The organism is Virgibacillus sp. L01 (assembly GCF_052246775.1).
Taxonomy (GTDB): Bacteria; Bacillota; Bacilli; order Bacillales; family Amphibacillaceae; genus Lentibacillus.
Genome location: NZ_JBQQCP010000007.1, coordinates 1 through 115,343, shown reverse-complemented (window position 1 = coordinate 115,343; position 115,343 = coordinate 1). Strand labels below are relative to the sequence as shown.

At 39.0% G+C, this 115,343-nt stretch carries 95 protein-coding genes, 2 tRNA genes, 2 rRNA genes and 3 riboswitches (1 of these 102 running past the window's edge); of the genes, 19 read left to right on the top strand and 80 right to left on the bottom strand.

Going from position 1 to position 115,343, the window contains the following annotated elements:
• Together ACTWQM_RS13865 and ACTWQM_RS13860 are read left to right on the top strand one after the other, a co-directional pair.
• On the top strand, positions 1–1,566 hold the 3' portion of the coding sequence (locus ACTWQM_RS13865; RefSeq protein ID WP_443258753.1) for a sensor histidine kinase. It extends 261 nt beyond the left edge of the window; only the last 1,566 of its 1,827 coding nucleotides appear in the window; its start codon lies beyond the left edge, outside the window; the stop codon is at positions 1,564–1,566.
• A gap of 1 nt (position 1,567) precedes the next feature.
• On the top strand, positions 1,568–2,620 hold the full coding sequence (locus ACTWQM_RS13860) for a response regulator transcription factor (RefSeq protein WP_443258752.1): 1,053 nt from the start codon (positions 1,568–1,570) through the stop codon (positions 2,618–2,620).
• Positions 2,621–2,671: 51 nt separating this feature from the next.
• Here ACTWQM_RS13860 and ACTWQM_RS13855 read toward each other — a convergent pair whose 3' ends face one another.
• The 3 genes from ACTWQM_RS13855 to ACTWQM_RS13845 are packed head-to-tail and all read right to left on the bottom strand — an operon-like array spanning position 2,672 to position 6,810.
• Positions 2,672–4,708, bottom strand: coding sequence for an alginate lyase family protein (locus tag ACTWQM_RS13855; protein WP_443258751.1), 2,037 nt, complete (start codon positions 4,706–4,708; stop codon positions 2,672–2,674).
• 20 nt (positions 4,709–4,728) lie between these two features.
• Complete coding sequence (locus ACTWQM_RS13850; protein WP_443258750.1) at positions 4,729–5,793, bottom strand: dihydrodipicolinate synthase family protein; 1,065 nt, start codon at positions 5,791–5,793, stop codon at positions 4,729–4,731.
• Positions 5,794–6,810 (bottom strand): NAD-dependent epimerase/dehydratase family protein, encoded by a 1,017-nt coding sequence (locus ACTWQM_RS13845; protein ID WP_443258749.1) that lies wholly within the window; start codon positions 6,808–6,810, stop codon positions 5,794–5,796. It lies immediately after the preceding gene.
• A gap of 226 nt (positions 6,811–7,036) precedes the next feature.
• Between ACTWQM_RS13845 and ACTWQM_RS13840 the strand changes: the two genes are divergently transcribed.
• Positions 7,037–7,132 (top strand): DUF5370 family protein, encoded by a 96-nt coding sequence (locus ACTWQM_RS13840; protein WP_443258873.1) that lies wholly within the window; start codon positions 7,037–7,039, stop codon positions 7,130–7,132.
• Between the two features lie 163 nt (positions 7,133–7,295).
• On the opposite strand, the gene ACTWQM_RS13835 is transcribed toward ACTWQM_RS13840, so the two are convergent.
• On the bottom strand, positions 7,296–7,889 hold the full coding sequence (locus ACTWQM_RS13835) for a vWA domain-containing protein (RefSeq protein WP_443258748.1): 594 nt from the start codon (positions 7,887–7,889) through the stop codon (positions 7,296–7,298).
• Positions 7,890–7,987: 98 nt separating this feature from the next.
• Between ACTWQM_RS13835 and ACTWQM_RS13830 the strand changes: the two genes are divergently transcribed.
• Positions 7,988–8,494, top strand: coding sequence for a hypothetical protein (locus tag ACTWQM_RS13830; protein ID WP_443258747.1), 507 nt, complete (start codon positions 7,988–7,990; stop codon positions 8,492–8,494).
• A gap of 11 nt (positions 8,495–8,505) precedes the next feature.
• Here ACTWQM_RS13830 and ACTWQM_RS13825 read toward each other — a convergent pair whose 3' ends face one another.
• From ACTWQM_RS13825 to ACTWQM_RS13665, 33 genes are all read right to left on the bottom strand, one after another.
• Complete coding sequence (locus ACTWQM_RS13825; RefSeq protein ID WP_443258746.1) at positions 8,506–9,210, bottom strand: hypothetical protein; 705 nt, start codon at positions 9,208–9,210, stop codon at positions 8,506–8,508.
• 1,944 nt (positions 9,211–11,154) lie between these two features.
• Complete coding sequence (locus ACTWQM_RS13820; protein WP_443258745.1) at positions 11,155–11,754, bottom strand: hypothetical protein; 600 nt, start codon at positions 11,752–11,754, stop codon at positions 11,155–11,157.
• Positions 11,755–12,038: 284 nt separating this feature from the next.
• Positions 12,039–13,019 carry a tRNA dihydrouridine synthase gene (locus tag ACTWQM_RS13815; protein WP_443258744.1) on the bottom strand — a complete coding sequence of 327 codons (981 nt, stop codon included), beginning with the start codon at positions 13,017–13,019 and terminating at the stop codon, positions 12,039–12,041.
• A 406-nt stretch (positions 13,020–13,425) separates the two neighbouring features.
• Positions 13,426–14,799, bottom strand: coding sequence for a 23S rRNA (uracil(1939)-C(5))-methyltransferase RlmD (gene rlmD, locus ACTWQM_RS13810; protein ID WP_443258743.1), 1,374 nt, complete (start codon positions 14,797–14,799; stop codon positions 13,426–13,428).
• Between the two features lie 97 nt (positions 14,800–14,896).
• Positions 14,897–15,823, bottom strand: a complete 927-nt coding sequence (locus tag ACTWQM_RS13805; RefSeq protein WP_443258742.1) for a diacylglycerol kinase — start codon at positions 15,821–15,823, stop codon at positions 14,897–14,899.
• 167 nt (positions 15,824–15,990) lie between these two features.
• Positions 15,991–17,421, bottom strand: a complete 1,431-nt coding sequence (gatB, locus tag ACTWQM_RS13800) for an Asp-tRNA(Asn)/Glu-tRNA(Gln) amidotransferase subunit GatB (RefSeq protein ID WP_443258741.1) — start codon at positions 17,419–17,421, stop codon at positions 15,991–15,993.
• Complete coding sequence (gatA, locus tag ACTWQM_RS13795) at positions 17,421–18,887, bottom strand: Asp-tRNA(Asn)/Glu-tRNA(Gln) amidotransferase subunit GatA (protein ID WP_443258740.1); 1,467 nt, start codon at positions 18,885–18,887, stop codon at positions 17,421–17,423. Before gatA ends, gatB begins: the two co-directional genes overlap by 1 nt.
• Positions 18,888–18,899: 12 nt before the next feature.
• Positions 18,900–19,190, bottom strand: a complete 291-nt coding sequence (gene gatC / locus ACTWQM_RS13790; protein WP_375052526.1) for an Asp-tRNA(Asn)/Glu-tRNA(Gln) amidotransferase subunit GatC — start codon at positions 19,188–19,190, stop codon at positions 18,900–18,902.
• 153 nt (positions 19,191–19,343) lie between these two features.
• On the bottom strand, positions 19,344–20,873 hold the full coding sequence (gene putP / locus ACTWQM_RS13785; RefSeq protein WP_443258739.1) for a sodium/proline symporter PutP: 1,530 nt from the start codon (positions 20,871–20,873) through the stop codon (positions 19,344–19,346).
• Between the two features lie 607 nt (positions 20,874–21,480).
• Positions 21,481–21,618: a hypothetical protein gene (locus ACTWQM_RS13780; protein WP_443258738.1), complete on the bottom strand. Its 138-nt coding sequence runs from the start codon at positions 21,616–21,618 to the stop codon at positions 21,481–21,483.
• Positions 21,619–21,632: 14 nt separating this feature from the next.
• A complete protein-coding gene (locus ACTWQM_RS13775) occupies positions 21,633–22,898 on the bottom strand; it encodes a helix-turn-helix domain-containing protein (RefSeq protein ID WP_443258737.1) in 1,266 nt (421 codons plus the stop codon).
• 234 nt (positions 22,899–23,132) lie between these two features.
• Positions 23,133–24,680 carry an L-glutamate gamma-semialdehyde dehydrogenase gene (pruA, locus tag ACTWQM_RS13770; RefSeq protein WP_443258736.1) on the bottom strand — a complete coding sequence of 516 codons (1,548 nt, stop codon included), beginning with the start codon at positions 24,678–24,680 and terminating at the stop codon, positions 23,133–23,135.
• Between the two features lie 127 nt (positions 24,681–24,807).
• On the bottom strand, positions 24,808–26,028 hold the full coding sequence (locus tag ACTWQM_RS13765) for a CamS family sex pheromone protein (protein ID WP_443258735.1): 1,221 nt from the start codon (positions 26,026–26,028) through the stop codon (positions 24,808–24,810).
• Positions 26,029–26,042: 14 nt separating this feature from the next.
• Entirely contained in the window at positions 26,043–28,046 is a 2,004-nt protein-coding gene (ligA, locus tag ACTWQM_RS13760) for an NAD-dependent DNA ligase LigA (protein WP_443258734.1), read from the bottom strand.
• Positions 28,047–28,060: 14 nt separating this feature from the next.
• Positions 28,061–30,274, bottom strand: a complete 2,214-nt coding sequence (gene pcrA, locus ACTWQM_RS13755; protein WP_443258872.1) for a DNA helicase PcrA — start codon at positions 30,272–30,274, stop codon at positions 28,061–28,063.
• A gap of 21 nt (positions 30,275–30,295) precedes the next feature.
• Positions 30,296–30,979, bottom strand: a complete 684-nt coding sequence (locus ACTWQM_RS13750; RefSeq protein ID WP_443258871.1) for a heptaprenylglyceryl phosphate synthase — start codon at positions 30,977–30,979, stop codon at positions 30,296–30,298.
• Between the two features lie 779 nt (positions 30,980–31,758).
• Positions 31,759–32,058, bottom strand: a complete 300-nt coding sequence (locus ACTWQM_RS13745; RefSeq protein ID WP_443258733.1) for a YerC/YecD family TrpR-related protein — start codon at positions 32,056–32,058, stop codon at positions 31,759–31,761.
• Positions 32,059–32,079: 21 nt separating this feature from the next.
• Positions 32,080–33,144 (bottom strand): DUF3048 domain-containing protein, encoded by a 1,065-nt coding sequence (locus ACTWQM_RS13740; RefSeq protein ID WP_443258732.1) that lies wholly within the window; start codon positions 33,142–33,144, stop codon positions 32,080–32,082.
• A 48-nt stretch (positions 33,145–33,192) separates the two neighbouring features.
• On the bottom strand, positions 33,193–34,935 hold the full coding sequence (locus ACTWQM_RS13735; protein WP_443258731.1) for an adenine deaminase C-terminal domain-containing protein: 1,743 nt from the start codon (positions 34,933–34,935) through the stop codon (positions 33,193–33,195).
• A gap of 165 nt (positions 34,936–35,100) precedes the next feature.
• On the bottom strand, positions 35,101–36,348 hold the full coding sequence (purD, locus tag ACTWQM_RS13730) for a phosphoribosylamine--glycine ligase (protein WP_443258730.1): 1,248 nt from the start codon (positions 36,346–36,348) through the stop codon (positions 35,101–35,103).
• Between the two features lie 18 nt (positions 36,349–36,366).
• The gene (gene purH / locus ACTWQM_RS13725; protein WP_443258729.1) at positions 36,367–37,890 is read right to left on the bottom strand and encodes a bifunctional phosphoribosylaminoimidazolecarboxamide formyltransferase/IMP cyclohydrolase; all 1,524 of its coding nucleotides are present in this window, start codon (positions 37,888–37,890) and stop codon (positions 36,367–36,369) included.
• Between the two features lie 215 nt (positions 37,891–38,105).
• On the bottom strand, positions 38,106–38,666 hold the full coding sequence (gene purN / locus ACTWQM_RS13720) for a phosphoribosylglycinamide formyltransferase (protein WP_443258728.1): 561 nt from the start codon (positions 38,664–38,666) through the stop codon (positions 38,106–38,108).
• Positions 38,663–39,682 (bottom strand): phosphoribosylformylglycinamidine cyclo-ligase, encoded by a 1,020-nt coding sequence (gene purM, locus ACTWQM_RS13715; RefSeq protein ID WP_443258727.1) that lies wholly within the window; start codon positions 39,680–39,682, stop codon positions 38,663–38,665. Before purM ends, purN begins: the two co-directional genes overlap by 4 nt.
• Before the next feature lie 30 nt (positions 39,683–39,712).
• The gene (gene purF / locus ACTWQM_RS13710) at positions 39,713–41,119 is read right to left on the bottom strand and encodes an amidophosphoribosyltransferase (RefSeq protein ID WP_443258726.1); all 1,407 of its coding nucleotides are present in this window, start codon (positions 41,117–41,119) and stop codon (positions 39,713–39,715) included.
• Entirely contained in the window at positions 41,095–43,323 is a 2,229-nt protein-coding gene (gene purL, locus ACTWQM_RS13705; RefSeq protein WP_443258725.1) for a phosphoribosylformylglycinamidine synthase subunit PurL, read from the bottom strand. The genes purF and purL overlap by 25 nt, the downstream gene beginning before the upstream one ends.
• Positions 43,307–43,990, bottom strand: coding sequence for a phosphoribosylformylglycinamidine synthase subunit PurQ (gene purQ, locus ACTWQM_RS13700; RefSeq protein WP_443258724.1), 684 nt, complete (start codon positions 43,988–43,990; stop codon positions 43,307–43,309). The genes purL and purQ overlap by 17 nt, the downstream gene beginning before the upstream one ends.
• Positions 43,987–44,238: a phosphoribosylformylglycinamidine synthase subunit PurS gene (gene purS, locus ACTWQM_RS13695; RefSeq protein ID WP_443258723.1), complete on the bottom strand. Its 252-nt coding sequence runs from the start codon at positions 44,236–44,238 to the stop codon at positions 43,987–43,989. Before purS ends, purQ begins: the two co-directional genes overlap by 4 nt.
• Positions 44,235–44,948 carry a phosphoribosylaminoimidazolesuccinocarboxamide synthase gene (purC, locus tag ACTWQM_RS13690; protein WP_443258722.1) on the bottom strand — a complete coding sequence of 238 codons (714 nt, stop codon included), beginning with the start codon at positions 44,946–44,948 and terminating at the stop codon, positions 44,235–44,237. The genes purS and purC overlap by 4 nt, the downstream gene beginning before the upstream one ends.
• Positions 44,948–46,249, bottom strand: coding sequence for an adenylosuccinate lyase (gene purB, locus ACTWQM_RS13685; RefSeq protein ID WP_443258721.1), 1,302 nt, complete (start codon positions 46,247–46,249; stop codon positions 44,948–44,950). Before purB ends, purC begins: the two co-directional genes overlap by 1 nt.
• Complete coding sequence (gene purK, locus ACTWQM_RS13680) at positions 46,246–47,376, bottom strand: 5-(carboxyamino)imidazole ribonucleotide synthase (protein WP_443258720.1); 1,131 nt, start codon at positions 47,374–47,376, stop codon at positions 46,246–46,248. The genes purB and purK overlap by 4 nt, the downstream gene beginning before the upstream one ends.
• Positions 47,363–47,854 carry a 5-(carboxyamino)imidazole ribonucleotide mutase gene (gene purE / locus ACTWQM_RS13675; protein WP_443258870.1) on the bottom strand — a complete coding sequence of 164 codons (492 nt, stop codon included), beginning with the start codon at positions 47,852–47,854 and terminating at the stop codon, positions 47,363–47,365. The genes purK and purE overlap by 14 nt, the downstream gene beginning before the upstream one ends.
• Before the next feature lie 193 nt (positions 47,855–48,047).
• Positions 48,048–48,147: riboswitch (purine riboswitch) on the bottom strand.
• A 95-nt stretch (positions 48,148–48,242) separates the two neighbouring features.
• Positions 48,243–49,118, bottom strand: coding sequence for an SDR family oxidoreductase (locus tag ACTWQM_RS13670; protein ID WP_443258719.1), 876 nt, complete (start codon positions 49,116–49,118; stop codon positions 48,243–48,245).
• A gap of 315 nt (positions 49,119–49,433) precedes the next feature.
• On the bottom strand, positions 49,434–50,057 hold the full coding sequence (locus ACTWQM_RS13665) for a DUF2179 domain-containing protein (RefSeq protein ID WP_443258718.1): 624 nt from the start codon (positions 50,055–50,057) through the stop codon (positions 49,434–49,436).
• A gap of 119 nt (positions 50,058–50,176) precedes the next feature.
• Here ACTWQM_RS13665 and ACTWQM_RS13660 point away from each other — a divergent pair, with 119 nt between their 5' ends.
• Positions 50,177–50,611, top strand: coding sequence for an Hsp20/alpha crystallin family protein (locus ACTWQM_RS13660; protein ID WP_443258717.1), 435 nt, complete (start codon positions 50,177–50,179; stop codon positions 50,609–50,611).
• Here ACTWQM_RS13660 and ACTWQM_RS13655 read toward each other — a convergent pair.
• The 15 genes from ACTWQM_RS13655 to ACTWQM_RS13585 all read right to left on the bottom strand — a co-directional run bounded on the left by ACTWQM_RS13655 (position 50,608) and on the right by ACTWQM_RS13585 (position 68,568).
• Complete coding sequence (locus ACTWQM_RS13655; RefSeq protein WP_443258716.1) at positions 50,608–51,318, bottom strand: MOSC domain-containing protein; 711 nt, start codon at positions 51,316–51,318, stop codon at positions 50,608–50,610. The genes ACTWQM_RS13660 and ACTWQM_RS13655 overlap by 4 nt on opposite strands.
• 607 nt (positions 51,319–51,925) lie before the next feature.
• On the bottom strand, positions 51,926–53,419 hold the full coding sequence (locus tag ACTWQM_RS13650; protein WP_443258715.1) for a class I adenylate-forming enzyme family protein: 1,494 nt from the start codon (positions 53,417–53,419) through the stop codon (positions 51,926–51,928).
• Between the two features lie 579 nt (positions 53,420–53,998).
• On the bottom strand, positions 53,999–54,742 hold the full coding sequence (gene fabG, locus ACTWQM_RS13645; RefSeq protein WP_443258714.1) for a 3-oxoacyl-ACP reductase FabG: 744 nt from the start codon (positions 54,740–54,742) through the stop codon (positions 53,999–54,001).
• A 15-nt stretch (positions 54,743–54,757) separates the two neighbouring features.
• Positions 54,758–55,666, bottom strand: a complete 909-nt coding sequence (phaZ, locus tag ACTWQM_RS13640; RefSeq protein WP_443258713.1) for an intracellular short-chain-length polyhydroxyalkanoate depolymerase — start codon at positions 55,664–55,666, stop codon at positions 54,758–54,760.
• Positions 55,667–55,680: 14 nt separating this feature from the next.
• Complete coding sequence (locus ACTWQM_RS13635) at positions 55,681–56,691, bottom strand: 3-oxoacyl-ACP synthase (protein WP_443258712.1); 1,011 nt, start codon at positions 56,689–56,691, stop codon at positions 55,681–55,683.
• A gap of 10 nt (positions 56,692–56,701) precedes the next feature.
• A complete protein-coding gene (locus tag ACTWQM_RS13630; RefSeq protein WP_443258711.1) occupies positions 56,702–57,682 on the bottom strand; it encodes a branched-chain amino acid ABC transporter permease in 981 nt (326 codons plus the stop codon).
• A 9-nt stretch (positions 57,683–57,691) separates the two neighbouring features.
• A complete protein-coding gene (locus ACTWQM_RS13625) occupies positions 57,692–58,552 on the bottom strand; it encodes a branched-chain amino acid ABC transporter permease (protein WP_443258710.1) in 861 nt (286 codons plus the stop codon).
• A 12-nt stretch (positions 58,553–58,564) separates the two neighbouring features.
• Positions 58,565–59,272 carry an ABC transporter ATP-binding protein gene (locus ACTWQM_RS13620; RefSeq protein ID WP_443258709.1) on the bottom strand — a complete coding sequence of 236 codons (708 nt, stop codon included), beginning with the start codon at positions 59,270–59,272 and terminating at the stop codon, positions 58,565–58,567.
• Entirely contained in the window at positions 59,256–60,023 is a 768-nt protein-coding gene (locus ACTWQM_RS13615) for an ABC transporter ATP-binding protein (protein ID WP_443258708.1), read from the bottom strand. Before ACTWQM_RS13615 ends, ACTWQM_RS13620 begins: the two co-directional genes overlap by 17 nt.
• 83 nt (positions 60,024–60,106) lie before the next feature.
• On the bottom strand, positions 60,107–61,351 hold the full coding sequence (locus tag ACTWQM_RS13610; protein ID WP_443258707.1) for a substrate-binding domain-containing protein: 1,245 nt from the start codon (positions 61,349–61,351) through the stop codon (positions 60,107–60,109).
• A 78-nt stretch (positions 61,352–61,429) separates the two neighbouring features.
• Complete coding sequence (locus ACTWQM_RS13605; protein ID WP_443258869.1) at positions 61,430–62,437, bottom strand: 3-oxoacyl-ACP synthase; 1,008 nt, start codon at positions 62,435–62,437, stop codon at positions 61,430–61,432.
• Positions 62,434–62,844 carry a MaoC family dehydratase gene (locus ACTWQM_RS13600; protein WP_443258706.1) on the bottom strand — a complete coding sequence of 137 codons (411 nt, stop codon included), beginning with the start codon at positions 62,842–62,844 and terminating at the stop codon, positions 62,434–62,436. The genes ACTWQM_RS13605 and ACTWQM_RS13600 overlap by 4 nt, the downstream gene beginning before the upstream one ends.
• The gene (gene menE, locus ACTWQM_RS13595) at positions 62,834–64,345 is read right to left on the bottom strand and encodes an o-succinylbenzoate--CoA ligase (RefSeq protein WP_443258705.1); all 1,512 of its coding nucleotides are present in this window, start codon (positions 64,343–64,345) and stop codon (positions 62,834–62,836) included. The genes ACTWQM_RS13600 and menE overlap by 11 nt, the downstream gene beginning before the upstream one ends.
• Positions 64,346–64,347: 2 nt before the next feature.
• Positions 64,348–64,953, bottom strand: coding sequence for a TetR/AcrR family transcriptional regulator (locus ACTWQM_RS13590; RefSeq protein ID WP_443258704.1), 606 nt, complete (start codon positions 64,951–64,953; stop codon positions 64,348–64,350).
• 381 nt (positions 64,954–65,334) lie between these two features.
• Positions 65,335–68,568, bottom strand: coding sequence for a BTAD domain-containing putative transcriptional regulator (locus ACTWQM_RS13585; protein WP_443258703.1), 3,234 nt, complete (start codon positions 68,566–68,568; stop codon positions 65,335–65,337).
• Positions 68,569–68,794: 226 nt separating this feature from the next.
• On the opposite strand from ACTWQM_RS13585, the gene ACTWQM_RS13580 reads away from it, so the two are divergent.
• The 3 genes from ACTWQM_RS13580 (at position 68,795) to ACTWQM_RS13570 (ending at position 72,371) form a co-directional block, all read left to right on the top strand.
• Entirely contained in the window at positions 68,795–70,351 is a 1,557-nt protein-coding gene (locus ACTWQM_RS13580) for a hypothetical protein (RefSeq protein WP_443258702.1), read from the top strand.
• A gap of 146 nt (positions 70,352–70,497) precedes the next feature.
• A complete protein-coding gene (gene msrA / locus ACTWQM_RS13575; protein ID WP_443258701.1) occupies positions 70,498–71,028 on the top strand; it encodes a peptide-methionine (S)-S-oxide reductase MsrA in 531 nt (176 codons plus the stop codon).
• A gap of 188 nt (positions 71,029–71,216) precedes the next feature.
• Positions 71,217–72,371 (top strand): MFS transporter, encoded by a 1,155-nt coding sequence (locus ACTWQM_RS13570; protein ID WP_443258700.1) that lies wholly within the window; start codon positions 71,217–71,219, stop codon positions 72,369–72,371.
• 55 nt (positions 72,372–72,426) lie between these two features.
• Here ACTWQM_RS13570 and ACTWQM_RS13565 read toward each other — a convergent pair whose 3' ends face one another.
• From ACTWQM_RS13565 to ACTWQM_RS13540, 6 genes are all read right to left on the bottom strand, one after another.
• Positions 72,427–73,761 (bottom strand): NCS2 family permease, encoded by a 1,335-nt coding sequence (locus ACTWQM_RS13565; RefSeq protein WP_443258699.1) that lies wholly within the window; start codon positions 73,759–73,761, stop codon positions 72,427–72,429.
• A gap of 375 nt (positions 73,762–74,136) precedes the next feature.
• A riboswitch (purine riboswitch) is annotated at positions 74,137–74,237 on the bottom strand.
• Positions 74,238–74,321: 84 nt separating this feature from the next.
• Positions 74,322–75,857, bottom strand: coding sequence for a glutamine-hydrolyzing GMP synthase (gene guaA, locus ACTWQM_RS13560; RefSeq protein ID WP_443258698.1), 1,536 nt, complete (start codon positions 75,855–75,857; stop codon positions 74,322–74,324).
• A 135-nt stretch (positions 75,858–75,992) separates the two neighbouring features.
• Positions 75,993–76,094: riboswitch (purine riboswitch) on the bottom strand.
• 41 nt (positions 76,095–76,135) lie between these two features.
• Positions 76,136–78,310: a transglutaminase TgpA family protein gene (locus tag ACTWQM_RS13555; RefSeq protein WP_443258697.1), complete on the bottom strand. Its 2,175-nt coding sequence runs from the start codon at positions 78,308–78,310 to the stop codon at positions 76,136–76,138.
• The gene (locus ACTWQM_RS13550) at positions 78,307–79,575 is read right to left on the bottom strand and encodes a DUF58 domain-containing protein (protein WP_443258696.1); all 1,269 of its coding nucleotides are present in this window, start codon (positions 79,573–79,575) and stop codon (positions 78,307–78,309) included. Before ACTWQM_RS13550 ends, ACTWQM_RS13555 begins: the two co-directional genes overlap by 4 nt.
• Entirely contained in the window at positions 79,575–80,537 is a 963-nt protein-coding gene (locus ACTWQM_RS13545; protein WP_443258695.1) for an AAA family ATPase, read from the bottom strand. Before ACTWQM_RS13545 ends, ACTWQM_RS13550 begins: the two co-directional genes overlap by 1 nt.
• A 422-nt stretch (positions 80,538–80,959) precedes the next feature.
• Positions 80,960–82,474 carry an amidase gene (locus tag ACTWQM_RS13540; RefSeq protein WP_443258694.1) on the bottom strand — a complete coding sequence of 505 codons (1,515 nt, stop codon included), beginning with the start codon at positions 82,472–82,474 and terminating at the stop codon, positions 80,960–80,962.
• A gap of 315 nt (positions 82,475–82,789) precedes the next feature.
• Here ACTWQM_RS13540 and ACTWQM_RS13535 point away from each other — a divergent pair, with 315 nt between their 5' ends.
• Positions 82,790–83,797, top strand: a complete 1,008-nt coding sequence (locus tag ACTWQM_RS13535; protein WP_443258693.1) for a DUF3231 family protein — start codon at positions 82,790–82,792, stop codon at positions 83,795–83,797.
• An 8-nt stretch (positions 83,798–83,805) separates the two neighbouring features.
• Positions 83,806–84,297 (top strand): hypothetical protein, encoded by a 492-nt coding sequence (locus tag ACTWQM_RS13530; RefSeq protein WP_443258692.1) that lies wholly within the window; start codon positions 83,806–83,808, stop codon positions 84,295–84,297.
• Positions 84,298–84,355: 58 nt separating this feature from the next.
• On the opposite strand, the gene ACTWQM_RS13525 is transcribed toward ACTWQM_RS13530, so the two are convergent.
• Positions 84,356–85,528, bottom strand: a complete 1,173-nt coding sequence (locus tag ACTWQM_RS13525; RefSeq protein WP_443258691.1) for a D-alanyl-D-alanine carboxypeptidase family protein — start codon at positions 85,526–85,528, stop codon at positions 84,356–84,358.
• A 341-nt stretch (positions 85,529–85,869) separates the two neighbouring features.
• Here ACTWQM_RS13525 and ACTWQM_RS13520 point away from each other — a divergent pair, with 341 nt between their 5' ends.
• The 5 genes from ACTWQM_RS13520 (at position 85,870) to ACTWQM_RS13500 (ending at position 90,759) form a co-directional block, all read left to right on the top strand.
• Positions 85,870–86,937, top strand: a complete 1,068-nt coding sequence (locus tag ACTWQM_RS13520; RefSeq protein ID WP_443258690.1) for an amidohydrolase family protein — start codon at positions 85,870–85,872, stop codon at positions 86,935–86,937.
• Positions 86,938–86,952: 15 nt separating this feature from the next.
• Entirely contained in the window at positions 86,953–87,309 is a 357-nt protein-coding gene (locus ACTWQM_RS13515; protein WP_443258689.1) for a Rieske (2Fe-2S) protein, read from the top strand.
• A gap of 14 nt (positions 87,310–87,323) precedes the next feature.
• Positions 87,324–88,316: an NAD(P)/FAD-dependent oxidoreductase gene (locus tag ACTWQM_RS13510; RefSeq protein WP_443258688.1), complete on the top strand. Its 993-nt coding sequence runs from the start codon at positions 87,324–87,326 to the stop codon at positions 88,314–88,316.
• A gap of 39 nt (positions 88,317–88,355) precedes the next feature.
• On the top strand, positions 88,356–89,828 hold the full coding sequence (gene betB / locus ACTWQM_RS13505; RefSeq protein WP_443258687.1) for a betaine-aldehyde dehydrogenase: 1,473 nt from the start codon (positions 88,356–88,358) through the stop codon (positions 89,826–89,828).
• 184 nt (positions 89,829–90,012) lie between these two features.
• The gene (locus tag ACTWQM_RS13500; protein ID WP_443258686.1) at positions 90,013–90,759 is read left to right on the top strand and encodes a sulfite exporter TauE/SafE family protein; all 747 of its coding nucleotides are present in this window, start codon (positions 90,013–90,015) and stop codon (positions 90,757–90,759) included.
• A gap of 377 nt (positions 90,760–91,136) precedes the next feature.
• Here the strand turns inward: ACTWQM_RS13500 and ACTWQM_RS13495 are convergent, their stop codons facing one another.
• The 3 genes from ACTWQM_RS13495 to topB all read right to left on the bottom strand — a co-directional run bounded on the left by ACTWQM_RS13495 (position 91,137) and on the right by topB (position 94,489).
• Positions 91,137–91,217, bottom strand: coding sequence for a putative holin-like toxin (locus tag ACTWQM_RS13495; protein WP_443258868.1), 81 nt, complete (start codon positions 91,215–91,217; stop codon positions 91,137–91,139).
• A 374-nt stretch (positions 91,218–91,591) separates the two neighbouring features.
• Positions 91,592–92,005 carry a helix-turn-helix domain-containing protein gene (locus ACTWQM_RS13490; RefSeq protein ID WP_443258685.1) on the bottom strand — a complete coding sequence of 138 codons (414 nt, stop codon included), beginning with the start codon at positions 92,003–92,005 and terminating at the stop codon, positions 91,592–91,594.
• 348 nt (positions 92,006–92,353) lie between these two features.
• Positions 92,354–94,489 (bottom strand): DNA topoisomerase III, encoded by a 2,136-nt coding sequence (gene topB / locus ACTWQM_RS13485; RefSeq protein ID WP_443258684.1) that lies wholly within the window; start codon positions 94,487–94,489, stop codon positions 92,354–92,356.
• An 802-nt stretch (positions 94,490–95,291) separates the two neighbouring features.
• Here topB and ACTWQM_RS13480 point away from each other — a divergent pair.
• The gene (locus tag ACTWQM_RS13480) at positions 95,292–95,852 is read left to right on the top strand and encodes a hypothetical protein (protein ID WP_443258683.1); all 561 of its coding nucleotides are present in this window, start codon (positions 95,292–95,294) and stop codon (positions 95,850–95,852) included.
• A 47-nt stretch (positions 95,853–95,899) separates the two neighbouring features.
• On the opposite strand, the gene ACTWQM_RS13475 is transcribed toward ACTWQM_RS13480, so the two are convergent.
• The 4 genes from ACTWQM_RS13475 to groES all read right to left on the bottom strand — a co-directional run bounded on the left by ACTWQM_RS13475 (position 95,900) and on the right by groES (position 102,242).
• The gene (locus tag ACTWQM_RS13475; protein WP_443258682.1) at positions 95,900–97,348 is read right to left on the bottom strand and encodes a PQQ-dependent sugar dehydrogenase; all 1,449 of its coding nucleotides are present in this window, start codon (positions 97,346–97,348) and stop codon (positions 95,900–95,902) included.
• A gap of 1,135 nt (positions 97,349–98,483) precedes the next feature.
• On the bottom strand, positions 98,484–99,980 hold the full coding sequence (rlmD, locus tag ACTWQM_RS13470; protein ID WP_443258681.1) for a 23S rRNA (uracil(1939)-C(5))-methyltransferase RlmD: 1,497 nt from the start codon (positions 99,978–99,980) through the stop codon (positions 98,484–98,486).
• Positions 99,981–100,263: 283 nt separating this feature from the next.
• Positions 100,264–101,907 (bottom strand): chaperonin GroEL, encoded by a 1,644-nt coding sequence (groL, locus tag ACTWQM_RS13465; RefSeq protein ID WP_443258680.1) that lies wholly within the window; start codon positions 101,905–101,907, stop codon positions 100,264–100,266.
• Positions 101,908–101,957: 50 nt separating this feature from the next.
• On the bottom strand, positions 101,958–102,242 hold the full coding sequence (gene groES, locus ACTWQM_RS13460; RefSeq protein ID WP_443258679.1) for a co-chaperone GroES: 285 nt from the start codon (positions 102,240–102,242) through the stop codon (positions 101,958–101,960).
• A 411-nt stretch (positions 102,243–102,653) separates the two neighbouring features.
• Here groES and ACTWQM_RS13455 point away from each other — a divergent pair, with 411 nt between their 5' ends.
• Together ACTWQM_RS13455 and ACTWQM_RS13450 are read left to right on the top strand one after the other, a co-directional pair.
• Positions 102,654–103,367 (top strand): lysostaphin resistance A-like protein, encoded by a 714-nt coding sequence (locus tag ACTWQM_RS13455; protein WP_443258678.1) that lies wholly within the window; start codon positions 102,654–102,656, stop codon positions 103,365–103,367.
• A 7-nt stretch (positions 103,368–103,374) separates the two neighbouring features.
• Positions 103,375–103,569, top strand: coding sequence for a YdiK family protein (locus ACTWQM_RS13450; RefSeq protein WP_443258677.1), 195 nt, complete (start codon positions 103,375–103,377; stop codon positions 103,567–103,569).
• Between the two features lie 439 nt (positions 103,570–104,008).
• On the opposite strand, the gene ACTWQM_RS13445 is transcribed toward ACTWQM_RS13450, so the two are convergent.
• Genes ACTWQM_RS13445 through moaC form a run of 3 tightly spaced genes read right to left on the bottom strand, consistent with a single transcriptional unit; the run spans position 104,009 to position 106,597 of the window.
• Positions 104,009–105,424, bottom strand: coding sequence for an MDR family MFS transporter (locus ACTWQM_RS13445; RefSeq protein ID WP_443258676.1), 1,416 nt, complete (start codon positions 105,422–105,424; stop codon positions 104,009–104,011).
• A gap of 46 nt (positions 105,425–105,470) precedes the next feature.
• Entirely contained in the window at positions 105,471–106,100 is a 630-nt protein-coding gene (locus ACTWQM_RS13440) for a redox-sensing transcriptional repressor Rex (protein ID WP_443258675.1), read from the bottom strand.
• Positions 106,101–106,102: 2 nt separating this feature from the next.
• A complete protein-coding gene (gene moaC, locus ACTWQM_RS13435) occupies positions 106,103–106,597 on the bottom strand; it encodes a cyclic pyranopterin monophosphate synthase MoaC (RefSeq protein WP_443258674.1) in 495 nt (164 codons plus the stop codon).
• A 134-nt stretch (positions 106,598–106,731) separates the two neighbouring features.
• On the opposite strand from moaC, the gene ACTWQM_RS13430 reads away from it, so the two are divergent.
• Positions 106,732–108,654, top strand: coding sequence for an ABC-F family ATP-binding cassette domain-containing protein (locus ACTWQM_RS13430; protein ID WP_443258673.1), 1,923 nt, complete (start codon positions 106,732–106,734; stop codon positions 108,652–108,654).
• 137 nt (positions 108,655–108,791) lie between these two features.
• Here ACTWQM_RS13430 and ACTWQM_RS13425 read toward each other — a convergent pair whose 3' ends face one another.
• The 11 genes from ACTWQM_RS13425 to ACTWQM_RS13375 all read right to left on the bottom strand — a co-directional run.
• Positions 108,792–108,971: a hypothetical protein gene (locus ACTWQM_RS13425; RefSeq protein ID WP_443258672.1), complete on the bottom strand. Its 180-nt coding sequence runs from the start codon at positions 108,969–108,971 to the stop codon at positions 108,792–108,794.
• A gap of 233 nt (positions 108,972–109,204) precedes the next feature.
• Positions 109,205–110,377: an FtsW/RodA/SpoVE family cell cycle protein gene (locus ACTWQM_RS13420; RefSeq protein ID WP_443258671.1), complete on the bottom strand. Its 1,173-nt coding sequence runs from the start codon at positions 110,375–110,377 to the stop codon at positions 109,205–109,207.
• A 371-nt stretch (positions 110,378–110,748) separates the two neighbouring features.
• The gene (tsaD, locus tag ACTWQM_RS13415; protein WP_443258670.1) at positions 110,749–111,759 is read right to left on the bottom strand and encodes a tRNA (adenosine(37)-N6)-threonylcarbamoyltransferase complex transferase subunit TsaD; all 1,011 of its coding nucleotides are present in this window, start codon (positions 111,757–111,759) and stop codon (positions 110,749–110,751) included.
• Complete coding sequence (rimI, locus tag ACTWQM_RS13410; RefSeq protein ID WP_443258669.1) at positions 111,756–112,205, bottom strand: ribosomal protein S18-alanine N-acetyltransferase; 450 nt, start codon at positions 112,203–112,205, stop codon at positions 111,756–111,758. The genes tsaD and rimI overlap by 4 nt, the downstream gene beginning before the upstream one ends.
• Entirely contained in the window at positions 112,198–112,905 is a 708-nt protein-coding gene (tsaB, locus tag ACTWQM_RS13405; RefSeq protein ID WP_443258668.1) for a tRNA (adenosine(37)-N6)-threonylcarbamoyltransferase complex dimerization subunit type 1 TsaB, read from the bottom strand. The genes rimI and tsaB overlap by 8 nt, the downstream gene beginning before the upstream one ends.
• A gap of 18 nt (positions 112,906–112,923) precedes the next feature.
• The gene (gene tsaE, locus ACTWQM_RS13400; RefSeq protein ID WP_443258667.1) at positions 112,924–113,379 is read right to left on the bottom strand and encodes a tRNA (adenosine(37)-N6)-threonylcarbamoyltransferase complex ATPase subunit type 1 TsaE; all 456 of its coding nucleotides are present in this window, start codon (positions 113,377–113,379) and stop codon (positions 112,924–112,926) included.
• Between the two features lie 9 nt (positions 113,380–113,388).
• The gene (thiL, locus tag ACTWQM_RS13395) at positions 113,389–114,360 is read right to left on the bottom strand and encodes a thiamine-phosphate kinase (RefSeq protein WP_443258666.1); all 972 of its coding nucleotides are present in this window, start codon (positions 114,358–114,360) and stop codon (positions 113,389–113,391) included.
• Between the two features lie 230 nt (positions 114,361–114,590).
• Positions 114,591–114,667, bottom strand: a tRNA-Asp gene (locus ACTWQM_RS13390).
• A gap of 128 nt (positions 114,668–114,795) precedes the next feature.
• Positions 114,796–114,872, bottom strand: a tRNA-Met gene (locus ACTWQM_RS13385).
• Between the two features lie 49 nt (positions 114,873–114,921).
• Positions 114,922–115,037, bottom strand: a 5S ribosomal RNA gene (gene rrf / locus ACTWQM_RS13380).
• A gap of 180 nt (positions 115,038–115,217) precedes the next feature.
• Positions 115,218–115,343 (bottom strand): 23S ribosomal RNA (locus ACTWQM_RS13375); the annotation flags it as partial.

The window sequence follows — 115,343 nt, the reverse complement described above, 5'->3', positions numbered from 1 at the left end:
AAATCTAATAGATATGAACGGTTTCTTATTTCTCAGCAAATTCAGGAGGACTCTTTTGCAAGTATTTTGGACGGGCGTTCCGATATATACGGAATCTCTCTGGTCAATAAAAAAGGGATGCAAATACATAATTATGTAAAAGTAGATGAAGTTTTAAATATGAGAGAAATCAGAAAGAGAAACACCCGATTATGGAGTAATATAGATAATTTAGAACCTTATCAGATCTTGGAAATTGACTTTATTTATGGTACCCCTGTACTGACAATAGTGCGTAAAATCTATGATAATAACACATACGAAACGTCTGGCTTATTGATTGTAAACCTTCGCTTGAACAAAATTGCAGACATCATCAGTGAAGTAACATTAAGCCATTTTAATAATGTTTTGATAGTAAATAATCAAAAGGAAATTATATATCACCCCGATCAACGTGAGCTTGGTCAAACATTCTTATATAAACAAAATGAAAATAATAACGAAGATCGCTTTCTAATAAGCAGTATAGATAGCAAAAAGACCTTAAATGTGTATGACTATTCCTCAAAATCTAATTGGACCATGGTGGCAAGTGTTCCCCTGGGTAAAATTATGTCCTCCTTGATGACTCTGAGGAACTCCACCATATGGACAGGATTGCTCCTAATAGGTGTAGCATTAGTACTCGTGGGAGGATTTTCATTTTTCCTAACGCACTCATTAACCAACTTACAGCAACTGATGAAAAAGGTGGAATCCGGAAATTTTAAAATCAAAAAGAAAAAACCATTTCCCTTTTATCGAAATGATGAAGTCACTGACCTTTACAACAGCTTTTATACAATGACTGACGAGTTGAAACGTCTCATTGAAGAGGTCCAACACTCAAAGGGGGTTGAGAAAGAATTAGAACTTAAAAAAAGGGAATCAGAATTGAAAGCCATGCAATCTCAAATTAACCCTCACTTTCTTTATAACACTTTAGAAATAATAAATTCTTATGCCATAATTGAAGGACAAATGATGATTAGTAGAATGACTACATCACTAGCGGATATGTTTCGCTATAATGTGAGTAATTCAAAATCCGTGGTGACACTTCAAGAAGAAATTGATCAAATCCGTTCCTATCTACAAATTCAAAAAGAACGTTTTGATGATCTTGATGTGACATATGAGTTTGAAGAGAATGAGATATTGGATGTTTTGACTGCGAGGCTAACAATTCAGCCAATTATTGAAAATGCATTTATTCATGGGTACGAAGAGCATGCATTAAGTCCAAGCTTTATTGGTATTCATGGAAAAAAGGAACCTCATTACTATACTCTTTACTTAGTCGACCTTGGACAGGGTATGAGCAAAAAGACAAGAGATGACTTTAATCATGCTTTTGAATATTTGCAGGATCCTCCAACAGAAAATAAGACTACTAAAAGAATCGGACTTATAAATGTTCATAATCGGATACGCGGAAACTTCGGTCATCCGTTCGGTATATATATTAAAAGATCGGATTTGCAAGGGACTACTATTGAAGTTAGGTTACCCTATACGAGTCAAGCAAGAAAAAAGGAGGATTAATATGTACACGGCGATAACAGTGGATGATGAAAAAATGATCAAAAGAAGTATTGCAGCACTAATAGAATCAAACAAAACAGGATTTGAAATTGTGGGAGAAGCAAGGGATGGCATAGAAGCTATAACATTGAATGAAAAGTATGCACCGGACCTTATCATTACAGATATTCGCATGCCTAAACTAAATGGGCTAAAATTCATTGAAAAATTAAAAGAGGCTAACACCCGTTCAAAATTTATTATCATATCTGGTTATAAAGAATTCGATTATGCCCAATCTGCAATTCGTTATGGTGTAGTCGACTTTCTTTTGAAACCACTCAAACCAGAACAGTTCCTATCCTCTTTACAAAAAGTTCATCAACAGTTGGAAATCGACCAAGAATTTGCTAAAGAACGGAGTGAATGGCTATGGGTTATGAAGTCATTTTCTGAAGACCTTGTTCAAAAGCTTTGGCTTCTTGAAGAAAAAGAAGTGTATCAGATGATAAATGCTATGCATGAAAAACTCATTGCGAAACAACAGAGCAATGAGATGATAAAAAGACTTTATACAGATTTGTTCATTTATACAAATGGAGAATTGAATAAACACACAGATTGGACAGAGAAATACAAATTCCCCGATGAATTTAGCTTCCCGGACGAACCATCAAAATTGAAGGATGCCTTATATGATGTTTGCAAATCGATTATCGATCACTTTAAGAAAACTAGAAATATCGGACACCGTCACAATATATTGACTACAGTGAAATATATCGAATCAAATTATTCTAATGAAAATATCTCCCTACAAGAAGTAGCCGATATGATTGACATGTCTCCTTCTTACTTCAGTATGGAATTCAAAGCAGAAATGGGGATTAGTTTCATACAATTTATCACCAAAATGAGAATCGACCTAGCAAAAGAATTGCTGAATAACCCTGCCTACAAAACATATGAGATAGCCTATACAGTAGGTTATAGCGATTACCCTCACTTTACAAAGACCTTCAAAAAACATGTCGGAATCACACCTACACAATACAGAAAACGACTTGGAATATAGCATTAAAAAATCACCAGTGCACTGGTGATTTTTTAAATGTAGAAATGCGCCTTATACTTTTACAACCCAGGATCGTTCTTTTCCTTTCTCGCGTTTAATAAATAATACTTCTCCTGTCATATGTGTTCCTGAAAATTGATAACTGAATGGACCTTGATGAGAAAAAAGAATAACTTCTGATTCTTCTTTTCTGTTTATCTCAATCGCTGTCACTTCTTCGTCAGAAAGCTTTTGAGAGTTAGTGTCAAATACCTCAACTTTTTCTATGGAAAAATCATTGTTCATTCCTTCCCGATATGGAACCAGCGCAGTAACAAACTTTGTCAAACCTCTACCTTGCTGATTGGTAATAAGTTTGCTTGATTTTTTCTTTTCATTATAATTCCTAGAAATCCAGCACTCCTCTCTTGTCAGGCCAATGGATTCCAAAGATATCATGTTTAAATTAACCCCGTTAATTCCTTTTGCCTTAATAGAAGAATGGTCCTGATCAATATCAAAATTTAGATTTTCATCAAAGTGAAAATGCTGCTTAAATTCATGGTCATAACGAGAACGAAAAGTATCTACTAAGATCCAATAATGAGGCTTTACGTAGAAAATTTGCCGAAGCACCTGGACGGGATCTTCTAAGCGACAATAGCCTGTATGACCTGCTTGCACGTAATCAAACAATGGATGGCTTTTCCAGTATTGATTGGTTGGTTGAGCGACTTTATTCCAGCTCCAAGAATTCTGATAACAAGAAATACTCTGGTCATCCACACTGGTAGTATTATGTTGAAATGATTCTTTAAAATAACGTCTTTCATCATTTTCCATGTATGTGTATCGGCCTGTATCCACAAGCAAGTCACTTCCATGGGCATGTAAATCAAAATGAAGAAAGTCATCATGGCCATGCGCACGAATAATATCCATGTGGCCCCCGTCAAAAAGTAAGTATTGGCTCTTCTTCGACCAATCGCTACGCATAATTGAATAACCGGCTTGTTCCAGTTGTGCTGAGCAGTAGTCCGGATCTTCACTTTCAATTCCATCATATATTTCTATACCCTGACGTCCGTAGTACCATATACCTTCATAATCCAACATCTTGTATCCTTGATGCTTTAAGTCCCCACGCTTATAAAGGACCGCTCCCCTGCTCAAAACATCCCTGATGTCCGTATGATCACTGTCACTGAGCATGGGTTGGCGGCCATTAGGTTTGATGAACTTTAGAGAAGCAGTAAACATTTTATTTAATGTATCTTTTAAAATCTGTGAAATTGGGAGTTGGTTGATTTCCGCAAGAAGTACAGGTTCGAATAAGCAGTGAAGCACTTCATGATGGTACATGGGACTTTGTTCGTTGTGCATTCCATCTCCAAAGACTTGAAGCCTGCACATAATCTCTAAGCGTTCCAGTGCTAAATCCAGCCATCCAGAAGATTCCTCTAGCTGGGGGAACAATAAGGCGATTTGAAACAGTCCATTGGTCGCCAAAAACCCCCAATTACTTTGTTTATCATGTGGCGTGTATGCGATGTTTAAATACATGCCGTGCAGCCTTACAGCTTCTATAAAACGGGACTCTTCATTTTCCCCCCATAGGCTAGACTCACATACACAATAATATCCCTTGATCCAGTTAGTGATCCGGATACCGCTATCTAGTTTCCTCCAGGTGTCCTTAACATTATACTGCCTAACTTTACTTTGGTTGACTTCCTCCTCTGACAAAGGATTCTGGCTTAGCCAATTCTTCATCAAACGAATATAGTTTTCAACAAATTTTTCGTCACCAGTCAACCAATAGGCTTGACCTAATTCAGACATGAATCTTGCTCGGTTCAGGTTAACTGTCCATTCAAAATCATCCTGATAACGATATGTCCAATCAATGTCCTTCTCAAAAGTAATTGGTGTCTCACATCTTTCCATGTCCCATCGGTGAGTAAAAATAAATGTATTTTCACAAGCCATATTCGCTCTTTCAATTACTTCTTTAACTTCGTCCTTCCATTGATTCCGGCAATACTCAGTTATTACCCTGCTATCTTTTTGGGAGTAGAAAAACTTTATTTTATCTTTATTTTTATACACGTCTTTCCTCCTAAATTATTTTATTTTCTTATAAATGGAAGCCACTTATTTAGATTGTTATTCACAAAATCATTATCATGCAGGTGAGGATACTCTTGATAGATGCGATCAATCGCTTCCGATTGTCCTGGGCTAAGTTGTTCTTTATCAAGTAAGCACCAGTTTCCTCTTAATAAGCCTTGTCGTGCTAATACTTCGTTGATGCCGGCAATACATCCTTTGAAACTATTTGCAGCATCAAAGAAGGCAGCATTTGCGTCGGTAACCTGATTGGATAATGGGAAAAACTTCGTAACATCACCATTTTCCCGACGTGTTTGCTTAATCTGATTGAATTGTTCTACGGCCTTTTCCGTCCAAACGGCCCAATGTCCTAACAGTCCACCAACAATATCTTTTTTGATTGTTTTACCATTAACTTCTACCTCATAAGTCGTTAATAAATCAATAACTATATTGTCGTCATTCCCGGTATAAAGCGCAATCTCGTCACTTCTGCTGGAATGGCAAACTGCTCTGACAACATCAAGCGTTTTATAGCGATCAAAGGGTGCCATCTTAATCGCATGAACATTTGGTATTTCAGCAAACTCTTTCCAAAATTCGAAGCTCAATGTTCTTCCGCCTACCGCTGGCTGCAGGTAAAATCCGAAAATAGGTATTACTTCAGCAACTTGTCTGGAATGCTCCAGCAGTTCTTCCTCTGATAAGTGGTTAAGTCCACCAAAACTCAGTAATCCGAAGTCATATCCTAAATTCGTTGCGATTTTCGCCTCACCAATTGCTTGATCAGTTGATCCGCAGATTCCGGCGATTTTAATAAAAGGACGATTTAAATCTCGTTTATTTACTTCGTCAGCTGCAAGTTTTAGAACCTTTTCAAAAAGGTTAAACTGCGGATCCCGGATTTCAAATTGTGTCGTATGGACTCCAACAGCCACTCCGCCAGCACCTGCATCCATATAATAATTGGTTAATGCACGTTGTCTTTGTTCGTCCAGCAGTTTATCTTCTGTTAATGCAAGGGGATGTGCGGGTATAACAGTTCCTTGAAAAAGCAGATTTTTAATAGCTTGTTGTACCATTTAAAACGCTCCTTGTCTTTCCTGGAAGTGTGTTGGTTTTTCAATAACTTCACCGTCATTCTCCAGCCATGTTGCCGTCCATTCAATCATTTGTTGCAATGGAACACTTGGGTATCCGAATAACTTGTGTGCTTTTCCAGCATTATTAAGGAGAGCGTTTGGTGCTTCCTCATTTTTAAATGTAACGGCCTTTTTAAAATGTCTGCCAAACTCTTCAGCAATAAACCGAATAGAAGCAGTTTCCGGCCCAGTAATATTTAAAATAGCAGGATCAGTACTGCAGTGAAGTAATGACCGGATGGCAAATTCATTTGCATCACCTTGCCAGATCACATTTACATGACCAGTTGTCAGATCTACCGGGTTATCCTGATATACTTGCTTGGCAATTTCCAGTAATACACCATACCGCATATCAATAGCGTAATTTAGCCTGTATAAAAGAATAGGTGTATCATTTTTTTTTGCAAAGTGAGTGAATACACGTTCTCTGCCTAAACAAGACTGAGCATACTCGCCAATTGGGTTCGTTGGGGTTTCTTCCGTGCAGCCACCCTTTGTTATATCGACAAATGGATAGATATTCCCGGATGAAAATATAACAATATTAGCATCTGAAAATCTCTCGGCGACCCTGCCTGGGAGATAGGCATTCATCGCCCATGTTAGATGTTCGTTACCCATCGTTCCGAATTTTTTCCCAGCCATATAAATAACATTTTTCACATCTGGCAATGCTTTTAGCTGCCTTTCATCCATTAAGTCTGCAGATATGGTTTCGACACCAAACTGTTCAAGTTCCTCCTTTAAAGTACCTTTAGAAAATCTTGATACACCAATTACTCTCTTATTCAGGTTTCCTTGGTTCACGGCATTTTTAGCGAGCCTTGCTAAAGTAGGCCCCATCTTCCCTCCAACGCCTAATATCAAGATATCACCATCTAATTCTGATAAGTCATCTATTAAACGGGCAGATGGTTCACACATTCTTAATTCAAGTTCCTCTATCGTGTCCATTTAATCCACTCCTCTATTTATTAAGAATTTTGCATTATCTTAAAATAAATATTAGAGAACTGGATTAAGAAAAACAACGACTTTTATACGTCCTTTTTAGTAAAAGCATCTTAATAAGGCTGTTTTTAAAAAGTATTAGATTTTAGGATATGTGAAAATATAACAACAAGTTGTCTTTGTAGATGGGTACTATAGAACTAGTGGTATAGGTTTGAACCAGAATACAGTGTTATTGAGCAAAACAGGGGTTATTCACGTTTATTGTGAAGGTAATTTTATTGAGGAAGTTAGATTTTCTTTTTCTGAAAAGTATCCTGATTAATCAATTTGAAGGGATAGTTGATGAATATTGTAAACAACTAGGAGTCTAATTTCTTTAGTTTAATTTGTTGTTTTCTTATATTATATTCAATTACCTTAAAGAAAGAGTCCAATCCTTTGAACTCTTTTTTGAAGATTAGAATGCTGACTGTCCCAAAATAAAATCAGTACTGTTTTTTCCTTCTGTTCTCTGAAACCATCTCAGAAGCGATATCATACATTCTCTCAACACCCTTTTCGGAAGCTTCAAAGTTATATGCGTTTTGTTCAACAATTCCAATATTATTTGCTTCTTTTGCAGCATCAATATTCGCACCCATAAAAATAAATTCCCATTTGTATTTATCCTGCTGGTGTTTTATCAGTTCTTTTACTTTTTTATAGGAAAACTCACGGCTTGCATTTTCCATACCATCTGTTGTAATAACTACTATAACATTGTCCGGATGCTGCTCTTCACGGGTTCTCGATAACCTGTAACCCACATCTAAAATAGTCTTTCCCACTGCATCCAATAACGCTGTCGTCCCTCTTACATAATACTCGTTCTCCGTTAGCCTTATGCTGTTGGCATCAACGCCATTCCATAACACTTCATACTTGTCATCAAATAAGACTGAAGTGAGAATCGTTTCGCCCTCAAGTTGACACTGCTTACCAGTAAAAGCATTAAACCCACCAATAGTATCACTTTCAAGCCCCGCCATTGACCCACTTCTATCCAACAGGAAAATAATTTCTGTTACATTTCTACTCATAATTATCATCTCCTCAAATTTTTAATCTGTTATAATATTAACTGAGAATATCCATGTTTTGGTCGCCTAACAAGCGACATATTTGGGAGGTGGACAATGTGCTTGATGAAAAGTTTTTTCTGCAAATGCAGAAGTATGTAGAGAATTATATAGATATAATTCCAGTTGATGTTTGTGAATCCTCTGAGAAAGTTGACTACAGTATTCATAAAGAAATAGAACTTATTGAATTAGAAGACTTTATTGAAGATAACCGTAAGCCTACACTCAAAGAGGTATTGTTTAACTTAATTGATGAAAAAAATACTAGTGACGCTGATGTCTATAAAAAAGCCGGAATTGATCGCAGACATTTTTCAAAAATACGATCCAATCCAGACTATCAGGTAGGAAAAAACACCGTTATAGCCTTTGCTTTAGCACTTGAACTGAATAAAAAAGAAACCGACAAGCTATTAAGCTCTGCCGGGTACTCATTGTCCGAAAGCGACACCTACGATCTGGTTATTCAGTTCTGTCTTGAGAAAAAGGTATACAATATCCACGATGTAAATCAGGCGTTAGACTATTTTAGTTTAAAACCATTAACAGGATTGCATTCATAAGGAGAGGCACCTTATTTACGAAACATGGACAAGAACTTACCCAAAGTTCCTATAGGTTTTTTCATCGATTCTTCTAAACGTTTATTAAAATCATTTTGTGATCGCCATTCTTTTTTCTGTTCATCCCGCATATTTTGTATTTCCTTTTGTAAGAATTCGGTTTTTTCTTTCTCCTGTTGCAACAATGTCTCATAGTGGTTATTCTGTTGTTCAGTTAATTTCTCAATTCTTGCAGTTCTTTGTGCTGAGTTTCCGATACCAGAACTTATAACATGATGATCTTGCTGGAGCTGGGAAACAGTAGTTTTAAGTTGAGACATATCATTTGTCAGCTGGACATTCATTTCACGTGTAGCCGCTAATTCATTGGCTAAAAACATTAAAGACTCTTTTAACTGATCGAGATCTTGGGGTGAACTACCAGGTGAATCAGGTATCGTTATCTCTGTTTTATTGAATCCATCTAATCTTAATTTTTGTTGATTTACAAGGTATGTAGCTATCTCACCTAAGGGCTTGTCCGTATCGCGTATCGCTATAAGTGATTCGATGTCAGAACGAACGAAAATACGCCGGTCACCATCTTTGAAAAACTCATATCCATTTCGTTCTAAAACTTGGCCATACTTTCTAACAGTAGGTGTTGCGATTTCCAATTCATCTGCTACTTCCTTCGTGGTGAATGATCGTTCATTAGGCTGTATATCATGTCGCATATCGGATCTCCTCTCTAGTAGAATATGAAATTTTTCGATAAAATTACAAGGTATATCGCCTGGCGATACGAAGCACATACACGGCAGGTTAATACTTTGAAGAATATTTGAAAACTTGGCTTATCGCCATACCTTTGGCGAAAGCCTTTGTTGCACTTATTCAATAAGAAAGTATTTATACTTTCTTATTGCTAATATAGACTAACCCTGATCTTGAATGAGTTTATCAGCCACTCCGACTCATATTTTTCATGTCCATATCGCGTATCGCTATAAGCGATACGAAGATATTGAACTCCCTATATATCATATATCGCCCTTTGATTCAACCAAGATTTCTAGCAAATAAGGAATATAACTACTACTCTTTTGGAAGATAATTACCACTTATACTATCGAATACATCATGTATTATACCGAATCTCCATATCTATTAAATATGAAGGTTTTTCGAAAAATTTGCAAGTATATCGCCTAACGATATGAAGGGACAAGAGGGACAGGTTCATCGTCCCAGATGGTTAGTTCCGGGTGTATCTACCGTGTTATATATCGGATTCCCTTATCTATCAAATAATGAGAGTTTTGAAGTGTTTGTGTTCATATCGGGCAGCGATACGAAACACATTAAAAAAAGTCAATCAGTATGTTTTTATAGGAAATTTGGTAACAATTTAACTTTGTCCAGGAGTCCAGATCTTCCCGCACCTGGGGTTTACATGGGATAAACTCATCCATATCGCGTGCCGCTATATGCGATGCGACGTGGGACAAGAGGGACAGGTTCATCGTCCCAGATGGTTAGTTTCGAGTGTATCCATCGTGTTATTTATCGGATTCCTTTATCTATCAAATAATGAGAGTTTTGAAGAGTTTGTGTTCATATCGGGCGGCGATACGACATACATAAATTGAGTCAATCAGTATGTTTTTATAGGAAATTTGGTAACAATTTACTTTGTCCAGGAGTCCAGATCTTCACGCACCTAGGGTTTACATGGGATAAACTCATCCATATCGCGTGCCGCTATATGCGATGCGACGTGGGACATGAGGGACAGGTTCATCGTCCCAAATTGGTTGCTTTCGAGTGAATATATCTACTATATTATATATTGGATTCCCTTATTTATTAAACTATGAGTTTTTTTGAAGAGTTTGTGTTCATATCGGGCAGCGATACGAAACACATTAAAGGAGTCAATCAGTACGTTTTTTATAGGAAATATGGAAACAATTTAACTTTGTCCAGGAGTCCAGATCTTCACGCACCTAGGGTTTAATGGGATAAACTCATCCATATCGCGTGCCGCTATATGCGATACGACGTGGGACAAGAGGGACAGGTTCATCGTCCCAGATGGTTAGTTTCGAGTGTACCCATCGTGTTATATATCGGATTCCCTTATCTATCAAACAACGAGGTTTTCGAAGAGCTTTTGTATCATATCGCCCGGCGATACGATACATATGAAAAAGTTAACTAACACATTTCTTGAGGAATTTTAGAAATCAATCTTATTGTTCCAAGAGTCTGTCCGCCTGGCACTCAAGCTTTACACAGGATAGACTCTTCCGTATCGCATGCCGCTATAAGCAATACGGAGGGACAGGAGAGAAAGGTTCACCGTTCCAAATTGTTGTTTTTGAATGTGATATCCCCTTCCCACATGTCCCTTCTATTTTCCACAGCATTTTTTAGCCACTTCCACATATACATGGCTCATTACGACCAACTTTGATATTCTCTCTTATCGGGATTACATTTGACTCCTTGTCACTTACGGAGGGTTCAGGCTGTAAATGCTCATGTTCTACTGGAGATAAATCACTGGGTGTATTGCCTTTTAAAACCCACAAGGGACGAATTAACAATTTGGCTCATCGTCCCAATACCCAGTTATTATTTCTGCTCCGCAACAATTATTTGAATTTTCTATCCATTTATTTTTCACTTTGAATTTTTAATGCCGACTCTTCTTCATTAACTGCCATATGTTCACTTAAAATCATGTTCAGCTTCTCTTTCATTTCACCTGTGGTAACAATACAGTTTATAAACCGGAATTTTGTCTTAATCCTCAATTCATACTTATCATTAACCTCTTTTGAGGCACCATAGTATCTATGGTTCAAATCAATAGGGATAAATTGAAACGACTTTACTTTTTTCCAAGCAACAAAGCGACTTCCACAAAGTACACCGTCACCAATTACCGCAAATAAATTTAGAAAACTATATGAATAAATAAGAAGGATGGTCATCAATGGATAGAAAGACCAATTAACCCCATTTAAAAACAATCCTAAGAAAAACATGACGATCACAAACACGAGATTAAGAGAGTAAACAATGATTCCTATCTTTTGTTTAGAATATATCGGGAAATTCACTACTTTTTGAGGGTATTTTCTAATGGACGTAATCTCTTCATTGGTTGTAGGTAAAATAATATCTTGCCTCATTTTTATCATGACTTGAATAAATTTGTAGCTATAGTACCCAATAACAATTAAAAGTAATATATCAATAAATAACTTCAATCAAATCACCTCTTTACTATGAAATGAACTATAAGGACAAGAGGGACGAGTTCATCGTCCCAGAATATTGTTTTGAAAAGGATATATCCCCTGACACCAAGTTTCAATGTTTTTCAGCCTGTATTTAAAAATGATTTTTTTACTTTTTAATACTCCACCGCTTTTGATAACCCTTTCGTTAAAATACGTTCCATATACTAACCATTCTAAGATTCGAGTCCATTTCCATAAGCTTCCTATAGGCTCATTATAGTACTAATCCTACAGTGAGTTTTTTATCACTCTTAAGTTCCCGTCGTCTCAGCATTCTTTCGTTCAAAGTTATCGAGCAATGCACGCACTTCATCTGTTGACTCTGTACTCATTAATTGGTTTCTTAACTCACCAGCCCCTGGAATCCCACGGACATATACCTTGAAAAATCGACGAAGAGGCTTGATCTGCCGTGGTTCTAATTTTGAATATTTATCATGAAAATCCAGATGCAACCTTAAGAGGTCGAGTAATTCCTCACTACTATGGTCTTTTGGCTGTTTCTCAAAAGCAAATGGATTTTTAAAAATACCACGCCCAATCATTACCCCATCGACATCGTATTGATGAGCAAGCTTCAAGCCTGTTTGACGGTCAGGAATATCCCCATTAATCGTCAAAAGTGTATCCGGTGCCACCTCGTCACGAAGTTTCTTAATCTCCGGGATTAGTTCCCAATGTGCATCAACATTACTCATTTCCTTTTTTGTACGCAGATGAATAGAGAGATTAACAATGTCTTGTTTCAATATGTTTGTTAGCCAGTCGCGCCATTCGTCTACATCAGTGTATCCAAGTCTTGTCTTCACACTTACGGGCAATCCACCCGCTTTTGCTGCTTGTATGATATCTGCAGCAACTTCTGGACGACGGATCAGGCCACATCCCTTCCCTTTCTGTGCCACATTATGCACAGGGCATCCCATATTGATATCTAAACCCTTAAATCCTTGTTCCGCCATACCAATACTCATTTGCCGAAAATATTCAGGCTTATCTCCCCATATATGGGCTACAATGGGTTGTTCATCCTCTGTAAAAGTCAAACGCCCACGCACACTCTGGATCCCCTCAGGGTGACAATAACTATCTGTATTTGTAAACTCTGTAAAAAACACATCAGGTCTGGCTGCCTCGCTTACTACATGGCGAAAAACAACATCCGTTACATCTTCCATTGGTGCCAATATAAAAAACGGTCGTGGTAAATCACGCCAAAAGTTATCTACCATATCTTAATTCAAATCCTCTCACTATAGAATACTAGGTCAAACCCCTAATCTTAAATTATAAAAGCAAAAAAGTTCTTGTTCTTTTATACTTATATCATGCTTAAGCACTTTATATCAAACCGATTTGAAGTGTTAATTTCAACTAGACATTCGCTGTACACCGAAATAAACTCTCCCGGATCTCCAGCTTAATTCTTCCTTTGGAGATAAAATAGAGTTTTCCAAATCCCTATTTTAACACTTTTCTTGATTAAAAAAATTATCGTTTATAAAATAGCAAGAAAAGGAAATTAAATAAAATACTGATATAATAATGGTCTGGCCACAAAAAGACCCGAATTCGCATATAAATATTACTACGAAATTGGGATCGGGCTAGCAATTATTAATTTTTACAGCCAAATGTTTATATTCTCTGTTCCAGCACTGTCACACACTCCACATGCCCTGTCTGTGGAAACATATCAACTGGCTGTACCTCTTGTGTTGCATATCCTCTATCCTCCAGCACACGTAAATCCCGCGCTAATGTTGATGGGTTACAGGATACATACACAATTCGCTTTGGTTTCATTTCAGTCATTGCTTTAAGAAGCTCTTCATCACAGCCTTTTCGTGGTGGGTCCACTACGATAACATCCGGGTTTAACCCTTGCATTTTCCACCATGGCATGACTTTTTCTGCTTCACCAACGTAGAATTCTGCGTTGGTAATTCCGTTAAGCTTAGCATTCTTTTTGGCATCGCTGATTGCTTCTGGCACAACTTCGACACCATATACCTTTCTCGCTTTTTGGGCCATAAATAACGAGATGGTTCCGATACCGCAATAAGCATCGATCACAGTATCCTTCGTTCCAATATCAGCATATTCCAGTGCCATATCATAGAGTTTCTTGGTTTGAGATGGGTTTACTTGGTAAAATGATTTTGCTGAGATGGCAAATGTGATTTCACCAATTTTATCGTGAATATATTCATCGCCCCAGATTACTTTTGATTTATCCCCCATGATGACATTGGTCCTTTTATGATTAACATTATGAACGACAGATTTTATATGAGGAAACTCACTGGTAAGCTCCTCCACCAACTCATCCTGATGTGGTAACTTATCCGTCCGCGTTACAAGTACGACCATAATATCCTTCGTTTCCTCACCTGTACGGACCATGATATGGCGAAGAGCTCCTTTATGCTCTTGCTCGTTATAAGCTTGGATGCCAAGTCTATTTGCAATGTCTCTTACAGTCTTCACAACGTCATTTATCACTTCGTTATGCGTCACACATGTTTCCGTGTTTTCGATGATATGGTGACTGCGTTTTTGGTAAAATCCAGTTATGAGTTCACCGTTTTTTTCGCCAACTGGAATTTGAACTTTGTTCCGATAGTGTAATGGATCATCCATGCCGATAATTGGTTTTACTGGGACATGTTCAAGATGCGCAATTTTTTTCATCGTATTTTTCACTTGATTGTGTTTCATCTCAAGCTGCAGCGAATAGCTCATATGCTGGAGACCGCAGCCATTACAATGGACATGGCAGACAGGTTCGATCCGTTCTGGACTCTCTTTTGTCAGTTCAAGTAATTTTCCAAAACCAAAATTTTTATTTGCCTTAACAACTTTTACTTTCCCTTCTTCTCCTGGTAGGGCCTGCGGAACAAACAATGGATAGCCATTAATTTTTCCGACACCATTCCCTTCATGGGTGAGATCCTCGAAGTTAAGTGTAATTGTTTCATTCTTTTCCACTGGAGCATTTTGTTTAGCCATTGGTACCTCTTCCTTTACGTTCTTGTCTGTGGTTATTATCTTATCATATCCTGATTGAACTTTTACATTATAAAACCCTTGACGTCTTCATAGGACATCAAGGGTCTAACCTTTTTTGCTCAGTCTGTGATTCTACAAATTTATCCGGTACAAAAAACTCAATATGCTGTTGGAGATTCTTAAATTCCCCTGGCAGCATTCCGCCAAATTCACCGTCTATATTTAACTGCATTTTTTCATCCGTATCGACTTTTACTTCTTTTGCCTTCACGTAAATTACATGGCTGTCCTCAAGGTGTGCACCGCGCAGTGCCAGGCTGGCTATCCGAATAAACTCCGCCAAGTTCGCCTTTTTTAAAATCAGCAAGTCAAAATAGCCATCATCAAGCTTGGCATCTGGGGCGAGCTTTTCGAAGCCAGCAACCGAATTGGAGTTGGAAATTAGAAAAAGCATAATTTCTTCGTCAATAACATTTCCATCATATTCTATTTTTGCCCGTATCGGCTTCAAAGAAGGAAGCATCTCGATTCCCTTCATATAATAGGCCATCTGACCGAGCATCGTTTTTAATTTGCTTGGAACCTCATAGGTTAATTCAGTAAGCTTACCGCCACCTGCAATATTCATGAAGTATTGATCGTTTACACGTCCAATGTCCAGCAGCATGGATTGATCGTTCAAGATAACGTCAACTGCTTTTTTGATATCACGAGGGATACACAATGCCCTGGCAAAGTCATTTGTCGTCCCCATCGGAATAATTCCAAGCTTTGGGCGGTATTCCTGTTCTGCCATTCCATTTATGACTTCATTTATGGTACCGTCACCGCCTGCAGCTACAATTAAGTCATAGCCTCGTTCTATGGCAGTTCTTGCTGCATTTATAGCATCACCCTCACTAGTTGTAGCGTGTGTGGATGTTTCATAGCCAGCAACTTCAAAGCGTTCTAATACTGGCGCTAATTCCTTTTTAAATGCTTCACGACCTGATGTTGGATTATAAATGATCCGGGCTGTCTTCATTGTGGATCCCTCCCCCCTGCTGTTCCAAAACTAATCTATATTTATGAGTACATTTTTAAAATACATCAACATTTATCATAGCCCTTTTTAGCCATTTTGAAAAGGGGTTTAACGAAATATTATAGACTACTGTCACCCATTTGACAGTAGTCTATATGCAAATCGTATTATCTTTTATCCAATTCGGCTGCTAGAATCTTGTTGACCATAGGCGGATTTGCCTGTCCTTTAGTAGCCTTCATTACCTGTCCGACAAGGAAGCCCTTCGCACGTTCTTTACCGCTCTTGTAGTCGATAATTGACTGTTCATTTTCATCGAGAATTTTCGTGATGATCTCGGTTAACTGACCTTCATCGGAAATTTGTACAAGACCTTTCTCTTTTACAATCTTTTCCGGGTCGCCACCATTTTCAACTAATTCAGCGAAAACTTTCTTGGCGATTTTAGAGGAAATCGTTCCATCTTCTATGAGTTCAATCATTTTAGCTAACGATTCTGGTGTTAAGGCAAGTTCATTTAATTCTTTTGCGTGTTTATTCATATATCCCGACACTTCGCCCATCAGCCAATTTGATGCTTGTTTAACATCTGCATTATGATCCACTGTTACCTGAAAGAAATCGGACATTTCCTTGGAATTGGTCAGCACTTCAGCATCGTATTCCGGTAATCCAAGCTCATCTATATAGCGCTTTTTACGCGCGCCTGGAAGCTCGGGAATCTCCTTTCGAATCCGTTCTTTCCAAGCTACATCAATATATAGTGGTACAAGATCTGGCTCTGGAAAATAACGATAATCATCCGAACCTTCTTTAACACGCATTAAGACGGTTTCTTTTGATTTCTCATCATAACGACGTGTTTCCTGTAAAATTTCACCACCAGCTAAGAGAACCTTCTCCTGACGTTTTTCTTCAAATTCCAGTCCTTTTTGTACAAAGTTAAAGGAGTTCAGGTTTTTCAATTCTGATTTTGTACCGAATTCCTCCTGCCCTATTGGACGGATCGATAAATTGGCATCACACCTAAGTGATCCTTCTTCCATTTTACAGTCGGAAACACCGGTATATTGAATAATGTTTTTCAATTTTTCCAAGTATGCATACGCCTCTTCTGGTGATTGCATATCTGGCTCAGACACAATCTCTACTAATGGGGTGCCTTGGCGATTAAAGTCCACCAATGAGTAGCCGTCATCCTGGTGATTTAGTTTACCTGCATCCTCTTCAATATGAAGACGGGTAATACCAATGCGTTTCTTTTCCCCATTTACTTCAATTTCGATCCAGCCGTTTTCACCGATTGGCTTATCAAACTGGGAAATCTGATATGCTTTTGGATTGTCCGGATAAAAATAGTTCTTGCGGTCAAATTTTGTATCTGTTGCAATTTCACAATTAAGTGCAAGTGCAGCCTTCATAGCAAAATTCACCACTTCTTCATTTAAAACCGGAAGAACACCTGGATACCCAAGATCAATTGGATTAACATTTGAATTAGGCTCTGCACCAAATGCATTTGGACTTGGACTGAAAATTTTGGAATCTGTTTTTAATTCAACGTGTACTTCTAGGCCGATAATCGTTTCGAAATTCATTATTTTGCACCTCCAAGTTGAGGTTGTTTTGTGTGATGGTCTGTTGCTTGTTCATATGCATGTGCTGCACGATAAACGGTACTTTCATCAAAATGCTTTCCAATAATTTGTAGGCCAAATGGAAGTCCTTTTTCCGAGAACCCACAAGGTACAGAAATTCCGGGAACACCAGCAAGGTTTACTGGTATAGTAAGAATATCATTTGCGTACATTGTTAATGGATCGTCGACTTTTTCACCAATTTTAAAAGCAGGTGTTGGCGTAGTTGGTCCAATAACAACATCATAGTCTTCAAAAATTTTATCAAAATCATTTTTGATTAATGTACGGACTTTTTGTGCTTTTTTATAGTATGCATCATAGTAGCCTGAGCTTAATGCAAATGTTCCAAGCATTATACGGCGTTTCACTTCTTCTCCAAAACCCTCACTACGGGAGTATTTGAACATATCAATCATATTATCAGCATTCTCCGAGCGTACACCGTATCGAACACCATCGAAGCGTGCAAGGTTTGCGGATGCTTCTGATGATGCTATTAAGTAATAGGTTGCAACTGCATATTTAGAATGTGGTAATGATACTTCTTCCCACTCAGCACCTAAGGATTCATATACTTTCAATGCGTTCATGACAGATTCCTTCACCTCAGGCTCGACACCTTCAGCAAGGTATTCTTTTGGCACAGCAATTTTGAGACCCTTCACATCGCCGGTAAGTGCCTCAGTGTATTCAGGAACATCGATATCAGCACTGGTCGAATCCATCTTGTCATGTCCTGAAATAACTTCCAGTACGCGTGCATTATCTTCAACGTTTCGTGTAATTGGGCCGATTTGGTCAAGAGACGATGCAAACGCCACCAATCCGAACCTAGATACTCTTCCATATGTTGGCTTTAATCCAACAACCCCACAAAATGCGGCAGGCTGACGGATTGAACCACCTGTGTCAGAACCTAAAGAGAACAACACTTCTCCTGCAGCTACAGATGCTGCCGATCCACCACTTGAACCACCTGGAACATGCTCAGTGTTCCAGGGGTTACGAGTTGGCATGTAACTCGAATTTTCATTTGATGAACCCATCGCAAATTCATCCATATTCAGCTTACCGATTGTTACAGCCTTTTCGTTATTCAGCTTTTCAACAACATTTGCATTGTATAGCGGGTCATCAAAGTTTTTCAAAAATTGACTTCCACAAGTGGTACGCAATCCTTTGGTTACAATATTATCCTTGATACCACTTGGGATACCAAATAAACGTGCTGCTTCATCCGGGGCAGCATCCAATTGCTTTGCCTGACTGCGTGCATGCTCTTCGTCCAATGTCAAAAAGGCCTGTACCTGATCATCGACCTCATTAATACGATCATACGACGTGTCAACCAGATCTTCTACTGAAATTTCTTTATTATGTAGCATTGTTTCTAATTCTTTTATGCTATGGTCAAATAACGACATGCTGTTCCCTCCCTACTCCAAAATCGATGGTACACGAAAGTAACCATTCTGCTTATCAGGAGCATTCTTTAATGCATCCTCTTTTGATATCCATTCTTTAGGCTCGTCCTTACGAAGAACATTTTTCAAATCCATAACATGCGTCGTAGGCTCCACACCTTCTGTATCCAGTTCATTTAATTGTTCAGCATAATCTATGATTGAGCTGAGCTGGTCCGTAAACAGATCTGCCTCATCTTCTGTAACTGCAAGTCTTGCTAAGTGGGCAACATGCTTTACTTGATCCTTTGAAATATCTGCCATAAATGACACCTCCATAAAAGGTAGTTTTTATTATTTAATCGATTTAATTTTTTAAAAGACACTATTGATAATAGCAGAAAAAGCCTTGTGTAATCAACTAAACAGAAAAACCACTTCCCTCATTAAGGAGGAAAGTGGCTTTTGACAGATTAATTATTCGTTTAGTGTTGCTTCAGCTTTATCAAAATCAGCTTCAATTTCTGGTGAAGGCTTTCCTGCTTTACTAATTAATACTGCAACAATTAAGTTGAGTATGAAACCAGGAACGATTTCATAAAGACCAAAGATATCAGCCATTTCAGCTGTTAGGAATTCACCCCAAATAACTACTGTAACAGCACCAACAATAATACCTGCTAATGCACCGTTTCGAGTAAATCTTTTCCAGAATAGTGCTAGGATGACAGTTGGTCCGAATGCTGCACCAAATCCAGCCCATGCATAACTTACAAGCTCGAGTACAGAACTGTCTGGGTTCATAGCAATCAATGCTGCAATTAGAGCAATTCCAAGCGTAGCAAATCTGCCAATCCATACAAGTTCTTTGTCAGAAGCGTCACGACGGAAAAGAGCTCTGTAAACATCTTCTGCAACAGCAGATGATGATACTAACAGCTGCGAGTCAATTGTACTCATAATAGCTGAAAGTATCGCAGCTAATAAGATACCCGCAATAATTGGGTTGAATAAAATCTGAGAAAATGCAATAAAGATTTTCTCTGGATCCTCAAGCATTTGGAATCCATTTTCAGTAATTACACTAATCCCAAATTGGGATAAAACGCCAACGTCTTGTGTATGAATAAATGCCAATCCGACAAAACCTGTAAATATTGCGCCATAAAGCCCAAGAATCATCCATGTCGTTCCGATAAAGCGTGCTTTTGGAACATCCTTATGTGAACGCAATGCCATAAAACGGACGAGTATATGTGGTTGACCAAAATAACCAAGTCCCCAAGCTAACGAAGATATAATTGCCATTATACCAACACCTTGAACCATTGTTAGATGGTCAGGGTTGATTTGTCCTACAGCATTTACTGCAGCGTTCCAGCCGCCCATTTCATTAAGGGCAACAATCGGAACCAGAATTAGTGCTAAGAACATCAAGATACCTTGAATAAAGTCAGTCCAAGTAACAGCTAGGAAACCACCTAATAATGTATATGAAACAACTACTAGTGTACCTATCCATAAAGCTGAGTTATAAGATAAACCAAATGATGCTTCAAATAGTTTCGCTCCGGCCACCATTCCTGATGAAGTATAAAAAGTGAAGAATAATAAAATGACTAAAGCAGAGATAACGCGTAGTACGTGAGACTTGTCTTTAAAGCGATTCTCTAAGAAGTCTGGAACTGTAATAGAGTCATTGGAAACCTCTGTATAAATTCGAAGACGTTTCGCCACAAATTGCCAGTTTAAGTAAGCACCAATCGCCAACCCGACTGCAATCCACGCTGATCCCATTCCTGATGCATAAACAGCACCCGGCAAACCAAGCAGTAGCCAACCACTCATATCCGAGGCACCCGCACTTAATGCTGCGACACCAGGTCCAAGTGAACGCCCGCCTAGTACATAGTCAGATAAATCGTTTGTCATACGGTACATTACAATACCAATAACTAGCATACCTATTAAATAAACAATAAACGTAATCAGTGTTTCGAGACCCATCTACTTTTTCCCCCCTTCTGTAAATAATGTAATAATTGATAGTAAAATTAAAATTGGCATAGGTATAAATAACCAAAGCCATGATGCACCCGAAATAGCATATTCCATTTCATCCATTGGCGCACTCCCCTTTCTGAATTTTTTTAATTATGCTACATTTCAATAATAGCACAAATATAATACTTTCACACCATTATATTTTTTACAACAGTGCTAGGTTAATTCTAAACCTTTAGATAATTGTGTTATCTTTTCCATGCATTGCTACTATAGGACTTATAGAGCATTTTAAAATATGAAAAAATTACTGATTTCAGATTACAATTTTTATATTTTATTACGCAAAAAGGGATAAATTGGAATATGTTGGGATTATATAATGCGGAATTTATTAGAATGAGGAGATGATTTTTTGTTATCTTTCGCCTTTCTGTTGATGTTTGCGTTATTCTGTTGATGTCTTGTTTTTCTAATGATATTCCTTGTCTTATGCAAATATGTTCAAATTCTTTCAACAAAAAAAGGCCTGAAATAGCTTCCACACTATTCCAGGCAAGTTCATCATATAGTAATAGGGTAAAAAAATTACTTGCAATTCTTCAAAAATTTACAAGAGACTTGAGTCATGGCTGATTGAAAATACACTTGGCTCTAGGTCTGATGCTAATTCTGCTGGCTCTTGTGCGAATAGGAAGCCTGCTACTAGAAGTGTACCTAGTGATAATGTAGCAATTACTTTTTTCATTTATCTCCCCTCCTTTACAGATTAATCAATTCTTCATAGGTGACATTTGCTAATTTATAATATTTAACAGAATCCTTATACTTATTTAACTTCTCAAAATGCCTGCCAAGCATCTTTGCGTAATCAACTAAATTAGCAAAATCTTTATGCTTTTGTAAATACGGAATAAACTCATTAATTACTAGCATTTCAAAATTCTCATTATCCTGGTTGATAACATAGTTGTAGGAATTAATAACATAGTAATGAATTCTGAATGCTTCTTTATTCTTTATGTTATCTAACATTTCAATCCCTCTATCAACCATTTCTTTTGTTTTATCAAAGTCATAAATCGAATAATATTCCTTAATTAATGATGTAACTGCGGTCAATCTAGCATTTAGTTCAACTTCAGGGTCGTTTAGTACTTCTACATAGTAATGAATTGCCTGCTTTCTATCACCCTTTGTTGAGTGTAAATAACCTAGATTCTGATTTGTCAGCTGAATGATTTGCCTGTTCTTACTCAGCTCACCCAAGTGTTTTGCTAAATTATGGTTCTTTATCGATTTATCGTACATTCTAATTCTCCGGTATGAGATACCCAGTAGAATATGGCATTGGGCACAGCGGATAAAATTATACTGTTTTCGAAAGATATCAATAGCTTTATCAGAGTACTCAATTGCCTCAAGTGTGTTATGTAACTTACTGTGTGTAACGGCAATTGTATATTGTAGATCTGCAATTTTTTCTTCTGATAATTCAAGCTGATTCAATTTTTCTTCTGCAATCTTATACATTCGCATTGCCTGGTTAAATTCAGTTTTAGCAGTACTGTAGTTCCCTTTAAACTTATACCAGTAGAACTGATGCAAACTATCAAAGGTTCCAGACATATCAGCAAGTCGATTAATCTGGGTTAATGCTTTTTCATATTCGCCTAGGATTAGAAAATACCTTATTTTGTGAATCTCAAACATTATTAGACTGTCTGAATGGTGTTCATACATTAAACTATTTAATTCTTTATATGTTTTGATAATCTCCTCTTTGTCGTTAACCTCAAATAGCATTTCATACCACTGCTGGCACTTTTCCCTAATTGTCTCGTCTGTTTCATTGTTGAGCTGAATGCCAAGCCGGGTACACAAGAGGCTAATAACATTTGAGCTTGCCTCTGTTTTTTGGTTCTCTATTTTTGATAAATATGCAAAAGAGACAATTCCCTCAGCTAGCTCTGCTTGAGTCATTTCCTGTTTAATGCGGTGTAATTTGATATATGGACCTATTTCCATCTTTATACCCACCTCACTAGCTGATTTTAAACAAATATTATTTAACGTTTCTATATTTCTATAATAACATATTTTCAAATAATTCATATTGGGAAAGTTGAGGGGTTTATATAGCGATAAACACCTAAAAAACTTGCTAACTTTCCTGAAATGAGGAAAGTTTGATATAAAAAGCCCTTTTTTGCACATTTAAGCGCAAAAAAGGGCCTTGTCGAAATTTGTAAGTCTAATTACTTAGAACATTTCTGATGTTGTTTTACCTTGCATATGATGAATTAGGTAGTCCGGACCACCTGCTTTTGAGTCTGTACCTGACATGTTGAAGCCGCCAAATGGCTGATAACCAACAATTGCAGCTGTACAGCCACGGTTGAAGTAAAGATTTCCGACATGGAAGTCTTCACGTGCCTTCTCCTGGTGAACACGGTTGTTGGTGATTACCGCACCAGTCAGACCGTATTCAGTGTTATTGGCAATCTCGATTGCATGATCGAAATCTTTTGCTTTTGTTAATCCAACAACAGGTCCAAAGATTTCCTCCTGCATAATACGTGCATCTGGGTCAAGATCAGCAAATACAGTTGGATTTACGAACCAGCCCTTGCTATCATCACCATCTCCACCAGCAAGGAGTTTACCTTCTTTTTTACCAATCTCAACATAACTCATAATTTTATCATATGCACCCTGGTCAATAACTGGCCCCATAAAATGTGAGTTATCATGTGGATCACCAACAGACTTTTCTTTTGTTAATGCTGCTACGCGATCTTTCACCTGATCATATACATCTTCATGTATTACAGCACGTGAACATGCTGAACATTTTTGGCCTGAGAAGCCAAATGCTGATTGAACTATCGATTGTGCAGCGAGTTCAAGATCTGCTTCATTATCGACAACGATTGTATCCTTACCACCCATTTCGATGATGGTACGCTTAAGCCATTTTTGTCCTGGCTGTACTTTTGCAGCACGTTCAAAAATACGGGTACCGACATCACGAGAGCCAGTGAAGCTTATGAAACGTGTTCGTGGATGATCTACAAGATAGTCACCAACTTCACTTCCCGGTCCAGGAATATAGTTGATTACACCTGCAGGCATCCCAGCTTCTTCAAGTACTTCCATCAATTTATATGCAATGACAGGGGTTGTGCTAGCTGGTTTAAGTAATACAGTGTTACCTGAAACCATTGAAGCTACAGTTGTACCTGCCATAATTGCGAAAAGGAAATTCCATGGTGAAATAACCACACCAACGCCTAATGGGATATAATTATATTGGTTATACTCGATTGGGCGACTATTAATTTCAACACCATCTTTAAATTTAAGCATTTGACGGCCGTAATATTCCATGAAATCAATTGCTTCTGCCGTATCAGCATCCGCTTCTTTCCATGGCTTTCCGCCCTCTTTTACTAAGTGTGCAGTAAATTCATGCTTACGTCGTCTAACAATTGCTGCCGAACGAAAAAGAATATCCGCACGAAATTTTGGATCTGACTTTCTCCACGTTTCAAATGTTGTATCAGCAACTTTCATTGCCTGTTCAGCTAATTCCTGATTAGCTTTTGAGACATAGCCCACAACTTCATCTTTTTTTGCAGGATTAACCGATTTAATCTTATCATCAGTTGTAATGCGTTCCCCACCAATAATGAGTGGGTATTCTTTACCAAGATCAGCTTCAACCTTTTTAAGTGCTTCAAGCATTGCACTTCTATTTTCTTCTACGGTAAAGTCTGTAAAAGGTTCATGCTTGTACGGTACTACCATGAAAAAACCTCCTTAAGATTCTGCATTCACTCCATGATTACGTTTTCACAATTTATATAAAATAAGGGATGGAGCATTCCCATCCCTTATTTTAACCGAATCACCCAAACACTTCAATGAATCTAGTCTATTTATCGAAAATGTGAACTTTTGGTTTTTCTGCTCCTGCACTCCGATATATAATGCTTTCCATTTTACTGTTTGACTTTATTTTGACCTCAAGATCATAATAGTTCGAAAACATTTCTGTAATTAACTGATACGTATACTGTGTAAAGCCAATAACTTCACCTTTTCCGTAAAACTCAAGTGGAATTTCCAGTGTTAATTTCTTCAGTTCTTCATTAATGTAGAAACCTTCACCGATAACACCAACATAGTTCGGAAAGTATTCTTCTATCCTACTGCCAAAGTCTTGTACTAATTGTTGCTGATCATAATATTTTTCTTTACCTTCATCTGAAGGGAAAAGGATATTTTCTTCATTTACTGTTTCCCATTCCCCTATCGACATGTCACTACCTTTTACGCCTGTCTTTGCAACAAAGCTCCCAGGTACAGGTGATCCTTGATCTTCTTCTCTGTACAAGGTGATAAGAATAGGGATTTCACTTAGGCCCTCCATTTTGCGGATTCTCTCAAGAACAGTTTGTGCAATCTTTTTTCCTTTTTTAAGCATCGTTGATTTTGGGATTTCATGACGATAACTGGGCCCGCCAGGTTTTGTTTGAAATGTATACTCCGATTTCATTGCTATTCCAATGGACATCCCTACTAGTTCAACAGAATTATCTTCATTTTTTTTCAGAAAGTTCTGCTCCAGAATATGGGTTAGATATTTTGGATTGTCTTTTTGTTGTTTTACTGATTCGTCATCTTTAATTGTTGGGTTAAGTGCCAAAGTATTCTCATGTCTGATTTCTTCGATCTTACTCTTAGGTGCATTCGGAAAACTTTCTTTGTAGTTTTTAATTGTGGCCGCTAACTGTTGTTCTGTCATTTCTCGCTCAAGCCAGTTGTACATCATATCCTTTTCTAAATACTGACCTTCTTCAAAAAAGTACTTTTCCGGGTCATAATATTCTTTAGAAAGTCGTCTTAAACCATGTTCCATTTCATCTATATCCAACCTGTTACCCATTTGGTTGACGATAACTCCACGGGATGCGCTTGGTCGATATGGAAGTATTGTTCGGTAATCCTCTTTAGAGAATTGGTTGCTTGAGACGATTGATGTATTTTGTTCTGGTTCATCCTCTTGTTTGACAACCTCATCATCATTGATGCTTGGGCTACAGCTCGTTAAGAACAATAGTGCGCCTAACAACCAAACAATAATTTTTTTCACAACGTTCCACTCCCTTAACCATCTAAGACATCTTTAAGTTGTTGTTCGTTCCAGACCGAGATATCGAGCTTTTGTGCTTTTTCTAATTTCGATCCGGCATCTTCCCCTGCTATAACAATGTCTGTTTTTTTACTTACACTACCAGTGACAGACCCGCCAAGTTGTTCAATAGCACTTTTTGCATCTGATCGTGTGAATAGTTTCATTTTCCCCGTAAGGACCACCGTTTTCCCAGAAAAAGGTGTATCCTCAACGATATCCTGTTTTTTCGGTCCTGTGTATTTCATATTTACGCCCAGCGTATTTAATTCACGAAGGAGATCATTGACTTCTTCCTCGGCAAAATAACGGACAATCGAGTCAGCCATCACTTCGCCCATTTCATTAATTTCAATGATATCATCAAACGTTGCCTGTTGTAAGGCTTCCATCGTTTCAAAATGGGCTGCAAGTGTTTTTGCTGCTTTTGAACCAACGAAACGAATTCCGAGGCCAAAAAGCAAACGTTCCAGTGAATTAGCCTTGGATGCCTCAATTGCTTTTAATAAATTATCAACTGATTTCTCGCCCATCCGTTCCAATTCCAGCAGGTCAGCCCGCTCCAAACGGTAAAGATCAGCTATCGTCTGGATCAATTCTTCCTGAAATAGTTGAATGATTACCTTTTCCCCAAGGCCATCTATGTTCATCGCATTTCGGGAGACGAAGTGAATTAGCCCTTCTTTTAACTGTGCAGGGCAGTTAGGATTAATACAGCGTAATGCAACTTCTTCTTCCAACCGTACAAGTTCGCTGCCACATGCTGGACATTCATCAGGCATAAAGAATTCCTGTTCATGACCTGTTCGATTATCTGTTACAGCACGAATAACTTCCGGAATAATATCGCCTGCTTTTTTAATAACAACCTTGTCACCTAGTCGGACATCTTTTTCACGAATAAGGTCTTCGTTATGTAAAGATGCCCGCTTCACGGTTGTTCCAGCTACTTTAACTGGTTCCAATATTGCTGTAGGAGTGATCACACCGGTGCGTCCAACACTTAATTCAATCTCATGAAGGGTCGTTACTACCTCTTCTGCAGGAAATTTATATGCAATTGCCCAGCGTGGACTTTTTGCTGTAAACCCAAGTTCCTCTTGCTGTGTCAGATTATCAACTTTTATCACGATACCATCAATTTCATAATTTAAAGTTGGCCGCTCATTTTCCCAATGCTCTACATATTCAATAACTTCATCGATGGTTTCGCACTTTTTCCATTCCGGATTTGTTTTAAATCCAAGCTTCTTTAAGTAATCAAGCCGTTCACTATGGGATTCCAATGTACCTGCATCCCACTCTCCGACACCATATAAAAATATATCCAGATTCCTTTTTGCTGCAATCTTTGGGTCAAGTTGCCGCAGTGAACCTGCTGCAGCATTCCTTGGGTTGGCAAATGGTTCCTCTTCTTTTTCTTCGCGTTCGTTATTTAATGCAATGAATGATTTATGTGGCATAAATGCTTCGCCACGTACTTCGATTGTTTCTTTTTCTTTAATCTTAAGCGGGATACTGCCTATTGTTTTAAGGTTACTTGTAATATCCTCACCAATTGTTCCATCACCGCGAGTAGCACCACGAACAAACCTGCCATCTTCATATAATAATGAAATGGCAAGACCATCTATTTTAAGCTCACAAACATATGCTATAGCTTCATCCGTTACTTGACTGGCACGTCGGGCGAAATCACGCAGATCAGTCGCATTAAAGGCATTACCCAGGCTCAGCATTGGCACATTATGCTGTACCTTTTGAAAAGCATCCAACGGTTCACCGCCAACACGCTGTGAAGGTGATTCAGGTGACGTTAGTTCAGGAAATTCTTCCTCTAAGTTACGCAGCTCCTGCATTTTTTGGTCATATTCTGCATCAGGAACACTTGGATTATCAAGTACATGGTATTCATGATTATATTGATGCAGTACTTCTGTCAGCTCATTAATTCTCTGTTGTGCTTGTGGTTTATCCATTGCCCAAGCACCTCCTATTCTTTCGTAATTGGAGCAAATTTGGCTAACACACGTTTAATTCCTGTTGGCGCTGGAAAGGCGATATCCATTTCCATTGCTTCTCCTTCACCCTGCACCTTAACAACAGTGCCAACTCCCCACTTATTGTGTTTTGCTTTGTCACCTGGTCCCCATGATTCACTCTCGGCACCAGTTGTGCTCTGCATTTTTTCGGCACGTCGTTTTTTTACAGGTGATGGTTTATCTGGTGTTTTAGAAATAGAACCATACATAGTAGCACGTGCCTGCTCAATACCGTCGACGAGTTCTTCCGGAATTTCATTGATGAATCGGCTAATTGGATTCATATTTGTTCGACCGTACAGGGTACGCATTTTAGCATGTGTTAAGTACAGCTGCTGTTCAGCTCGTGTAATTCCAACGTATGCTAAACGTCGCTCTTCTTCCATTTCTTCATTATCAAACATCGACCTGCTGTGTGGAAACACATTCTCTTCCAGGCCAATTAAAAAGACGACAGGAAATTCCAGTCCTTTGGCAGCATGCAATGTCATCATAGTAATTTTTTCTTCATTTTCGGAGTCCTCGTCATCATCAACACGATCTAAGTCAGCAATCAAGGCCAAGTCAGTCAAAAATGCAACAAGTGTTTTATCTTCACTTACCTTCTCGAAGTCCTGTGTTACTGTTTTGAATTCTTCGAGGTTTTCGATACGGCTTTGTGATTCTATTGTTCGTTCATTTTTCAGCACCTGTTCATAACCTGTACGTTGTAAAATTGCTTCAACCATATCTGTCGCCGTTAAAAACTCCTGTTGCTGGGTGAGCGTTTTAATTAAATTACCAAATTCAGCTAACGCGTTTGCAGCCTTTTTAGGTACACCGGTAAAATCAACCTCTTTTACTGCCTGATAAAATGATATATCATGCTGCGCGGAATAGGCACGCAATCTTTCTACTGAAGTTTTTCCAATACCACGTTTTGGTGCATTAACAACACGTTCAAAGCTCAAATCATCATCAGGATTTGTAATTAGCCTCAAGTAGGCGACCATATCCTTAATTTCTTTCCGATCATAGAACTTTGTTCCGCCCACCATTTGATAGGCAATATTCGACTTCATAAAAGTATCCTCAACAGCACGTGATTGGGCATTTGTTCGGTATAATATGGATATATCATTCGCTGAATAGCCTTCCTCACGTATTAACTCCTGAATTTTATCCGTTATAAACAATGCTTCCTCTTGTTCGGTTGCACCTTGAAAATAATGGATGTTCTTTCCCTCTGCATTTTCAGTCCAGAGGTTCTTCGGCTTTCGTCCTGAATTATGCTCAATCACTTTATTCGCTGCAGAAAGAATCGATTTAGTCGAACGGTAATTTTGTTCAAGGAAAACGGTTCTTGCTGAAGGATAATCTTTTTCAAAGGACAGGATATTTGCAATGTCAGCTCCACGCCAGCCATAAATGGATTGATCAGAATCACCAACAACACATAGATTCTGAAAACGGTTTGCCAGCTGCTGTACTAAATAGTATTGGGCATGATTTGTATCCTGATACTCATCCACATGAATATACTGAAACCTGCGCTGGTAATATTCCAATACTTCCGGAATCCTTTTGAACAAGTGGATTGTCTGCATTATCAAATCATCAAAATCGAGTGATTGGTTTTTTTGCAGGGTTTTCTGATATCTGTCGTATACCTGTGAGACTTGCCGCTCGAAAAAGTCACCGACATTTTTGCTGTATTCCTCAGGTGTTATTAATTCATTTTTTGCTGTACTAATAGCTCCAAGCATAGCACGCGGCTCGAACTTTTTCGGATCAATATTAAGATCTTTTAATGTTTGTTTGATAACTGATAATTGATCGCTGCTATCAAGAATTGTAAAATTTTTGCTATAGCCAATTCGATCAATATCTCTTCGTAAAATTCGCACACACATCGAGTGGAAGGTTGACACCCAAATTTGGCCGCTCCCCATTCCAACAAGTTTATGTACACGGTCCTTCATTTCACGTGCTGCTTTATTTGTAAATGTGATCGCCAGGACACTTTTTGGCGAAACTTCTTTTTCACGAAGCAAATAGGCTATACGGTGTGTAAGCACTCGTGTTTTGCCACTTCCCGCTCCTGCCATAATTAGTAATGGTCCGTCTGTATGTTTAACTGCCTGTTGCTGTTCCTTGTTTAATCCACTTAGTAAGTCACCCATCATTTGACTCACAATGACACCACCTTAATCCATATCGTTAACTGCTTTAACAGTTTTTAATGCTTTTTTTATGTCTGTATAAATACTGTTTCCCACTATTATTGTATCTGCATGTTCTTTCATTTCACGCGCTTGGAAGCTGTTTTCAATGCCTCCACCGTAAAAGAGCTTTGTGTTACTCAATTGTTCCTTCACTTTTTTCACAAGTGACGGGTCACCATATGTGCCGCTGTATTCCATATAAAAGATTGGCAAATGGAAGACACGCTCAGCCATGTATGCATATGCTGTCACATCATCTTCATCCGGCATTTCGCAGTTTGTTTTCGAAAAAGCTTTGGCTTCCTGATTTAAAATACAATAGCCTTCAACAAACATTTCATTCCAGTCCATAATATCCTTATACTCTTTGATTGCTTGATGCTGTATATCCATCATCCATTTTTTCTCGGTACTGTTGACAACCATTGGAATGAAGTAAAAATCGAATCCCGGTGTAACAGCATCCATATTGGATATTTCCAGTGCACATGGAACTGTATGACGGCGAATTCGTGAGAGTAAATCCAGCACACCATCCAATGTGACACTGTCAGTTCCACCAACAATAACCGCATCAGTCCCTGACTCACAAATCATGTCAATGTGCTCATCCGATATCTCTTTAGCAGGATCCAGTTTAAATAAGTGCTTCCATTCGTTCAATATATGATTCAACGTTTATCCTCCATTTTCAAAAATTGGATCAGTTCATTCAGCGTTATATTATTTCATTCTTAAAGTATACCAAAAATCAGGCAGGGAAATTAGGATAAAGTTTAATGTTTTTAGAGTTTTTTAAGAAGGTGGCTAATAATGGGGAATCTTGCTTTGAGAAGATTGCTCCTAAGTAATGCGGAAAAATACTTGAGTGCTATCACACCGCTTCAGAAATACATTCCGCTTTCCGCGAGCAACGCTTCAGCTTCCTCGGAAGCAAAAACCACTTCCTGCGGGATCTTCAGCTGTTGCTTTTCCCGCAGGAGTCTCCATGTATTTCCTCCGCTGGTTTTTGTGCACAGTTATAAAGCATAACTACTTTCTTACTGCATAAATGCAACTAAGGATTTCACTATTTAGTTTAAATCCTAAGCATAAAGGGTTCCAAGAAAGCAAAATACACTTTCATAATATTCCCTTTAAACCAGCAGCTGGAATATGCGAGACTCCTGTGGGACAGCAATCCTAAGAGACCCCACAGGGAGCGGCGATACTCGCGATCGAGGCAGACTAAGTACGCCACGTCCTGTGGCAATATCTGCACTAGCACGTCCTATGCGTCGGTGGCTCGTGGTGAGCCCTCTGCGCGCGAGTATATTCCAGTGCGTGGTCAAAGAGCCACACTAAATACTACGAATCGGTTAACCACAGTCTGTGTCGAAGTTTATATCAATTGCACAATCTTTTAGAGAAAAATGACGCTACCTCAATGAGATAGCGACATTGTTTTATTCTTCCTCGTCCATAATGCGATCCAAAACGAGCTGATAGCCATCACTGCCAAAGTTAATACATCGCCGGACACGTGATATAGTGGCGGTTGAGGCATTCGTTTCATTTTCGATAACATTGTATGTGTGACCTTCTGTTAACATTTTTGCAACTTGCAATCGCTGGGCAATAGAGTGTATTTCTGACATTGTTGCAATATCATCAAAAAATTTATAGCATTCCTCACGATCTTTGAGTGACAGAATAGCATCAAACATTTGATCTAACTGTTTTCCGCGTAGTTTATCAATTTGCACAACGAAACCCCCTGGTTCATACTAATTCGAAATATTTACAGATTGCCCAATTCCCGGACTTGACGGCACAACATTGACCCATGTTTTACCAGGTACAAATTTAACTGGCTTCCCATCCTTTACAGGGATTATTCGCCCGTCACGATTCTCCCATTTGACTTGCTGAACCTTTCCTTTTTGAATCAGGTATCCATTGCCTCCTGAAGTTATATTAATTTCACGTCGACCTGCACTATCAATTACTTCATGATACGTCTCAACAATAAATATATTGTCTACCTGTATCGGTTCTTCAGAGTTCAATTCGACTGTTTTTTCCTGATCGCTGTATCGTGTATATTTTTCACTTGTTTCGTCATATTCATATTCGACAATTTCCATCGGGCTGTTGTCAGAATACATGATTTCGACATGGTTTGCTGCATCGCCTGAGATGCTTTTTGCTTCATCTTCTGATAAAAATGGCAGTGGCTCATAAGAATGTGTTACTTCATATCCCTTTTGAGATGCTACATCATATACTGCTCCAAATTGTAAGTATGAGTTATGTGGTGCATTGCGGAAAGCTTCACGTTTAAATAAGTGGCCATCGTTATCATAGATGGACCCATTCAAGTGTTCAATACCGCGATTCTTAACCATATCATTTATAAAGTTTGCTGCTCCATGATAAATATATAACGCATCATACCTGTCTGCTATTTCAAAATAGTACTCGCGAGCACTTCTTACTGGTCCAACAACATCTGGTTTCTCGCTCTGAAACATAGCCAGAAAGCGCGTGATTTGCCCTTCCGCCAGAAATTCGAAAACAAGGTCCGCTTTCGAAAGTCCAGATTGCGGTCTTGCTTTTGTATGGTTATTTACCATGACACTAACAATTCGATCATTAACTTTTTGGTCTGTTTTAATACCTGTTAATGGGAATGTATTTGCCTTCTCACTGTCCTCAGGAGCTTGCACTTGATCTTTTTCTTCCACTGCATTTTCCTTAGTTTCATTGTCCTCAGCTTCCTGCTTATCGTCTGAGCAAGCTGCAAGTAATACAACCATTATTAATAACAGGAAATAAAATAATTTCTTCAAACCCCCACCTCTTTCAACTTATAAATTTTATCTTTTTTCCATTATACGCTATCGCATGTTAGCTGGAAAGAGTACTTCACGTTTCTTAACGTCCATAATTCCTTGTTGCGTAATCCGAATATATGGAAGGTGGGTTGCAGACAGGAATAATATGGAATATATTGGGTCAGTAAAATGATAGCCAAATTCTTTCAGCAAGCTTTTAAGCTGTTTTTCTTTTTCCATCAATTCTTTCATGTCTCCAGCAAACATACTTCCTGACAATTTAAGTGGTAATTCAAAAATAATTTCACCTTCATGAACCAATACAATACCTCCACCAAGTTCCTTCATACGTTCCCAGGCAATCAGCATATCAGGTTTACTTTTACCGATAAAAACCAGATCACCTGTTGTAGAGAATGAGCTTGCCAAGGCACCCAACTGATTTGTAAATCCTTTAATCGCAGTGTTTACACGCCATTTTCCATTTCTATCTACTAATAATAGAAATGCGTCATCATATTTATTGGGTATTAAATCAAGCGTTACATCTGTTTCAATTGGATATGGATTTATAATTACTTCATTTATCATCTCAAGACCGATCGGAACAGAAAATTGCAGATCCTCCATGTTCAGATCCCAGTCGAAAGTAAGTGGTTCTATATCATATTTTCCCCAGTTAATTTTAAGCGTTGTGTGCTGTTCCTCATTATCTTTTACAATCCATTCTCCCTTGGCCAGAACACTGACTGGGTTTGGGTTTTCCTTTTGTCTGATAAAGTTAATGTTTGCAATTCTGCCCGGTGCAATACTTCCTAGTTCCTCGTGCAGTCCATAATGTCTAGCAACATTAAAGGATGCCATACGATATGCGTCTGCAATTGGGACACCTTTTTCAATGGCGATCTCAATACAAACATTCATCACCCCATTTTCATAGAATGATGGTGTTGCTCCATCAGTTGTCATGGTAATATTATCGAAGGTCTGCAGGTTCTCTGCAAGAATTTCATCTATTAGACTTGGCAGGTCAGGGCGGATAGATGAATATCGCAGACCGACCTGATAGCCAAGCTGTAACCGTTTGATAACTTCCTGGCCTGTCATTGCTTCATGTTCTGCTGATATACCCAGCAATTTTAGTTTCGTTAATGTCTTTTCAGAAGCACCCGGTAAATGTCCTTCAATCGGTTTGCCTAACCTTCTAGCCTCTTGAATCCAATACAACAGACGGTCATCGCCTGCGAGCAGACTCGGCCATGATGTCAGCTCTCCGCCTTGAACTACTGATTCATGATCCAACCAGGATAGCACATTTTCAGTACTGAAAAGTTCTCCCTCATCCTGCAGTGCTGTTTGGGAATCAAATCTTGCCCACCAATACATTGAAACAGGAAATCTATTGAACTCCTCCAACAGCGAAAACGCTTTCTTTTTATCTAATAAAAAATTCCACATTAAGTTATCATTTATCAATGTAGTTGTTCCATATTTTGCAGCATGCATCGCAAGTGATTCGGGATTATACAGCTGGAATGGATGTGCATGCGGTTCCATGTACCCAGGCACAAGAAATAAGCCCTCACAGTCTATTACTTCGGTAGTTTTAGTATTTTCAGGAAGTTTATCCCCTACATACACGATGCGGTCATTTAAAATCCAGATGTTCGCACGTAACCATTGCTTCGTATATGTGTTTAAATATGTTCCGTTCTTTAAAAGAATTGTTGGTGCCACTTTTCCATCTAGAACAGCAACATGTTCTCTTAGTTCACGGTTTCTCCAGTAGTATCCATTTTGTAGCATATAGCAACGCTCCAATGTGTAATTTTTTCTATCTTAACATATTTTTCGCTTTAGCACTGTAAAGTTTTTGTATATTAAAATGAAATTTTTGTGACAGTGAGGAAAGGGGACGAGGAAAAATGCAGCCCAAGAGCTTATATATCGTCTTGGGCACATTCATATTATTTACTTTTTGCCGATATCTCTCCGGTAAAAAAATTCATTTGATAATGCAAGAGAACCCAAACAATTATATGAAACTTCTACTGCCCTTGATAGACTTGATCCTTTTGCACCTACCAATAGAACTCTTCCACCATCGGAAACAAGACCTGAGTCTGCCTTCTTTGTTCCCGCATGAACAACAAACCCATCTCCATTCAGCTGCATTTCAGTTAACGGAATGCCCTTATTGTATGAAGCAGGATAGCCTTTTGCCGCAACTACCACTCCAGCACAGCACTGTTCTTCCCATTCGAGAGCTGGATCAGTCCCGTTCATCACATCCCGCAAAACCTGGAGGAGATCATTTGTCAGCAGCGGCAGAACTACTTGCGTTTCAGGATCACCAAAACGCGTGTTGAACTCGATTACTTTCGGGCCATTATCTGTCATTATCAGTCCTGCATATAAAATTCCTGTAAATGGTCGCCCTTCATTCATTAAACCATCGGCGGTCTTTTGAAGAATTCTAACAACTGTATAATCTAGGGTTTCCTGGGAGATATCCGGGACTGGGGCATAAGCACCCATGCCACCTGTGTTTGGACCTTGGTCATCGTCATATGCACGTTTGTGGTCACGGGCCGGAATCATCGGGTACACGTTATTTTCATGAACAAATGCCATTAGCGAAAACTCTTTTCCGATTAGGCATTCTTCAATTACTATTGTTGCGCCCGCTTCAGCAAAAGCCTTGTTGACCAGCATATCATCAACAGCATCGATTGCCTCTTTTTCTGTCTCTGCAACAACAACCCCCTTTCCCGCTGCAAGTCCATCTGCTTTCACTACAATCGGTGCGCCTTTTGCTTCAATATATTTCTTGGCATCATCAGCATCGGTGAAGCTAGCATGCTCAGCTGTTGGAATGTCATAATTTTGCATAAATGTTTTCGCAAATTGCTTACTGCCTTCTAATAAAGCTGCTTCCTTTGTCGGGGCAAAAATAGCTAGATTTTCTTCCTGAAACCGATTAGCAATCCCTGCCAGCAATGGGTTCTCTGGTCCGACAATCGTGAGGTCGATCGTATTTTCTTTTGCAAATCCAACTAAACGATCGATGTCCATTTCTGAAATTTCCACACATGTGGCCATTTCGGCAATTCCACCATTACCTGGTGCCGCATATAACTGATTAATAGTATTACTTTCGGCTAGATTCATTACGATACTATGTTCACGTCCACCTCGTCCGACAACTAATATATTCATTCAGAACACCCTTCATGTTTAATGTTTAAAATGCCGTATCCCAGTATATACCATGGAAATTCCGTACTTGTTACACATATCAATCGAGTCCTGGTCACGCTTAGATCCGCCTGGCTGAATAATAGCTGATATACCAGCCTTTGCAGCTATCTCTACTGTGTCTGGCATTGGGAAAAATGCATCTGATGCCAGTACTGCACCTTTTGCCTTTTCTTCAGCCTGTTCAAGCGCAATACCTGCTGCCCCTACACGGTTCATTTGCCCTGCACCAACACCAACCGTTTGCATTCCTTTAGCCAGAACGATAGCATTCGATTTCACATGCTTTACGGCTTTCCAAGCAAATAACAGATCCTTGACCTCATCTTCAGAAGGTTTTTTATCCGTTGGAAATGTAAGGTCCTTTCGATCGATTTCTGCGTCATCATTACTCTGAATTAAGACGCCGCCTTTTACCGTAGTCAGCTTGTGATAGGTTGACTGCTCATGAACTATTGCCAATTCAAGTAATCTTATATTTTTCTTTTTCGTCAAAATAGCTAACGCTTCTTCGGTAAATTCCGGTGTAATAACAATTTCGAGAAAAATTTCGCTTAATTTAGTCGCTAACTCAACATCAATTTTGCGGTTGCAAGCAACAATCCCGCCAAATATTGAAACAGAATCAGCTTCATATGCCTTGGAGAAAGCCTGATTAATCCCTTCTGCAACACCAATTCCGCATGGATTCATATGCTTAACGGCCACTGCAGTCGGACTCTCGTATTCAGCGATTATCTCTAGAGCTGCGTTTGCATCCTGGATATTGTTATAGGAAAGCTCTTTTCCATGCAATTGTTTTGCTGAAGCCAGACTCATTGTGGTTTCAGTTGGGTTTTTATAAAATGCGGCTGTTTGATGTGGGTTTTCTCCATAACGTAAGGTCTGCGCCTTTTCATATGTCACGGTATAATTCTCAGGAAAAGCATCCTCGGTAAAATAACTAGCAATCATTGAATCATATTGTGCTGTATGGCGGAATACTTTTGCAGCAAGCTTTTTCCGTTCTGTTTTATCTAAACTATTTTCCTGTAGAGAATCCAAAGTGCTGTTGTAGTCTGCCGGATCAACAACAACCGTCACATCAGCAAAACTTTTTGCCGCTGCACGTAGCATTGTAGGACCGCCAATATCAATGTTTTCAACGATTTCTTCTTCCGTTACATCCAATTGACTAAGCTTTTGCTTAAATGGATAAAGGTTAACAACTACCATATCTATTGGATGAATGTTACCTTCTGCAAGCTGCTTCTGATGATCATCATTATCGCGTTTTGCAAGTAACCCCGCATGAATTATTGGATGCAAAGTTTTCACACGGCCACCAAGCATTTCCGGGAAACCTGTTACATCTTCTACTGCTATAGCTTGAATACCTGCTTCAGTTAATTTTTTCAGCGTACCGCCTGTTGAAATAATTTCATAACCTAATTCAACAAGTCCATCGGCAAACTCGGTAATGTTGGCTTTGTCAGAAACGCTAATTAGTGCTCGTTTTTTCATGTAGAATACTCCTCACTGTTTGGATATTATGTTAGTTGTGGGTTGTTGTCGCGCGAGTTCTGGCTGCTGTCGCGCGAGTTTCGGTGCTGCTCTCTCAAATTCCAGTGCTGCTCTCTCGAATTTCGGTACTGCTCGCTCGAGTTTCAGTACGTCTCGCTCGAGTTTCCGTGCTGTTCGCTCGAGTTTCCGTGCTGCTGTCGCGGGAGTTTACTTCCTCACTTCATCAGCCGATTGATAACTATCGGGTACAATCTGTGCTCCACTAGCTGGATTCGCTCTTTTAACGTTTCCACCGTATCATCCTTGAAAACTTCTACCGGTTCCTGCGCGATTATCGGTCCTGTATCGATTCCCTCATCAATAAAGTGAACGGTCACACCAGTATCGCTGACTCCTGCCTTAAAAGCTTGCCCAATTGCATCTTTTCCCGGGAATTCCGGCAGCATTGACGGATGAATGTTAATAATCCTATTTTTATAGGCGCGCAGTAGTGTTGGTCCGACAATTCGCATGTACCCTGCTAAAAATATCCATGAAATATCTGATTGTTGCAGCTTGCGAACAAGATCCTTTTCGTAATCTGATTTTGACGCATACTCCTCTGAATCAAAAACGAAGGTCGGCACACCAAATTTCTCCGCTTTCTCAAGGACACTGGCACCAGGTTTGTCACAAACGAGAAGCGCAACTTCACATAGGAGGTCGTTTTTTTCCATGATTGCCTGAAAATTACTGCCGGCACCTGATGCGAATACAGCCGCCCTTATTTTTTTCATGATGTAAAATGCACCCCTTCGTTTGATGTAACCTTCCCTATAACGGAGGCTGTTTCCCCTTGTTCCTGTAAGCAATTTAATACGTCGTCAACATCTTCCTGGGCAATGACGATTGCCATACCAATTCCCATGTTAAATACGCTGTACATATCCTGATCAGGAATATCACCCTGTTTTTGCAAAAAAGAAAATATCGCAGGACGTTGCCAGCTTGAATGATTAATCTCAACTCCAAGTCCTTCAGGCAACATGCGTGGCAGATTTTCGTAAAAACCTCCACCTGTAATATGTGAAATTCCTTTGATTGATATTTTTTTTATAACAGCAGAAACTGCCTTCGCATAAATCCTGGTAGGGGTTAATAGTGTGTCTCCAAGGGACTCTGACTGTCCTTCATATGTTTTCGTTAAATCAAGATCCTCTACCAATTTTCTTACTAATGAATAACCATTCGAGTGAATTCCACTTGACGCCAATCCGATAACAGCATCACCAGCCGTAATTTCGTCCCCTGTGATTAAGCGGGATTTTTCGGCAATACCTACTGTAAATCCGGCCAAGTCATATTCATCATCACTATACATACCAGGCATTTCAGCAGTCTCACCACCAATTAACGCTGCACCTGCAGTAACACATCCATTGGAAATTCCAGAAACAATTTGTTCAATCATTTCGGGGTTGTTTTTACCACATGCTATATAATCCAGGAAAAATAATGGCTGTGCACCTTGTGCAACGATATCATTGACACACATAGCAACTAGATCTTCGCCAACCGTATCATGCTTTCCTAATTGGAAGGCCAGTTTCAGCTTGGTTCCGACGCCATCAGTCCCTGAAACCATAACAGGTTCTTTGTAATTGAATGAGGATAGCTCAAACAAACCAGCAAACGAGCCAATTCCGCCCAGTACTTCCGGCCGGGATGTTTTGGCAACATGCTTTTTCATTCGTTCAACGGCTTCATACCCCTTATCAACATCGACACCGGCATCTTTATAAACGTTTGACATGTCTGACACATCCTCCAGTAAATATTGTTATTATCTCGTATAAGAAATTTCACTTTGCTCGTTTTCTTTCACAGGATAGTTTCCTGTCATACATGCAGCACAAATTCCTTGATGGAGTGTTTTATCCTTTATTATTGCTTTTTCTAATCCATCAATAGATAAATAAGAAACACTTTCTGCACCGATTATTTCACAAATCTCAACAATGGAGTTGTTCGCTGCAATTAACTCTTTTCGTGTTGACATGTCGATACCGTAATAGCACGGATTTTGAATAGAAGGTGAGGCAATCCGAACGTGAACTTCTTTGGCACCGGCGTCTTTCAGCATTTGAACAATTCGCCTGCTTGTTGTTCCCCGAACAATTGAATCATCTATCATCACAATCCGTTTTCCTTCGACAATTCCACGTACTGGTGCAAGCTTCATTTTCACACCTTGTTCACGCAGCTCCTGGGAGGGCTGGATAAACGTTCTTCCCACATAACGGTTTTTGATAATTCCCATCTCATATGGAAGTCCGATTTCTTCGGCAAAGCCAATCGCAGCAGAAATACTGGAATCCGGAACACCAATTACCATATCTGCCTCAGCAGGAGACTCCTTGGCAAGCTCCATTCCCATTCGCTTTCGTGAAGCATGAACATTCACTTCATTTAAGTCACTGTCGGGTCTCGATAAATAAACATACTCCATCGCACACATTCTACGTTGCTCACGCATTGCAAAACGTGTTGATTCGATTCCTTTTTCACTGATTGTTACGAGTTCCCCTGGTAAAACTTCACGCACAAAAGTAGCTCCTATTTGGTCGAATGCACATGTTTCAGAAGCAACAACATAAGCATCCCCAAGTTTTCCGATCGATAAAGGCCTGATGCCACTTGGGTCAAGTGCGGCAAACATCTTATCTTCTTTTAAAATTAAATAAGCATATGCTCCAACAACTTTATTAAGCGCGCTGGAGATAGATTCCTCATTGGTTTCCATACCATTTCGTCTAATTAGATGAGCAAGTACTTCTGTATCGGAAGAAGTTTGTAAAATACTCCCCTCGTCCTCAAGCTCTCCTCGCAGTTTTTGTTCGTTCATGAGATTCCCGTTATGTGCTAAAGCCATACTGCCAGTCTGCGAACGGAACAGTAATGGCTGGACATTTTCGAGTCCCTTTCCACCTTGTGTGGAGTAACGAACATGCCCAACAGCTACATTCCCTGTCAGTTCGGAAAAATTCGCATGCTTGAACACGTCATTGACTAAACCTAACCCTTTATGCACTTTTAATTCCATGCCATTATTTACAACAATCCCAGCACCTTCCTGTCCGCGATGCTGCATCGAATGTAGTCCATAATACGTGAGTTCTGCTGCCTTTTCATGACCCCAAATTCCAAATACACCGCATTCTTCGTTTATGCCTTTGATTTCAGCAAGCATGGAATAGCTCCTTTCCATAATTCGTGAAGTGCTCTAGCATCTTCCTCAATAACAACCCTGTCATTGGTCCTGACGAAAAATTCATCATTACTCGTTACAGAGCCAATCTCTGTTGCATGATCGATTATTTTTTCAAACTGCTCTTTATCCTCAGCTTTGACAGTGACAAGAAATCTCGATTGTGACTCGCTGAATAATGCAGCAGTTGGATTTCCAGAGACTTCCACATCTATCCCGAGTCCTTTTCCGTTAAAAGTACCTTCAGCTAGCGCTACGCCTAATCCACCTTCAGCCAAATCATGGGCTGATTGAACTACGCCCTGCCGGATGGCTTTCAATAATTGCTTCTGACGTTCTGCTTCTATTTGTAAATCAATTGATGGCGCTCTTCCTTCGTATTTTCCTTGGATAATATTCTGCAGCTCACTGCCGCCAAACTCAGCCTTTGTTTCACCAATTAAATAAATGACATCCCCAGCTTCCTGGAAAAAGCTTGGCGTTAGATGATCAAGTGATTCAATTAGTCCGACCATTCCAACGACCGGTGTCGGAAAGATTGAATTCCCTTTAGACTGGTTATATAATGAAACATTCCCGCTAATGACTGGTGTATCAAGAATGCGCGAAGCTTCACTCATCCCCTCAACACTCTTTTCCATTTGCCAAAAGACTTCCGGATTAGTTGGGTTCCCAAAATTTAAACCATCCGTTAAACCTAATGGACGAGCTCCTGAACAAACTAAGTTCCGCGTCGCCTCTGCAACTGCAATTTTCCCGCCAGTTTCTGGATCAAGGTAAATATAACGGGAATTACAATCGGTCGTAATCGCTAAGGCTTTATCTGTTCCTTTAATACGTACAACTGCTGCGTCAGATCCAGGTGTTACAACTGTGTTCGTTTGAACCATTGAGTCATATTGGTCATACACAGATTCTTTGCTTGCGATAGTAGGCTGCTGCAAAAGTTGCTTTAACATTTCAGCATGATTATCGACTACGGGAATTTCGTTTTCCATTTCCTGAAATGCTTTCACATATGCCGCTTCCTTTGATGGCATCTGATAAACTGGGGCTTCCTCTGCAAGTGCATCAACTGGAATATCTGCAACAAGTGAGCCATGCTGTTTAAGGCGAAACACCTTTTCCTTGATAACCTCACCAACTGCAGTTGCCTCAAGTCCATATTTTTCGAATATATCAATAATTTCCTGTTCACGTCCCTGCTTCACAACAAGCAGCATCCGTTCCTGGGATTCAGAAAGCATTAATTCATATGCATTCATATTTTGCTCGCGCTGTGGTACAAGGTCCAAATTCATTTCCAATCCAGTATCAGCCTTACTCGCCATTTCACTTGCCGACGATGTAAGTCCTGCCGCTCCCATGTCCTGCATTCCTACTAATGCATCGGAATGAATAACTTCCAGGCATGCCTCAATTAATAGTTTTTCCATAAATGGATCGCCAACCTGTACTGCCGGACGATCTTTATCCGAATCCTCAGCTAAGTCACCTGAAGCAAATGTCGCGCCATGGATGCCGTCCCTTCCAGTTGCTGCACCAGCATAAATTACTGTATTCCCAACACCTGCTGCGATGCCCTTTTGGATTTCATCATGATTTATCAATCCTATGCACATTGCATTTACAAGCGGGTTATCCTCATAGCTATCATCAAACTGTACCTCTCCACCAACTGTTGGGACACCGACACAGTTGCCATAACCCGCGATGCCATGAACGACTTCCTGGAACAGATACCTCACACGGTCTGTTGTAAGGTTTCCAAAGCGCAAAGAGTTCATCAAGGCAATCGGTCGCGCGCCCATCGAGAAAACATCCCGGATAATACCGCCAACTCCAGTTGCAGCACCTTGGTATGGCTCCACTGCTGACGGGTGATTATGACTTTCTATTTTAAAAACAACCGCCTGATCATCCCCGATATCAATAACGCCAGCACCTTCACCAGGCCCTTGCAAAACATGTGAACCCTTAGTTGGGAATTTACTTAACAGTGGCTTTGACGTTTTATAGCTGCAATGTTCGGACCACATGACGGAAAAAATTCCTGTCTCGGTAAAGTTCGGCCTACGTTTTAGGATATTTTTCACCATGTCATACTCTTGATTGCTTAACCCCATATCCAGGTATAACTGTTCCTGTTCGATTTTCTCCGGGCTGATTTCACCTGTTAACAACATAGGATTCCCTCCAATTTTTGACTACTGACTGAAATAATCTAAGTCCATCATCACTGCCCAGCAGCTCTTCAACGGCCCGCTCCGGATGTGGCATCATGCCAAGAACATTGCCTTGCTCATTAATAATTCCGGCAATATCTGCAATCGACCCATTTGGATTCTTTTCGTACGTAAAGACGATTTGATTATTTGCTTTTAAATCGGCTAATGTCTGTTCATCGCAAAAATAGTTTCCTTCACCATGTGCAATTGGAAAACGAACGATTTCTCCTTTACCATATCCCGTAGTAAACTGTGTTTTATTGTTCGCCACAACCATTGGCTCCTGATGGCACATGAATGCCAGATTCTTGTTACGGAGCATTGCACCTGGCAAAAGTCCTGCTTCGAGTAAAATTTGGAATCCATTACAAACCCCTAAAACCGGCTTGCCTTTTTCAGCATGTGCTTTAATCTGCTGCATCACATTCGACGTTGAAGCAACTGCACCTGAGCGAAGGTAGTCTCCATACGAAAAACCACCAGGTAAAAGAACTCCGTCATAGTTTTCGAGATTGCTATTTTCATACCATACTAAATCAGCATCTTCTTTCAGAACATCTTTTGCAGCATGATACATATCACGATCACAATTCGACCCCGGAAAAACGATTACAGCAAACTTCACGATTGGACAGCCTCCTCCACATTAAATCGATAATCTTCAATTACCGGATTTGCCAGGAGTTTGTCGCACATCGCTTTGACACGTGCTTCAATATCAGCGTCGTCCTCCATGGTCAATTCAATGTACTTACCTACCCGGGCTTCTTCTACTTCCGGAAAACCTAACGAATGTAACGATGTTTGAATTGCCTTCCCTTGAGGGTCGAGTACACCTTGTTTTAACGTAACGTGCACAGTAATTTTTTTCATGATTTTGCCTCCAATCGCTGATAAATTTCCTGATAAACTTCGAGCAAATCACCAGTACCTTGGCGAAATACATCCTTATCCAATTTTTCATGTGTAGTACTGTCCCAAAGTCTGCATGTATCTGGCGAGATTTCATCTGCAAGCACAATGCAACCACTTGCCAAGCGTCCAAATTCAAGTTTAAAATCTACCAATTCAACATCTATTTCCTTGAATACTGCAGTTAACTGCTTATTAATTTCCAATGCTTTCTCTTTAACTTCCTGTAATTCACTAGATGTGACATCACTTAAGAAAAGCGCATGCTCATCATTAATTAGCGGGTCCCCCAATTCGTCATCTTTATAAAAAAGTTCAATAATCGGTGGGTTAAACGCTGTTCTCTCTTCAATCCCCAGACGCTTTGTAATACTTCCTGTTGCCAAGTTACGTACAACAACTTCCAATGGAATGATTTCTGTTTGATGGACAAGCTGTTCTGTTTCACTTAATCTTTCAATAAAATGAGTCTGAATATTTTTGTCATGAAGAAGTGGAAAAATAAGTGACGATATATCATTGTTCAATTGTCCTTTGCCTGTAAACGACGCCTTCTTCTCTCCATTAAAAGCTGTTGCATCATTTTTGTAAGCCAGCACTAGTTGTCCTGGTTTATCCTTTGCCTGGTAGACACGCTTTGCTTTTCCCTCGTATAACAGATCAGCTTTCATCATTTCACCTCAAGTCCGATTCGGTTAAAAATTGCATCCACATTTTTAAGGTGGTACGTATAATCAAAACAATCGTCGATTTCAGCTTGTGACAGTTTCGTACTAATCTGTTCATCAGCCTCAACCAATTGTTTAAAATGAGTTTCAGTCTCCCATGCATGCATTGCCTTTGGCTGTACAATGTCATAAGCAACTTCGCGGGCCATACCTTTTTCAATTAATGCCAGAAGCACACGCTGTGAAAAAATAACACCATGTGTTTTATCGATGTTTCGTTTCATGTTTTCCGGAAAAACAGTTAGCTTTTTAACGATGTTGGAGAAGCGATTCAGCATATAGTTCAAAGCGATTGTTGTATCTGGTAAAATAACGCGTTCTGCTGAAGAATGGGAAATATCACGTTCATGCCACAATGAAACATTTTCGAATGCTGTTACCATTTGGCCACGTAATACCCGGGCCATCCCGGTCATGTTTTCCGATCCAATTGGGTTGCGTTTATGCGGCATTGCGGAAGATCCCTTTTGGCCTTTAGCAAAGAACTCTTCAACCTCGCGTGTTTCTGTCTTCTGCAGGCCACGGATTTCAGTGGCAAATTTTTCGACTGAAGTTGCAGCAAGCGTGAGTGCAGATACGTATGCAGCATGACGATCACGCTGTAATGTCTGCGTTGAGACAGGTGCTGGAGTCAGCCCAAGTTTTTCACAGACATACTGTTCAACGAATGGATCAATATTTGCATACGTTCCAACTGCTCCTGAAAGTTTCCCAAACTCCACGCCTTTTGCAGCCATTTCAAAGCGCTCCAAGTTCCGTGTCATCTCCTCATACCAAAGAGCCAATTTCAAGCCAAATGTTGTAGGCTCAGCATGGACGCCATGTGTTCTTCCCATCATGACAGTATGTTTATGTTCGATAGCTTTATTTTTCAGTATTTCAATAAATGCATGAAGGTCTTTTCGGATAATTTCATTTGCTTGTTTCAATTGATAGGATAGTGCCGTATCGACTACATCTGTGGAGGTTAAGCCATAATGGACCCATTTGCGTTCATCACCAAGCGTTTCGGAAACCGCACGCGTAAATGCAACCACATCATGTCGTGTTTCCTGTTCAATTTCATAAATCCGCTCAAGGTTAAATGATGCATGTTGACGAATCTTTTTCACGTCCTCAGCCGGAATAACCCCTAAATCGCTCCAGGCTTCACATGCTAAGATTTCCACCTCCAACCATGCGTTGAACTTATTTTCCTCTGTCCATATTGCACCCATTTCTTCTCGCGTATAGCGTTCAATCATTGTTTTGCCTCCTCGTATGCAGTAAGTCTTACACGAACTTCTTCCTGTGTTTTTGCAATAAACGTAATGTGCCCCATTTTACGTTTGACCTTCACGCCTTCTTTCCCGTACAAATGAATAAAGCCGTTATTCAATCCAGGCAACATTCGTAAAACATCATTCATATCGTCACCAAGTATATTTACCATTCCAGCAGGCTGCAGCAATGTAATTGGCATTAGGCTTAACCCGCAAATTGCTCGAATATGCTGCTGAAATTGTGAAATATTACATGCTTCAATGGTGTAGTGTCCAGAATTGTGCGGTCTTGGTGCCATTTCATTGAGAAAAATTTCTTCATCCTTAACGAACATTTCAAGCGCAAATGTACCGACAATGTTCATTTTTTCCGCAAGTACTTTTGCTGCATCGACAGCTTTTTCATTAACGGTTTCACTAATTAATGCCGGTACCGTTGTTTGATATAAAATGTGGTCTTGATGCTTATTCTCTGCAATTGGGAAAAAAGTAATATCACCTGACTTTGTACGGGTGAAAACGACTGAAATCTCCTTATCAAACGGTATCCACTGTTCGATAATGCATGTGCTATTTTGATCAGCAAATTCACAAGCAGCTGGAATATCGTCCATTGAATTTAGTTTAAGCTGTCCTTTGCCATCGTAACCGCCGCTGCATGTTTTAATTACCGCTGGAAATGGCATAGTTTTCAAAGCTTTATTCACATCTTCACCATTTGAGACTATTGAAAAATCAGGTACTGGTAAATTTGCATTCTTCATGATTTTTTTCTCTTTTTCCCGGTTTTGGGTGACTTCCAAAGGGTATGCTCCTTGTGGCAGCTTACCTTGCCGCTCGATATATCCCGCAGCATCAAGATCAACATTTTCAAATTCATATGTCACAACATCACTTAGTTCCGATAACTTCTTAATACCATTCATATCATCGTAGGGCGCAGTAATTTGCTGATCTGCTACCTGAGCAGTCGGACAGTTTGGTGTCGGATCAAGGACCGCAATTTTATATCCCATATATTTTGCTGCAATTGCCATCATACGCCCAAGCTGTCCGCCGCCAATGATTCCGATTGTTTGAGGTGGAAGGATTACCTTATTCTTTTGCAAGATCTTCCCTCATTTCTGCTACATTTGCTTGTAATTCTTTACGATATGTCTCCAGTCTATCTGCTACCTTTTCTTCAAAAGATCCAATAATTTGGGCGGCAATAATTCCTGCGTTTTTCGCACCTGAATTGCCAATTGCAACCGTTGCAGTTGGCACCCCGCCAGGCATCTGCACGATAGAAAGAAGCGAATCCAGACCATTAAGTGCTTTACTTTGGACAGGAACTCCAATAACAGGTAACGTCGTTTGAGCTGCTATCATTCCAGGTAAATGCGCTGCACCACCTGCTCCAGCAATGATTACCTTCAAACCACGTTCACGTGCGGATTTGGCATACATAAACATTTCATCTGGCGTACGATGAGCTGAAATCACATCCTTCTCATATGGAATGTCAAGCTTGCTCAACATATCGCATGCATGCTGCATTGTTTGCCAATCTGATATACTTCCCATTATCACTCCAACTTGTACCATCAAATCCCTCTCTCCCTGATTAGAAAAGTTAGCTTATCGCCAAAACTTTGGGCGAATTGCCTTAGTTGCACTTATGCAGTAAGAAAGGAGTTATACTTTCTTAACTGCTAAAAAAGCCTATTCCTCTCCCTCAAAAACTTGAGAGAAGATGAATAGACTTTTTTCACGACATCTTAAACGGACCGTTGCTATACAACGATTCATCCTCCCTCATAGTCCAGCATTTATGGTGCTTGGTAGAAACTTTTGAGCCATATTCTCAAAAATATATGAGGAACCGTATTTATTTGTTGATTTCAGCATATCAAACCAGCCTCTATAATGTCAATAAATATCGAACGATAATAAATAAATCCCATCTAATGTTCGGATTTTATTACTGACTTACTTAGGAACTGACCATTTTTCCGCCATTAACATGAATAACCTGACCAGAAACATAAGAGGAATCTTCAGAAGCAAGATATACATATGCAGGCGCTAGCTCATAAGGTTGACCAGCTCGTTTGATAGGTACATCAGTGCCAAATTTCGTTGCAATGTACTCACCTGAAAAGCTTGATGGTATTAGCGGTGTCCAAATCGGTCCAGGTGCCACCGCATTGACACGGATTCCCTGACCAATAATATTTTGTGATAAAGCACGCGTGAAGCCAACGATTGCACCTTTTGTAGCACTGTAGTCGATTAACTTCTCATTTCCTTCATAGGCTACTACAGATGCAGTGTTAATAATTGTATTTCCTTCGCCTAAATATGGCAAGGCAGCTTTTGTCATATAAAAGAATGCGTAAATATTCGTTTGAAACGTAGCATCCCATTGATCCGCTGATATATCTAGCAAACTATCCTGAGGAAACTGTACACCATGATTATTGACTAAAATATCGATTTTGCCAAAATGGTCGATTGTCTGTTGTACAACGTTCTGACAATGCTGCTGATCACGTAAGTCGCCTACAATTAAAAGACACCGTTGTCCAAGCTGCTCAATATGCCGTTTTGTTCTGTAGGCGTCCCCATCCTCATAATGGTAGTAGTATGCAATAACAATATTTGCGCCTTCCTTTGCAAAGGCTATTGCGGCAGCTGCTCCAATTCCGCTGTCTCCACCAGTTATAATAGCAACCTTTCCCGTTAACTTATTAGCACCAGTATAGTTCGGATCCTCCACAATCGGCTCAGGCAACATAAGTGACTCGATACCCGGCTGTTGGTCCTGATGTTGGTGCGGAAAGGTATTTCCATCTTGTTGATTGTTCATTAAAAGCACTCCTCCTGATTAATAGAACATTTGATGTAACGTATTCTGTTCTGGAGGCAGGTGTTCGCTGAATCTCTCTTCTATAACTACAATCGAATGAGCAACACTACTAGTGGCATTAAAAAGCTATTTCCTTAGAAAACTTGTCTTATCGCTTATTTGCACTTATGCAGTAAGAAAGTAGTTATACTTTCTCATCTGCTGAGAAACTGTTTAAAAAAATTTACAATAAGATGACACTTTTTCCAGTCAGGAATCGATTATGGTTATAGAAAGAAAATAGAACAGGCTGCAACCTGTTCTATTTTCTGCTTATTATTCTTTTAGATTCTCGTCATTTTGCTTTGGAGGCTGTTGTTCCTCTTGTGGTTTTACTTCACCTGGATAGTCCTTTTTCTGATTAAACAACCGCCCTTTACGTACTTGCTTGACCCAGAAACCGCCGGTAATCTGCTTCGGCTCATACGAAATGATAAATGCTTTAGGATCTATTTCTTTAATTGTTTCATATAAGATCAGCTCATATTTTCTAGGTGTCAGTATTTGCATTGCAAGACGATCCCCTTCCATTCCATAGGCAAACCAACTTGTCACGCCATAGCCTTTATCCCTTAGCTTTCTGGTGAACTCGATATTCGGATCGGACGAAATAACATTAACCGTAATATAGCCCAATGCAAGCTTTTCCTCAATTTTTGTACCGACAATAACGCCAATTCCAAAACCGAGCGCATACGCTATAAGGTTTTGTATTTCATTTAAATTATCCAAAACCAGTCCTAGTCCTACTACATAAATAACCACTTCAAACATACTAACAAATGCAGCTATATACCGTCGTCCTTTTAGTGTCAGAATCATGCGAATCGTTGATAACGATACATACACAATATTTATGATAAGAATGATTGCCACCATGATATATGCATTTTCCAGCAACATTAACCCTCCTTGACCTCTTACTGCAGAAATACGTTCACTTTCATAATACTCACCTAATGCCCAGCTAATGCATACATTATAAAGTAATTCTATCCAACTTTAAACGAGGTGTCTTCATGGATCCTTTTAAACAAATGGCTGATTGGCGAAAGAATATGGATCATTTTTTTGGTGATCAATTCTGGAGTGAATTTGAAGGGGTTATAAAACCCACGATTCCACAGGTTAACATCTACCAGTATGATCATGAACTTATATGCATTGTTAATATCCCAGGTCTAACCGATTTAAACAAAGTTGATATCTATGTAGATTACGCAAAACTGGAACTTAAAGGTGCTATAGACATTTCCTATACAGGAGGTACTGTGGTCAAAGAAGAAATACTTCAAGGTGTGTTTGAACGTGAAATAACGTTACCATTTCCCGTACGAAGAGATAAAATAAACGCAACATATAAAGATGGTTTAGTATTTATTCAGCTGCATAGACTTATATCGGATGAAAGTGGCCGGAATAAAGTAAATGTCCAAATAGTAGAAGAAGATTAGACTTTATTCGGCCCAAACACACGCTTTTTAACTGATGAACGCTTACCTCTCAGCCTCTTATTTAGCGCTTTTTTCCAATTATCGGACAACAACTCACATGAAGCAAGTTCATCAGCCAATTTCAAATCATCCTTGTTCACATACATGACCTCGTTACAGGCAGCAATTGTCCACTGGGGGTATGGCCGTTCGATTAATTCAAGCTCAAGTCCCGATTCGACATATCCTTCCTGCAGCACTCGGAAATACCAGCCTGTCCGTCCACTTCTTTGTATACGTAACGCGAAGTCCAGTATACGAAAACGACGGGCTGGCTTCCAACAGGGCTTTCGAGGTTGTGCAACCTGAATAACGCTTTCACCGAATTGATACGTATCACCTATGCAAACAGTGAACTCATCTGAATTATTTAGTGACAAATTCTCACCCATTGCACCAATTCCAATTGAATCTAATTCTAAATCCATCTGCCAGTATGAATAATGTTCTTTCGGATAAGCAAACACAGCTTTTTCTGGACCACCATGGTTTTTCTTGTCCGCTACTTCATCGTCAGTAAACCCGGTGGTTCCAAGCCATATTCTGTCATCTGATTCACTCTTAAAAATGCCAGTCTCCCAAGGCCTATCCATACGATTTTCTGCATGAGCGTCCCCTAAATGCTTTACTTTTCCAGTTAATATTCTATCTACATAAGGTTTAGTCATCGTGCCCCGTCACCTCTTTCTCTCTACATTGTATCTTTAATGTTGAGAAAATGAAAATAGCACGGAGCCTTTGGATTTAAATTATTCAGTTGGTATGATTTGAAGGGATATGCTTGATTTCTGCGATCAAACTTGCGAGGATCCTCGTTCGTCGGTCTCAGCGAGGATTTGCTATCCCGCTTTTCAATAAAAGTCTCAAAAAATTCTATCTAACATAGCCAGTAAAAAGCTCAAGCAGTATTAGAACTCTTATTTGGCCTCTCTTATCAACCTGGGATCTGTTATATCAACCTAAAATACGGTATATCAATTCCAATCGTTAGATATCAACTTGAAACATGCTATATCAACCCAATTTGTGATATATCAACTTGGAATACAGTATATCAACCTTAATTGCAGGATATCGACTAGCTTCACTAGATATCTACCAATCGAGGGTACAAACGAAAAGCTTGATTGTTCATTTGCAGAATGGGAGTTGCAGTCCTAAAATCAAGAGGTACCCTTATTGCTATTTCACATAGAAAAAGCGGTTTAATTAAGGGTACAATTGGGTGTTGTACTCCGTAACTAAACCACTTTAATCAGGATTCCGTGTTCTCTTCTAATTCATTTCCATTACTTTGTCTTTCAATTCCGCTTTGTTTATTTTCCCTACGTGGGTTTTGGGCAGCTCATCCAGCAGCACGAATTTCTTAGGTACTTTATATTTGGTCAATTTATTTTCGCAGTACACTTTTAACTCTGTTTCAGTTATCTTTTCAGTGGGCACAACAAATGCTACAACGATTTCTCCCCACTTTTCATCGGGTAGACCCAGTACAGCAGCTTCACTTACAGTTTCATTAGTCTCGATCCAGTGCTCTATTTCCAAAGGATAGACATTCTCTCCCCCGGTAATGATCATATCTTTCTTGCGCCCTACAATATACACATAGCCTTCTTCATCCTGTCTTGCCAGATCTCCGGTATACACCCAGCCATCAATTATTGTCCGTTCAGTTTGTTCCTGCTTATTCCAATAATATTCGAACGAATGATATCCGCGTATTAAGAGTTCACCAACATCACATCCATGAGCTTTATCCCCATTTTCGGAAATAATCTTTATATCATTGAAAAGCATAGGTTTCCCAACTGAACCCACTTTTCGTTCTGTATCTTCAGGGTCTATATAAAAATTATTCGGTCCCGCTTCAGTTAATCCGTAACCTTCCTTAAATGGAATTCCTTTTTTATGAAAAGCCTTGTAAATCTTATAGGGACAAGGTGCACCGCCAGAAAGGAAAACTTTCATATCCGGAAAGCTTTCTTGCTGGAATTCTTTCGTACGAATCATCATGTGATACATCGTCGGTACACATAGCACAATCGTACATTCATATGTAATCAGATCATTTACTGCTGTAGATGCTTCAAATTCCGGCGATATGACAACCCTTCCTCCAACAAGCATCAGCGGCAATGACAAAACGTTTAGTCCACCTGTATGAAACATCGGCAGACAAGTTAATGTTATGTCTTCGCTTGTTAAATTCCAGCTTATGATCGTGTTCATTGCATTCCATAAAATTGACCGATGTGATAGGACGGCACCTTTTGGTTTACCGGTTGTTCCCCCAGTGTAAATCATGGCTAGTGCATCGGTTTCTGCTGGTTCATATGCCTTTGATAAAGCACCAGAGGTTGGCAGACGATTTATATAGTTATTATTATCGATATCTATTAACATACTATCAATCTCAGGATTAATTATATTATCCTGAAATTGTGGATCAATCCCCATTAATTTTGGTGAACAATCCCTGATTACGTATGACAGTTCATCGGTTGATAATCGCCAATTTAGTGGAACAAACACAGTCCCTATTTTCATGCAGGCGAATACAAAGTCAAAATAACTGATATGGTTAGGTGCTAACAATGCAATTCTATCGCCCTTTTGTATATCATTTTCGATAAGATATTGTGCTAACCGCTCTGCTCGTTCGTTAAGCTGTTTATATGTCCAGGATTGATTTGTTTTTGCATCAACCACAGCCTTTTTTTCAGGAAATAAATCTACCCGACTTTGAAACCAATCTAATGCACAATGCATCGCTACCCCTCCATTTGCATCTCTAAATATATTATTATAAGTATAGAATGTTCGAGTTACATGATAGTTACAGTTTATCAATGTGAATTTCAGCTTAATCCATTAAAAAAACCGGGCAAACCCTTCCAGTCCTAACCGCCTTATCTTTAATGAACAAATTCGTATCAGATATATGATGTGAACAATATGAAAAATAATTTATCTGCAATGACACCGCTCCGGAAATACACTACGCTGGGGTTTGCTCACTTATTCAAAAAAATAAATGCATGTTGTGATGATATAAACAAGATTTCAGACCATCTAAACCAGCAGATGGAATATGCGAGACTCCTGTGGGACAGTGAAGCCTAAGAGACCCCACAGGGAGCGTTCTTTGCGAGCGAGGCAGACTAAGTAAGCCACGTCCTGTGCGTCGGAGGCTCGTGGTGAGCCCTAGGTGCGCGAGTATATTCCAACTGCGCGGTTAGGGAACCACACTAAATATTTAATTTATGTCGCACTTTATATCTTTTGTGCATTTTTAATACTATCTTACCTGTTAAAAAAGAGTGCCCCAATACTGGAACACTCCACAATTTACATCATAATGCCACCATCAACATGCAGTACATGACCATTAACATAATTAGCTTCATTGGATGAAAGGAACAGGTAGGCATTAGCAATATCCTCTGGTCGACCTAATCGTCCCATTGGGATTTGTTCTTTCATTTGATCAATAACTTTCTCCGGAACGCCTTCAACCATTCCTGTTTCGGTAAACCCAGGGGCAACTGCATTAACGTTTATCCCTTTTCTTGCAAGTTCCTTGGCCCAGGTTTTGGTCATTCCAATTATTCCGGATTTAGCTGCCGCATAATTTGTCTGCCCGACATTCCCGTATGCTCCTGATACAGAGGAAGTATTGACTATTTTCCCTTGCCCCTGTGCAGTCATGGAAGGCAATACAGCCTGTGTACAATGGAACACACCATTCAGGTTAACATCAATGACCTGCTGAAATTGTTCCGGCGTCATTTTTGAAAGCATCGCATCTCTTGTTATTCCAGCATTATTAATTAAGATATCAATCTTTCCATACGTTGATAATACTTCATCAACCATCGAGTCAACACTACCGCGATCAGCAACATTTACTTGAATGAACGTACATTTCATCCCTTCTGACTGAAGTTCACCTTCTCGTTCCTTGCCACTTGTTTCATCAAAGTCTGCAATAACAACTTGTGCCCCCTCATTAGCGAAAGTTCGCGCCGCCTGTAGGCCGATTCCATTTGCTGCACCTGTAATAATGGCTACTTTATCCTGTAATCTATTCATCTATTTTCGTCCTTTCTACTGTGCTTTAGTCTGCTTAGAAAAGAAATCTTCCATGATTCCCAAAAGGTTGTCGAGGTCATCAATCAGTGGTGAATGTCCGCTCCCGGTTAGTTCTTTGTAAATTGCTTTTTCTCCATAATCCTCGATAAGCTCATCTGTCATTTGTTTTGTAACTACAAGGTCTTCATCGCCCCAAGCAATTATTACCGGGATGCCTATATTCTTGATCTTGTCCTGACCTTCCGTAAGCCCGTTATGAACATTGCTTAGATTGAAGATATTTAACACTTGGTACGTCTCAGCCAGATTTCGCTGTGTCGTCATGTCGGCCAAATATTTTTCGTACCTTGCTTGATCAGGCTTATCTTCTCGGTAAATCAACATATCCCACGTTTGCTTAAGTAACTCAAAGTTCTTTGTGTCATATGCATTTTGAACAACTTTTGTTTTGCCGTCCTGCTTAACCTGTTCCAAGGTTTCCAGGCGATTTGATGTAACTGGGAATCCATCTGTCCCGGTTTCAAAGTACGCATACCCTCTTGATGATGCTGAAGCTAGTAAAAATAGATGTGTAGCATAACCAGGATAATCAGCACAAAACTGCTGGGCGACAGCTCCTCCAAGCGACCAGCCTACAAGCGAAAAGTCCCGCAATCCAATTTCATCAACAAACAGTTTTAAATCATTCGAGAAGTCCATTATCGAATCTATCGGCTGGTTATATGATGATTCACCAAACCCGCGTAAATCAACGGCATATACTTTAAATTCTGGTGCGATATTTTCAATTACCAAGTCCCAGTGAACCGATGATGTCATATTTCCATGAATGAGTAATACGTTCTTATCTCCACCCGCCCGTTCACGATAAGCGATTTTTTCACCATTGGACAATAAAACACTGTTAAGCAACACTTCAAACATAGATTTGCCTCCCTTTATTTTCCCCACCGAATCACATTGGCTCCCCAGGCATAGCCAATACCAGCAGAAACCAGGACAACGATATCGCCATTCTTAAGCATATCACGCTCTTCGGCAAGCTCTAGTGAAATAATTTGATCCATTTGACCAATATGTCCATAGTTTTCCAAATAGATAGATTTGTTATGCTCAACACCTAGCTGATCTAATACGTATGTATGCGCAGATCGCTTCATGTGGAGCATCGCAACATAGTCAATATCCTCTTTTGTATAACCGCTTTTATCCAATGCTTTCTCGATGCACGTTATAAAATTATCCATCGATTTTTGTTCCAGTCGTTTTTTCATCCCTGGTGGATCCAGTACATCCAATTGATATAATCCTGCGTCCAGCGTTTCTTTAGTAACTGGATTTTTCGTACCTCCTGTTGTAACAACTACATCCTCAGAAAATGATCCATCTGTAATCATATGAGTTCCAAGGATTTGATTTTCTGCGTGATTCTTTTGCAAGATCATGGCACCGCCACCAGCTCCAAGATTGAACATAAACCGGGTACGTGGGTTCTGATAGTTGATGAAATCGACATTCCGGTACCCGCCCGCCAACAAGACTGTTTTTATATCCGGATCTGCTATCATCATGTCTTTAGCCAGCTTTAATGCCATAATTGTCGTTCCGCACCGTAATGCCGTATCAAATGCCCAAGCATTAACTGCGCCAATCTCATACTGCAGTTTTATTCCTGCAGTCCATAAGGGATATTCTTTATGTTCTTCCCCAATATAAATTACAACATCAATTTCTTTAGGATCCAGCTTCACTTTAGCTAATGCTTTTTTAGCAGCAAAAATCCCCATTGCACATGTATGATCGTCTTCGCCAGGAACAGGTTTTTCTCTAATTCCCATTTTATCTTCAATAACTTCAATGGGGAGTCCGGACTGCTCAGATAACTCTATCGCAGTAAGCTTCTTCTCAGGAATATATACCCCTGTACTTAAAACTCCTACTGTTTCCATTTCCGACACCTCATTTTTTGGTCAACCCTTTAGTTACTCGATTAGAAAACTTGGATTGTATTGTGCCGGCAATACCTAATGGGAAGAAGATAACAGCTAAAATATAAACCGTTCCATATAAGATAATCCAGCGCTCAAAAATCCAATGTACGTCAGCTAAGTCTGACAGCCAATGGTGGGCAAATTCTACCAACGCAGCACCGATAAGCGGACCAATCAGTGTTCCAACACCACCAATAATCGTCATTAACAAGGCATCCAGTGTAACGTCTACCGCAAATACACTTGTATCAATAAATCGTAGCGATAATACATATAATACACCGGCAAAACTTGCAATCACTCCCGCTATTACACTTACAATGACTTTATAATGAAGGACCTGATATCCTAATGATTCTGTACGATTTTCATTTTCTCTTATTGCCACTAGCACTTTTCCTAATGGTGATTTTGTAAATCGCCTGAGTCCAAAAAAGAAAATCACAAGTGAAATAAGACAAATCATATACATCGTTCCCGAGTCTTGAAGGAACTCTGGCAATCTAAACGTGAACCCCTCTCCACCACCGGTCAAACTGGTCCATTTTTCGGCAGCTACCAGAAACAGGCCGGCCAGTGCCAATGTCAGCATGGCATAAAAGTGACTTTTAAGCCGCAACGTGAGTATACCGGCTATAAAACTGACAATCGCAGCAATGATTATCGCAACTAAAACCCCAGCAGCTAAAGAAATTAATGTAGAATCATTTAAATCCATTACTATAGCAGCTGAATATGCACCAATCCCAAAAAACATTGCATGACCGAATGAGATAATACCGGTATAACCTAAAAGCAGATCGTAACTCATTGCAAAAATCCCAAAAATGAAGACTTGCATAATCATAAATAGCATGCTGCGACCTGTAAATAAGAATGGGACAATAAACAATAACAATGCAAATGCTATATATATCCAGGTACTTCTTTCAATATGACGTAAATTCATTTGTTTGTCTCACCCCTTTACCTTAAATAATCCTTCTGGTCTGAAGATAAGTACTGCTGTCATCAAAAGCATATTTACCGCTAACGATAGTGCTGGAACATAATAAGCCATAAATGCTTGCGTCAACCCTACTAAAATTGCCGCAAATAAGGACCCTTTAAAACTGCCCATTCCGCCTATAACCACTACAATGAATGCTAATATTGCAAATTCAAGACCCATTTCTGCATATATAACCCCGGAATATGGTGCCATAAGCATTCCACTCAATGCCGCCATCGCTGCACCAACCATAAAAACAGCCATAAATACAAATTGGATATTAATTCCGAGTGATTGTACCATTTCTTTATTCATTACTCCTGCTCGAACAATTAATCCAATACGTGTCCGCTTTAAAATAAATGTAGTAAGCGCAAATATAAATATTCCGACTGCTATAATAAATAATCGATATTTTATGAGGATGATATCACCCAACATAAAGCTCCCATCAAGAAATTCCGGGGGAACTGCGGATTTTTGTTCCGGACCAAAAACGACCTTAATTAATTCACCAAGCACCAGCATAAGCCCTAATGTAATCAGAATCTGTTGAATGTGATTACCGTAAACCGGCCTGATGATTAAAAACTCCGTAATAGCTCCCAAAATAAGCCCTGTTACAATAGCTGCAGCAATACCAAGCATGAAACTTCCGGTTAGATTGTAGACCCATACACCGCTGAATGCACCCCAAACAAATAAACCACCATGTGCAAAGTTTAAAACATCCATTAAACCAAAGATCAGTGTAAGTCCAGCCGCGAGAAGGAAGATCAGCATACCGGTCGCAAGTCCATTAATTGCCAAACTAACTATTAAATCCATTCCTTCCCCTCCCTATGCAATACCTAGATATTTTTTCATCAATGCTTTGTCATTTTTTAATTCATCCATCTTGCCTTTATGAATTGTTTGCCCATCATCAATAATATAAAAACGATCGCCAATTTTACTTGCCATCAGAAAATTCTGTTCCACCAGCAAAATGGTTGTCCGTTCCTTCATTTGCTGAATAGATTCCATCACTTTCTCCACGATAATCGGAGCGAGTCCTTTACTTGGCTCATCAATTAACAGCAATTCATTTTCATTTACATATGCCCTTGCGATTGCAAGCATTTGCTTTTGTCCTCCACTTAATTGTCCACCTGGTTTTTTCCAGAATTTTTGAAGATCCGGAAATAATCCAAGAACCCATTCCATACGTGTTGTTGTCTCTTCATCTTCTTTTTTCATAGCAACTTTCAAATTCTCACCAACAGTCAGGTTATCAAATATTCCCTGATCTTCAGGCACATAGCCAATCCCGTTTTGGGCTATTGAATGTGTCTTTAACTGTCCAATTTCTTTATCATTATAGATAATGGAACCAGCAGAAGCCTGATTTAACCCCATAATTGTCCGCAAGGTAGTTGTCTTGCCAGCGCCATTTCTGCCAAGCAATACGGTTACTTCACCTTTTGGGACTTCAAACGAAATGTCGTGTAATATGTGATATTGCTGTATGTATGCTTCAACCTGTTGTAGCTCAAGCAAGTTGCTCATCGTACATACCTCCTAGATATGCTGACTGAACTGTTTCATTCTCAATTATCTCTTCAGGTGTTCCCTTTGCTAATAGCTCCCCATGAAATAACACAAGTACTTCATCAGATAAGTCCATAATCATGTCAATCTTATGTTCAATTAGCACAATTGTCCGATTCTCTTCTTCCTTAATCTTTTTAATCACTTCGATAATTGCCGGAACCTCTTCAAGGGACATTCCTGCTGTAGGTTCATCAAGCAAAAGGACCTCTGTATCCAATGCCAGCAGCATCGCCATTTCAAGCTTCCTTTTTTCCCCGTGTGCGAGGTTAACAGCACGTAAATCAGCTTTTGTGTCCAGGAATACTCTGCTAAGAAGCTCCATTGCCTTATCTTCAAATTTTTTATAATACTTGAAGTGTGCAAGCATTTGATAACGAACCTTTGCTTGGGATTGCACCGCTAATCGAACATTTTCAAGTACTGTTAGATTAGGAAAAACATTTGTGATTTGAAAGGATCTTCCTATTCCAAGACGAGTTCGCTTAGTCGTTGATAGCTTTGTAATATCTTGATCCTTATAAAGGATTTGACCATTTGTTGGAGATAATTGGCCACTCAGCAGGTTAAATAACGTCGTTTTCCCCGCACCATTTGGACCAATAATGGAGGTGAACTTTTTATCGGGGATTTGTACGGAAATATGGTCAACAGCTGTATGGCCACCAAATGCTATGGCCAAATCTTTTGTTTCCAATATTGCGGTCATCGTTTATTCCTCCCTTTAAATTTAATGGTGGAACAACCCCCACCAGATTAGGCGAGGGGGTTGTTCCAAATTTGGTCAGTTAATTAATTTTTAATTGGTGGTGCAGTTTCCTCTGGAGTTAGGACCCTTTCCAGGACTGGAATAGGATAATCATGCTCGTCACTTTCCTCTAATGTGACAGCATATAATGATTGTAATGCCTGATGGTCTTCTGGACGGAATGTCATTGTTCCTTTAGGTGATTCAAAACTCATTCCTTCCATTGTTTCTATCAGTTTATCTGCAGATGTATCTCCTTCTGAGTTCTTAAGCGCTTCCACAATTGAAATCGCAGCACTCATACCACCAGGAGTAAATAAGTCTGGTACTTCCCCATCAAAACGCTCTTTATGTTCCTTTACTAGCCAATCGTTCACCTCATTATCAGGTAATGTATGATGGTATACTGTAAAACCAGCCATTCCTACTAACGGCTTCATTGTTGGCAACGTAGCAATATCTGCTACACCAGTCGAAATCTTAATACCCTGTTCCTGTACTTTCATGTCAGCTATCTGATTCCAAGGTGTGTTTGCACCTGCCCAAATAACATATAAATAGTCTGGCTCTGACTCGATAATCTTCTGAATGTTCGCTGTGAAATCTGTTGCTGCAGGATCCGCATATTCTTCATGACTTATTTCTGCACCAAGATCAGTTGCAGCTTCCTTAAATGCCGCAACACCATCCTGCCCAAATGCAGAGTCAGGAGCAAGCGTTGCAATTTTTACCCCATCATCAGCGATTGCTGCTGCACCTGCGACAGCATCCTGAGATGAATTACGGCCTGTTCTAAAAATGTAATCGTTATACTCTGAACCTGTGATACTGTCCGCAACAGCTGGTTCAACAACCATAATTGTTTCATATTCCTCTGCTAACGGTGTCACTGCTAAAGTATCACCAGAACTGGATGATCCGACAAGAAAGTCTACATTTTCATCTTCTAATAAACCAATTGCTTTTTGACGGGCAACTTTCGGATCTGTTTCAGTATCCTCAAAGACTACTTCAATTTTTTTACCTGCAACTTCCATTGTTCCGTCAGTTGCATAATCAAGTCCGAGCTCAAATCCCTTTTTGGTTTGCTTCCCATAAGCTTCCAAGGCACCAGTTAGTGATGCAAGAACACCAATTTTTACCGTTTCAGCTGTTTCTTCCCCTTCTCCATCACTTCCATTAGATGAACCTTCACTTTCACCAGACGCATTCTCATCCCCACATGCTGTCACAAATACAGCAATTAACAGCATGATAAATAGAAACCCAGTTATACGTTTTACATTCATTACTTGTTTCCCCCTTTTTAAATGGTTGTTTCACTTGCAGTTATCATAAACAATTGAAGTTACATAGAAGTAACAACTCTACTTTTCACCCAGCCAGCGGATTACCGTAGCTGCCCATGTATACCCGGTTCCAGCGGAGACTGCTACAGCAATATCCCCTTTTTTAAGTAACCCTTTTCCCTCAGCAATGTAAAGTCCATAGCAAGGGTCCAGTGCTGACATGTGCCCGTAATGGTCTAAATAAACAGCCTGCTTCTCGTCTAACCCCAATTTATTCATTATTTCATGAAACATTGACCTTTTTGTATGAAGTGGCAATAAAACCTTTAAATCTTCAACCCTTACACCACTTCTTTCTAATGCTGTTTCAATTACTTTGATAAAATTTGGTATCGATACTGGATCAAGACGTTGTTTCATGCTTAACGGATCTGGGACGTCGATATAATGAGATTTACCATCAACAACCTTTTGACTGACTGGATGTACAGATCCTGAACCAGGAACTAAAACGTCCTTACTAAATGAACCATCTGTGATAATCGACGAACCTAAAATTTCACTTTCAGCAGCGTCCCTTGATACTAAAGCTGCAGCTCCACCATCAGCAAAATTAAACATAAAACGAGATCGCGGGTTATCGTGATTGATTATCATCGACTCTTTGGAGCCACCGGCAAGCAATATGTTATTAATGTAAGGATCAGAATTTATCATATCCTTAGCAACTTTAAGTGCTAACGGAAAACAAGAGCTTACATTCATCATTTCAAATGAATAGGCATTTATTGCTCCTAACTCATACTGAATCCTGGAGGACGCTGTCCAAACCTGATAATCTTTAAAGGGGCTGCCAAAATAAATAACGACATCAATAGACTCCGGCTTTATATCTGCCAGGACTTTTCTCCCGGCAGCAATCGCTAAATCCGATGCATGCATATCAGACGACGCTACTCTTTTTTCCACTAGACCAAATTTTTCAATTATAATATTTTCCGGTATTTCTGTTTTAACAGCCAGGTCAGCTGCAGTCTCTATTATGTCCGGTGTAAATATGCTGGTTGCTTTTATACCTACCATTATCCCTGCTCCTTTTTCGGAAGCTTCATGACCCCTTCACCATCCAGCACGGTGCTCCCACTCTGATTTCGACAAGTTGTCTGTACGGTTAACAATCTTGAATCTTCGTCTATTTTTACTACTTCTGCATAAGCAGTTATGGTGTCACCTATATATACTGGTTTGGTAAAGGTCAATGATTGTGATACATAGATGCTTCCCGGACCTGGTAAGTGCATACCTAATAGTCTTGATAACATGCTGGCGGTCAGTAAACCATGACTAATTCTTCCACCAAAAAATGTATTCTCAGCATATTCCTGATCGGTATGAATTGGGTTATAATCTCCACTAAGTCCAGCAAACATAATAAAGTCTGTTTCGGTTACTGTTCTGGAGAATTGTGCTGTCTGGCCTATTTCAAAATTCATGCAAGATTTCACCCCTATCCCAAATAGTACGTAATGCCTTCTTATCTATTTTTCCAGTAGCATTTTTAGGAAGTTCATCCAGTTCAATTATTTTTTTGGGGATTTTAAATTTTCCTAATTTACTAGAACAATAGTCTTTGACCTCATCAGGAATTACCAAGTGATTCTGATTGAAAGACAAGAATGCAATAGGCACTTCCCCCCATTTTTCGTCCTGAACGCCAATCACAGCAGTCTCACTCACTTGAGCTAACTCCTTTATTATCTGCTCAATCTCCAATGGATAAATATTTTCACCACCGGAAATGATCATATCCTTCTTTCTTCCAGCAACATATATAAATCCTTCTTCATCACGACGAACTAAATCTCCGGAATAAAGCCAACCATCACGAATTGCCTTAGCTGTTTCATCAGGAAGCCCCCAATATTCCTTCATAACATTTGGACCTTTAATCAAAAGCTCTCCTATTTCACCATCAGGTACAGGCTCGCCATCCTCATCAATTATCGATATGTCTGTAAACATTACTGGCTTTCCAATAGATCCTGCTTTTCTTTTATAATCTTCTTTTGATATCATAAATATAGTGGGTGCTGTTTCTGTCATGCCAAAGCCTTGCCCAAAAGGAAGGTCATGGTCAATGTATGCGTTTATTAGTTCTTCAGGACATGGTGCACCACCACTGTAAAACCAGCGCACCAATTCAAAATTGGCAGTTTTGAACTCCTTACTTTTTCTAATCGCATCATGTATGGCAGGAACTCCCATGACAATCGTTACCTGCTGATCCTCAATAGTTTGGATTGCACTGTCCGGTTCGAACTTTTCAGGTATGATAATTGTTCCACCAGCAAGTAATGTCGGAAAGGCAAATAACCCTATCCCCCCTATATGAAATAGCGGGAGAAGAATAATAGATTTATCAGCAGAGGTAATATCTATTGCCAATTGATTATTTACAGCATTCCAATACATGTTGCCTTGTGTTAATACGGCTCCCTTAGGACGTCCCGTTGTCCCAGACGTATAACAAATAATAAAGGGGTCGCTTGATAGATGAGAGGCTTCACTAATTTGTCCATAGCTAAGTTTGCTTATGTTGGATTCATCAAACGAGAAAGCGTTTTCAAAATTAACATGACCCCTTATATCGTTGTATAAAACCTCCGTTTCACTCTCATATATGATTGTTCTCGCTCCACTGTCCTTAATTTGAAATGCTAGTTCAGGTGCGGAAAGACGAATATTTAAAGGAACAGCGATTAACCCCAAATGAGCAATAGCAAAATATGTAACCATATACTCTTCACGGTTTTGTGATAGGATAGCTACTCGTTCACCCTGACTTAGCAGCAATTTATGTTTAAGTATGGAAGCCATTTTATAGATGTCTTGTGAAAGATCACGATAGGTTCTTTCTTCCTTCACACCAATCATTGCTACCCTATCAGGTGTTATCTCAGCTCGTTTATGAATCCAATACGAGATGCTATTCATTCTTACTTCACCTCCTTTGCGTTTAATCCATTAAAAATTAATTCCATGGCATTATCAAAAACGTGTGCGGGAACGACTTCTTCATCCCAATACACCCAGCGCATACCGATGAACTGTCCTATCCCCATCAGACAATAGCTGACAGTTTCAGCATCCAACGGCTTGCATTCCCCGTTACTCACGGCTTCATTAATAGATTGAACAAACCCCTTTGCCAACTTTTCGTAATACCAGCGATAAAGATCCTTATCGACCAGGACAGATTGCTGAATGATACTATAAAGATTTCGATGATTGATAACCCATTCAAAAAAGGCTAAGTAACCTTTACGCTGCTTTTCCTTAAATGCAGATGCTTCTTCCATTGCTACTCTTATATGATGTCGCAGATTTGAACTTAACTGATAAACCAACTCATCGTATATTGCTTTTTTGGTTTGAAAATAATTATAGAAAGTTCCCTGGGCAACACCAGCACGCAAAGTTATTTCAACTATTGATGTTTCAAAATAGCCTTGCTCGCCGATAATTTCTTCAGCTGTATCGAGTATTTTTTGTCTAGTTATCATCCCCTTCTTTGTTAATTGATTGTTTTCAGGAATTGACATGTGAACCACCTCTCAGTTTTTGATTATACGGAAATTTCTAAAAATCATCAAGTGTTTTTAGTAACCTTTTTTAGGAAGAATTACATCGCAGCGGAAATATGTGCTAGCTATACGTGTTAGCACGGGACGTGACTCGATAAAAGATTACCGGAAGCTAAGGTCTTAATCTTTTCTTGCGGACACAGGAGCCCTAATTTTACATATATCATGGTTAATAGAGGGTATTTGTACTTAATAAGGTCTTTGGTGTCCGCTAACCTCAAATATGCTATATGAAAAATAATTTTCTTAACAGATGATGGGCAGCGCATTGAGCAGCCATGTTACTTTCTTAACGGCAAATAAAACACCCTTGAATCTGCTATTATCAAGGGTGTTTTATTAGTAAGCTTTTAGCTCTTCTGATTCGATAATCATATGGTACATTTCTCTAGTTGGTTCCATCGGTTTGATGCCCAGTTCTTCTTCCAAAATAGAAGCACATTTGTCATACCATTTGATCGCTTGAGGGCGGTTGTTATTCTGATAGTAGCTATACATTAGCAGGCGATATGCCTCTTCCCATGTATTATCAATCGCTAAAATCTTTTCACACCAGTCAATACATGCATTGAATTCACGGAGTCTAACTGCTACTTGTGCCATTTTTTCCGAACCTCGCAGATAAATTAATTGCAGGCGCTCACGTTCAGTTACACACCAGTCCGTAAACCGGAGATCTGCCAAATACTCGCCTTCATACATTGCTAAGGCATTAGCCAATTTTTCCTTGGCATGCTTTGGGTCGCTCTCTTCAATTCCGCGCAGTACTCCATCTTCGAACATAATACTATCTAACTTATATCCTGAATCCGGGTTCAATCCATATGCACTGCCTTTTCGTTTGATAAAAAAGGATTCCTCACGAGCCTTTCGCTTTGGTTCTAATGCTTTTAATAAAGCATTCAGGGTAACTTTAAATGTTTTATTTGCACCATTCTCATCCTGGTCCGGCCACAGTTTTTGAAGGATTTCCTCTTTGGAAATGAGCTTATCTCTGCTAGTTATAAACAACTCAAAAAGCTCCTTTGCTTTTCCACGCTGCCAATCACTGCTTTCGAGCTGCTTATTTCCTAACCAGACCTTAAATTGACCAAACGTTTTAATTGTTAACGTATAGCCTGGATGACTTTTTATTGTTTCATCAAACCCAATTTCATGAAGTAATCTAGATACAAGCGCCGGCTCGATATCCAGTTGTCTAGCCTTTAACAGCATAGGAGCAATATTTTGCACATCAGATGGACCAAAGGTAGTCCTTTTTTTAAGGAAAAAATCATATTCTTCTGTTTGTAATTCTCTCAGAAAGAGTTGCATCTCCTGTTTAAAACTTTCATCACTTTCCTGTTTAAAAGCGATAAATGTATTCCAGAATCTGCTTACCAAACTGCCGTAACGATCACCACATAACTTAAATTCTTTGTGAACTTCCATCATCACTTGTGACGCTTTTTCTAAATCATTGTTATAAATTTCGGTAACCCCTATACATAACTTAATCATTGCGCTAAGCCAGCGATCCTTAACTTTTTCAGTTTCAAGCAATCCTTTATTTGCTGTTTCAATTGCTTGATCATATTGTTGCCTTTTCCCATAGAGGATTGCTAAACCCATATATGGCTCCGCTTTACCACGTGATACGTTAATTTTCTCCATGATATCCAACGCGGTCTCATAACAATTAATTGCCAAATCAGTTTTATAGTAATCCGATAGCTGAACAGCATGACCCATTCGCATCCACCCGCATGCCTCTACAAACGGAGACTGGATATTCAACCCTAACTGTATGCCATCACTCGCCAGTTTTTTACTCAATTCTGCTTCACCCATAAATGCTTCAACAATCGATAGCAGAATATCTGTTTCACGATGTGACTGTGGTAAGTGTTTGGTAGTTTTTGCGTGTTGCTTGCGTTGATATAGAATCTCCCGAGCTTTTGCAAGTCTGCCAGTCCGCAAGTAAATTCTGGCTTGAAGATTCCCCTCTTCCAATGGCAGATTTAATTCTTTTGCACGATCAAACCAGGACTCTGCTTTCATTGCCTGACCGGCATTTATTAGGTTTTCAGCCATTAGCTGATACAGTCTTGCCATCTCTTCTTTACTTGCATTTGATTTCTCACGCATCTGGATAGCCTGATTCACATAACGTTCTGCAATATCGGGCTGGATAGTATCCAGATATATTCGGGCCATTCCTTCAAGTGCAATACCAGCAATATAGTAATCTTCTTTACTTCGTTCCAGAATTTGTTTATAGTTCTGCTCAGCTTCCGCATAGGATGACCAGTAACGCTCAATTTCACCTTGATAGAAATATAGAATCAAATCTCTTTCTTTAAACTTTTCCGGAAGCTCAGATAATAACTCATATAAGTGCTGCAGCCTTCCTGTTCGAAGCAACATTGACCCTTGTTTTTGCAGGATATGAGCAATCGCACTAAATGCCTGGATTTGCCGATAATGGTATAAAGCTGTTTCCATATGAAATATTTTTTCGTAGTATTGTGCCGCCCGTTTATGTAAATCTTTGAATTCGCTTGGATACGTTTTTTGCAGACGATTTTCTAAAAAAGCTTTGAATAAGGCATGATAACGATAGTGACTTCCCTCACCCTCTACAATAAACAAATTTTGCTCTACCAATCCGGCCAGAATTTCCTCTGACCCGTTGATCTGTAACACATGATCACTGACATCAGGTGATAGAACATCAATAATGCTCGATTGTAATAAAAATTGCTGCATAATTATTGATTGCTTTGATAATACTTCGGATGCCAAATAGTCGAATAAATCCTGCAATGATTGCTGGCGATTTTGAAGGATAGCATCTATCGATGATTCTGATTGCATATGCTGGATAAACATACTAAATGCGATTGCCCATCCTTCAGTCAGCTGATGAATTTTTTGTAAATCTTCTGATACAAGGTTAACCTGATAGATGTCTTCCAGAACATGATGCATTTCATCAGCTGAAAGAACTAAATCATCCTGTGGAATGTCAAGCAGGTCACCCTTGATCTTTAATTTCGGTATGACATCCCATCTCGGTTTATTCCGGCTAGACAGTATAATGTGGAGGTTCTCTGGAACATGATCAAGCAGCAGTTTTATCCATTGCTCGATTTCATTTGAATTTTTCACATGATGGAAGTCGTCCAGAATTAATGTAACATGCTTACTCATCTCCATAACCTCATTAATAAAGGATGAGGTCAGAGACCATATTTGTTCGTCGCTAATATAATTATCCAAATCTTCAAGTTCAATTAAAATTGACTTGCCAAATACCGGATATTTTAACTTAACTGCATGAATGAGTTTATTTATAAAAGGAAGGATATCATCGTCGTTCTGGGATATTGAATACCAGCATGCATTAGGACTAATGTCATGCACAAATAAAGCCAATGCTGTGCTTTTTCCGTAACCTGCTCCAGCATGCAGTAATGTGAGTGGATACTTATTTGCATTGATCAGCTTTCGATTTACTTTTGCTCGCCTGACAAACCTGTCTTTTATCGGCGGTGGACTAAGCTGACTTTGTATGATTGGTATTTTCCCCATACAACCCATACCCTTCTTTCCAAAATTTCTATCTTCTTTTATTTTAACATATGATTTAAGATTCAAAATAATTTATTTAGCTGTCCTGTTTGTGATATATTTTACTTATGTGAAAATTTAAGAAATCTTGGCTTATAATATAGATAAGCCCTTATGCAGTAAGAAAGAATCTATATTTTCTTATCTGTCAAAGAATATCGATACAGACATAGACAAGGGGATCATAATGAGAAAACATCTATTTTGGGTTATACCATCCATCATCATTGCAATTGGTACTTTCAGTGTTTTTTATCAAAATATTACAAATACATCAGAGCCTCCCGCCGAAAACTGGAGCAGAGCTTTACAAATTGGAACGACAACGGTTACCAATGGGATTCCCTTTCAAAAGACTAATGACGATGGACTTACCATCCAGACTTATGAAGAGGGAAAGCTTTTGACTAAGACATTAGATAGTAATTTTGAACTGATTAATAAGAACTCGTATGATATTCCGTTTGATAAATGGACACAAGTGTCTGTTAATAAAAATAATCTGATTTACCATGATTACAAGCATATTTACGACCAGGACGGCAACATAATCGTTTCCGATGCTAAACGATTTTACCCTTTAAAGGACACCATTCTTTACATAAAAGAAAATTCATTATATAAGCTTAGTCAAGTTGATAAGACTTCAGAAAAACTAATGGATTTAAAGGATGGTACAGATGAGATCATCCCGTACCAGGGAAAACAGGGACTTTACTTTATGACCGAAACTTCCCTTAATAATGATGTTGAGATTAATATTTATAAAGTTAACGCAAATAGTGCTGAACAGGTCCATCAGGAGAATTTCTCAATTACTTTTGGACAAACAATCAGCCATATTGATTTTGCCCTTAATGGCCAACAACTAATCTATACATTTGAAACACAGCAAAAACAATCCAATGGACCACCGCAATTTTACACATACTTTAAACAAGTGACTTTAGGCAGCAGCGAAATGAAACCACTCGAGGAACTGGAATTTAAAGATCCTGCAGGCAGTGGAAATCTTAGTGAAGTATCTAATATCACTGTCTCTTATCGAGATGGTAACCCTCATTTCCTATTCAGTGGAAACGGGTATACTCAAACAAAATACAAAGACAATACTACATTTAATATATATTCAGCGTCTATGTCAGACAACGGGCACTTGGAAGTCTCTCGGAAAAGCAATACTCCTGATGTATCAACGAATCCACGATGGCTTGATGAATCAACAGTTATATGGCTTGATCTGGAAGGGGAATCCGCTAAAATTAACGTTTCCTCCAGCAAACCTGCAATTATTGATAAAGCACCTATGCTAACAATCGATGACTGGATCAGAGGACTTGGCAAAACGCTAGGTATGATGTCTATGACATTAATCACCATATCTATTTCAAGTATCTGGTTTATTTGGCCCGTAGTGTTCATCGTCATCATGCAGATGTCAAAAAGTAAAATGTTAGACGAAGATCCACCGTGGATATTTTACACAGGGATAGGTATTTACATGTTAGCGGTATTCATTTTTAAGGACTATATTTTTGTTCAGAACATCTTTGCAAATACACCTGATTACCTGTCGTTTAATGGTAGTTCGAATGTATTTATTCTGCTATTCGCTGTAATTGCATACTTTACAGCACAATCAACAAAGAAATCCAGGGACTGGAAAGCCTCGGCTAGAATTTGCTGTTTTGTCGGAGCCCACATTTTAATGCTGCTGTCATTTTTCGGACCATACTTTATTTAAAGGATGAGGCTGTCTGTAATTAAAGCAGGCAGCTTTTTAAAACACTTTTAGGTAGATTCTAATATGAAAATCATTTATTTCCTTATATATTCCAATCTGTGTTATAGTAAAAAACAATCATTAAAGAACGATTGGAGGAAACGAGCATGACAGACCAACGAAAGAAAGCCACATTTGCGGGCGGATGCTTCTGGTGCATGGTTAAACCGTTCGATAAATGGGATGGGATTCATGGGGTAGTGTCTGGATACACAGGCGGGCAGATTGCCAACCCAACCTATGAAACTGTAAAAAGTGGAACAACCGGTCACTATGAGGCTGTTGAAATTACTTATGATCCTTTTGTTATTTCCTATGAGACAATTTTAGAAGTATACTGGCGTCAGATAGACCCGACCGATGATGACGGACAATTTCATGATCGCGGCGATTCATATCGGACAGCTATTTTTTATCATAATGAGGAACAAAAAGAACTAGCTGAGAAATCCAGGCAGTTACTCGAAAACAGTGGTAAATTCTCCAAACCAATTGTAACCAAAGTCCTGTCAGCTACTACTTTTTATCCAGCTGAGGCGCATCACCAGGATTACTACAAAAAAAATGAGGAACATTATTTGCAGGATCGCGCTAAGTCGGGACGCGATAAATATATTGAGGAAGTATGGGAGGAGTAGATGACTAAATCTGCTTCTATTTATTTTCTAGTTGAAGGTTTTGAAATCCGGTTGAAGTTCCCGATATCTGGTTGACGTTCTCCATATCCGGTTAAAGTTTCACTTATGCTCTTATCTGCCAAAAAAGTTTAATTGTCTACTCCAAGTGTAGTATAATTAAACTTTGACAACTATAGGGAGCGAAATCAATGCCAAATAATCAATCATTAACACCCTTGAAAATGTTATTATTCAGTTTTCATGCTACAAATACAATTATCATAAGCTTCTTGCCATTGTACCTTAATTATAAAGGATTAAACGGTACGGAGATCGGATGGGTGCTAGCAGTCGGTCCTTTAGCTGCAATCTTTTCACAACCTTTCTGGGGCTATATGAGTGATAAATATAAAACCGTCAAAAGAATGCTGTTAATTTGTATTTTCGGATTGCTGATTAGCAGTGTCTTATTTTTTCAAATGAATAGTTTACTTGCGATTATACTAATGGGATTTGTATTTTACTTTTTCACCTCGCCGATAGGGGCTCTTGGTGACAGCTTAGCTCAACGCCGGGCAGATGATTTACAAATTTCATTCGGAACAATCCGAACATGGGGGTCAATCGGATTTGCAACCTCTTCTTTGATTGTTGGGGCAGTTCTCTCAGAAATTGGCGTTCAATATATGATATGGCCTTACTTATTTTTTGGTGTAACAGCATTGATAGTCGCGTTTCGCTTAACCGATGTGAAAGTGGAATCTGATCCTATACAATTAAGTGATGTAAAGCGATTAGCCAAAAACAAGCCATTTATCATTTTTCTATTTATGATTATGTTTCTTACAATTTCACATCGGGCAAATGACAGTTTTATTGGATTGTACATTACTGAACTTGGCGGCGGCGAAGGATTAGTTGGTATAGCTTGGTTCATTGGTGTTGCAAGTGAAGCAGCAGTCTTTGCTCTGGCTGGTCGATGGTTCAGAAAATACCATACGCTAGTATTTATTATTTTTGCTGGAACTATCTACAGTCTGCGTTGGTTCCTGTATGCCGCAGTTGATGATCCGATGTACATCCTTGCATTACAGTTTTTACACGGCTTAACTTTCGGCGTATTCTATTTAGCATCATTTGAGTATATCACCAGATTAATACCCAGCATATTACAGTCAACTGGGCACCTCGTGTTTTATTCCGTATTCTTCGGCGTATCAGGAATCATCGGGTCACTTACTGGTGGAGCGTTAATAGATTCATACGGCGGTGGAACATTATACTTTGTACTGGGTTGTTGTGCATTACTCGGGACTTTATCTCTAACTGCATTTCATCTGTTACCATACGGAAAAAAAGCTTGAGTCTAAAACAAAAGCGAAACCATCTTATGAGATGATTTCGCTTTTGTTTTGCTTTCTAACTCAAGAAAATAAAATAAAGAATAAATATAACAAATAATACATACATAACCGGATTTATTTCTTTTATTCGACCCTTCAATATCATCGTGATCGGGTAGAAAATGAACCCAATTGCAATCCCAGTTGCGATACTATACGTTAATGGCATCATGACAATCGTTAAAAATGCTGGTACTGCAATTTCAAACTGATCCCAATCGATATTTTTCAGTGTTGAAGACATCAAAACTCCAACAATAATCAGTGCCGGTGCAGTTACTTCTGCAGTCACTACACTCAACAGAGGCGAGAAAAATAGCGCAAGAAGGAAAAACCCTGCCGTTACAACAGAAGTAAAACCAGTACGACCGCCTGCACCCACGCCTGCAGTTGATTCAATATAAGAAGTCGTTGTGGAAGTCCCTGCAACTGAACCAACAACCGTTGCTGCTGAATCGGCAAAAAGCGCTTTTCCTGCACGCGGCAGCTTATTATCTTTCATTAAACCAGCCTGATTAGCTACGGCTACTAGTGTTCCTGCAGTATCAAAGAAATCAACGAACAAGAAAGTTAAAATAACCACTAGCATTTCAATTGTAAAAATGTCACCAAAGTGAGCGAATGCCTGACCAAATGTTGGTGCTAAGCTGGGAACTTCCCCAACAATTCCGCCAAGACCTGACGGCGGATCAATCAGATTAAAGATAATTCCTGCGATAGCAGTTAAAATCATACCATAAAAAATGCCGCCTTTAATATTTAAGCTTAATAGAATAACAGATATTATAATTCCAAAAATTGCTAGCATTACAGTTGGTGAAGTTAAGTCACCCATTCCGACAAGCGTTGCGTCATCACCGACAATTATTCCTGCATTTTGAAATCCTATAAATGCAATATATACGCCAATACCCGCTCCAACTGCCATTTTAAGATTTGCCGGAATAGCATTGATAACTTTTTCGCGAAGTCCCGTTAATGTCAAAACGATAAAAATAAGTCCGGAAGCTAATACCCCCGCTAGAGCAGTTTCCCATGGTATCCCATATCCAAGCACAACAGTATAAGCGAAGAATGCATTTAATCCCATACCTGGCGCAAGCGCAATTGGATACTTTGCAAAAACCCCCATTATTAATGTACCGATAGCTGCTGCAATAGCAGTTGCTGTAAATACTGCCCCTTGGTCAATTCGTGTAACTCCTTCTGGTAATTCTTCAATTCCTACCAATGCAAGAGTTGATGGGTTAACAAATAATATATATGCCATCGCAAGGAATGTTGTTAGCCCTGCCATAAATTCAGTCTTATAATCTGTTCCCAATTCTTTAAAACGAAAGTACTTTCTCATTGCTTTTCCTCCTCACTTTTCCTCTTAGGATTTCTTGGCTTATCGCCGAGCTTTAATATAGATAAGCCTTAGTTACACTTATGCAGTGCTTACTTAACTGCAAAGGACAAAAGCGCAAGCGATTCGATGTTGACTTATCGTAGACACGGGGAGGGCAGTCCACTAGGAGCTGGCCGGTGAGAACGCCACGTCCTGTGGCGTCACCGGCACTAGTACTTCCTCTACGTCATAGCTGGACGTGGCTGATTCGGGAGTCCAGTTATACACAGCACTTAAATTTTATAGTTTCCTAAACAATAAAAAACACCCTTGATGGACAAGAGTGCTACAAAACTATACGGGAAAAAGCAATTTGGCAAAGATAAATTCACTCTGCCTTATTACTATTATCCGCGTAGTCAGACCATTTACGGTAGTCTGGTAGAAACTCTGGGCCCTATCCCCGAAATTATACGCAAGATACTTATTTAATTATCAAATCTACGACAATATTACCATCAAAATTCGACAAAGTCAAACAAAAAACGAACAATAATTTATATAAATGGTTGAATATACGTTTATTCCCATTCGATAGTTGCAGGCGGTTTGCTTGTAATATCATAAACAACTCGGTTGATGTGCTCGACATCATTTACAATTCTTGTCGAAATTTTTTCCAGAACATCCCACGGAATTCGTGCCCAATCGGATGTCATCCCATCTATTGAGGTAACTGCCCTGATTCCAATAGTATAATCGTATGTGCGGGCATCCCCCATCACACCGACACTTCGGATATCAGGAAGGACTGTAAAGTATTGCCAAATATCGCGATCCAATCCAGCTGCCGCTATCTCCTCACGTAAGACGGCGTCTGATTCACGAACAATCGCTAATTTCTCGTCTGTTACTTCTCCTAATACTCGGATAGCAAGACCTGGCCCTGGGAAAGGCTGCCGCCAAACAATTCCGTCTGGTAATCCGAGCTGCAGGCCAAGTTCTCTTACTTCATCTTTAAATAAGGTATTTAATGGTTCAATTAATTCAAACTGCATATTCTCTGGCAGACCACCAACATTATGATGGGACTTAATTGTTTGCGCTGTATCTGTACCACTTTCAATAATATCTGTGTAAAGTGTACCTTGAGCAAGAAAGTCAATATCCTTCAATTTTGCTGCTTCATCATCAAAAACATAGATAAATTCATTACCAATGATTTTACGCTTCAGTTCGGGATCATCCACACTTTTCAGTTTAGATAAAAATCGGTCAGCAGCATCAATCTTAATAATATTCATATTAAAATCATCTGCAAAAGTCTTCATGACATCGTCACCCTCATTTTTGCGAAGTAATCCATGATCGACAAAGATGCATGTAAGCTGATCGCCTATAGCTTTGTGAATAAGTGCTGCAACAACAGATGAATCAACCCCTCCACTCAAAGCACACAATACGTTTCGATCACCGACTTTTGCTTGGATTTTTTCTACTTCCATATCAATGAAGTTTTCGATTGTCCATTCACCATCACATCCGCACACATCAAAAACGAATTGCTTCAGTAAATGATTTCCGTACTCGGAGTGACGAACCTCAGGATGAAATTGGACACCATACAATTTACGATCTATATCGCTCATTGCAGCTATAGGTGTTGATGGGCTAGTTGCATCAATTTGAAAAGATGCAGGAACTTCCATCACTTTGTCCCCATGGCTCATCCAAACAGACTGATTTTTTGGTGCGTCTTTGAATAATATTGGGTCATGTGTTAGTTCAATTAACGCCTTCCCATATTCGCGATTTGTAGCTTTGGCAACATTACCACCATAATGCAAAGCGATTAACTGCATGCCATAGCATATACCTAAAATCGGAATACCCAATTCAAAGATTTCCGAATCACATCGGAAGCTATCTTCATCATAAACGCTGTGCGGGCCACCTGATAGGATGATTCCTTTTGGGTTCATTTTTCTGATAACATCTGCTGTTATTTTGTGTGAGTGTAATTCACTATACACACCATGCTCCCTAATCCTTCTGGTAATTAGCTGGTTATATTGACTGCCAAAATCAAGTACTAAGATCATTTCATTGCTTTCCATATCAATCACTCCTATCCATTTACACACTATCAATAAAGACTACAGCTTTATCCATATAAAAACCTGGACCTACCCTACTGTGCAGTATATAAAAGACTACACAAAGGCAGAATCCAGGTCGACAAATGAGCATACCTTGAGAAATTCCGCCTTCATAGTCAGAGCATTTACGGTGCTCCGGTAGATACTTTCGAACCATATTATCGAGGATATACGAATGGCGTATTTACTTCGTTAAAATTAATATTATCCTATTCTACTAATCAATAGGAGCACGGTCAAGCCATTACACGCTTAATTAAATTTTTCCATAATTGGCGTAAATTTACTGCTTCCTGATTTTCCAATTCATTTTTATACAAAATACGTTCGTAATGATTAGTTAATTGCCTCATAGTAGTTGTACCATAAAGCGAGTCAATTCGTTTGGAATACTCTCGTAATGTCTGATCGGTATTTTTTTGAAATCCATTGTATGCCAATACTTTCAGTAAATGGTGATATGCTTCCTGATATGTCTTGGCATCACCCTTATTTTTAATCTTCATGTGTAAATATGCTGTCTTCCAGCGAAATCTTGTTCGATAGATAATAAATGTTATAAGAAGTATCGCAGCAAACCCAATTAGAACATACCACCAATTCACGTCAAAATTGCTCGAATTACTGGTGGATGAAGGTGTTTCAGTTTCATTCTCTTCAGGGAGCTGCTGCTGCTCAGACTCTGTTTCCGGCGCAGAATATTCGTCATCATTTTCTTCCGTGCTATCCGGGTTAAAATGAAATTCTGCCATATTAGAAAATCCTTGTGTAGGCTCGAATGGAACCCAGCCTTTATCTGGAAAATATACTTCAACCCATGAATGAGCATTTGCATTTGTTACCTCATAAATATCATATGCTTCCTGATTTTCACCTTGTTCAATTACCTCACCACTCGTAAAGCCCTTCACCCATCTTGCAGGTATATCAAGTGACCTGAGCATCACTACCATCGAAGTAGAGTAATTATCACAATACCCAACCTTGGAGTCAAATAAAAATTGATCGACATAATCCTCGTTTCCACCAGGGACAGGGACATCACTTATTTGGTATTTAAATCCATTTCTGCTAAAATATGACTCTATTGATCTTGCTTTATCATAACGATTATCATCATCAGCAGTAACTTCTGCTGCCAATTCAGCTACTCGATCTGGTAATGAATCTGGTAATTGTGTGAAGCGTTCATTAAGACTAGCTGGATCTTCATTGCCTACTTTACGCAATTCATCAATAGCAAATGACGGCCTATCATACGTAATGGAGTAGTTATTCAGCCTCAGGCTCTTCCCTTCCAGCTCTGTTCTGATTTCTCCAAATTGACTATCTAGCATTAATCCAACATCCTGTGATGTTTCTACACTGCTGATGCCGTATGGATAGATTAGTTTTCCCATGTTGTTATTACCTTTAAAATCCAGTGTAGTGGTAAACTCCTCTGTCTCTACACTATCTGAAAAAGTCTCAAGTGAAATAGCATTATTTTGCTGTAGTTCATATTGTGGATCCTGCGATTTTTCCCAGCCTTTTCCTGTATAAACATCCTTCGTTTCTACTCGCCAGTAGTGATCATCTTTGGCAGCTGCCTGAAATACCGGGGTATAATCCTGTACAAACGAACCGCCAAGACGTGAGTCATTATTACCGTACCCAACTTTACTGATTCCTGAACCAGTGTCTGAACTCCCTGCATTTTCAGCAGTACTTTTCAGGAATGGAACTGGATCAGGCCACTGTGGATCAAACTTAGGTGCAGCATATCCAATTAACGTGGAAAACAGTACGATAGTTATTAAAGGAACAACCCATATTGGCGATTTTTTTACCCACGAGAAACGAATTGCTTCACGGTCAATTTCTTTAAAAAAGTTTGTCATCCCTAGGGCAACAAAAGATACGACGAACGTACGGACAATTGCAGCATCTGCTTCATATATCGTAAATGTATCCAGAACTGTTATATAAATAATCGTAAGCAGGACAAATAAGAAAATTCGTTTCATGACAATGAACCAATAATGTAACAGATAGCTCATTAGCCAGATTAAGAGTAAGAATAATACACTGCGGAATAATGGCGTTAATTCATACCATTGCTGTGAAAACAACACATTGACATTAAACGATAGTTCCATAAATACTTGGTCAAACCATAGTCTGCTAAAAAGAGGGTGAATTAAAAATAGACTATTGATAATAAAAAGCAGCCCAAATCCTTTTAAAGGCATGGAAATATACCATTGAATCTGAAGCATTGAGATAAAAAAGCAGAACATTGTAAACAAAATAAAAACGGTTAAGTTATTGACATCTCCAATGACATTTACCGGATAAAGCCATTCCAGAAATAACACAAATGCACAGATATATAAAATAGAGGTGTATAATAGTGGGATTTTCATTTTCATGATACATTCACCTCAATTTTTTTCTGAACTAATTGTTTTTCAGTTAAGACATTAATAACAACACCTTCAAAACGAAGCTGTTGAATCGTATTGTGTTCATTGCGTGAAATAAGTGTGGATGACTGTATAAATAGGACAATCACACGTTTGGAGCGCTGTTGCATCTTCTCAATGGACTCTTTGAATGTGTCGTCCATATGAGTTGTAACTAATATCATGTTAGCTCCCGATGAAATCTTCACTGTTTCCTCTCTTAAAATCGCCGAAAATGGTCGTTTCCCACTAGGCTGCAATCTTGTTAAGTGTTGCCTGATCAAATCCTTTTTGGCTGGATCATGGTGCATTGGAAAATAGACCACATTTTCCCCAATTGACAGAAAGCCTACTTGTGACGCTTGTTTTCGGATCGATTCGACTAACGACATTGTCAGTTCAATTCCAGCTTCAAAGGCAAGATCATTTATTCCATGATAATAGCAACTATCCAGGATAACTATTGTATCTGTACTTTTTTCTTGTTCAAATTCTTTTGTAATTATAGTGTTTTTCTTTGCTGTCTGTTTCCAATCAATCCAGGAAAATTTATCACCAGGCATATATTCACGGATCCCGGTTGCGACATTTGAATTTTTTAAATTCATCGCATAGGACGAAATAGACCCCTGTTCATAGCTAGTGATACTATCTGTAATGTGTATCGGACGTTCATTTGGAAATGCTATAACTTGATCTGACAGGTGAAAAACATGCTCTTTTTTGACAAAACCAAACACATCTCCAGTTCTTATCCGTAAAGCCTGGAGCTGATGTTCACCACGTGGTACTTGCTCGATATAATATGGTAGTTCAATTTCACGACTGAACCCCGGAAAAACAATCTTCTTTATTTTACGGCTCACTTGCAGCTTATTTGGCTTATCCATATGACGGTACTTTTCGTTTTGATTATCCACTTTTTGCAGCGTATCCGGGAAAATTTCTTCACAAATACAATAATATAATGGATAAGGGATTGACCTCTTTATTTTTACCGTTACGGCTATTCGCCCTCCAGCCCGAATGACATGATGTGAAAGGATTCGTGTGACATGCCATTTTTTAATTGGGTAAAACAATAGCCCTAAATGATAAAAGAAAATCGGCAGAAAGCTAAAGAACAGAAACCAGCTTACAAACCCGCCCTGAAACATTGCAAATGAAAATAAAAGCAATAACAGGAAAACGACAAAACTTAATTTGCCTATAAATTTAATAGTGCCAGCCATTAACTAAATTCCTTTCGAATCGGTATATGTGTATCTTTAACAACCTTTACAATAATAGCATCACTTGTAAGCCCGTCATATTTCGCCTCAGAAGTTAAGATCACGCGGTGAGCCAATACAAAAGGCGCTAAATATTTCACATCATCCGGCAATACATAATCACGCCCATGAATATATGCATAAGCTTTTGCTGCCTTCATTAAGGAAATTGATCCACGAGGACTGACACCTAAATAAATGGCTTCGTTATTCCGTGTTCCAGTTACTAGATTTATAATGTATTGCTGGACATTTCTATCGATATAAATATCTTTGACTTCTTCTTGAATGGACAATAATTCCTCTCTATTGATAACAGCAGAAATGGTTTCAATCGGATGATCTTTTGATGTTAGCTCAAGCATACGCAGCTCTTGTTCAGCTGATGGATATCCCATTTTTAATTTCAAAATAAATCTATCCAACTGAGCCTCCGGAAGCGGATATGTTCCTTCATACTCAATAGGATTCTGTGTAGCCATTACAAAGAATGGCTGTTTTAATGGAATTGTATTACCATCAATCGTTACGTTCTTTTCTTCCATACCTTCAAGCAGTGCAGACTGTGTCTTAGGTGAAGTTCGATTGATTTCATCAGCAAGAACAACATTCCCAAGAATAGGTCCTCCTCGAAATTCAAACTCCATTTCTTTCGGATTATAAATAGATACCCCAGTAACATCTGACGGCAGTAAATCTGGTGTGAATTGAATCCTTCTAAAATCACAATCCAAAGACTTTGCTAACGTACGCACAAGCATTGTTTTACCAACGCCTGGAACATCTTCAAGTAAAACGTGTCCCTGTGCCAGTAATGCTACTAAACTTAAAGTAGTAGCTTCTTCTTTTCCAATCATAACTTTATTTATATTCGTTAAAACCTTTTCAATTCTTTCATTATATATCGCAGTTTCTTGCATCATTGACTGACCCCTTCCGGCTACGTTACTTTGCTATTAAATTAGTTAGTTTAACTATACTAAAAATGTCCTACGAATAAAAGCATAATCACAGTTATTTTTGATTATTAGAAAAATTTTACTCATCAACAAAATAGGAATGCCTTCGTTTTTTAACTTTTTTCATTGGGCCACTGTTTCTGACAGCTACACTAGTCCGGGTGAGTGGAGGGCGGTGACTCCATGCGGGAACAGCACGTGTCCGAAGGCCCCGCAGAGTGTTCTTCTCGAGGAGCCTGAGGCCGTGCCCGCGGAAAACATCCGCCCGTAGCGAATCCCGGAAGGCGGAACGAGAGTTTATAGTGATTATCTCAGCAGTTACTTCGCATTTTATATCGATTGGCGAGAGTTAAAAAGTAACAATGTAAAAACCTTACAATCTAGTATTAGTCGATTTGGGATGTTTTATACGGTAGCATCGGGTTTCGATTCATTCCAACCCAAATATTGGATTGCTCCATTTGAAATGCTAACTGCAAGAGCTTGTCCTCTGCTCCTTTAGAAGCCATTACCTGGACACCTAAAGGGAGACCATTTTCCGACAGATAAACCGGAACGGACATTGCTGGCTGTCCTGTAAGGTTCGCCAGCTGTGTAAATGGTGTATATGTTAGACTTGGCAGAAACATGTCATAAATCAGCTCCTGCTGTTGTAACTTATTTACCTTACTAATTTGCTTCACAAGATTTTTCTTCTTGGTTTCTGAATGGGCCAACTCACCGACTTTCGGTGCTGTAAATGCTGTAGTTGGAGTTATATAAAAGTCATATGTTTGATGAAATGCAGCCATTTTTGCTGCTGCAACATCCCATGAAGCCAGACTTGCAGAGAATTCAGCTGCTGAAACAGACTTCCCGGCCACATTTAGCAACCACGTTTCAATCTCAACATCTTCAGCAGTCAGCGCTCTTCCGAGTGATTTTTCAAGTTTTTGAATAACAGAAGAGATTTCACCACTATTCATGACATAATAATCTTTCATTAATTGAATACCATCTACATCATTTTCTCTTTCCTCGACAATATGCCCCTTATTTTCCAGCCATTTCACTGTTTTTTCTACAGCTAATTGAGCATCCTCTGAAACAGGGGTGTCAACAGGTGATTTTGTTGTATAAGCAATTCGAAGTGGATTATTAAATGGTTGTTTCATATTGTCATTGAGACTCTCGGTAAATAACGGTGTATTAAATGCCGCTGCCTGCTCTACAACTTGAAGGTTATCAAGCATTGCAGCACTGTCTCGTACACTTCTGCTTAGTACAAAGTCAATTGCCGCGCCTTGCCATTGACGGCCTGCCCCTGGTCCCACAGGAGTACGTCCGCGAGTTGGTTTCAGCCCAAATAATCCAGTGAAGGAAGCCGGAATTCGAATGGATCCGCCACCATCGCTTGAACCCGCTACAGGAACAATACCAGCAGCAACTGCTGCAGCAGATCCCCCACTTGATCCCCCTGAGGAATAATCTTTATTCCAGGGATTGCGTGTAGGCCCATATAGTTCAGGCTCGGTAATATTTTTCAAACCAAATTCAGGTGCATTTGTATGCCCCATAAATAACACTCCGGAATCACGAAGCTTTTTAACAAAATTTGAATCGTGTCCGCTTATCGCAGCCTTAAGTAGTTTAGAGCCAGATGTGATCGGTTCACCTTTTAATGATTGGGATAGGTTTTTTAACAAAAATGGAACCCCAGAAAAAGGCCGGGTTGCACTGAAACTGGTTACTTCATCAGCAACCCTTTCTCTACGATCATGAACAACAGCATTTAACGTAGGATTAACTTTATCCATCTGCTGGAAACTCAGTTCCATCAGCTCAGCTGGGTTAATTTTATTTGCCTTTATTTGTTCTGCCATTTCTGTGGCATCCATTGTCAAGTATGTTTGAAGATTCATTCGCTCACCTCAGAATAATACTATTTCCCTAATTGTATCATTTCACAAAAAACTTTCCTTATTAAATGCATTTAAAATATGATTCAAAAATTTTCCAACCAACCATAATGTCAGAACTGATTTAGACAGCTGTTCGTGTATAAGAGTCTTAAAAAAAGACAAACTACATAAAGAACAATTTTAAAGAGGGAGAAATTATTATCAGATTACAACCTAAAGCTTGTCAAAGTATGGAATGCCTTAGTTGCACTTATACTGTAAGAAAGTATTTACACTTTCTTAACTGCTAAAAATTAATACGAAAGGAAAATGCATATGGATAGCCATGAGAAAAACATACCTTTAACCTCTGCGGAAATTTCCAGCCTCTGGACTTCCTATCAAAATGAGACCATGACTATATGCGGGCTAAAGTATTTCCTGCAACATATTGAAGATGATCAAATAAAGTCTATTCTCGAAGATACACTTGATATATCAGTAAAACATAAAGAGAAACTGACTGACTTTTTTATTACGGAGAACTACCCTATTCCACATGGGTATACGGAAGAAGATGTAGATCTGAACGCTCCCCGGCTTTTCTCAGATAAACTTTACCTTGATTACATGTTAAATTTAACAATTTTAATGCTTACTGCTTATGGAACAGCGCTAGGCCTTGCTGAACGGTCGGATGTTATCAACTATTATTCCGACTGTTTAAAGGAAACACAACAATTACATTCTAGAATTAAGGAAATGGAAAAGGCAAAAGGAATCTATCTTCGCTCACCTATAATTCCCAAGCCAGCGCAAATCGACTTCGTTAAGAAACAAAACTTTCTGGCTGGCTGGTTTGGAGACCGTCGACCACTATTAGGCATTGAAATTGCGAACCTAGTTTTTCACGCCAAGCGCAATGCCCTGGGGCAGGCAGTTATCGCCGGATTTAGTCAAGTGGCAAAATCCAAGGAAGTAAGACGATTCTTTGAAAGAGGCAGGGATGTTTCAGGAAAACACCTGGAAATCTTCACTACTGTCCTGCGTGATGAGTATCTGTCTGATGGAACACTACTACTATTATCAGAAGTGACTGAATCTAAAATCCCACCTTTCTCTGACAAACTCATGATGTCACTTGTGACGTTATTAACCGCCTCTGGTATTGGTCAATATGGGATGTCTATGTCCATCAGTCCAAGGCACGATTTAGGTGCACATTATACTCGTTTAACAGCAGAAATAGCACACTTTTCAGATGATGGGGCAAACATCATGATTAATAACGGATGGATGGAGCAGCCTCCAAAAGCAGCAGATAGAAAAGAACTGGCAGATTAGGAAACAAAATGGATAAACGATATGGGAAGAACAGAGACAAATTGGAAAAGCTGCTATGGAGTATTGCCCTGCCTGGATTTGGACAGTTATTAAATGGTAAGTATCTTAAAGGAATTATACTAATTGCACTAGAGTTTATCATTAATGTATTCGGACATTTTAACCAAATCATTTTACTGAGCTTCCACGGTAATATTAATGAGGCCATCGAACAAACGAATTACCAATGGCTAATGTTCTATCCATGTCTATACTTCTTTGCCATGTGGGATGCTTATAATGATGCAGAGGGAGAAAGCAGGCCCTATGCTTTTATGCCGTTCGTATTTTCAGCCTACTTTGTAACAGTTGGCTTAATTTTTTCTCCAACATTTACTATATTTGGACACTTAATTGGCCCAATGTGGCTTCCAATGATCTTTTTATTGTTTGGCCTATTGATAGGTGGCGTTATACGATGGCTTTTATTAAGGCGAATGGAACAAAATAATCAACCATAAAAGGATTCCATGCAAATGTGAAGACATAGGCAGGAATCCTTTTAATTTGCTTACCTAATTATTGTGAATTTCTAGTACGACGGTAAACTAAAACAAAGAAGCCTAACACGAAAATTATTGCAGTAATTACTAACATTGGAACGTAATCGCCAAACATGGAGTTCGTCCTAACATCATTACTCACTGTGTTTGCTTTATCCATTTTTTCCTTTTTAATAATTTTATCCAGCTGGTAGGAATTGATTACAGTGCCATCACGCCGAATGATTTCCAATGTTCCATCTTCATTGATTTCTTTACTTATCGATTTACCTTTACGATGCGTATACGTTAACTTTTCAGAAGTTTTATATGGTTGTCCATCAGCGGTAAATGTCGCTCCCTTGTTAATAGCTGATTGCTCAAAATTCTTAAATCCATAGTCCAATAGATTCTTTGTATCAGTATATGAATTAGATTGTAGATTACTATTTAATGTTATGACAATCAGACTCAAATCATTTCTTTTTGCTGTAGTTGCAAGCGTGAATCCAGACTTCGATACAAACCCTGTTTTACCACCTGTTATGCCTTCATATGGAATAACCTGCCTCATTAGTTTGTGGTGTTTTAAAAGCGTTGTATCCCAAGATTCACCATGCCATTCTAATTCCACAGTGCCGAAAATCTCCCTGAATATATCATTCTTCATGGCATATTTCGTAATCTTAGCTAAGTCTTCAGCCGTGGTAACGTGACTTGGATCAAATAGGCCGTGGGGGTTTTCAAAATGTGTTTGTTGTACACCGACTTCTTTTTTTAAATAATCATTTAAATCCGATGAAAACTGCTCAACACTTCCACTTAAGTATTCTGCAATAGCTACGCCAGCATCATTACCGGAGTTAATTAATAGTCCCTGAACAAGCTTTTTGAGTTTAACTTGTTCCCCTTTTTCCAGAAAAACACGTGTGCCTTCAATATTTCTAGCTTTCTCACTTACGGTGACAGTACTTTCCAAGTTATCCGTTTCTATAGCATAAATGGCAGTTGCAATTTTAGTTAAACTGGCAGGATACATGGATGTTCTGGCATTTTTCTCATAGAGGATGGAACCAGTTTCTGAATCCATTACAATCGCAGCTTCACTATCGATAGAAGGTGGATTTGTACTTGCTTTGGCTAGCGCACCTGATACAAAGAGCGAATTTAAAATCATAATAGACAATACGTATAAGAAGATTTTTTTCACGAATTACACCTGCTTCTTGTTGAAATCTATCATCATTGTACAATATTTGTTCTACTATTTTGTCTGGATATTTTAATTGTTAATTGATTGTAATAGGTAAAATAAGGATATTTTTATAAATTGAATCAATTTCAGAAAAGATGGCTTATCACGAAGCCTAAGTTACACTTATGTAGTATTTTTTTTGCTTAAAAAAACGAAATTGTATCACTGAACGTTACTGAGGTTTACTGAACGTTACTGAGTCTACTGAGTTCTACTCACGGTTCTTTACGCCGTTTGGGTAATAGAAAAAAGACTGTTAGTGTTCTAGTACTAGGAAACAATTGGGAGGATTTAAAATGAATAACAACCAGCAAACGCCAAAAAAAAGAATAATTGACGTTGATATCCATGAAAGTGTCCTGTACAAAGACCTGTTCAAGTATTTAGACAATCCTTACAGAAGGTATATAGAGGATGCAAATTGGATTCAGGAGAAACATTTGCCCTATACACAACCCTCTGTGGCAGGTGTGAATCGTGCTGATGCGAAAACACCAGATGGCGGAATAGCAGGGTCTGATCTACCATTCATGCAGGAACAACTGCTTGATGACATCGGCCATGAGTACGGTATTCTGACCGGTGCCCTGGATCCTTCACCGTCATCGATGCACGGATGGTATGAGATGGCGACAGCACTAGCTTCAGCCTATAATGACTGGCAAATAGAGAATTGGTTAGAGAAAGATGAACGCTTGTACGGTTCAGTACACATTAACGCTGAAGATCCAAGTGGAGCTGTTCGTGAAATAGAGCGAGTCGGTTCACATCCGAAAATGGTTCAAATATTGCTGCCTATTGATGATAAGATGTGGGGCGATCCTTATTTCCACCCCATATATGAAGCTGCCGAAAAACACGATTTGATGATCGGCATGCATCACAACGAGCCACCCATTTATTATGGTAAATGGCCAAGATACTTTATAGAATGGCACAGTCTTCTGCCAACAACACACATGATGATGGTCACAAATATGATTTTCAACGGTGTCTTCGAGAAGTTCCCAAACCTTAAACTTATGATGATTGAAGGCGGCTTTACTTTTGTTCCTCACTTAATGTGGAAGCTTGATCAGCAGTATAATGACCTTCGTCACGAAGTACCATGGATTAAAAGAAAGCCCAGCGACATCATGAAAGAACATATTCGTTTTTGTACCCAGCCATCAGAAGAATTAAATAAAAAGGATTTCTTATCCATAATTGATCAGATGGGTTCAGAAGAAATGATCTGCTTTGCAACAGATTACCCGCATTGGGATTTTGATTCGCCACATCGCGCCATACCGAATTTTGACTCTGATTTAAAGAAAAAGCTATTTTCCGAAAACGCCAGAGCATTTTATCCAAAATTAAAATAGATGGAGGGATTATAAATGAAGGAACAAACTGTCTGTCATATTGATGATATGCAACCGGGGGAACTAAGAGAGTCTGTACTTGGGCGAATTGCTATAGTAGTTTGCAAGACTTTAGATGGAGAATTTTACGCTTTTACAAATAAGTGTATTCATCAAGGTGGCCCTTTAGCAAAAGGTAAACTTTGTGGTGCCCCCCAATCTGATAACCCAGGTGAATATACGTTTTGCCAGGATGGGGAAATTCTTCGCTGTCCTTGGCATGGACGTGAGTTTGACGTAAAGAATGATGGCCGTATGCTAGCTAATCCAGAACGTAAACTGCCAAGCTTCCCGATCAAAATAGAAAATGATTATGTCATCGTATATAAATAATTGGAGTGATTATTGTGCATCAAGAACAACACATCCATGACACGACTATTATCGGAGGAGGTCCAGCTGGTTTATTTGCGACTTTTTACGGGGGTATGCGTGGAATGGATATACATTTAATTGAAAGTCTGCCAAATCTGGGTGGACAGCTAACTGCATTGTATCCCGAAAAGTTCATCTATGACGTTGCTGGCTTTCCAGGTGTAAAAGCTAAGACGCTAGTTAAACAGCTTGAGGAACAAGCATTAGCATTTGATCCCGATATATCCTTAGATACAGCTGTAACACATGTTGAGAAATTGGAGGATAAATTATTCCAAATAACAACAACAAATGGTGTTTATTTTTCAAGAACAGTAATAATCACAGGAGGAGTTGGTGCTTTCCAGCCACACCGTCTGCCAATTGAAAATGCTATAGAATACGAAGGTTCACATCTGCACTACAGTGTTAATGATATCGAAACATTTCGGAATAAAAGAGTTCTGATTTCAGGTGGAGGAGATTCAGCTGTTGATTGGGCATTAACGTTACAGTCTGTTGCCTGCGACGTCACATTAGTACACCGTCGTGACAAGTTTCGTGCCCATGAACAGAGTGTAGAACAATTACAAACATCCAACATTACCATATTTACTCCCTATGTTATTAATTCTTTATCAGGGGAAAGTGGAGAACTGAAACAAGTAACAATCGCGAATAAAAATAGTTCAGAGGAAAACAGTTTGGATATTGATTCGCTTATAGTCAGTCATGGATTCAAGTCAAATCTAGGACCTATCCAGGACTGGGGAATTAAACTACAAAAGAAATCTATAATAGTGAATTCAAAAATGGAAACAAATATTGATGGTATTTATGCAGCCGGTGACATTACTACCCACGAAGGTAAGGTAAACCTGATTGCCCTAGGATTCGGTGAAGGGCCGATAGCTATTAATCACGCCAAGTCATATATTGATCCCAAATCACGCGTTCAACCTAAGCATAGTACTAGCCTGTTTTGACCACAAACTCAATTATTAACAATGACAGGAGGATTCTTAATGTATAATAAAAAAATGTTTATAAACGGTGAATGGATTCAGCCACACAATGACCGAACCCGTGATATTATCAATCCCTTTAACCAGGAAGTCATCGCCACCGCTGCTGAAGGTGATAAAGCAACTGCACAAGAGGCTATAAACGCTGCTAGAATTGCTTTTGATAACGGGGATTGGCGGAACAATTCTGCCACAGAGCGCGGAAAACTTATCTTTAAGGTTGCTGCTTTTATTGAACGTGACAAGGAAGAACTAGCTGAGCTAGAGACACTTGATACAGGGAAAACAATAGCAGAAAGTCGCGCAGATATGGATGATATTGCTGGAGTTTTTCGTTATTATGCTGGACTAGTTGACAAAGATGGTGGAGAAGTTATTGAATCACCTATCCCTAATTCCTCAAGCAAGATCGTTTATGAACCAGTTGGTGTATGCGCACAAATCACGCCATGGAATTATCCATTACTGCAGGCTTCATGGAAGATAGCACCTGCACTTGCAGCTGGTAATACTGTGGTATTGAAGCCGAGTGAAATTACACCACTTACTACCATAAAAGTTACTGAGTTAATCGAAGAGGCTGGAATACCAAACGGTGTCTTTAACTTAGTATTAGGAGCTGGAGATACGGTCGGCCAAGAGCTAGTTGATAACAAGATGGTCGACCTCGTATCCTTTACCGGAGGTATTCACACAGGTAAAAAAATTATGAAAGCTGCAGCTGATTCCATGAAAAACATAGCTTTGGAGCTTGGTGGTAAGAATCCAAATATCGTTTTTGCTGATGCTGATTTGGAAACTGCGTTGGATCAGGCACTTAACGCAGCTTACTTCCATGCTGGTCAGGTGTGTTCCGCTGGCTCCCGATTGATTGTAGAGGAAAAAATTCACGATTCCTTTGTATCTCAGCTAGCTGAGCGTGTTAAAAAAATTAAGCTTGGCAATGGATTTGATGAAACGACACAATCCGGGCCAATGATTTCGGCCGAACATCGTGAAAAAGTGGAAAGCCTTGTTGCAATTGGGAAACAAGAAGGGGCAAATTTACTGGTTGGCGGAGAACGCCCTGTTTCCCCTGAATTACAGAACGGCTTCTTTTATAAGCCAACAATTTTCACAGATTGTACAACGGATATGGAAATCGTCCAGGAAGAGATATTTGGGCCAGTACTCACAGTCGAAAGCTTCACAACCAAAGATGAGGCAATCCAATTAGCTAACGATTCCATCTATGGATTAGCAGGCGCTGTCTGGACAAAAGATATGCTTAAAGCTAATCATGTAGCCGCTGAACTCCAAATGGGAACTGTATGGATTAACGATTTTCACCCGTATTTTGCTCAAGCACCCTGGGGCGGCTACAAACAATCAGGAATTGGAAGAGAATTAGGAAAACCTGGGCTAGAAGAATATACAGAAATAAAACATATCTTCCTAAACACTAAGCCCGAGCCGATAAATTGGTTTAAATAGTATTTTTTCAAAAACCGATGATAAAAAGGCTGCCACAGAAGGTCATATCAGAGTCCTTTCTGTTCTCTGTGGCAGTCTTTTTTATTTGTGCTTTATTCCAAAATAATGGAAGATATCTGTCACCTGTAAGTAAAGTCGGAGGAGGAGAAAATTTGGTGATCATAGCATTAATTTTATTAGCTTTGTGACAAGTACATATGGAACGATAATAGGAGCATGTGGTGGCTTTTTATTTGTACCCGTATTATTAATGTTCTATGATATATCTCCAAAGGATGCAGCTGCCACAGGTTTGGCAGTGGTATTTCTTAATTCTATAGCAGGATTACCTGTATTTTTGAAACAACAGCGGGTGCTACTCCGGGCAGGAGTGTTACTAGCAGTCGGTGTTTTACCGGGGACATTTATTGGTGCAGGCTTGGTAAAATATAATCCGGACGCCGTTTTCTATAGTTTATTCGCTGTTTTACTAATCGGTCTCGGCATATTTTTAAGTGTAAAGAAGCCCTCTCAAAAGAAAAAGCCAACATCCACTAGAGAAGAAATTCAGTTGCAGCAAAAAAGACATTTCAACCAAACTCCTCCAAGTCTATGGAAGCTTTTTGGAATCGGTGGGCTTCTAGGTGTTGTCTCTTCTTTCTTCGGAATTGGCGGAGGATGGCTACTCGTTCCTATCTTAATTTACGGGTTTGGCTATTCTATAAAAATGGCCACAGCTACTTCCATCTTTTCACTTGCTCTATATTCATTGTTTGGCCTGCTCCCTCCCATTACAGATGGTTTGGTGCAATGGCCCATTGTCATCTGGAGCGGTATAGGTGTGCTTATAGGAGCACAAACAGGAGCAATTCTTTTTAGAAAACTTAGCTTATCGCCAAGCCTTTATGGCGAAAGCCTTAGTTGCACTTATGCAGTAAGAATGCTTTCTTAACTGCCAAAAAAGATGAAAGGTGCATCCATTAACCGATTACTTTCTGCATTAGTCATTGTTATGGGGGTTAGCATGATTTTTCAGATTTAAGAATTAAATAGCATTTGAAAAATATACAGTAACCTATCGCCAATTTGACCACAGAACTTTCATTCCCTTAGGTGAGTCAATGAACGGACATAGGTTTTTTGTATAGATAGCCTGATACGGTTACTTTCATAATGTTCAGGAGGTAAGTTTTGGTGCCTGTTATCAGATTGTTCGATTTATATTAGGATACTTAACTTGATATTTCACTTATCTTTTTCTCGCTGTAATACACTTTTACTCTAGCTAGCAAAAATAACTACCCTCTATCCTGTTAAGCATATGAGGGACTATTTATTTTGGTCTGACAGAACCGCAACAATCAATGACCCAAAAGTGATCATGAGTACAAGCGTTTCGAATACTGTCACCTGGCACCACCCCCTTCCACTTATAAGTCAGGGTAGTGAATCGCCATTTATGAAATCTTTATTGTGTATTTTTGTTGGATGCTTGATCATTAATTTTATCTTTTTTTACTCGATAGACTCCCTCTACAATTATATTTATTTCGGGTAATCCATTTGCGATTTAAAATACCCTTCCCTCTACCTTGCCATTTATAAATAGTCGTTCATTCTGTATCAAGGTCCGTTAAGAATTATTAGCCTCCCATAATGTTTTTGATATTTACTATTTGGTTTTATTATATATAAAGATATGGGCGGACCAGCCTGTCTTATTACATTTATTTTAGAAAACTTGGCTTTTTTATTTATCTGCTAAAAAGACTAAACAAGAACCTTTATTCTTCAAAGTAAATACATTGGCTTAATGGTGGGGATCCTAGCACAATCCAAATTTTGATAAACAACTCTAAACGTGGTTGAGAAACGTTGTTAAATATTTTGCTTATATTTGGTGGCTGCATGTCCAGTTGATCAGCCACATCTTTAATATAGATATTTTTATTTTTAGCTATTTCTTTAAATCTGTTCTTTACTTTTGGCTGTGCATTGTTTTTTATGAATGGATTAACTTTATTAAAATGTTTTATTTGTTCTACTTTATCCACGATACAACCTACAACAAACTCCTCTGTTGTATAGTTGTCATTTCTGTTTTTGTCCCTGTGGCGATTTATTAAATTTTCAAGTTCTGTTATCTCACTTATTTGTTTATATGTTTCATCATTTAATTCAATAGTAATTTTTTTCACGTATAAATCACCTCACTTTTGGACAATGTATAGACAATGCATAGTTGAAAGGATGATAGTAAATGTTTAAAAATAATGATAAAGAAGATGTTATAGAAATAATCCATGAAACATTTGATAAAGGTAGAAATGGATAATAAAAATTTAAAGAATTGTGGAGTTAAGCGAATTTACCTTCTGTTAAAAAAGTTAAGCTGAGGTATAGTTCCTTAACTCCTTTCTGTTTTCATGTAAAACGCTATATAAGAATATATTCTATTTCTTCTCGAAAATTCCTTTGCGATTGACGTACTGAAGAGATCCTAATTAATATTACTGCGTATTAATCAGCCGAACTGCATCCTTTCTTCAGGCATTCTTTGCGAAATCAAATTTAATTTTATAATCTTCATCAAGTGTTAAAGCTGTACTAAATGTTTTCTTCCCCTTAAACCCCTTTAGAACTTTCGTCCGCTTCACCTCACATAACGTTTTAATCATATTCTTCGTTAACGTTTTTCCGGCTAACTTTTTCGGAAAGGTTACTTTGCACCCATCTTTGTAAGCGGAGCACCCATAAAATTTATATCGGTCCATAATAGATCCTGTAGGACAGGAAGGGCATTTGGCGATTGGATCACTCCACTTATTTTTCTCTCCGGTGCTTCGAACGTTCACCTTTTGAATCGAGTCGGGGGTTTCTTGAATTAATGTTTCAATAAACTGACTTGTCTGTTTGATAAACACTTGTTTCGATCCTTCACCGCTGCCAATTTTCTTTAGATATGATTCCCATTTCGCGGTCATAGAAGGGCTTGATAACAACGTTCCTTCAATTGCTTCACAAAGCATAATTCCTTTATCTGTGATAGACACGTTGTTTCTTTTCACTTCAATATATTTCTGTGCCTTAATCGTTTCAATAATACTTGAACGAGTGGCTTCTGTTCCCAAACCTTCAACTTCCTTTAAAATTTCCACATCTTCCTCATCATCCATGAGCTTTCCGCAGGTTTTCATCATATTGATCAGCTGACCTTCTGTGTACGGCTTCGGCGGCTGCGTCATACTTTCCTTAATATGAAGTTGTGCGCCTACCTGCTCACCATTTTGTACATACGGAAGATTTGCTTCCTTCTCCTGTTTTGCTTTAGACGACTTCGGAAATAGCTCTTTCCAGCCGCTTTTAACTTCTCTTTTGCCTGTAGATTTAAAGGGTAAGTCATGGACATTTGTAAAAATCGTAGTCTCTTCATACACGTAGTCCGCATGGAACATCGCGAGGGTCGTAGCAAGAACTTCATGATAAATATTACTTTCTTCATAGCTTAGTCCAGTCAGCTTCTTTTGAGAGGGGACTGATTTTGTCGGAATGACCGCATAGTGTTCCTGAACCTTGCTACTGTTTACATACCGTTTATTGGGTTTCAGGGACGCAGGTTTGAACGAGATGTTCAACACTTCCTGATACAAATTCAAGTTATCCACTAAATAAGCAAATTCATGTTCGGTTATAAAGTTACAGTCTGTTCGTGGATAGGTGACAAGGCGCTTTTCATAGAGTTTTTGCAACGTCTTGAGGACTTGCGACGGTGTATATTTCCAACGTCTGTTGGCAACGCTTTGCAGGGTGGAAAGTGAATGCAGTTTAGGTGACTTTTGATGTTTTGTCTTTTTGTCTGTAGATTGAACAATTCCTATTAAATCCTCTTCTTCTTTGAGCCCATATTCATCCAGAAGTGCCTGCACCTTTGTCTTATCCGTTTCCTTAATCTCAGCCAAGCCTTGATATGTACCTGCTTCCGATTGAAAAGACCCCTCAATCTGGTAAAAGGGTTCGGATTGAAAGTTTTCAATTTGCCTGTGCCTTTGATAGATTAAATAAACTGTAGGAGACTGCACGCGTCCAATCGATAAATAGCTTGGGAAACCTTTTTTCTGCAAAAGCAAAGTAAACAAGCGACTAGCATTGATCCCAACCATCCAATCACTGATTTGACGGGCTTTCGCTTCATCAAACAACCGCAAATCCTTTTCGTTATTTTGTAAATTATTAAATCCTTTACGTACTTCATCTCTCTCGAGAGAATTAATCCACAAACGTCGAATTGGCTTTCCTTTTACACCTGTTAACCGGAGGATACTGTAAAAAATATTCGACCCTTCGCGATCGACATCTGCCGCATTTACTAGTACATCCGCCTGCCGGAACAACCTCTTGACAGCTTGAAACTGCTCCCATTTTCCTTTAGAGACTTTCTCGTAGAACCTCTCAGGAACAATCGGTAATTGATCAAGCTTCCACCTCTTCCACTCAGGTTTATAATCATGGGGTTCTTTTAATTCAACTAAATGGCCGACTCCCCACGTGATCGTCGCACCATCTGGAAATGTATTATCTGGCTTTAATTGAATGTAAGTTTTCGTTTTTTCTAAAATCGTAAAGGCCTCTGCATATGCTTTTGCCTGAGAGGGTTTTTCCGCCAAGATGACCACTTTCGTCATGGTCTCTCCTCTCCCTTCAATGAACTTAATAGTACTATGAGATGTGATTGGTTTTTAACCATCGAAAATGCCCCTTCACGAACATATGTTTTCATTTATTATACCCCGTTCAAATACTTAAATCAATGGTTAACGCAAAGGTTTTTTATTTTTAAGAATAATTTCTTGGGACTTGTTTCAGATACTTGAAGTGCCACATAAACGCTTTGTTCATGTGACACTCCGCATCTATCTTACTTTCATCCCACACTTAAAAGCGATGGCGTGAAAACCTGTAAGGTGGGGACAAGCAGACCCTGTTATCGGTTACCTGATTCCTTTTAGTACTAATTTTGTGACTGCTTCTACAGAGTTGAGTGTTGATCGCAGACATATTAATGTAGTGGTGTTTACCTATATATAGGATTCAAAACCTAGCCTTAATTTTTTCTGTTGAATAGTATGGTTATACTGTTCAGTAATCAATGTTTAATATATCAACTTTTTTCAGAATAATGTCTGTTGCTTAAGATGAAATTCTTCAATCACCTTACTTGTAATATGGTTCACCGTATTGATATCTAAATAAGGTTAATGAGGTTATTGTTTTACATGATCAACTATAAATACAAAAAGACTTAAAGTTCCTATAAAAGTGTATATCCTTAGTTTTATCGATTAAGTTCTAGAGAGATTCTTTATTTAGCTTATTTTTCATTACATAGGATATTGATGCTTAAACTAATAATAATAAGTTCCAATTCTAATAAGTGGTAAATATAATATATGGTAACGTATAAACCATTTAGAATGAGGTGGAAAAGTGTATTTTTTTAAACCTATTTCTGATGAGATTCGTTTATCTCAAATAATATTCAGTAAACATAATAAAACGATGAAGCTCATTATAGTATCTAATTTTGCCGGTATCGCTGCTATTCTCCAATCTGCAGGAGGCTTTTTACCAGGTATCGGATATTTTTTAAGTGCGCTTGCCACTGCACCCATTCTGTTAGGTTCTATGTTTTCCATTTCAATCGGAGTAAAGTCCTATTTTCTGACAATTATATTGTTATTTATAATACAACCAACTGAATTAATTGTATTTCCTTTTACAACAGGATTGTTAGGACTTGGCATAGGGACATCTTTTTACATTTTTAGAAAGAGACTAAGTATTATTGTTACTAGCACAATCCTTTTAATGTCAGGAATTTTGAGCTTACTATTTATTTTTCAATTTCCAGTTTTAGGTCCATCCGTCTCAGATTCTTTTTCATTTCTTACAGCTGGAAGTATTTTTTTATTTGCTTTCCTTTATAGCTGGTTATGGGTTGAAATTGCTTTAATCATTTTTAAAAGATTAAAAATGATTATTATTTAGTGATTATAAAAATCTCTCCAGTCTAAGAAACTACCTATTTGAGTGGTTCATGGAACTATTTCAAAAACAGTGCCTTGATTAAAATCGGTCACTTTCATAGAGCCATAAACCCCTAAATATAATCTGGTTTGATTCATATTTGTTCCCAAACTAACATAATAGGCTGATTGAGACCCAAATTCATAATCGGTTTGAATCACACTAAAATCATTTTGTTTACCATCTGGTCTCACGCTGGTAAATGCTAAAGCCCCTCTAACCTGAGATTGAGATTCTTTCCGGGCAAAATCGGTAAACACAACGGTTCCTGTTAAACCAGGGATTCTGTTCCCCATATATGGCTGGACGCCAGTAAGTGCAGTTCCTGCAAACTTATCTGGTCTGGTATCTTGATGAAAATAACTCGTTAAAGGCTGAAGACGACTCCCTGAAAGTGCTACTGCTTCATTGTAATAAGCAATAGTTTTCTCATCCAAATTCGGATTATTAGTGCAGTCGCTCATAATCGGAGTAGGAAAAGCACCTTCCCAACCTCTCCAGCCAAAGTTAATAAAACCTTCATCAGGTTCAGAATTCATTAAGGAAGCTTGAATAAGCTGAGTAACCGGAATGGGTTTATAATGGCCGAATGAAAAAATCGATTCGACCAAATGCTGTCCGACATTCCCCGCATATTTCATATACTGATTATAAAACCTTTGAAATGAAATGCCTGGTATATTGCGAACCCCTTTGGCCATTACCGTAAGCGTTTCCTGAATAGTTATGGGAATTTCATTAAACCTTGTGACAATGGGTGGATTATTGATGTAAGTATTCTTACTTACATCGATTTCAATTATTTTACCAGCGATTTCTAAATCGTCCTGGCTTAAGTTAAATGGATCATATCCTGATCCACCATCTCCGGTTGTTAAAACAAGTTTTCCTGTTTCAGGTGAAAAATTTAAGCTATTGACACCATTATGATTAAAAAATGGTCTTCTTAAGTTAAGTAATGTCCGTCGTTTTTGAGGTTGATCATTCGATTGTAAAATCCATTCTTCAACGGTATCAATATGATCATATTGAGTTTCTCTATTTATCCACTTTAGGTTTAAGGTACTGGGATCACATGGGTTAGGCTTAAAATGTTCAGGAAGAGCTCCATGACCTTGTCTTGCAGATTCTGAATTAGGCAGTGCACCTGGGCCTTGTGTTCCAGCGGCTGAATAATGAAGATAAAACAAACCATTATAATAAAACTGGGGATGAAACGCTAGTCCTAGCAACCCCCGTTCATCATATCCCCCCTCAGAAATACCCAGTTTTAGGATTCGGGGACGAATATCTAAAAAAGTTCTAACTACTCCGTTTTCTATATAAAAGATTTCGCCTACCTGGGTTGCAATAAATAAACTTTCAAATGATTCCCCTGGAAGTATAGTTGTTTTTAAAACAGTGGGTAAATTTAATTTACTTACAATGGGTCGTAATCTCACTTTAACTTTTTTCAACTAACTTAACCCCCTTCATATTGATTTCTTTTATAAGAATATGATTTGAATTGTTCTATAAGTACCAATTTATGACGGGGAACCTAACCAGGCAATGGTACCATTTTCCGCAAAAAGGTTACTCAAATGAAGGAGGGGGTTTCGTATTCTCATATTTATAGAAAGGGAATTACTCTCGACTTAGTGAATGACACAGTGGCAGATATAGGCATAGGGATATACAATAATAATTGGCAAGCCCCAATAGCTGGCAGACTTGTAGGCAATACATCATAGACCTAAATGGCAATCCTAACTTGGAAGTCAATGTAACCGGACATTCCATAGGTGGGTTTTAGCTCAAGCGGTAACGCATGGCACATCTAGAATAAATTGTATTAACATTACTGGAGCCTTCTCTAAAATTGCAAAATAACAGAAGCCTTAGCATCTATCCAAATCAAAACCGTACAAAATAGAAAGGCGAGGATTTTAGTCATTGCAGGTTTAAACCAAGAATTAACACCACAACTGTGTATCAGAAGTTTGATTAGGGAAAGATTCACCGTGTTCAAATTTATCTATTCAGTAATATATTTCATGAACTTTTAATCCCTGTTCCCGGCATCACTTGGCCACACTCATATCGCTTGCCTTCCAAGCATCAAACCGCTTTTTCCGTTCTATACCTTCTGAATTATTTCCAGGAAGATTATCGTATGGATGACCTATCATTCATACGTGAGGATTATTTGACACTTACTTATAAAAAAAGGAAGGAGCTTCTCATAAGTTGAGCAGACTTTTGGGAAGCTTCTTCTTTCATTTCTTATGTAACATAAGGGTACACATTTTAGATTATTTGGTCATCTGAATGGCCCGAGCGGTCTATTATTTGTTCTAACTAACAGTGGTTGTACGTCCTTGAATAGGTCACCAACGTAATGTGGATTGTTATTACTGTCAATAGATAAGAAACAGCTTGTTGATAATATTGACAAGTTAAAACAGGAACTTCTTACCTTCCTTAACTTCGATGAACTAACATCTGTGGTCTAGCACTGTCTAATTAATCGGATCGACATTCAGGAAGATAGTACTCTAAGAATTTACTATCGTTTCTCAGCTCCAAAAACTTTATAGAAACAGGAAACCCTTATTGGGTTCCTGCTTTTTCCTTTAAAACTATCTGCGACACACACTCCACATGTATCGTCTGTGGAAACATGTCCACCGGCTGTATACCTTCAACCTCATAGCCGTTCTTCACCAAGTACTTCAAATCCCTTGCCTGCGTCACCGGATTACAGGACACATATACTACCCGCTTCGGCTGCAGCTTCACCACGCTGGATAAGAACGCTTCGTCACTCCCACTTCGCGGTGGATCCATAATCACCACATCGGCTTTCTCACCGCGTGCTGCCATCTGCACCATGAACTCCCCGGCATCACCCTGATAGAATCGGGCATTTTTTACGCCGTTCCGCTTTGAGTTGTGGATAGCATCACGAACCGCATCATTATTTAACTCCACACCAATGACCTTTCCGGCTTTCTTACTGGCAATCAGACCAATAGTGCCGATACCGCAATACGCATCCACCACAGTTTCCTTTCCAGTCAACTCTGCCATTTCAATTGCCTTTGCATACAACTTTTCCGTCTGGACCGGATTAATCTGATAGAAGGATTTCGCCGAGATATCGAACTTTAGTCCGCAGAGGGTATCTGTTATGGTGCCCTTGCCAAACAGTACTTTCTCTTGCTTGCCCAGAACCATGCTGGTGTCCCGATTATTGACGTTCAGCAGGATAGTCGTAATTTCTGGATGGGCTTTTCTTAGTGCTTTCACAAAATTATTACTGCCCTTGAACATAGGTGAAGCAGCTACCAGCACTACCATGATCTCACCACTTTTCTTCCCAACCCTCACCAACACGTGTCGCAAAAATCCCTTCCCAGTGTCTTCGTTGTAAGGCTGCATTTTAAAGGATTTCATCATACCCTTGATGGTTTGAATAATCTCATCCGCTTTTTGATCATGGATGATGGACCTTTCCATTGGTATTATCTGATGAGTATTTTCAGCGTATAGCCCACATATAATTTGCCTTTTTTTATTCAAACCGAATGTCATAACATTTTTGTTACGGTAGTAAAATGGAAGCTCCATGGTTATGATTGGCTCTGGTTTTCCGAAAGGCTTCATAAGTTCATCTATGATTTTCTGTTTGAAACGCTTTTGAGCATGCTCATTCATGTGCTGAATCTGGCACCCCACGCCCTCGTAAAAAGATGAGCGCGATAAATTGGCACGGTCTTCTGAAGGTTTAATCACCCGCTTCAGCTCTGTATCGAAAAAGCGCCCTTTCTTAGAAATGTTCACCTCAGCCGTCTCACCAGGCATTAGATGCGCTACTTCCAGTTGTTTCCCTTCCCACTGGACAATGCCTTTTCCATCATTGGTCAGACCTGAGCAGGTTACCTCTGCGGTTACGGTTTTCTGGCTATGCTTACGAGAATCGTTTGCCGTTTGCTTTCCTTTTGATTTGCCGCCTTCCGTTCGACTCCCACGTGCCACGTACTGTTTTTCAGATTTATTGTGGTTTTTTCCCTTTTTTCTAGAATCGCTATTCTTTTTTTTAGTCATAGGCACTTCCCATCTTTCCTTCTTCTTTGACACCTCATTATATAATAAACAAAGCCAGCAAGTAAAACGAACTATCGTAAAAATCGCCTTGGTCACTTTCGACACAAAAATTTTACAGATATCTAACAAGAGAGATTAAAAAAGAGGCTTCTCAAAAGTTAGATTTAACTTAAGAAAAGCCTCTTATTATATTTACAATGTTAAGTCATACTTTCACTTACATAAAAACCCTTTTATATCAAGGGAATGGAAGTATAGTTCAACTCCCAGGTCATTTTCTGGATTACATCATGCCCGGCATTCCGCCGCCCATGCCGCCCATGTCTGGCATGCCGCCACCGGCACCGCCATCTTCTTCTGGGTGGTCTGCTACTACTGCTTCAGTAGTTAGGAACATTGCTGCAACTGATGCTGCGTTTTGCAGTGCTGAACGAGTAACTTTTGTAGGATCAACAATTCCTGCTTCAACCATGTTTACCCATTCGCCATTAGCAGCGTTATAGCCAATGCCTACTTTTTCACCTTTTAGGCGCTCTACAATGATAGAACCTTCTAGACCTGCATTATGTGCAATCTGACGAACTGGTTCTTCCAATGCACGAAGTACAATACTTGCACCAGTAGCTTCGTCATCACCTTTAAGTGATAGTCCGCCTACCTTGCTAAGTACATTAACAAAGGCAGTTCCACCACCTGCAACAATACCTTCTTCAACTGCTGCACGTGTTGAGTTTAATGCATCTTCAATGCGAAGTTTACGTTCTTTTAATTCAGTTTCTGTTGCAGCACCAACTTTAATGACTGCAACTCCGCCTGCTAGCTTAGCAAGACGTTCTTGTAGTTTTTCTTTATCAAATTCGGAAGTAGTTTCTTCTGCCTGTGCACGGATTTGTGCTACACGGGAAGAGATTGCTTCAGGGCTTCCTGCACCCTCAACCATTGTTGTATGATCTTTGGTAACGACAATTTTTGATGCGCGACCTAGTTGCTCCATTGTTGTGCTTTTCAGGTCAAGTCCAAGATCTTCAGTAATTACCTCAGCGCCAGTTAGTGTCGCGATATCTTCCAGCATTGCTTTACGACGATCCCCGAAGCCTGGTGCTTTAACTGCTACAGCATTAAATGTTCCGCGAAGCTTGTTCACAACTAATGTTGCAAGTGCTTCCCCTTCAACATCCTCAGCAATCATTAGAAGTGGCTTGCCTTGCTGTACTACTTGTTCTAGTACTGGTAATACTTCTTGAATGTTGCCGATTTTTTTATCTGTAATTAAAATGTATGGGTCTTCAAGTACTGCTTCCATTTTATCCTGGTCTGTAACCATATAAGGAGAAGCATACCCACGATCGAATTGCATACCTTCAACTACTTCTAATTCAGTATTGAAGCCTTTTGATTCCTCAATCGTAATTACACCATCATTTCCGACGCGTTCCATTGCCTCTGAAATCAGACCGCCAACTTCTTCATCACCTGAAGATACTGCTGCAACCTGTGCAATTGACTCTTTGCTTTCAATCGGCTCTGAAATTGTTTTCAATTCGCCTACAGCTGCTTCTACAGCTTTTTCAATCCCACGACGAACACCTACAGGATTAGCTCCGGATGTAACGTTTTTCAACCCTTCGCGAATCATAGATTGTGCTAATACAGTTGCAGTAGTTGTACCGTCACCAGCGACATCATTTGTTTTCGATGCTACTTCTGATACAAGCTGTGCACCCATGTTTTCAAAATGATCTTCAAGTTCAATTTCTTTGGCAATTGTAACACCATCATTTGTAATTAATGGTGATCCGTATTTTTTATCTAAAACAACATTACGACCTTTTGGCCCCAATGTTACTTTTACAGCATTTGCTAATGTATCCACGCCATTGAGCATTGCGCGGCGAGCGTCTTCACTAAATTTGATTTCTTTAGCCATAGAAAATATCCTCCTTTAATTCGTATGATATATCTTTCTGACATTTTAATTTAGCTTATAACAGCTAATATGTCATTTTCGCGTAGAATTAAGTATTCTGTGCCTGAGTATTTCACTTCTGTTCCAGCAAACTTTGAGAAAACAATACGATCTCCTTCACTTACCTCAAGAGCAACTCTTTCTCCATTGTCTGTTACACGGCCAGAACCAACCGCCACAACATTACCTTCTTGTGGTTTTTCTTTTGCAGAGTCTGGAAGGACAATACCGCTTGCTGTCTTTTCCTCTTGCTCAACAAGCTCGATTACTACACGATCTCCTAGTGGTTTAATCATGTACACAACCTCCTTAATTCCTTTTCGTATTTTTATAATTTGTTAGCACTCGAATATAGCGAGTGCTAATTCCAATTATTATAATAAATAAATCAGCTAAAAAATGCAAGTATTCTCTTTTAAATTTTTTCAACTTTATCATTGTATGTCCATCTAAACCATTCTATTATAACGTGTACTGATATTATGATAAAATATTTATAGAGTTTTTCTTTTAAGCAGTTAAGAAATTTTAATTATTCTCTTACTGCAGAATTGGAACTAAGGCTTGCACTCCTGAGCATAAGGGGTTCTAAGAAGTAAAGCATACCTCATAAGAACCCCCTTTAAGATAAGCCAACTTTTTTTAATAGAGATATTTACCAAAGCATACACTATATTAATTATGAATGCTAAAGGGGTCGTTATATTTTGACGAAACGTTATTGGTATGTGATTTTAACATATTTAATTATGCAATTTTCAGGATTACTGTTTGTACCAATCCTGCTTTTAACCTTACCAATAGGTCGGCAGGATGCAGTTATCTATTGGACAATATTCAGCTTTATTATTGCTCTTTTAATTGTTTTAAAATTAATGAAGCCAGATATGAAAATGTCGCAGTCCAGAAACAAAGCATCAATCGGAAGGGTTGTTCTGTGGTCATTTGCTGGTATTTTTATGGCCTATTTTGCCCAAGCCATCGCAGTAACAATTGAAACAAATGTATTTAATATCGAACAAGGTTCTCAAAATACAGAGATGATTATGGATATTACGCGGTCAGCACCGATATTTATGATTATTCCAGCAATCATTGCCCCTATATTGGAAGAACTTATTTTTCGAAAAATAATCTTCGGAGTATTATATAGTCGAACAAACTTTTTTATTGCGGCCTTACTTTCCGCGCTTATTTTCGGAATCATCCATGGTGAACCACAGCACCTTCTGATATATGCGTCGATGGGATTTGTTTTTGCTTTTCTATATGTAAAAACGGAACGAATTATTGTTCCTATTATTGTTCACATGGCATTAAACTCTATTTCTGTAATCGTACAATTTTCATTGGACCCTGAAGATATTGAAAAAATGCAGAAGCAACTTGAGCAAATGCAGATGATTTTAATTGGAGGCTAATACAGATATGAAAATCTCACCAAAAGCTATGTTTGTTATTTATTTCCTGCTGGGGATACTTTTTACATATATGGCAGTACAAAGTACAGGGGAGTCCGGATGGAGCTTTATAACGATTCTTCTCGCATTGTTTGCGACACTTGATTTCGGTGTCGGTATTCGAATGCTGGTCATCCATTTTAAGTTAAAGAAAAAAGATTAGAAAACTGAGCATTCGCCGGGCCCTTAGGTGAATAACCTTAGTTGTACTTATGCAGTGAAAAAGTACTTTTGTATGAAAGCACCTCTCTAGCTTGATTTTAGCGGAGAAAACAATTACATTTCGTGTTTCTGTTTTTATCAACTGAATTAACATTGAAAATAGCAATTTTATCCGACAAACAATCGAAGTGAATCCTTGTTCCGCTATTTAGCAGAAAAGCTGCTCTCGAAAGGGTGAGACGGATCCTCGTTCCGCTAAAAGCAGAAAATTAGACAAATTTGAGGTAGAAATGACAAATAGCGGAACGAGGATCCGAACCCAGGCTTAAAACGAGGATTTTCAAGGAAATAACGGAATGAGGATCCGCCTAACAGTCGAAGCGGGTCCTCATTCCGTTAAAAATGGGTTCGGGGCGAAAGGTTAAACTGAACCCCTTATGCTATGCGTTACTTCTTTTTAAGTTATTCAGTTCTTCGGTTCCCTTCATGACAAAAGAAACTGGAACCATTAAGAGAATGAATACACCGGCAATTATGAAGGCCTCGTTTAATGCTTGCAATGTAGCCTGTTGTGTTTCCATATCCTGCGTAAACAGTTGTGCACGCCGTACCTCATAATAAATTGAGAAAAAGACGATTCCGAACGATGAAAATATTTGTCGGATTACATTATTCATTGCTGATCCTTGTGCAACCTGATGGTCAGGTATCGTGTTCATTCCAGCTGTAGTTGCCGGCATATTACACATACCAAGTCCTGCACCACGGGCAGCGTTCAGGATCAGAATAAACCAAAATGATGTAGACAACGTATTAAATCCTAGAGCAAGTGTGAATCCTCCAAGAATAACAAGACCAATTGGAATCACGTACTTTGGGCCTTTTTTATCCAATATTCTTCCACCCAAAGTCATAAACACACCACTTAATAAGGCAGCAGGTAAAAATAATAAACCTGTCTGAATTTCTCCTAACTCATAAACTTCCTGAATTAATAGCGGCAACAGGAATATTCCTGAAAACAATCCAATTGATGCAGTAGCCGTTACAGCAATTGAAACGGTATATGTTGGTATTTTAAAAATTGATAAATCAAGCAGAGGTTGATCTTGTTTGTTCTCATACTTCACAAAAATAACGATTAGGATAAGTCCTGTGATAATTAATCCAATGCTTAATGGTGAGAGCAATAACTCCAAGGTCGATCCCCGCCCCAGTGCGTACAGTATTGAGCCGACCCCACTTGTGATTAACAGGAATCCAGGAAGGTCAAATTTAAGATCCTGATTCTTTTCGGTTGGTGCTAGGTACTTAGTCGAAAATATTACTCCTAAAACAGCAAATGGCAGATTAAACAGAAAAAGAAACTGCCATGCAAAAAACTCGATAACGACTCCGCCAACGGTTGGTCCAATTGCAGGTGCTACCATTGCTGCAACACCATAAATTCCAACTGCGAGACCTCGTTCATTTTTGGGAAATGCGTTAAAGATAAGTGCCATCGCTATTGGCATCATTAGGCCACCAGCAGTACCCTGAATTGCTCTTGAAATAATCATCATACCTAAATCAGACGAAAGCGCCCCTGTTATCGAGCCAATCATAAATATGATTAATCCTATTATGTAAATACGCTTTTTCCCGAAACGGTCACCCAAGTAACCTGTAAGTGGCATTGTCATTCCCATCGACACCATGAAAATCGTCAACAGCCAACTGACCGCTACAGCATCAACTTCAAAAAGTCGCATAAAGGTTGGCAACGTTGGATTTAGCATACTGTTATTTAAAATTACAGTAAACGTTCCAAACAATACTGACATTACTACAAGCCATTTAGAATCTATTCTTCGCATGCAAATTGCCTCCAGTAACAGAAGTTAATGTACCTGAATTTTAATTCTAATCCAATGGATAATGCTTTAAGAAGTAGATTAACGATTGTAATTCCACTGCTAAATCAATATGATGAACACGAATTTTTTCAGGAACCGTAATTCTTGCAGGAGTAAAATTAAGTATCCCGGAAACGCCATAATCAACAAGCCTGTTTGTAATGGTTTGTGCTTCATTCGCCGGTACAGTTAAAATTGCCACACTTACCCCTTTCATGTTCTCCTCCAGGTCTTCAATGTGGTATATCGGTACTCCCCCAATATCTGTTCCAATCTTTTCTGCATTGGTATCAAATGCCTTTACTATTTTTGTATTGTTATTCTTCATAAAATTATAGTGTAAAAAAGCAGTCCCGAGATTTCCCACACCAATAAGTGCGACTTCAGTAACCTCGTCCTGATCTAATGTCTTTCGGAAAAATCCAAGCAAATATTCGACATTATAGCCATACCCTTTTTTACCCAATGCACCAAAATAGGAAAAATCTCTTCTGATTGTAGCAGAGTCTACCTTTACTGCCTCACTCAGTTCTTTTGATGATACGCGTTTTTTCCCTTGGTGATTTAAGTTATTCAAAAACCTGTAATATAATGGCAGCCGCTTAGCCGTCGCCTGTGGAATTTGATTTTGCTCCATCATTACTCCCCCTGATCTTCACGATAGTAATCTCCTGATTTACCGCCTTTTTTCGACAATACATACGTTTGGCCAATTACCATCCCTTTATCAATTGCTTTACACATATCATATATCGTAAGTGCCGTAGCAGAAGCAGATGTTAATGCTTCCATTTCAACACCTGTACTTCCTTTGGTCTTGACGAATGCCTGTATCTGCAGGACATATGTATCATTATCAGTCTCCCAATCAAACGAAATATCAATTCCTTTTAATTGTAGGGGATGGCACATCGGTATCCAGTCAGATGTTTTTTTGGCAGCCATTATTCCGGCAACTTGGGCAACCGACAGCACGTCTCCCTTGTTTATCTTGTTAGTGGTTATCTTTTGATAAATTTCCTTGGTTACTTGAACACTCGAAATAGCAGTTGCTGTCCGTTCGGTTTCACTTTTTTCACTAATATCAACCATTTTCGCTCTGCCTTGTTCATTAAAGTGAGTAAAATCTGCCATCTTCTCAACTCCAAGCTAAGTCTTATTAAGACCCATTCTATCAGAAAAAATCATATACGTCGTGATTTATTTCACAATATGATTGCTCAGGTAATTCATTATACGATACACTTGTATAGGATGAGGTGAACGAAATGATTATTATGCAAATGAATGGTTTGTCCAAATCGTTTGGAGCAGACGAAATTCTATCAAATATAAAGATTGAAATTAAAGATAAAGATCGTATAGCAATTGTTGGCAGAAATGGTGCAGGCAAGTCAACATTATTAAAAATAATGGCTGGTGAACTTTCTCATGATGAAGGTGAACTATTTAAACCAAAAGACCTAACTACAGGCTATCTGTCGCAGCATACTGGACTTGAATCTGACAAGACCATCTGGAATGAAATGGTAGAAGTCTTTGAACACTTGCTTGTTAAGGAGCAAGAACTTCGCGGTCTGGAAAAAGAAATGGAACGAGCTGCAACGCTTTCTGATGCAAACTATGAACAGCTTCTGCTTGATTATGACAAAAAACAACAGGCGTTTGATGATGAAGGCGGATACCGGTATGAGGCAGATATCAAGGCAGTACTAACCGGCTTAAATTTTCATGATTTCGATTATCAAACACCAATAAATGAGCTTAGCGGGGGTCAGAAAACGCGCCTTGCTCTAGGAAAGTTATTGTTAAAAAAGCCAGCACTTTTAATTTTGGATGAACCAACAAACCATCTCGACATTGAAACACTGGCGTGGCTGGAAAACTATTTAGCCAACTATCCCGGTGCAGTAACCATCGTTTCGCACGATAGGTACTTTCTCGATAAAACTGTATCAATAGTTTATGAAGTTTCCCGTCACAAAACGAAGAAATACCATGGCAGCTACAGTAAATTTTTAGAACAAAAGGCGTTGGATTATGAGCAGGAACTAAAGGAATTCGAAAAGCAGCAAACTGAGATAAAAAAAACAGAAGAATTTATTCAAAAAAATATTGTACGTGCATCCACAACAAAACGAGCCCAAAGCAGACGTAAGCAACTGGCAAAAATAGAAAAGCTCGACAAACCAAAGGGAGACGAATCATCCGCATCCTTCTCATTTCAAATTAACCGAAGAAGTGGTAATGATGTATTAAAGATAGATAATTTATCCTTTCAATATGAGGAAAATCCTGTTTTTTCCAATGTAAAAATACATGTTAACAGAGGCGAACGAATTGCCCTGGTGGGTCCTAATGGAGTTGGGAAAACAACATTATTAAAAACAATCCTTGGAAATCTGCAGCCTGCAAGTGGATCGATTCATGTTGGTACAAATGTACAGATTGGCTATTATGATCAAGAACAGCAAACTTTATCATCATCTAAGACTGTTCTGGACGAGTTGTGGGATGATTATCCAGCTGTAGATGAAAAGGATATTCGTACTGTACTAGGTAACTTTTTATTTTCTGGTGATGATGTTTTGCAGTCTGTCTATTCACTAAGCGGGGGTGAAAAAGCGCGATTATCGCTAGCAAAACTGATGATGCAACAAGCAAACTTCCTTGTACTCGACGAGCCTACCAACCATTTGGATATTGATAGTAAAGAAGTGCTTGAAGCAGCATTGATGGAATTTCCAGGGACAATCATCTTTGTATCACACGACCGTTATTTCATCAATAAAATTACCGATCAGGTTGTTGAAATGCAACAAGATGGAGCTACTGTTTATTTAGGTGATTATGACTATTATATTGAGAAGAAACAGGAAGAAGCTGAAATTGAGAAGCTGCAGCAGACAACAGAAGTTGTGCATACACAGGATCAGCGGAAAAACAAATTTAAAGAGGAAAAAATGATTCGCAGTGAAGAGCGTAAACGACAGCGCCGTATTGATGAATTAGAGTCATTAATTGAAAACCTTGAGACTGAATTGGCCACGATTGAACAACAAATGACCGAACCGGAAGTATTTCAGGATCATGAAAAATCGTTAGAGCTGACGAAACAAACCAGTAAACTCAAACAGGAAATCGAGCAATTTATGGAAGAATGGACAGCATTACAAGAGGAAACCACATGACAGATCTTAACGGGTTTACTTGTTAGGCTTGTTAGGCTTGTTAGGTGCAAAAAGCTAAAGTACACACTATTATTCGAAGGGTTACAAACTGATTTCACAGCTTAAATCACATTAAAGGGCTTAGAGAAGTAAATTCTCTAAGCCTTATTTTTTAGCAGATAAAATTGTACATGGCTGCCTCGTCCGCAGTTGCCACTACTATGAAAAATCAGATCTGCTAGTTTCGGCTTTTCTACCACTTTATTATTCACTACCCCAAATCTATGATAGAACATAACGGAATGAGGATCCGGTCTACTGTTTTGGCGGATCCTCATTCCGTTATTTCCTTAAAAACCCTTGTTTTAAGCTTGGGTTCGGATCCTCATTCCGCTATTTGCCATTTCTGCCTCAAATTTGGCTGATTTTCTGCTAATAACGGAACGAGGATCCGTCTCACCCCTCCGAGAGCACCTTTTCTACTATTTAACGGAATGAGGATCCACTTCGACTGTTTAGCGAATCATTATTTCGAGTAGCAATACTTTTTTAGTAACGGCGGGCTTGCCTTTTATTTAAAAAGATAATCCTGTTGGACAGAATACTCCACAGCCACCCGATAGACAAGCCCAAGTCCTATCATTGTTGCCAATACCGAGCTCCCGCCATAACTAATTAGTAATAACGGAATTCCAGTTATCGGCATAATCCCTATTGTCATGCCGATATTCTGAAATGCGTGAATCAATAATATGCTCATAAATCCTAAGCACAAGTAGGCACCAAATGGTGTATGCTGAGAACTGCTTAAACCAAGTGTCACAAGCTTGTATAATAAAAGAAAGTAGAGAAAGACAACTATTGCAGTGCCAAGGAATCCAAAGCTTTCTCCAATTACTGAAAATATAAAATCTGTATGATTATCAGGCGTTCCCACTTGCAAACTGCTTAATCCTTTACCGAATAACTGCCCCGATCCGAGCGCACGTATTGACCGGTCAAATTGAAAGGTGTCATTAGTTGTTTCCTGTGAAGGATCGAGCCAACTGGTAACACGTTTTACCTGATATTCTTCAAGTCCTATTAACTCCTGCGACACTTCAGGGAATTTAACGGTTAACCCCACTACACCGCCAATAATAATAGTAAATGCTAAAATTAAGCCGATAATTATCTTCCAGTCGATACCTGACAACAGAACCATCATACAAGCTATGAATATATAAACCATTGATGTACCAAAATCCGGCTGATACATGATTAAAATTACTGGAATTGCTGTTATTAAAACAATTTTTAAAAACAGTAAACTATCACTTTTTAAAGAACTTATATTATACTTCTGTTTGTGCCTGCTAATAGCAGCTGCCAGCAACATTACTGTTGTAATCTTCGTGAATTCAGCTGGCTGCATCGACATTCCAGGCAAGGTAAACCAGCTTTTTTGACCTTTGATAATTGGTGCTATACTTTCCGGACTCATTAACAATCCAATTAAAACAAGAACACCAACGATATAAATAAAAATACTAGCTTTATATAGTTGATCTAAATCAAAAAATTGAATAACCCCTGCCATTAAGATACCAGCAGTAAACCATGTAATTTGCTTCAGAACAAAGGTTTCCCCATCATACTGTGGTAATTGTTGTGCATTATAAATGGATATTAAACTCACACATATGAATAAAGTAAGTAATATAATAAAATCACTTTGTATATAGTAGGATTGTTTATTCGACATTGAATCTCCACCAAATTTCTTTCTTTAGATATTGATCAAACGTTTGATTAGTTAGTTAGAAGTTATTAAGATAATCCACAAACATATACACAGATAAATAGTGAATACACCCGTTTTCGAACAAAGTTATGCACAAAATCCACAGTTATCCACTGATTCATCCACAATTTATATCCACATAAAGAACATAATGAAATCCTGCTTTCGCAAAAAATATCCACAATCCTGTGGGTAAAGCTCAAGAAGTCGCACATGTTCTTGTTAGCAGATAAGAAAGTATAGATACTTTCTTACTTCATAAGTGCAACTAAGGCTTGGCGATAAGCCAAGTTTTCTAAAAATTATCAAGCTATACCAAAAGCAATAATTATTTATTTTAACACAAGTGATGGGTTTGCATTTAAATCCCAACCAGACCGATTTCCTTGTTCAAACGCAATATAGCCTGCTGCTGCAATCATCGCAGCGTTATCTGTACATAACTTTAATGGTGGAATTAATAAAGGTATATCCGTATTACTGAACTTTTCATTCAAGGATTTACGCAATCCATTATTGGCTGCAACACCTCCCGCAACAATAACTTGTTTTACTTTATAGGCATTAGCTGCTTTTAACGTTTTCGTCGACAACACGTCGACAACACTCGCCTGAAAGCTTGCAGCAATATCCTCTTTTTTCAATTCATCACCGCGCTGCCTCGCGTTGTGGATAGTGTTAATTACGGATGATTTTAATCCACTAAAACTAAAATCAAAGCTGTCTGCTTCAAGCCAAGCACGTGGAAAATCGATATTTTCTTCTCCAGCTGCAGCTAACTTATCAACATAAGGACCACCCGGATATGGCAATTCAAGCATTCGTGCAACCTTATCATATGCTTCTCCTGCCGCGTCATCACGTGTTTCTCCAATCAGTTCATACTTCCCATGACCTTTCATTAAAACAAGCTCAGTATGCCCACCAGAAACGATTAGAGCTAATAGTGGAAACTGAAACTCCTGTTCATAACGATTAGCGTAAATATGTCCTGCAATATGATGGACTCCTACTAAAGGCTTTTGTTTTGCAAATGCAAGCGCCTTTGCTGCATTAACACCAATAAGCAAGGCACCAACTAAGCCTGGGCCTTCTGTCACAGCAATGGCGTCAATTTGATCCCATGTAATGTTTGCTTCATTAAAAGCCTCTTCTAAAACAATTGTAATTTGTTCTACATGATGACGTGAAGCTATTTCTGGTACAACTCCTCCAAATCGTTTATGGCTTTCAATCTGTGAAGCAACAACATTAGAAATGATCTCTCTACCATCTTTGACGATCGCAACAGCAGTTTCGTCACAACTCGTTTCAATTCCAACAATATAATTTTCTTTTCTCATGATAAATTCACCCACATCACAATAGCATCTTCCTGATTATCCGTATAATAATTTTTGCGGACTCCACCAGGGACTAGTCCAAACTTCCGATACATTCGCTGCGCCACTTTATTAGACATTCGGACCTCCAATGATAGCCTCTTTGTTCCCAGTCGTATCGCCTGTTCAATTGTATATAAAAACAATTTTTCTCCTAACTTGTTTCCTCGATATTCAGGGGTTACAGCAATATTTGTAATCTGTGCATCATCAATAACAAGCCACATCCCTGCATAACCAACAACATAATTGTCTACTTCCATGACATAGTAGTGTGCATGCTGATTATCACTTATTTCCTGCAGAAATATATCCATTGGCCATGGTGAATCAAATGTGGCCCTTTCAACCTCCATAACATGATCAATGTCAGCTAACTTCATTTCCCGAATAACTAACTCAGCCATTTTTTTGCTTTTCCTTTTGTGCACTAAGCCATTTGGCTTCAGCTTCTGCCAAGCGTAAATAATTCGGTGTCAATGTATGGGTTACATCTGGCTCTTGATTTGAACCAGCTAACGCCAAATGAACTGGATCAGCCATATGATTGTCGCCGTTTGGGATAACAGCTCGATCTCCCATATATTTCTGAATCGTTTCTTGATGAAGTTCTAGATCCGGACTTAAAAATACCACTTCTTTTTTTGTCGATGCTAACTCCTGCAGCCAATTCTCCATGAGCATATTTTTTTCCTCATTCACTAATTTAAGCTCACTATTACTCCAGCGATATAATCCAGTAAAAACTAAACCTCGCCTAGCGTCGAAAAATGGACATACGTATGAATTAAAAAATCTGCCTTGATATGCAAGAACTTTGAGACTCGAGACCCCGACAATCGGAATATCCAATGCCCACGCCATGGATTTGGCTGTCGCAAGACCAATCCGCACACCGGTATATGACCCAGGGCCTTTTGCAACTACAATTTTATCTAGCTGGTCTGGTGTCATATCCACATCACGCATTAATTGATCTATTGCGGGCATTAACCTTACTGAATGATTCCTTTTTATATTTGTGACGACCTTACCTATTAGCTTATTATCTTTAAGTAAGGCTATACCCAATACTTGATTTGATGTATCCATTGCAAGTATATTCATTCAACTGACTCCTTATAGTTAACCGAATAACTCGGCTGTAATCCATTCGAAATGTGTGCCCATAGCAGTGAATTCCAGTAAACGGGAACGATCATCAAGGTAAGAAAACTTTATATTTAAACGCTCTTCTGGTAAATACTCCTCAATAAAGTATGCCCACTCTACTATCGAAATTCCGTTTCCGTTAAAGTATTCGTCAAAACCAATATCTTCATCGGAGTTCTCCAATCGATAAACATCCATATGATAAAGAGGAAGTTCTCCCTCATACTCTTTCACAATTGTATATGTAGGACTGTTTACGATACGTTTAATACCAAGTCCGTTAGCGATCCCTTTTGTAAAAGTTGTCTTCCCAGTTCCAAGATCCCCCTCCAATGTAATCACATCACCTGGCCTCAATAATAAAGCTAAACTTTCAGCTATTTTCCCTGTCTCTTCAACAGAATTTACCTTTATTTGATGTTCGCTCATTCTTTTCACCTACTCCAAGTGGGTATAACCCTTTTTTTCCAAAAGTATCTTTTTATTGTTTTGATTGACTCCAAACACTTTATGTTCATTACTTTTACTTAAATCAACATAGCCAACTTCTTTAAGTGGTGTATTAGTTTTTTCAGCAATAGTCTTTAAGTATCCCCATTCGGCTTTTGAAATGGTACCTACAAGTTCAAAATCTTCTCCCCCAAACAACATCCACTCACGCTGAAGTTCTGGAGGGAATTGGTTATAAGAAGTACTTGTTGGCAGTTTTGGTTCATATATGGTTATACTTACTTCCGATGCCTCAGATATTTCATTCGCTTCATTAGCAATGCCATCACTAATATCATTCAATGCAACCCTTGATAAACTTTCCAGTTCTTTAGCAAATGCTACTCTTGGTTCAGGCATACGGTGTTTAGAATAATAGTATTCCTTTTCCTTAAAACTACCCGGGTTATTAAGTATGTGAAACCCCGCCTGAGAATCACCCAAAGTACCAGTAACGAACACAATATCATCTGGCTTTGCAGAACTGCGATATCTAGCCTTCCCTCTATTAACAAAGCCAATTACAGTTACAGAAATCGACATCTCTTTCCCCGAAACTGTGTCACCACCTATTAGGTCCATTTTGTGTAAGAATGCCAGGTGGCTCATCCCTTTGTACAGTTGGGTCAGCTCTTCATCAGACCAGTTCTTCGGGATTACAACAGATACAAGATAAAATGCTGGTGTCGCACCCATTGCCGCTAAGTCACTAATGTTTGCAGCAAGTGATCGATACCCAATATGGAATGAATCCATTGTTGCTCTTGAGAAATGTACTTCCTCAACAAAGGTATCTACAGCTGTTACAGTATCTTGGGATGTATTACGAAAAACTGCTGCATCATCTCCAACACCTTTTATAACTGAAGATTGCTTATAAGTCTGCTGTTTAATCGAATTTATAAATGAAAACTCATCCATAGCTTACCACCACTTCTCATTGTTAACTATGTTAATGATAGCAAAAAGAGATAAAAAGAAAAAGCAATCGTTGTTTTACCTATTATTGGGGCTGTTTGATCTTGTCAGCCAAATTTAAAAAGCCGTTTCCAGGTTGCAGGGAAACGGCGGTTATATTAGCTATTTTTATTAGAGTTTCTATGTAGAAATAAAAAAACATGCTTCCATTGGAAATCATGATTTTAAAGTAATGGCGGTCCGGACGGGACTCGAACCCGCGACCTCCTGCGTGACAGGCAGGCATTCTAACCAACTGAACTACCGGACCAAGATATGTTTGTGAATTTACCTAATGATGATAACTTATTCAACGTAGACAGTTGAAGTAATTTCGTTGCATTAAAACACGTTAGACTTTCAATAAAAACTGATGGCATCCATCATAGTAAATTATTATGGTTGCGGGGGCAAGATTTGAACTTGCGACCTTTGGGTTATGAGCCCAACGAGCTACCAGACTGCTCCACCCCGCGATATGAGATAATATTAACCTTTTCTTATCTTCCAGAATAAATCTGAAAGGCCTGGCGGTGTCCTACTCTTGCAGGGGCAAAGCCCCAACTACCATCGGCGCTGGAGAGCTTAACTGCTGTGTTCGGCATGGGAACAGGTGTGTCCTCTCCGCTAATACTACCAGACCTAAAGAGTTTCATTCTTTGTTATTTATAAGACGTGAATAAATAATCAGAAAGTCTTTATCTTAATTTGCGAGACAAGATATATTATACGCATTTTCAAGTAAAAATGCAAGGGTTTTTTGTAAACTTATACCCTAAAAACTAAATAAGAGCTCTACATCAACATTCCATCAGTATTAATTAGTTAAGTCCTCGATCTATTAGTATCCGTCAGCTCCACGTGTCACCACGCTTCCACCTCGGACCTATCAACCTCATCGTCTCTGAGGGATCTTACTCACTCGAAGTGATGGGAAGTCTCATCTT

What these genes read in the sequence shown, in the direction of transcription:
- ACTWQM_RS13860 (WP_443258752.1), top strand. Translation starts at nt 1,568, where the DNA reads ATGTACACGGCGATAACAGTGGATGATGAAAAAATGATCAAAAGAAGT.
- ACTWQM_RS13850 (WP_443258750.1), bottom strand. Translation starts at nt 5,793, where the DNA reads ATGGTACAACAAGCTATTAAAAATCTGCTTTTTCAAGGAACTGTTATA.
- ACTWQM_RS13845 (WP_443258749.1), bottom strand. Translation starts at nt 6,810, where the DNA reads ATGGACACGATAGAGGAACTTGAATTAAGAATGTGTGAACCATCTGCC.
- ACTWQM_RS13835 (WP_443258748.1), bottom strand. Translation starts at nt 7,889, where the DNA reads ATGAGTAGAAATGTAACAGAAATTATTTTCCTGTTGGATAGAAGTGGG.
- ACTWQM_RS13825 (WP_443258746.1), bottom strand. Translation starts at nt 9,210, where the DNA reads ATGCGACATGATATACAGCCTAATGAACGATCATTCACCACGAAGGAA.
- ACTWQM_RS13815 (WP_443258744.1), bottom strand. Translation starts at nt 13,019, where the DNA reads ATGGTAGATAACTTTTGGCGTGATTTACCACGACCGTTTTTTATATTG.
- rlmD (WP_443258743.1), bottom strand. Translation starts at nt 14,799, where the DNA reads ATGGCTAAACAAAATGCTCCAGTGGAAAAGAATGAAACAATTACACTT.
- ACTWQM_RS13805 (WP_443258742.1), bottom strand. Translation starts at nt 15,823, where the DNA reads ATGAAGACAGCCCGGATCATTTATAATCCAACATCAGGTCGTGAAGCA.
- gatB (WP_443258741.1), bottom strand. Translation starts at nt 17,421, where the DNA reads ATGAATTTCGAAACGATTATCGGCCTAGAAGTACACGTTGAATTAAAA.
- gatA (WP_443258740.1), bottom strand. Translation starts at nt 18,887, where the DNA reads ATGTCGTTATTTGACCATAGCATAAAAGAATTAGAAACAATGCTACAT.
- gatC (WP_375052526.1), bottom strand. Translation starts at nt 19,190, where the DNA reads ATGGCAGATATTTCAAAGGATCAAGTAAAGCATGTTGCCCACTTAGCA.
- putP (WP_443258739.1), bottom strand. Translation starts at nt 20,873, where the DNA reads ATGGGTCTCGAAACACTGATTACGTTTATTGTTTATTTAATAGGTATG.
- ACTWQM_RS13780 (WP_443258738.1), bottom strand. Translation starts at nt 21,618, where the DNA reads ATGAAAAAAGTAATTGCTACATTATCACTAGGTACACTTCTAGTAGCA.
- ACTWQM_RS13775 (WP_443258737.1), bottom strand. Translation starts at nt 22,898, where the DNA reads ATGGAAATAGGTCCATATATCAAATTACACCGCATTAAACAGGAAATG.
- pruA (WP_443258736.1), bottom strand. Translation starts at nt 24,680, where the DNA reads ATGGTAGTACCGTACAAGCATGAACCTTTTACAGACTTTACCGTAGAA.
- ligA (WP_443258734.1), bottom strand. Translation starts at nt 28,046, where the DNA reads ATGGATAAACCACAAGCACAACAGAGAATTAATGAGCTGACAGAAGTA.
- pcrA (WP_443258872.1), bottom strand. Translation starts at nt 30,274, where the DNA reads ATGATGGGTGACTTACTAAGTGGATTAAACAAGGAACAGCAACAGGCA.
- ACTWQM_RS13735 (WP_443258731.1), bottom strand. Translation starts at nt 34,935, where the DNA reads ATGCTACAAAATGGATACTACTGGAGAAACCGTGAACTAAGAGAACAT.
- purD (WP_443258730.1), bottom strand. Translation starts at nt 36,348, where the DNA reads ATGAATATATTAGTTGTCGGACGAGGTGGACGTGAACATAGTATCGTA.
- purH (WP_443258729.1), bottom strand. Translation starts at nt 37,890, where the DNA reads ATGAAAAAACGAGCACTAATTAGCGTTTCTGACAAAGCCAACATTACC.
- purN (WP_443258728.1), bottom strand. Translation starts at nt 38,666, where the DNA reads ATGAAAAAAATAAGGGCGGCTGTATTCGCATCAGGTGCCGGCAGTAAT.
- purM (WP_443258727.1), bottom strand. Translation starts at nt 39,682, where the DNA reads ATGTCAAACGTTTATAAAGATGCCGGTGTCGATGTTGATAAGGGGTAT.
- purF (WP_443258726.1), bottom strand. Translation starts at nt 41,119, where the DNA reads ATGCTTGCTGAAATCAAAGGCATAAACGAAGAATGCGGTGTATTTGGA.
- purL (WP_443258725.1), bottom strand. Translation starts at nt 43,323, where the DNA reads ATGTTGTTAACAGGTGAAATCAGCCCGGAGAAAATCGAACAGGAACAG.
- purS (WP_443258723.1), bottom strand. Translation starts at nt 44,238, where the DNA reads ATGAAAAAAATTACTGTGCACGTTACGTTAAAACAAGGTGTACTCGAC.
- purC (WP_443258722.1), bottom strand. Translation starts at nt 44,948, where the DNA reads ATGAAAGCTGATCTGTTATACGAGGGAAAAGCAAAGCGTGTCTACCAG.
- purB (WP_443258721.1), bottom strand. Translation starts at nt 46,249, where the DNA reads ATGATTGAACGCTATACGCGAGAAGAAATGGGTGCAATATGGACAGAG.
- purE (WP_443258870.1), bottom strand. Translation starts at nt 47,854, where the DNA reads ATGGTACAAGTTGGAGTGATAATGGGAAGTATATCAGATTGGCAAACA.
- ACTWQM_RS13670 (WP_443258719.1), bottom strand. Translation starts at nt 49,118, where the DNA reads ATGAACAATCAACAAGATGGAAATACCTTTCCGCACCAACATCAGGAC.
- ACTWQM_RS13660 (WP_443258717.1), top strand. Translation starts at nt 50,177, where the DNA reads ATGGATCCTTTTAAACAAATGGCTGATTGGCGAAAGAATATGGATCAT.
- ACTWQM_RS13655 (WP_443258716.1), bottom strand. Translation starts at nt 51,318, where the DNA reads ATGACTAAACCTTATGTAGATAGAATATTAACTGGAAAAGTAAAGCAT.
- ACTWQM_RS13650 (WP_443258715.1), bottom strand. Translation starts at nt 53,419, where the DNA reads ATGCATTGTGCATTAGATTGGTTTCAAAGTCGGGTAGATTTATTTCCT.
- fabG (WP_443258714.1), bottom strand. Translation starts at nt 54,742, where the DNA reads ATGAATAGATTACAGGATAAAGTAGCCATTATTACAGGTGCAGCAAAT.
- phaZ (WP_443258713.1), bottom strand. Translation starts at nt 55,666, where the DNA reads ATGTTTGAAGTGTTGCTTAACAGTGTTTTATTGTCCAATGGTGAAAAA.
- ACTWQM_RS13635 (WP_443258712.1), bottom strand. Translation starts at nt 56,691, where the DNA reads ATGGAAACAGTAGGAGTTTTAAGTACAGGGGTATATATTCCTGAGAAG.
- ACTWQM_RS13630 (WP_443258711.1), bottom strand. Translation starts at nt 57,682, where the DNA reads ATGAATTTACGTCATATTGAAAGAAGTACCTGGATATATATAGCATTT.
- ACTWQM_RS13625 (WP_443258710.1), bottom strand. Translation starts at nt 58,552, where the DNA reads ATGGATTTAATAGTTAGTTTGGCAATTAATGGACTTGCGACCGGTATG.
- ACTWQM_RS13620 (WP_443258709.1), bottom strand. Translation starts at nt 59,272, where the DNA reads ATGAGCAACTTGCTTGAGCTACAACAGGTTGAAGCATACATACAGCAA.
- ACTWQM_RS13615 (WP_443258708.1), bottom strand. Translation starts at nt 60,023, where the DNA reads ATGACCGCAATATTGGAAACAAAAGATTTGGCCATAGCATTTGGTGGC.
- ACTWQM_RS13610 (WP_443258707.1), bottom strand. Translation starts at nt 61,351, where the DNA reads ATGAATGTAAAACGTATAACTGGGTTTCTATTTATCATGCTGTTAATT.
- ACTWQM_RS13600 (WP_443258706.1), bottom strand. Translation starts at nt 62,844, where the DNA reads ATGAATTTTGAAATAGGCCAGACAGCACAATTCTCCAGAACAGTAACC.
- menE (WP_443258705.1), bottom strand. Translation starts at nt 64,345, where the DNA reads ATGAATAGCATCTCGTATTGGATTCATAAACGAGCTGAGATAACACCT.
- ACTWQM_RS13590 (WP_443258704.1), bottom strand. Translation starts at nt 64,953, where the DNA reads ATGTCAATTCCTGAAAACAATCAATTAACAAAGAAGGGGATGATAACT.
- ACTWQM_RS13585 (WP_443258703.1), bottom strand. Translation starts at nt 68,568, where the DNA reads ATGGGGAAAATACCAATCATACAAAGTCAGCTTAGTCCACCGCCGATA.
- ACTWQM_RS13580 (WP_443258702.1), top strand. Translation starts at nt 68,795, where the DNA reads ATGAGAAAACATCTATTTTGGGTTATACCATCCATCATCATTGCAATT.
- msrA (WP_443258701.1), top strand. Translation starts at nt 70,498, where the DNA reads ATGACAGACCAACGAAAGAAAGCCACATTTGCGGGCGGATGCTTCTGG.
- ACTWQM_RS13570 (WP_443258700.1), top strand. Translation starts at nt 71,217, where the DNA reads ATGCCAAATAATCAATCATTAACACCCTTGAAAATGTTATTATTCAGT.
- ACTWQM_RS13565 (WP_443258699.1), bottom strand. Translation starts at nt 73,761, where the DNA reads ATGAGAAAGTACTTTCGTTTTAAAGAATTGGGAACAGATTATAAGACT.
- guaA (WP_443258698.1), bottom strand. Translation starts at nt 75,857, where the DNA reads ATGGAAAGCAATGAAATGATCTTAGTACTTGATTTTGGCAGTCAATAT.
- ACTWQM_RS13555 (WP_443258697.1), bottom strand. Translation starts at nt 78,310, where the DNA reads ATGAAAATGAAAATCCCACTATTATACACCTCTATTTTATATATCTGT.
- ACTWQM_RS13550 (WP_443258696.1), bottom strand. Translation starts at nt 79,575, where the DNA reads ATGGCTGGCACTATTAAATTTATAGGCAAATTAAGTTTTGTCGTTTTC.
- ACTWQM_RS13545 (WP_443258695.1), bottom strand. Translation starts at nt 80,537, where the DNA reads ATGATGCAAGAAACTGCGATATATAATGAAAGAATTGAAAAGGTTTTA.
- ACTWQM_RS13540 (WP_443258694.1), bottom strand. Translation starts at nt 82,474, where the DNA reads ATGAATCTTCAAACATACTTGACAATGGATGCCACAGAAATGGCAGAA.
- ACTWQM_RS13535 (WP_443258693.1), top strand. Translation starts at nt 82,790, where the DNA reads ATGGATAGCCATGAGAAAAACATACCTTTAACCTCTGCGGAAATTTCC.
- ACTWQM_RS13530 (WP_443258692.1), top strand. Translation starts at nt 83,806, where the DNA reads ATGGATAAACGATATGGGAAGAACAGAGACAAATTGGAAAAGCTGCTA.
- ACTWQM_RS13520 (WP_443258690.1), top strand. Translation starts at nt 85,870, where the DNA reads ATGAATAACAACCAGCAAACGCCAAAAAAAAGAATAATTGACGTTGAT.
- ACTWQM_RS13515 (WP_443258689.1), top strand. Translation starts at nt 86,953, where the DNA reads ATGAAGGAACAAACTGTCTGTCATATTGATGATATGCAACCGGGGGAA.
- betB (WP_443258687.1), top strand. Translation starts at nt 88,356, where the DNA reads ATGTATAATAAAAAAATGTTTATAAACGGTGAATGGATTCAGCCACAC.
- topB (WP_443258684.1), bottom strand. Translation starts at nt 94,489, where the DNA reads ATGACGAAAGTGGTCATCTTGGCGGAAAAACCCTCTCAGGCAAAAGCA.
- rlmD (WP_443258681.1), bottom strand. Translation starts at nt 99,980, where the DNA reads ATGACTAAAAAAAAGAATAGCGATTCTAGAAAAAAGGGAAAAAACCAC.
- groL (WP_443258680.1), bottom strand. Translation starts at nt 101,907, where the DNA reads ATGGCTAAAGAAATCAAATTTAGTGAAGACGCTCGCCGCGCAATGCTC.
- groES (WP_443258679.1), bottom strand. Translation starts at nt 102,242, where the DNA reads ATGATTAAACCACTAGGAGATCGTGTAGTAATCGAGCTTGTTGAGCAA.
- ACTWQM_RS13450 (WP_443258677.1), top strand. Translation starts at nt 103,375, where the DNA reads ATGAAAATCTCACCAAAAGCTATGTTTGTTATTTATTTCCTGCTGGGG.
- ACTWQM_RS13445 (WP_443258676.1), bottom strand. Translation starts at nt 105,424, where the DNA reads ATGCGAAGAATAGATTCTAAATGGCTTGTAGTAATGTCAGTATTGTTT.
- ACTWQM_RS13440 (WP_443258675.1), bottom strand. Translation starts at nt 106,100, where the DNA reads ATGGAGCAAAATCAAATTCCACAGGCGACGGCTAAGCGGCTGCCATTA.
- moaC (WP_443258674.1), bottom strand. Translation starts at nt 106,597, where the DNA reads ATGGCAGATTTTACTCACTTTAATGAACAAGGCAGAGCGAAAATGGTT.
- ACTWQM_RS13430 (WP_443258673.1), top strand. Translation starts at nt 106,732, where the DNA reads ATGATTATTATGCAAATGAATGGTTTGTCCAAATCGTTTGGAGCAGAC.
- ACTWQM_RS13425 (WP_443258672.1), bottom strand. Translation starts at nt 108,971, where the DNA reads ATGAGGATCCGCCAAAACAGTAGACCGGATCCTCATTCCGTTATGTTC.
- ACTWQM_RS13420 (WP_443258671.1), bottom strand. Translation starts at nt 110,377, where the DNA reads ATGTCGAATAAACAATCCTACTATATACAAAGTGATTTTATTATATTA.
- tsaD (WP_443258670.1), bottom strand. Translation starts at nt 111,759, where the DNA reads ATGAGAAAAGAAAATTATATTGTTGGAATTGAAACGAGTTGTGACGAA.
- rimI (WP_443258669.1), bottom strand. Translation starts at nt 112,205, where the DNA reads ATGGCTGAGTTAGTTATTCGGGAAATGAAGTTAGCTGACATTGATCAT.
- tsaB (WP_443258668.1), bottom strand. Translation starts at nt 112,905, where the DNA reads ATGAATATACTTGCAATGGATACATCAAATCAAGTATTGGGTATAGCC.
- tsaE (WP_443258667.1), bottom strand. Translation starts at nt 113,379, where the DNA reads ATGAGCGAACATCAAATAAAGGTAAATTCTGTTGAAGAGACAGGGAAA.
- thiL (WP_443258666.1), bottom strand. Translation starts at nt 114,360, where the DNA reads ATGGATGAGTTTTCATTTATAAATTCGATTAAACAGCAGACTTATAAG.